At 54.3% G+C, this 115,343-nt stretch carries 104 protein-coding genes and 1 tRNA gene (2 of these 105 only partly in view); 56 read left to right on the top strand and 49 right to left on the bottom strand.

Translation table 11 applies throughout. From position 1 onward, the window contains the following. The 9 genes from proS to dnaK all read right to left on the bottom strand — a co-directional run. Positions 1 to 668, bottom strand: partial view of a proline--tRNA ligase gene (proS, locus tag GRI39_RS03950; protein ID WP_160738343.1) — the start only. The gene continues 874 nt to the left of window position 1, outside the view; 668 of the gene's 1,542 nt are visible here — the first part of the coding sequence; it begins with the start codon at positions 666 to 668; its stop codon lies off the left edge, out of view. A 56-nt stretch (positions 669 to 724) separates the two neighbouring features. Further along, the gene (gene phaR, locus GRI39_RS03955; protein ID WP_160738344.1) at positions 725 to 1,288 is read right to left on the bottom strand and encodes a polyhydroxyalkanoate synthesis repressor PhaR; all 564 of its coding nucleotides are present in this window, start codon (positions 1,286 to 1,288) and stop codon (positions 725 to 727) included. A gap of 69 nt (positions 1,289 to 1,357) precedes the next feature. Beyond that, entirely contained in the window at positions 1,358 to 2,407 is a 1,050-nt protein-coding gene (locus tag GRI39_RS03960; RefSeq protein WP_160738345.1) for an alanine racemase, read from the bottom strand. An 89-nt stretch (positions 2,408 to 2,496) separates the two neighbouring features. Then, complete coding sequence (locus GRI39_RS03965; RefSeq protein ID WP_160738346.1) at positions 2,497 to 2,922, bottom strand: iron-sulfur cluster assembly scaffold protein; 426 nt, start codon at positions 2,920 to 2,922, stop codon at positions 2,497 to 2,499. Between the two features lies 1 nt (position 2,923). Further along, positions 2,924 to 3,466: a CvpA family protein gene (locus GRI39_RS03970; protein WP_160738347.1), complete on the bottom strand. Its 543-nt coding sequence runs from the start codon at positions 3,464 to 3,466 to the stop codon at positions 2,924 to 2,926. Between the two features lie 12 nt (positions 3,467 to 3,478). Then, the gene (radA, locus tag GRI39_RS03975) at positions 3,479 to 4,846 is read right to left on the bottom strand and encodes a DNA repair protein RadA (RefSeq protein WP_160738348.1); all 1,368 of its coding nucleotides are present in this window, start codon (positions 4,844 to 4,846) and stop codon (positions 3,479 to 3,481) included. Positions 4,847 to 4,950: 104 nt separating this feature from the next. Then, positions 4,951 to 5,412: a low molecular weight protein-tyrosine-phosphatase gene (locus tag GRI39_RS03980; protein WP_160738349.1), complete on the bottom strand. Its 462-nt coding sequence runs from the start codon at positions 5,410 to 5,412 to the stop codon at positions 4,951 to 4,953. Next, on the bottom strand, positions 5,412 to 6,536 hold the full coding sequence (dnaJ, locus tag GRI39_RS03985) for a molecular chaperone DnaJ (RefSeq protein ID WP_160738350.1): 1,125 nt from the start codon (positions 6,534 to 6,536) through the stop codon (positions 5,412 to 5,414). The genes GRI39_RS03980 and dnaJ overlap by 1 nt, the downstream gene beginning before the upstream one ends. 73 nt (positions 6,537 to 6,609) lie before the next feature. Then, a complete protein-coding gene (gene dnaK, locus GRI39_RS03990; RefSeq protein ID WP_160738351.1) occupies positions 6,610 to 8,532 on the bottom strand; it encodes a molecular chaperone DnaK in 1,923 nt (640 codons plus the stop codon). Positions 8,533 to 8,707: 175 nt separating this feature from the next. On the opposite strand from dnaK, the gene GRI39_RS03995 reads away from it, so the two are divergent. Together GRI39_RS03995 and GRI39_RS04000 are read left to right on the top strand one after the other, a co-directional pair. Further along, positions 8,708 to 9,196 (top strand): copper chaperone PCu(A)C, encoded by a 489-nt coding sequence (locus tag GRI39_RS03995; RefSeq protein WP_211371422.1) that lies wholly within the window; start codon positions 8,708 to 8,710, stop codon positions 9,194 to 9,196. A 170-nt stretch (positions 9,197 to 9,366) separates the two neighbouring features. Next, complete coding sequence (locus tag GRI39_RS04000; protein WP_343033282.1) at positions 9,367 to 9,720, top strand: hypothetical protein; 354 nt, start codon at positions 9,367 to 9,369, stop codon at positions 9,718 to 9,720. Positions 9,721 to 9,773: 53 nt separating this feature from the next. Here the strand turns inward: GRI39_RS04000 and GRI39_RS04005 are convergent, their stop codons facing one another. The 3 genes from GRI39_RS04005 to hrcA all read right to left on the bottom strand — a co-directional run bounded on the left by GRI39_RS04005 (position 9,774) and on the right by hrcA (position 11,775). Further along, positions 9,774 to 10,034 carry a glycine zipper domain-containing protein gene (locus GRI39_RS04005; RefSeq protein ID WP_246204854.1) on the bottom strand — a complete coding sequence of 87 codons (261 nt, stop codon included), beginning with the start codon at positions 10,032 to 10,034 and terminating at the stop codon, positions 9,774 to 9,776. A gap of 83 nt (positions 10,035 to 10,117) precedes the next feature. Next, positions 10,118 to 10,714, bottom strand: coding sequence for a nucleotide exchange factor GrpE (gene grpE / locus GRI39_RS04010; protein WP_160738354.1), 597 nt, complete (start codon positions 10,712 to 10,714; stop codon positions 10,118 to 10,120). Positions 10,715 to 10,731: 17 nt separating this feature from the next. Beyond that, on the bottom strand, positions 10,732 to 11,775 hold the full coding sequence (gene hrcA / locus GRI39_RS04015; RefSeq protein WP_160738355.1) for a heat-inducible transcriptional repressor HrcA: 1,044 nt from the start codon (positions 11,773 to 11,775) through the stop codon (positions 10,732 to 10,734). A gap of 84 nt (positions 11,776 to 11,859) precedes the next feature. On the opposite strand from hrcA, the gene rph reads away from it, so the two are divergent. Continuing rightward, positions 11,860 to 12,573, top strand: coding sequence for a ribonuclease PH (rph, locus tag GRI39_RS04020; protein WP_160738356.1), 714 nt, complete (start codon positions 11,860 to 11,862; stop codon positions 12,571 to 12,573). After that, positions 12,570 to 13,202: an RdgB/HAM1 family non-canonical purine NTP pyrophosphatase gene (gene rdgB, locus GRI39_RS04025; RefSeq protein WP_160738357.1), complete on the top strand. Its 633-nt coding sequence runs from the start codon at positions 12,570 to 12,572 to the stop codon at positions 13,200 to 13,202. The genes rph and rdgB overlap by 4 nt, the downstream gene beginning before the upstream one ends. Here the strand turns inward: rdgB and GRI39_RS04030 are convergent. Beyond that, positions 13,199 to 13,723 carry a CAP domain-containing protein gene (locus GRI39_RS04030; protein ID WP_160738358.1) on the bottom strand — a complete coding sequence of 175 codons (525 nt, stop codon included), beginning with the start codon at positions 13,721 to 13,723 and terminating at the stop codon, positions 13,199 to 13,201. The genes rdgB and GRI39_RS04030 overlap by 4 nt on opposite strands. Positions 13,724 to 13,767: 44 nt before the next feature. Here GRI39_RS04030 and hemW point away from each other — a divergent pair, with 44 nt between their 5' ends. From hemW to GRI39_RS04045, 3 genes are all read left to right on the top strand, one after another. Further along, positions 13,768 to 14,919: a radical SAM family heme chaperone HemW gene (gene hemW, locus GRI39_RS04035; protein WP_160738359.1), complete on the top strand. Its 1,152-nt coding sequence runs from the start codon at positions 13,768 to 13,770 to the stop codon at positions 14,917 to 14,919. Further along, entirely contained in the window at positions 14,916 to 15,812 is an 897-nt protein-coding gene (locus GRI39_RS04040; RefSeq protein WP_160738360.1) for a tyrosine recombinase XerC, read from the top strand. Before hemW ends, GRI39_RS04040 begins: the two co-directional genes overlap by 4 nt. Positions 15,813 to 15,915: 103 nt before the next feature. Continuing rightward, a complete protein-coding gene (locus GRI39_RS04045) occupies positions 15,916 to 16,650 on the top strand; it encodes a glutathione S-transferase family protein (protein WP_160738361.1) in 735 nt (244 codons plus the stop codon). On the opposite strand, the gene GRI39_RS04050 is transcribed toward GRI39_RS04045, so the two are convergent. The 4 genes from GRI39_RS04050 to GRI39_RS04065 form a co-directional block, all read right to left on the bottom strand. Then, entirely contained in the window at positions 16,647 to 17,501 is an 855-nt protein-coding gene (locus tag GRI39_RS04050; RefSeq protein ID WP_160738362.1) for a DUF817 domain-containing protein, read from the bottom strand. The genes GRI39_RS04045 and GRI39_RS04050 overlap by 4 nt on opposite strands. Positions 17,502 to 17,512: 11 nt before the next feature. Then, positions 17,513 to 18,820 (bottom strand): serine hydrolase, encoded by a 1,308-nt coding sequence (locus tag GRI39_RS04055; protein ID WP_160738363.1) that lies wholly within the window; start codon positions 18,818 to 18,820, stop codon positions 17,513 to 17,515. Positions 18,821 to 18,850: 30 nt separating this feature from the next. Further along, positions 18,851 to 20,842 (bottom strand): DNA topoisomerase IV subunit B, encoded by a 1,992-nt coding sequence (gene parE / locus GRI39_RS04060; RefSeq protein ID WP_160738364.1) that lies wholly within the window; start codon positions 20,840 to 20,842, stop codon positions 18,851 to 18,853. Positions 20,843 to 20,913: 71 nt separating this feature from the next. Next, on the bottom strand, positions 20,914 to 22,071 hold the full coding sequence (locus tag GRI39_RS04065; RefSeq protein WP_160738365.1) for a penicillin-binding protein activator: 1,158 nt from the start codon (positions 22,069 to 22,071) through the stop codon (positions 20,914 to 20,916). Between the two features lie 39 nt (positions 22,072 to 22,110). Between GRI39_RS04065 and rsmI the strand changes: the two genes are divergently transcribed. The 4 genes from rsmI to GRI39_RS04085 all read left to right on the top strand — a co-directional run bounded on the left by rsmI (position 22,111) and on the right by GRI39_RS04085 (position 24,988). Then, positions 22,111 to 22,959 (top strand): 16S rRNA (cytidine(1402)-2'-O)-methyltransferase, encoded by an 849-nt coding sequence (gene rsmI / locus GRI39_RS04070; RefSeq protein ID WP_343033283.1) that lies wholly within the window; start codon positions 22,111 to 22,113, stop codon positions 22,957 to 22,959. After that, on the top strand, positions 22,956 to 23,306 hold the full coding sequence (locus GRI39_RS04075) for a YraN family protein (RefSeq protein WP_160738366.1): 351 nt from the start codon (positions 22,956 to 22,958) through the stop codon (positions 23,304 to 23,306). Before rsmI ends, GRI39_RS04075 begins: the two co-directional genes overlap by 4 nt. A 13-nt stretch (positions 23,307 to 23,319) precedes the next feature. Further along, on the top strand, positions 23,320 to 24,291 hold the full coding sequence (gene gshB, locus GRI39_RS04080; RefSeq protein WP_160738367.1) for a glutathione synthase: 972 nt from the start codon (positions 23,320 to 23,322) through the stop codon (positions 24,289 to 24,291). A gap of 82 nt (positions 24,292 to 24,373) precedes the next feature. Beyond that, positions 24,374 to 24,988 (top strand): DedA family protein, encoded by a 615-nt coding sequence (locus tag GRI39_RS04085; protein ID WP_160738368.1) that lies wholly within the window; start codon positions 24,374 to 24,376, stop codon positions 24,986 to 24,988. A gap of 13 nt (positions 24,989 to 25,001) precedes the next feature. Here GRI39_RS04085 and GRI39_RS04090 read toward each other — a convergent pair whose 3' ends face one another. Together GRI39_RS04090 and GRI39_RS04095 are read right to left on the bottom strand one after the other, a co-directional pair. Continuing rightward, complete coding sequence (locus tag GRI39_RS04090) at positions 25,002 to 26,213, bottom strand: exo-beta-N-acetylmuramidase NamZ family protein (RefSeq protein ID WP_160738369.1); 1,212 nt, start codon at positions 26,211 to 26,213, stop codon at positions 25,002 to 25,004. After that, positions 26,210 to 26,746 (bottom strand): DOMON-like domain-containing protein, encoded by a 537-nt coding sequence (locus tag GRI39_RS04095; protein WP_160738370.1) that lies wholly within the window; start codon positions 26,744 to 26,746, stop codon positions 26,210 to 26,212. Before GRI39_RS04095 ends, GRI39_RS04090 begins: the two co-directional genes overlap by 4 nt. Positions 26,747 to 26,800: 54 nt before the next feature. Between GRI39_RS04095 and tyrS the strand changes: the two genes are divergently transcribed. The 5 genes from tyrS to GRI39_RS04120 all read left to right on the top strand — a co-directional run bounded on the left by tyrS (position 26,801) and on the right by GRI39_RS04120 (position 31,428). Then, complete coding sequence (gene tyrS, locus GRI39_RS04100; RefSeq protein WP_160738371.1) at positions 26,801 to 28,030, top strand: tyrosine--tRNA ligase; 1,230 nt, start codon at positions 26,801 to 26,803, stop codon at positions 28,028 to 28,030. 86 nt (positions 28,031 to 28,116) lie between these two features. Next, positions 28,117 to 28,458: a PilZ domain-containing protein gene (locus tag GRI39_RS04105; RefSeq protein WP_160738372.1), complete on the top strand. Its 342-nt coding sequence runs from the start codon at positions 28,117 to 28,119 to the stop codon at positions 28,456 to 28,458. A 79-nt stretch (positions 28,459 to 28,537) separates the two neighbouring features. Further along, complete coding sequence (locus tag GRI39_RS04110) at positions 28,538 to 29,818, top strand: MFS transporter (RefSeq protein ID WP_160738373.1); 1,281 nt, start codon at positions 28,538 to 28,540, stop codon at positions 29,816 to 29,818. Beyond that, the gene (gene cysK, locus GRI39_RS04115) at positions 29,808 to 30,728 is read left to right on the top strand and encodes a cysteine synthase A (RefSeq protein WP_160738374.1); all 921 of its coding nucleotides are present in this window, start codon (positions 29,808 to 29,810) and stop codon (positions 30,726 to 30,728) included. The genes GRI39_RS04110 and cysK overlap by 11 nt, the downstream gene beginning before the upstream one ends. After that, positions 30,721 to 31,428 carry a dienelactone hydrolase family protein gene (locus tag GRI39_RS04120; RefSeq protein ID WP_160738375.1) on the top strand — a complete coding sequence of 236 codons (708 nt, stop codon included), beginning with the start codon at positions 30,721 to 30,723 and terminating at the stop codon, positions 31,426 to 31,428. The genes cysK and GRI39_RS04120 overlap by 8 nt, the downstream gene beginning before the upstream one ends. A gap of 45 nt (positions 31,429 to 31,473) precedes the next feature. Here the strand turns inward: GRI39_RS04120 and GRI39_RS04125 are convergent, their stop codons facing one another. The 3 genes from GRI39_RS04125 to GRI39_RS04135 all read right to left on the bottom strand — a co-directional run bounded on the left by GRI39_RS04125 (position 31,474) and on the right by GRI39_RS04135 (position 34,791). Further along, positions 31,474 to 33,273 (bottom strand): acyl-CoA dehydrogenase C-terminal domain-containing protein, encoded by a 1,800-nt coding sequence (locus tag GRI39_RS04125; protein ID WP_160738376.1) that lies wholly within the window; start codon positions 33,271 to 33,273, stop codon positions 31,474 to 31,476. A gap of 26 nt (positions 33,274 to 33,299) precedes the next feature. Further along, positions 33,300 to 33,782: a phosphoribosyl-AMP cyclohydrolase gene (gene hisI / locus GRI39_RS04130; protein WP_160738377.1), complete on the bottom strand. Its 483-nt coding sequence runs from the start codon at positions 33,780 to 33,782 to the stop codon at positions 33,300 to 33,302. A 262-nt stretch (positions 33,783 to 34,044) separates the two neighbouring features. Then, positions 34,045 to 34,791 (bottom strand): ComF family protein, encoded by a 747-nt coding sequence (locus GRI39_RS04135; RefSeq protein ID WP_246204856.1) that lies wholly within the window; start codon positions 34,789 to 34,791, stop codon positions 34,045 to 34,047. A 66-nt stretch (positions 34,792 to 34,857) separates the two neighbouring features. Here GRI39_RS04135 and GRI39_RS04140 point away from each other — a divergent pair, with 66 nt between their 5' ends. Further along, positions 34,858 to 35,652, top strand: coding sequence for a class I SAM-dependent methyltransferase (locus GRI39_RS04140; RefSeq protein WP_160738378.1), 795 nt, complete (start codon positions 34,858 to 34,860; stop codon positions 35,650 to 35,652). Positions 35,653 to 35,688: 36 nt separating this feature from the next. Here the strand turns inward: GRI39_RS04140 and ppdK are convergent, their stop codons facing one another. The 3 genes from ppdK to GRI39_RS04155 are packed head-to-tail and all read right to left on the bottom strand — an operon-like array spanning position 35,689 to position 41,596. Continuing rightward, positions 35,689 to 38,355 (bottom strand): pyruvate, phosphate dikinase, encoded by a 2,667-nt coding sequence (ppdK, locus tag GRI39_RS04145; RefSeq protein WP_160738379.1) that lies wholly within the window; start codon positions 38,353 to 38,355, stop codon positions 35,689 to 35,691. Between the two features lie 56 nt (positions 38,356 to 38,411). Then, complete coding sequence (glyS, locus tag GRI39_RS04150) at positions 38,412 to 40,688, bottom strand: glycine--tRNA ligase subunit beta (protein ID WP_160738380.1); 2,277 nt, start codon at positions 40,686 to 40,688, stop codon at positions 38,412 to 38,414. After that, positions 40,685 to 41,596 (bottom strand): glycine--tRNA ligase subunit alpha, encoded by a 912-nt coding sequence (locus tag GRI39_RS04155; protein WP_160738381.1) that lies wholly within the window; start codon positions 41,594 to 41,596, stop codon positions 40,685 to 40,687. Before GRI39_RS04155 ends, glyS begins: the two co-directional genes overlap by 4 nt. 229 nt (positions 41,597 to 41,825) lie before the next feature. Between GRI39_RS04155 and GRI39_RS04160 the strand changes: the two genes are divergently transcribed. The 4 genes from GRI39_RS04160 (at position 41,826) to pth (ending at position 45,033) form a co-directional block, all read left to right on the top strand. After that, positions 41,826 to 42,722 carry a TraB/GumN family protein gene (locus tag GRI39_RS04160; RefSeq protein WP_160738382.1) on the top strand — a complete coding sequence of 299 codons (897 nt, stop codon included), beginning with the start codon at positions 41,826 to 41,828 and terminating at the stop codon, positions 42,720 to 42,722. Next, positions 42,719 to 43,585 carry a TraB/GumN family protein gene (locus GRI39_RS04165; protein ID WP_160738383.1) on the top strand — a complete coding sequence of 289 codons (867 nt, stop codon included), beginning with the start codon at positions 42,719 to 42,721 and terminating at the stop codon, positions 43,583 to 43,585. Before GRI39_RS04160 ends, GRI39_RS04165 begins: the two co-directional genes overlap by 4 nt. 125 nt (positions 43,586 to 43,710) lie before the next feature. Continuing rightward, positions 43,711 to 44,355, top strand: a complete 645-nt coding sequence (locus GRI39_RS04170; RefSeq protein WP_160738384.1) for a 50S ribosomal protein L25/general stress protein Ctc — start codon at positions 43,711 to 43,713, stop codon at positions 44,353 to 44,355. 108 nt (positions 44,356 to 44,463) lie between these two features. Beyond that, on the top strand, positions 44,464 to 45,033 hold the full coding sequence (gene pth / locus GRI39_RS04175; protein WP_160738385.1) for an aminoacyl-tRNA hydrolase: 570 nt from the start codon (positions 44,464 to 44,466) through the stop codon (positions 45,031 to 45,033). 144 nt (positions 45,034 to 45,177) lie between these two features. Here the strand turns inward: pth and GRI39_RS14530 are convergent, their stop codons facing one another. Next, positions 45,178 to 45,465 carry a hypothetical protein gene (locus tag GRI39_RS14530; protein ID WP_246204916.1) on the bottom strand — a complete coding sequence of 96 codons (288 nt, stop codon included), beginning with the start codon at positions 45,463 to 45,465 and terminating at the stop codon, positions 45,178 to 45,180. Between GRI39_RS14530 and GRI39_RS14535 the strand changes: the two genes are divergently transcribed. Further along, positions 45,464 to 45,538 (top strand): hypothetical protein, encoded by a 75-nt coding sequence (locus GRI39_RS14535; protein WP_246204902.1) that lies wholly within the window; start codon positions 45,464 to 45,466, stop codon positions 45,536 to 45,538. The two genes, GRI39_RS14530 and GRI39_RS14535, sit on opposite strands and share 2 nt — an antisense overlap. A 208-nt stretch (positions 45,539 to 45,746) precedes the next feature. Continuing rightward, entirely contained in the window at positions 45,747 to 46,847 is a 1,101-nt protein-coding gene (gene ychF, locus GRI39_RS04185; protein ID WP_160738387.1) for a redox-regulated ATPase YchF, read from the top strand. A 93-nt stretch (positions 46,848 to 46,940) separates the two neighbouring features. On the opposite strand, the gene GRI39_RS04190 is transcribed toward ychF, so the two are convergent. Then, positions 46,941 to 48,275 (bottom strand): hypothetical protein, encoded by a 1,335-nt coding sequence (locus tag GRI39_RS04190; protein ID WP_160738388.1) that lies wholly within the window; start codon positions 48,273 to 48,275, stop codon positions 46,941 to 46,943. 278 nt (positions 48,276 to 48,553) lie between these two features. On the opposite strand from GRI39_RS04190, the gene gyrA reads away from it, so the two are divergent. Continuing rightward, positions 48,554 to 51,343 carry a DNA gyrase subunit A gene (gyrA, locus tag GRI39_RS04195; RefSeq protein WP_160738389.1) on the top strand — a complete coding sequence of 930 codons (2,790 nt, stop codon included), beginning with the start codon at positions 48,554 to 48,556 and terminating at the stop codon, positions 51,341 to 51,343. Positions 51,344 to 51,561: 218 nt separating this feature from the next. After that, positions 51,562 to 53,631, top strand: coding sequence for a TonB-dependent siderophore receptor (locus GRI39_RS04200; protein ID WP_160738390.1), 2,070 nt, complete (start codon positions 51,562 to 51,564; stop codon positions 53,629 to 53,631). Between the two features lie 45 nt (positions 53,632 to 53,676). On the opposite strand, the gene GRI39_RS04205 is transcribed toward GRI39_RS04200, so the two are convergent. Then, positions 53,677 to 54,357, bottom strand: a complete 681-nt coding sequence (locus GRI39_RS04205; RefSeq protein WP_160738391.1) for a lysoplasmalogenase family protein — start codon at positions 54,355 to 54,357, stop codon at positions 53,677 to 53,679. Between the two features lie 95 nt (positions 54,358 to 54,452). Here GRI39_RS04205 and trmFO point away from each other — a divergent pair, with 95 nt between their 5' ends. Continuing rightward, positions 54,453 to 55,820 (top strand): methylenetetrahydrofolate--tRNA-(uracil(54)-C(5))-methyltransferase (FADH(2)-oxidizing) TrmFO, encoded by a 1,368-nt coding sequence (gene trmFO, locus GRI39_RS04210; RefSeq protein ID WP_160738392.1) that lies wholly within the window; start codon positions 54,453 to 54,455, stop codon positions 55,818 to 55,820. 5 nt (positions 55,821 to 55,825) lie between these two features. Here trmFO and GRI39_RS04215 read toward each other — a convergent pair whose 3' ends face one another. The 5 genes from GRI39_RS04215 to GRI39_RS04235 all read right to left on the bottom strand — a co-directional run bounded on the left by GRI39_RS04215 (position 55,826) and on the right by GRI39_RS04235 (position 60,101). Continuing rightward, entirely contained in the window at positions 55,826 to 56,299 is a 474-nt protein-coding gene (locus GRI39_RS04215) for an EF-hand domain-containing protein (protein WP_160738393.1), read from the bottom strand. Between the two features lie 31 nt (positions 56,300 to 56,330). Further along, positions 56,331 to 56,984: a hypothetical protein gene (locus GRI39_RS04220; RefSeq protein ID WP_160738394.1), complete on the bottom strand. Its 654-nt coding sequence runs from the start codon at positions 56,982 to 56,984 to the stop codon at positions 56,331 to 56,333. A 138-nt stretch (positions 56,985 to 57,122) separates the two neighbouring features. Next, positions 57,123 to 58,517 (bottom strand): pyruvate dehydrogenase complex E1 component subunit beta, encoded by a 1,395-nt coding sequence (locus tag GRI39_RS04225; protein ID WP_160738395.1) that lies wholly within the window; start codon positions 58,515 to 58,517, stop codon positions 57,123 to 57,125. Then, positions 58,517 to 59,677 (bottom strand): pyruvate dehydrogenase (acetyl-transferring) E1 component subunit alpha, encoded by a 1,161-nt coding sequence (gene pdhA / locus GRI39_RS04230; protein ID WP_160738396.1) that lies wholly within the window; start codon positions 59,675 to 59,677, stop codon positions 58,517 to 58,519. Before pdhA ends, GRI39_RS04225 begins: the two co-directional genes overlap by 1 nt. Before the next feature lie 106 nt (positions 59,678 to 59,783). Continuing rightward, entirely contained in the window at positions 59,784 to 60,101 is a 318-nt protein-coding gene (locus GRI39_RS04235) for an FtsB family cell division protein (RefSeq protein WP_160738397.1), read from the bottom strand. Between the two features lie 133 nt (positions 60,102 to 60,234). Here GRI39_RS04235 and hppD point away from each other — a divergent pair, with 133 nt between their 5' ends. The 5 genes from hppD to GRI39_RS04260 all read left to right on the top strand — a co-directional run bounded on the left by hppD (position 60,235) and on the right by GRI39_RS04260 (position 65,319). Continuing rightward, positions 60,235 to 61,338 carry a 4-hydroxyphenylpyruvate dioxygenase gene (gene hppD / locus GRI39_RS04240; protein ID WP_160738398.1) on the top strand — a complete coding sequence of 368 codons (1,104 nt, stop codon included), beginning with the start codon at positions 60,235 to 60,237 and terminating at the stop codon, positions 61,336 to 61,338. Between the two features lie 184 nt (positions 61,339 to 61,522). Beyond that, the gene (locus GRI39_RS04245) at positions 61,523 to 62,350 is read left to right on the top strand and encodes a glutathione S-transferase family protein (protein WP_246204857.1); all 828 of its coding nucleotides are present in this window, start codon (positions 61,523 to 61,525) and stop codon (positions 62,348 to 62,350) included. A gap of 34 nt (positions 62,351 to 62,384) precedes the next feature. Continuing rightward, the gene (locus GRI39_RS04250) at positions 62,385 to 63,305 is read left to right on the top strand and encodes an SDR family NAD(P)-dependent oxidoreductase (protein WP_160738399.1); all 921 of its coding nucleotides are present in this window, start codon (positions 62,385 to 62,387) and stop codon (positions 63,303 to 63,305) included. 110 nt (positions 63,306 to 63,415) lie between these two features. Further along, positions 63,416 to 63,958, top strand: coding sequence for a hypothetical protein (locus GRI39_RS04255; RefSeq protein ID WP_160738400.1), 543 nt, complete (start codon positions 63,416 to 63,418; stop codon positions 63,956 to 63,958). 128 nt (positions 63,959 to 64,086) lie between these two features. Next, positions 64,087 to 65,319 carry an MFS transporter gene (locus tag GRI39_RS04260; protein WP_160738401.1) on the top strand — a complete coding sequence of 411 codons (1,233 nt, stop codon included), beginning with the start codon at positions 64,087 to 64,089 and terminating at the stop codon, positions 65,317 to 65,319. An 83-nt stretch (positions 65,320 to 65,402) separates the two neighbouring features. Here the strand turns inward: GRI39_RS04260 and GRI39_RS04265 are convergent, their stop codons facing one another. Continuing rightward, positions 65,403 to 66,677, bottom strand: a complete 1,275-nt coding sequence (locus tag GRI39_RS04265; protein WP_160738402.1) for a MarR family winged helix-turn-helix transcriptional regulator — start codon at positions 66,675 to 66,677, stop codon at positions 65,403 to 65,405. Between the two features lie 317 nt (positions 66,678 to 66,994). Between GRI39_RS04265 and GRI39_RS04270 the strand changes: the two genes are divergently transcribed. After that, positions 66,995 to 68,392: an MFS transporter gene (locus tag GRI39_RS04270; RefSeq protein WP_160738403.1), complete on the top strand. Its 1,398-nt coding sequence runs from the start codon at positions 66,995 to 66,997 to the stop codon at positions 68,390 to 68,392. Positions 68,393 to 68,488: 96 nt separating this feature from the next. Further along, positions 68,489 to 69,262 carry a TSUP family transporter gene (locus GRI39_RS04275; protein ID WP_160738404.1) on the top strand — a complete coding sequence of 258 codons (774 nt, stop codon included), beginning with the start codon at positions 68,489 to 68,491 and terminating at the stop codon, positions 69,260 to 69,262. A gap of 370 nt (positions 69,263 to 69,632) precedes the next feature. Here GRI39_RS04275 and GRI39_RS04280 read toward each other — a convergent pair whose 3' ends face one another. Further along, positions 69,633 to 70,535 carry an SDR family NAD(P)-dependent oxidoreductase gene (locus GRI39_RS04280; protein WP_160738405.1) on the bottom strand — a complete coding sequence of 301 codons (903 nt, stop codon included), beginning with the start codon at positions 70,533 to 70,535 and terminating at the stop codon, positions 69,633 to 69,635. Positions 70,536 to 71,277: 742 nt separating this feature from the next. On the opposite strand from GRI39_RS04280, the gene GRI39_RS04285 reads away from it, so the two are divergent. The 7 genes from GRI39_RS04285 (at position 71,278) to GRI39_RS04315 (ending at position 80,583) form a co-directional block, all read left to right on the top strand. Continuing rightward, positions 71,278 to 74,400, top strand: a complete 3,123-nt coding sequence (locus GRI39_RS04285; RefSeq protein ID WP_160738406.1) for a TonB-dependent receptor plug domain-containing protein — start codon at positions 71,278 to 71,280, stop codon at positions 74,398 to 74,400. A gap of 111 nt (positions 74,401 to 74,511) precedes the next feature. Continuing rightward, positions 74,512 to 75,438 carry an SDR family oxidoreductase gene (locus GRI39_RS04290; protein WP_211371425.1) on the top strand — a complete coding sequence of 309 codons (927 nt, stop codon included), beginning with the start codon at positions 74,512 to 74,514 and terminating at the stop codon, positions 75,436 to 75,438. Between the two features lie 158 nt (positions 75,439 to 75,596). Then, on the top strand, positions 75,597 to 76,070 hold the full coding sequence (locus GRI39_RS04295) for a MarR family winged helix-turn-helix transcriptional regulator (RefSeq protein ID WP_160738408.1): 474 nt from the start codon (positions 75,597 to 75,599) through the stop codon (positions 76,068 to 76,070). Beyond that, positions 76,067 to 78,043 carry an FUSC family protein gene (locus GRI39_RS04300; protein ID WP_160738409.1) on the top strand — a complete coding sequence of 659 codons (1,977 nt, stop codon included), beginning with the start codon at positions 76,067 to 76,069 and terminating at the stop codon, positions 78,041 to 78,043. The genes GRI39_RS04295 and GRI39_RS04300 overlap by 4 nt, the downstream gene beginning before the upstream one ends. Beyond that, positions 78,040 to 78,249 carry a DUF1656 domain-containing protein gene (locus GRI39_RS04305; RefSeq protein WP_160738410.1) on the top strand — a complete coding sequence of 70 codons (210 nt, stop codon included), beginning with the start codon at positions 78,040 to 78,042 and terminating at the stop codon, positions 78,247 to 78,249. The genes GRI39_RS04300 and GRI39_RS04305 overlap by 4 nt, the downstream gene beginning before the upstream one ends. A gap of 4 nt (positions 78,250 to 78,253) precedes the next feature. Then, the gene (locus tag GRI39_RS04310; RefSeq protein ID WP_160738411.1) at positions 78,254 to 79,156 is read left to right on the top strand and encodes an efflux RND transporter periplasmic adaptor subunit; all 903 of its coding nucleotides are present in this window, start codon (positions 78,254 to 78,256) and stop codon (positions 79,154 to 79,156) included. After that, positions 79,153 to 80,583, top strand: a complete 1,431-nt coding sequence (locus tag GRI39_RS04315; RefSeq protein ID WP_160738412.1) for an efflux transporter outer membrane subunit — start codon at positions 79,153 to 79,155, stop codon at positions 80,581 to 80,583. Before GRI39_RS04310 ends, GRI39_RS04315 begins: the two co-directional genes overlap by 4 nt. A gap of 52 nt (positions 80,584 to 80,635) precedes the next feature. Here GRI39_RS04315 and GRI39_RS04320 read toward each other — a convergent pair whose 3' ends face one another. Further along, positions 80,636 to 82,522, bottom strand: a complete 1,887-nt coding sequence (locus GRI39_RS04320) for a M61 family metallopeptidase (protein WP_160738413.1) — start codon at positions 82,520 to 82,522, stop codon at positions 80,636 to 80,638. A 300-nt stretch (positions 82,523 to 82,822) separates the two neighbouring features. Between GRI39_RS04320 and GRI39_RS04325 the strand changes: the two genes are divergently transcribed. Both GRI39_RS04325 and GRI39_RS04330 read left to right on the top strand, forming a co-directional pair. Further along, the gene (locus tag GRI39_RS04325) at positions 82,823 to 84,211 is read left to right on the top strand and encodes an L-serine ammonia-lyase (protein WP_160738414.1); all 1,389 of its coding nucleotides are present in this window, start codon (positions 82,823 to 82,825) and stop codon (positions 84,209 to 84,211) included. 350 nt (positions 84,212 to 84,561) lie between these two features. Then, on the top strand, positions 84,562 to 85,647 hold the full coding sequence (locus GRI39_RS04330) for a fatty acid desaturase family protein (protein ID WP_246204858.1): 1,086 nt from the start codon (positions 84,562 to 84,564) through the stop codon (positions 85,645 to 85,647). Between the two features lie 46 nt (positions 85,648 to 85,693). Here the strand turns inward: GRI39_RS04330 and GRI39_RS04335 are convergent. The 4 genes from GRI39_RS04335 to grxC all read right to left on the bottom strand — a co-directional run bounded on the left by GRI39_RS04335 (position 85,694) and on the right by grxC (position 87,442). Further along, a tRNA-Arg gene (locus tag GRI39_RS04335) sits at positions 85,694 to 85,770 on the bottom strand. A 62-nt stretch (positions 85,771 to 85,832) separates the two neighbouring features. Next, entirely contained in the window at positions 85,833 to 86,324 is a 492-nt protein-coding gene (locus tag GRI39_RS04340) for a DUF1178 family protein (protein WP_160738415.1), read from the bottom strand. Continuing rightward, on the bottom strand, positions 86,321 to 87,172 hold the full coding sequence (locus GRI39_RS04345; protein WP_246204859.1) for a carbon-nitrogen hydrolase family protein: 852 nt from the start codon (positions 87,170 to 87,172) through the stop codon (positions 86,321 to 86,323). The genes GRI39_RS04340 and GRI39_RS04345 overlap by 4 nt, the downstream gene beginning before the upstream one ends. Positions 87,173 to 87,184: 12 nt before the next feature. Next, the gene (gene grxC, locus GRI39_RS04350; protein WP_160738626.1) at positions 87,185 to 87,442 is read right to left on the bottom strand and encodes a glutaredoxin 3; all 258 of its coding nucleotides are present in this window, start codon (positions 87,440 to 87,442) and stop codon (positions 87,185 to 87,187) included. 163 nt (positions 87,443 to 87,605) lie between these two features. Between grxC and GRI39_RS04355 the strand changes: the two genes are divergently transcribed. Beyond that, a complete protein-coding gene (locus tag GRI39_RS04355; RefSeq protein WP_160738416.1) occupies positions 87,606 to 88,088 on the top strand; it encodes an Hsp20 family protein in 483 nt (160 codons plus the stop codon). 373 nt (positions 88,089 to 88,461) lie between these two features. Here the strand turns inward: GRI39_RS04355 and pyrG are convergent, their stop codons facing one another. The 3 genes from pyrG to tpiA form a co-directional block, all read right to left on the bottom strand. Further along, positions 88,462 to 90,099, bottom strand: coding sequence for a CTP synthase (pyrG, locus tag GRI39_RS04360; RefSeq protein WP_160738417.1), 1,638 nt, complete (start codon positions 90,097 to 90,099; stop codon positions 88,462 to 88,464). A gap of 161 nt (positions 90,100 to 90,260) precedes the next feature. Beyond that, positions 90,261 to 90,659: a preprotein translocase subunit SecG gene (gene secG / locus GRI39_RS04365; RefSeq protein ID WP_160738627.1), complete on the bottom strand. Its 399-nt coding sequence runs from the start codon at positions 90,657 to 90,659 to the stop codon at positions 90,261 to 90,263. Positions 90,660 to 90,838: 179 nt separating this feature from the next. Next, positions 90,839 to 91,597 carry a triose-phosphate isomerase gene (gene tpiA / locus GRI39_RS04370; protein WP_160738418.1) on the bottom strand — a complete coding sequence of 253 codons (759 nt, stop codon included), beginning with the start codon at positions 91,595 to 91,597 and terminating at the stop codon, positions 90,839 to 90,841. Between the two features lie 216 nt (positions 91,598 to 91,813). Here tpiA and GRI39_RS04375 point away from each other — a divergent pair, with 216 nt between their 5' ends. From GRI39_RS04375 to lexA, 8 genes are all read left to right on the top strand, one after another. Further along, positions 91,814 to 93,757, top strand: a complete 1,944-nt coding sequence (locus GRI39_RS04375; protein ID WP_160738419.1) for a SurA N-terminal domain-containing protein — start codon at positions 91,814 to 91,816, stop codon at positions 93,755 to 93,757. Positions 93,758 to 93,787: 30 nt separating this feature from the next. Continuing rightward, positions 93,788 to 95,302 (top strand): anthranilate synthase component I, encoded by a 1,515-nt coding sequence (gene trpE / locus GRI39_RS04380; protein WP_160738420.1) that lies wholly within the window; start codon positions 93,788 to 93,790, stop codon positions 95,300 to 95,302. A gap of 61 nt (positions 95,303 to 95,363) precedes the next feature. Further along, a complete protein-coding gene (locus GRI39_RS04385; protein ID WP_160738421.1) occupies positions 95,364 to 95,963 on the top strand; it encodes an anthranilate synthase component II in 600 nt (199 codons plus the stop codon). Continuing rightward, on the top strand, positions 95,960 to 96,952 hold the full coding sequence (trpD, locus tag GRI39_RS04390) for an anthranilate phosphoribosyltransferase (protein ID WP_160738422.1): 993 nt from the start codon (positions 95,960 to 95,962) through the stop codon (positions 96,950 to 96,952). The genes GRI39_RS04385 and trpD overlap by 4 nt, the downstream gene beginning before the upstream one ends. A 2-nt stretch (positions 96,953 to 96,954) precedes the next feature. After that, entirely contained in the window at positions 96,955 to 97,743 is a 789-nt protein-coding gene (trpC, locus tag GRI39_RS04395) for an indole-3-glycerol phosphate synthase TrpC (RefSeq protein ID WP_160738423.1), read from the top strand. Next, positions 97,740 to 98,213 (top strand): cyclic pyranopterin monophosphate synthase MoaC, encoded by a 474-nt coding sequence (moaC, locus tag GRI39_RS04400; RefSeq protein WP_160738424.1) that lies wholly within the window; start codon positions 97,740 to 97,742, stop codon positions 98,211 to 98,213. Before trpC ends, moaC begins: the two co-directional genes overlap by 4 nt. Beyond that, positions 98,210 to 99,418, top strand: a complete 1,209-nt coding sequence (locus GRI39_RS04405) for a molybdopterin molybdotransferase MoeA (protein ID WP_160738425.1) — start codon at positions 98,210 to 98,212, stop codon at positions 99,416 to 99,418. The genes moaC and GRI39_RS04405 overlap by 4 nt, the downstream gene beginning before the upstream one ends. Positions 99,419 to 99,498: 80 nt before the next feature. Next, on the top strand, positions 99,499 to 100,185 hold the full coding sequence (gene lexA, locus GRI39_RS04410; protein ID WP_160738426.1) for a transcriptional repressor LexA: 687 nt from the start codon (positions 99,499 to 99,501) through the stop codon (positions 100,183 to 100,185). A gap of 51 nt (positions 100,186 to 100,236) precedes the next feature. Here the strand turns inward: lexA and GRI39_RS04415 are convergent, their stop codons facing one another. Continuing rightward, complete coding sequence (locus GRI39_RS04415) at positions 100,237 to 102,399, bottom strand: ComEC/Rec2 family competence protein (protein ID WP_246204860.1); 2,163 nt, start codon at positions 102,397 to 102,399, stop codon at positions 100,237 to 100,239. A gap of 50 nt (positions 102,400 to 102,449) precedes the next feature. Between GRI39_RS04415 and gltX the strand changes: the two genes are divergently transcribed. The 4 genes from gltX to GRI39_RS04435 all read left to right on the top strand — a co-directional run bounded on the left by gltX (position 102,450) and on the right by GRI39_RS04435 (position 107,665). Continuing rightward, the gene (gene gltX, locus GRI39_RS04420) at positions 102,450 to 103,904 is read left to right on the top strand and encodes a glutamate--tRNA ligase (RefSeq protein ID WP_160738428.1); all 1,455 of its coding nucleotides are present in this window, start codon (positions 102,450 to 102,452) and stop codon (positions 103,902 to 103,904) included. 15 nt (positions 103,905 to 103,919) lie between these two features. Beyond that, complete coding sequence (locus GRI39_RS04425) at positions 103,920 to 105,206, top strand: citrate synthase (protein ID WP_160738429.1); 1,287 nt, start codon at positions 103,920 to 103,922, stop codon at positions 105,204 to 105,206. Between the two features lie 14 nt (positions 105,207 to 105,220). Continuing rightward, positions 105,221 to 105,418 (top strand): hypothetical protein, encoded by a 198-nt coding sequence (locus GRI39_RS04430; RefSeq protein ID WP_160738430.1) that lies wholly within the window; start codon positions 105,221 to 105,223, stop codon positions 105,416 to 105,418. Between the two features lie 252 nt (positions 105,419 to 105,670). Further along, positions 105,671 to 107,665: a diguanylate cyclase domain-containing protein gene (locus tag GRI39_RS04435; protein ID WP_160738431.1), complete on the top strand. Its 1,995-nt coding sequence runs from the start codon at positions 105,671 to 105,673 to the stop codon at positions 107,663 to 107,665. Positions 107,666 to 107,681: 16 nt separating this feature from the next. Here GRI39_RS04435 and GRI39_RS04440 read toward each other — a convergent pair whose 3' ends face one another. The 3 genes from GRI39_RS04440 to GRI39_RS04450 all read right to left on the bottom strand — a co-directional run bounded on the left by GRI39_RS04440 (position 107,682) and on the right by GRI39_RS04450 (position 111,183). Further along, on the bottom strand, positions 107,682 to 109,079 hold the full coding sequence (locus GRI39_RS04440) for a sensor histidine kinase (RefSeq protein WP_160738432.1): 1,398 nt from the start codon (positions 109,077 to 109,079) through the stop codon (positions 107,682 to 107,684). Beyond that, a complete protein-coding gene (locus GRI39_RS04445; RefSeq protein ID WP_160738433.1) occupies positions 109,076 to 109,927 on the bottom strand; it encodes a hypothetical protein in 852 nt (283 codons plus the stop codon). Before GRI39_RS04445 ends, GRI39_RS04440 begins: the two co-directional genes overlap by 4 nt. Before the next feature lie 152 nt (positions 109,928 to 110,079). Continuing rightward, a complete protein-coding gene (locus tag GRI39_RS04450; protein ID WP_160738434.1) occupies positions 110,080 to 111,183 on the bottom strand; it encodes a hypothetical protein in 1,104 nt (367 codons plus the stop codon). Between the two features lie 305 nt (positions 111,184 to 111,488). Between GRI39_RS04450 and GRI39_RS04455 the strand changes: the two genes are divergently transcribed. Beyond that, entirely contained in the window at positions 111,489 to 114,167 is a 2,679-nt protein-coding gene (locus tag GRI39_RS04455; protein WP_160738435.1) for a coiled-coil domain-containing protein, read from the top strand. 53 nt (positions 114,168 to 114,220) lie between these two features. On the opposite strand, the gene GRI39_RS04460 is transcribed toward GRI39_RS04455, so the two are convergent. Then, a complete protein-coding gene (locus tag GRI39_RS04460) occupies positions 114,221 to 114,502 on the bottom strand; it encodes a DUF1467 family protein (RefSeq protein WP_160738436.1) in 282 nt (93 codons plus the stop codon). A 10-nt stretch (positions 114,503 to 114,512) separates the two neighbouring features. After that, positions 114,513 to 115,343 carry the 3' portion of a ribonuclease J gene (locus GRI39_RS04465; RefSeq protein ID WP_343033284.1) on the bottom strand. 819 nt of this gene lie beyond the right edge of the window, so 831 of the gene's 1,650 nt are visible here — the last part of the coding sequence; its start codon lies beyond the right edge, outside the window — the gene reads right to left on this strand; the stop codon is at positions 114,513 to 114,515.

Raw genomic sequence — 115,343 nt, forward strand, 5'->3', positions numbered from 1 at the left:
GCGCCCGGAAAACGCTCATTTTCAGGCTTTTCACCTGCAATCACAGCCAGAGCAAGCTGTTCATCGGCGAAACTGCGATATACTTCGAGCATCCGGAGTGTATGCTCTTTGGCGCTTTCAGCGTCAGCGTGGGCCGTATGCCCTTCCTGCCAGAGAAATTCACTGGTCCGCAGGAACATACGGGTGCGCATTTCCCAGCGTACAACATTAGCCCACTGGTTGAGCTTGAGCGGAAGGTCACGCCAACTCTGAATCCAGCGGCTCATTGCATCGCCGAAAATCGTTTCCGAAGTGGGACGAACCACAAGAGGCTCTTCCAATTTGGCTTCTGGGTCAGGAATTAGCTTGCCATCAGGACCTGCCACAAGGCGATGATGCGTAACAACCGCCATTTCCTTGGCAAAGCCATCAACATGTTCAGCTTCACGCTCGAAGTTGGAAAGCGGAATGAAGAGCGGAAAATAGCAATTATCGTGCCCCGCATCCTTGATGCGGCGGTCGAGCAGAGCCTGCATCCGCTCCCAAATGCCATAGCCCCATGGTTTGATCACCATACAGCCTCGCACACCCGACTCTTCTGCAAGGTCGGCTGCTGCGATAACTTCCTGATACCATTGCGCAAAATCGTCTGCACGGCGGATCGGTAAGGCGTGGCGTATCTCTGACACTAAGCGGGCTTTCGAATCACTTGTTTGTACGAAAGGCCCGCATGACTTGCCGCGAGCTATTTGCCAAGCTGATCGAGCTTTTTCTGCATTTCCATCATCTGTTTGCGCAGGGCATCGAGATCATCTTCAGTGCTCTTCGCAGATGTATTTTCGCTCGAAACCTTCCCAGCAGCTTTCGGCATAAAAGCGCTGGTTGCAGCTTCCAGCATAGCCATATTGGTTTCCGCAAACTTCTTCAGACTATCCGGCGTCATGCTGGTTGAAAAAGTTTCTTGCAGTTTCCGTTGATTAGCCTGGAAATTCTTCATCGAAGCTTCAAGGTAAAATGGAACAATCGACTGAACGGAATTACCATACATCGCAATGAGCTGCCGCAAGAAGCTGATAGGCAGCATTTGCTCCCCGCTCGCTTCTTCTTCCATGATGATTTGCGTGAGAATGGCATGTGTAATGTCATTGCCAGTCTTTGCGTCCACAACTTCGAAGTCTGTTCCTTCTCGTGTCATACGAGCCAAATCATCAAGCGTAATGTAGCTCGAAGATTTCGTATTATACAGCCGGCGGTTGGCGTATTTCTTGATGATCACCGTTTCATCTACGGTGTCTGACGTGCTGGGCATTTAACCATCTCCAACTGTTTGAAGGAGATAGTAGCATTTCCTCGATGTGCAGCGCAACATAGATACGCGTTAGCGCGAGTTAAAACGTTCGCCCAAAACAGTAAGAAGTTCATATTGGGACAGACCGGTTGCCGCAGAAGCTGCCGCCAAGTTGTAAGGAAGTGAAACCCAGTCTCCTTCAGCAACATCCGGTGCTGCACTGCAATCTACTACTGTCATATCCATCGATATTTTGCCGAGAACAGGTAGATCAATACCACCATATCGAAACTTCGCCTTGCCGGCCCAAGCCCGCAGAAAGCCGTCAGCATATCCCAGCGAAACAATTGCAACACGCATAGGGCGTGGCGCTGTGAAGGTCGCATTATATCCGATCGTAGCGCCTTGAGCGACCTGCCGCGTCATAATGACCATAGCCTGCGGCGTCGCCACCTGCTCTATTACACCTTCAAATTCTGCGCGGGGAATTCCTCCATAAAGTGCCAGTCCTGGACGGGTAATGTCAAAATGGTATGGCTCTCCCAAAGCAATGCCAGCGCTACTGGAAAGGCTTTTTCCAACAGAATTTATCGCTCTAAATGCAGTGCGGGCACGGTCAAGTTGAACAGCATTCAACGGGTGGTCTTCATCTGCACATGCGAGATGCGACAAAACAAGGTTGATATCTAACTTCTGCAAAATCGGATCATGTATCTCACTCATATCGAGACCGAGACGATTGATCCCAGTATCGACCATGAGGTCACAAACACCCCCTCCCGCACGCAGCCAAATTGCTGCCTGTGACAGGCTATTGATCACCGGCCGCAAGCCTTGCGACTTGGCATACTGCGCTTCTTCAGAGGTTTGCGGGCCATGCAACACGGAAATATCATTCGCTGCCACATAACGAAGCAATGATGCCGCCTCGCACCAATGTGTCACAAAGTAGTTGCGAACGCCCTGCTCTTTGAGAATCGGTGCAACGCTATTAATACCAAGGCCGTAAGCATTTGCCTTGATTGCCGCTCCAGCAGAGGCAGTGCCTGAAAGCATATTCAGGCGCTGCCAATTGCGTGCCAAAGCATCACCGTCAATATGCAGGCGCAGGTTTGGAACGGGGCAATTAAAGGAGGGCATTGAGCAAACTCATATTCAGAACCGGCGACCTGTTTTGAAGATCTGCCAGATTAACAATGTTGCGCGTTAACCCAGACCGCAGGGTAAGACTAGATGATTGAATGCAGTGCTCGATAAGCTGCCTGCCAAGGAAGCCGGATTGCCCCATGACGACCGGGAAAGTCTTTGGCTGCAGCAATGATCCCAAGGTCAGACCATTCCGGTATCGGCCCTGCGTCATTCAGCCAGGAATCCAACGCAGATATCATATCGTCGATATCTCTGACATTCTTTCCCTTGGCATGGCGAGCAAAAATAGCCGTGGCAGCTTGCCCTACTGCGCAGGCCTGAGTTTTCAGGCCTATGTCACATATGCGCCCATCATTATCGGTTTCCAGATAGAGGGACATCACACTGCCGCATGTGGGAGATTTAGCCTTTCCAAACAGGGAAAGTGCCGGGTTAGCGGGATATTGAGCCAGTTCTACCGCCAGAGCTAGTAAGTGAGGGGAATATAATTTCTCGGTCGCAGCCATTTCAAAAGATATCTGTTTTAGAACTATCGGATTCCGCTTTATCAGAAATCATACGCCTTCTACGTTCATCAATGACCTGAACCAGGCTGTCAGCGCTGGCGTTTATGAATGGATAGGTCCGAGACTGAACAATCCAGTCAGGCCGTCCCTCGGCACCCCAAATCGTATCATAGGCAAGAACCAGAATGGAAAAGCCCATTACAACAATAATGGCACCTTTGATCGTGCCAAAGCCAAATCCCAACACCCGGTCTATTGGCCCAAGAACGGAGGATCTAGAGGTTCTTCCAGCCCAGATCGCAAATCCGCGCATGAAAGCGAAAGGAATGAGAAGCAATATAAGGAACGCTAAAACAGCAGCACCCGAAGGAGAGGAGATGTAATCAAACAATATAGCGGTTAAGTCAGTGTGGAAGTAATAGATTGCGACGATCGCCGCCGCCCAGGCAGCAAGCGAAAGAACCTCCTGCAAAAAACCGCGCATGAAGCCACGTATGGCACCGAGGCCCACTACAAAGAGTACAATGATATCAAAGCCGGTCATGTGATTATCCGCCTATGATGATGCCACAATCCGGTCAACGAGCTTGAACAATCCCGATAGATTTTCATACGTAATACCACTGCCGTCTCGATCCCCGTCTGGTGGGCCGAAGCCTTTATCAAAGCCAAGTTTGGCAGCCTCACGCATTCTGAGACCTGAATGAGCAACTGGACGAATTTCTCCTGCGAGAGAAATTTCGCCAATCCACACCGATTTGGTGGGCAGAGGTTTGTCAGCTAAAGCGGAAACGAGGGCTGCAGCGACAGCAAGGTCTGCGGCGGGGTCCTGCAGTCTATAGCCACCTGAGACATTGAGATAAACTTCAGCGGTTGAGAAGTTCAAACCGCAGCGCGATTCCAGCACAGCAAGCAACATAGCCAACCGTCCGCTATCCCAACCCACCACCGCACGACGCGGCGTGGCCCCGCTCTGCAAGCGAACAATCAGAGCCTGAATTTCAATTAGGACAGGCCGTGTTCCTTCGATGGCTGGAAATATAGCGCTTCCTGCAACAGGTGCTTCCTGTCCTGAAAGGAACAGAAGGGATGGATTAGAAACTTCTTCAAGCCCCTTCCCCGCCATCGCAAAAACGCCAATTTCATCGACAGCACCAAAGCGGTTTTTGAGCGCACGCAGGATACGGTATTGGTGGCTTCGTTCCCCCTCAAAGCTCATCACAACATCTACCATATGCTCCAGCACACGGGGGCCTGCGATGGTGCCATCCTTGGTAACATGGCCAACCAGAATAAGCGCGACGCCGCTTTCCTTGGCATAACGGATCAATTCAAAAGCGCAGCCACGCACCTGGCTAACCGTACCCGGAGCGCCTTCAATGGTATCCGAATGCATGGTCTGGATGGAATCGATCACCAGAAGCGCAGGAGGCTCCATCCCATTCAGCGTGGTGAGAATGTCCCGAACTGATGTGGCCGAAGCAAGCTGTATTGGGGCATCTTTATGGCCCAGCCGTTCAGCACGCATACGGACCTGCCCGGCAGCTTCTTCGCCGCTGACGTAAACGACATCCTGACCATTCCGGGAAATGCTCGCCGCCGCCTGCAGCAAAAGCGTTGATTTGCCGATTCCTGGATCACCCCCCATGAGGATAGCAGAGCCAGGAACCAGACCTCCACCCAAGGCGCGGTCAAATTCAGCAAGGCCTGTACTGCGCCGTTCCAGAGCTTCACTCGGCGCATCAAGCGCCACAAACTGGATCTTTTTTCCACCACTCGACAGATCGTGCTTCATTGAAAACACACTAGCGGGCGTATCTTCGACCAAGCTGTTCCATTCTGAGCAATCGGGACATTGCCCCTGCCAGCGGTGCGAAACCCCACCGCAAGCCTGACATACATATCGCCTTTTTGTTTTAGCCATCGCTCAGGCGTAGCGGGAACATAAAAGGAACGCAATCACAACCACTCGTCATTATAGATGGATGGAACCTACCCAATTATAGATGGATGGAACCTACCCACAGTTCAGCGACTGAAACGATCAACAAGAGCCCGCGCTGCCTTGCTGACATCACACCAGGTTTGGGTAAAACCTTCCGCACCACCATAATAGGGGTCTGCTACAGGCCGACCCCGTTCCCCTTCTACAACATCCATGAGCAGGCTGATTTCGGCTGTAGTATCTTCGGGAGCGCGTTGCTGAATGATGGCTAGGTTATCTTTGTCCAAAGCAAAGATATGGCTGAATTTGCGATAATCATCTTCACCGATCTGCCTTCCACGCAAATGAGCAATGGAAACGCCATGGCTGGCAGCTTCCTTCTGCGCACGCGGGTCAGGTGCATTGCCAATATGCCAGTCACCCGTACCAGCAGAGTCGACGATTATATCCAACCCGGCCTCGTCTGCCGCCGCCCGGAAGGCACCTTCAGCCATGGGCGAACGGCAGATATTACCGAGGCAGACAAAGAGAACCGCTGGTTTCATCAATCAGTCAAATCCGTCCAAACAGATTTGATCTTGTCAAAGAAGCTTCGACTCTCCGGACATTCTTCTCCGGTTTCTGTTTCTTTAAACTCACGCAGCAGCTCTTTCTGGCGAGCTGAAAGGCGTGTTGGTGTTTCGACAGCAATTTCAACCACCATGTCGCCCCGACCGCGCCCTTGAAGTACAGGCATGCCTGCACCGCGTTTGCGCAATTGCTTGCCAGACTGAATACCAGCTGGAATGTCGATCACATTAGGTTCGCCATCCATACCAGGTATTTCAACTGAGCCGCCCAAAGCCGCAGTAGTGAAGCTGATTGGGACACGGGTGAATAGAACGGTCCCCTCACGTTCGAAAACGGAATGCTTGCGAACATGAAGGAAAATGTAAAGGTCGCCCGGAGGCGAGCCCATAGGACCGGCTTCTCCCTTGCCCGAAAGACGAATACGCGTACCATTATCAACGCCAGGTGGAATATTGACGTCTAGCACCTGCACTTCATCGACGCGTCCTTCGCCACGGCAATCAGTGCAAGGCTTTTCAATGACTTCACCGCGCCCATGGCAATTGGGGCATGGCTTTTCGATAACGAAAAGGCCTTGCTGGGCACGGACTTTTCCGTGACCATGGCACAGGTTACAGCCGCGCTTGGAGGTTCCGGGTTGTGCCCCTGTACCCTGACAGGTGTGGCACGAAACCGAAACTTCAACTTCGATCTGCGTGTCTTTACCGTGGAAAGCATCATCGAGGCTGATTTCCATATCGTAGCGCATATCTGCACCGCGACGGGGCCTTGCCCTGCCCCCACCTCCGCCAAAGGCGTTGCCGAAAATCGTCTCGAAAATATCGCCTATATCGCCAAAGTCTGACGCCTGAGGGCCGCCGCCGCCCTGCTGAAAGGCGGCATGGCCAAAACGATCATAAGCCGCACGTTTTTGCGGATCTTTGAGGCAGTCATAGGCCTCACTGATGGCTTTAAACTTTGCTTCGGCTTCAGCATCACCGGGATTTCTATCCGGGTGGAAGCGCATCGCCAACTTGCGATAAGAGGATTTGATAGTCTTGTCGTCCGCAGTGCGCTCGACTTCAAGAAGCTCGTAATAATCTATTTCAGTAGCAGACATGTTCCCGCCTTAAACCAGATCGCCACCGACGCGACATGCACATCGGTGGCGGTATAGGTTTCCTTCAGGACAATCAGCCCTTGTTGTTTTCGTCGTCGACTTCCGAAAATTCGGCATCGACTACATCATCGTCAGACTTTGCGCCTGCGTCAGATGCTGCGGCATCACCACCTTCAGCCTGCTGCTTCTCGTAGATTTCCTGACCCATTTTCATGGCCAGTTCTGTGAGAGCCTGGGCCTTGGCATTAATCGCATCAAGATCATCGCCTTCGAGCGCAGTTTTGGCTTCAGCAATGGCCCCTTCGACCTGGCTCTTCAGATCAGCACTGACCTTTTCGCCACTCTCAGACAATTGCTTTTCTGTCGCGTGGACGAGGCTTTCGGTGTTGTTCCGTGCTTCTGCCTGCTCACGACGCTTCTTGTCTTCATCGGCAAACTTTTCAGCATCCTGAACCATCTGGTCAATGTCAGATTCTGAAAGACCGCCCGATGCCTGAATGCGGATCTGTTGTTCCTTACCGGTACCCTTGTCCTTAGCGGACACGTTCACCAGACCGTTGGCGTCGATGTCGAAGGTCACTTCGATCTGCGGAACACCGCGCGGAGCGGATGGAATGCCCATCAGATCAAACTGGCCAAGCAATTTGTTATCCGCAGCCATTTCACGCTCGCCCTGGAACACGCGAATTGTCACGGCTTGCTGGTTATCTTCAGCAGTCGAGTAGACTTGCGTTTTCTTGGTCGGGATCGTGGTGTTGCGGTCAATCATGCGAGTGAAGACACCGCCCAGCGTTTCGATACCCAGCGACAGCGGGGTCACGTCCAGCAGGAGAACATCTTTTACATCACCCTGAAGCACACCAGCCTGAATAGCAGCGCCCATGGCAACCACTTCATCAGGGTTTACGCCCGTGTGTGGCTTCTTACCAAAGAAGCTTTCCACGACTTCACGGACCTTAGGCATACGGGTCATACCGCCGACCAGCACGACTTCGTCAATGCCGCTCTTGTCTACGCCAGCATCCGCAAGAGCCTTTTTGCAAGGTTCAAGAGTACGCTGAATGAGGCCTTCTACCAGCTTTTCAAGCTGCGAGCGGCTCAGTGTTTCAACAAGGTGAAGCGGGGTAGATGAACCACCTTCCATACGCGCAGTGATGAACGGCAGGTTCACTTCCGTCGTTTGCGAGCTAGAAAGTTCGATTTTCGCCTTTTCTGCAGCTTCCTTCAGGCGCTGGAGGGCAAGCTTATCCTTGCGCAGATCCATGTCTTCTTTCTTCTGGAACTGCTCAGCGAGATATTCGACGATGGCTGTGTCGAAATCTTCACCACCAAGGAAAGTATCACCATTGGTGGACTTCACTTCGAACACGCCATCACCGATTTCGAGGACGGAAACGTCGAATGTGCCGCCGCCAAGGTCATAAACGGCGATTGTTTTGCCGTCTTCCTTGTCGAGACCATAAGCCAGAGCTGCTGCCGTTGGCTCGTTAATGATGCGCAGCACTTCAAGACCAGCGATCTGACCAGCATCTTTGGTGGCCTGACGCTGAGCGTCATTGAAGTAAGCCGGAACGGTGATGACGGCCTGCGTCACGGTTTCGCCGAGGTAGCTTTCTGCCGTTTCCTTCATCTTCTGAAGAGTAAAGGCAGAAACCTGCGATGGGCTATATTCCGTACCGCCAGCTTCAACCCATGCGTCGCCATTCTTACCCTTGACGATGTCATAGGGGACAAGCTCCATGTCCTTCTTGGTCATGGGGTCATCAAAACGGCGGCCGATGAGGCGCTTGACGGCAAAAATTGTATTGTCTGGATTGGTTACAGCCTGACGCTTGGCCGGTTGGCCGATCAGACGTTCACCATCTTTGGTGAAGGCAACAATAGAAGGTGTGGTGCGCGCACCTTCTGAATTTTCAACTACTTTGGGCTTGCCCCCGTCCATAACAGCTACGCAGCTGTTCGTTGTTCCCAAGTCGATACCGATAACTTTGGCCATGGTTTCCCCATTTCCTATCTAAAAATTGGACACCGCACATCTGGCCCCCCTTGCAAAAGGCAGAACCGTTCGGCGGCTCGTTGACAGGCGCGATATAGGTGCGCTTTTGGTTGGCACAAGGGATTTGCCGGGCTAGAAATCGGCAATTCCACAGGGAATTATTTTTGGGGAGGAAATGATGAAAAGAATTTTGGCCAGTATGGCTCTTGGAATGGTCACTGTCAGCTTTGCGGCTTGCGGTGGAAATGAAGCCGAAACGCCAGCCGAAAACTCCGCTCCAAACGCACCGGAAGGCATCAATGTTGAAAATGCCCGCCTGATCCTTCCTCCGGTTGCTGGAAATCCGGCGGCGGTTTATTTTGACATCAGCAACAATGGGAAAAAGACCAGAGTCATCCGCTCTGTTTTTGTCGAAGGCGCTAAAAGCGCTGCCATGCATCAGGTCAGCACCTGGGAAGGCAAGGCGTCGATGGATGACATTTTCCAGCTTGACGTTCCGATCGGGAAAACCGTGTCTTTTGTGCCGGGAGAAAAGCATGTGATGGTTATGGGCCTTGCTGAAGACACAAAACCCGGAGACAAGATTGAAGTCACACTGACCTTTGCAGGTGGTGACAAGATCAGCTTCCCTGCCGAAGTGCTCGCTGCTGGTGATGAACGGTAATTACCCATATGCCAATTAAAGCGGGGGCAATCTGCCCAGTGGGTGGGGAAAGATCCCTCACCCAAGGAGAGATTGCCCTCGTCCGACAAATTTTTGGAACTGCGATTGATTGCAACCCGGTCCGGATCAAGCGCAGTAAGTGGTTTCCGTTTCAGCCAAGACAAACAGTCATGGCACCAAGAGGCCATCTTCACTTCCACCCGGCCACCACTCTTTATTCCGATGACTTCTCAGTTGAGGGCCTGAATTTGCAAGGGCTGTTTCTGCATGAAATGACCCATGTCTGGCAGGTGCAGCACAAGGGGGAATGGCATCTTGTTACCCACCGCCATCCATTTTGCCGTTATGATTACGCCTTAAAGCCCGGCTGGACGCTTGAACGCTACGGATTGGAGCAGCAGGCAGAAATCATCCGTCATGCTTTTCTTTTGCGCAAAGGACGCAAATTGCCGGGTATTGGCGATTCGGAAGCCTATGATGCCCTAGTGAGCTTTCCGGGAGCTACACTCGGGCCGACGATATAAAAAGAGGCGCTACGAACACTCGCAGCGCCTCTTTTTCATTATCGTAGCCGCAATTAGCGATAACGACGGCATTCGTCACGATAACGATACTTCTCTTTCTTGCAGTCATCTTTGCTGATGAACGCGCCACCAGCCGCACCGGCCGCGCCACCAACGGCAGCACCGGTTCCAACATCACCGCCTGTTACAGCCGCGATGCCTGCACCGGCTGCCGCACCAGCTAAACCGCCTTCAGCGGCATAGTTATCAGCGCAAGCTCCGAGAGAAAGAGCCGAGCCGAGCAAGAGGGGGGCCATAAGGATACGCATTTTCATAAATCAACTCCCTGTAATTTCGTCAATTACACAGAGTTACGATCCAACACGCTCTCCAGTTCCCCCATCCTCTCAGCACTTCATCAATCCGGCTTTTTTGCGACACCGACCATCGCAGGGCGCAACAAACGATCGCGGATCATGTAGCCCGCCTGCATCTCCTGCACCACGGTACCCGGCTCCGCATCTTCCGTCGGAATTTCCATCATTGCCTGGTGCTGATTGGGGTCAAGTGGCATACCTCGCGCAGCAATCCGCGTAATGCCATGCTGATTGAAGACCTTGTCCATCTCACGCTGCGTAGCTTCGATGCCGGCAACCAACCCTTTGAATTTATCATCTTCGCGCAGTTCAGTTGGAACAGCATCGATTGCCCGTACCAGATTGTCAGCAATTGACAGAATATCTCGTGCAAATCCGGTTGCCGCATATGCTCGCGCGTCAGAAATATCTTTCTCCAGACGCCGGCGTACGTTTTGCGTATCAGCTTTGGCGTAAAGCACTTCCTGCTTGGTCGCTTCGAGCTGTTCGCGGAGATTTTTCAATTCTTCCTGTACTTCAGAAGGCAGCTTGGAATTGTCCTCATCCGCCTGACTTTCAGAATCGAGCATTTCTTTCGGCACGCCTCTCAATTCGTCAGCGACTTCCTTGTCATTATGCTCGGTTTTGTTTTCCGTCATATGCTATATTCTTCCAGCTATCCGATAAGCTTGCCCAGACTTCGGGCAGTGAAGTCCACCATGGGGACGACCCTAGCGTAATTCAACCGCGTCGGCCCTATTACACCCAAAACGCCAACCACCCTTCCTTCACGATCGCGATAAGGCGAAGCGATGACGGAAGATCCTGAAAGGGCGAACAATCTGTTCTCTGAACCGATGAATATCCGAGCGGATTTTGCTTCCCGCGCGCTATCCAGCAATGCTGATACAGATTGTTTGTTTTCCAGATCGTCGATCAAGGAGCGGACGCGCTCAATATCGCTCATGGCCTCGTCGTCAAGCAAGTTTGCTTGGCCACGCACGATCAAAACCGGTCGTTGCGAAGCATCCTTGCTCCACACTGCAAGGCCTCTTTCCACCAAATCGCGGCTTGCTTCATCGAGAGCGGATTGTCCGCTTGCTATGTCGGTGACCATCAACTTGGCCGCCTCTTGCAGCGTTTTTCCGCATAATCGGGCGGTAATGTAATTGGTGGCTTCCTGCAGTGCAGAGGTGGATGTGTCTTCGTTGATTTCGAGTAGCCGATTCTCAACACTGCCATCTTCCCCCACAAGCACCACCAGAGCTCGCCTTGCATCAAGGCGAACCAAATTCATCTGTGACAAACGGGGATTGCGCTTGGGTACCATGACTACACCGGCAGCAGCAGAAATATCCGACAGGATTGAGCTTGTAGCTTCGAGCGCCTGCTCAATCGGACCATGTTTTGACAGACGACGTTCAATCACAGCGCGTTCTTCACGAGTGGGCTCAGCCACTTGCATCATCCCATCGACAAACAGGCGCAGGCCTGTCTCAGTTGGCATTCGGCCCGCGCTGGTATGTGGCGCAGCGAGTAATCCCAGAACCTCCAGATCGCTTAATACAGAGCGGATAGAAGCAGGAGATAGATTGACCCGCCCATCGGCAGCCAATGCTTTGGAGCCTATGGGCTGCCCATTATCGATAAAACCCTCAACGACGAGGCGAAATATGGCGCGGGCGCGATCGGTTAATTCTGTTACGGGTGTTGGTGCCATAATAGGTGCTAATTTAATCACTCCCCTTGCAGCCTCAAGCAATAAGCGACTAGGGCAGCCGCAATTCTTCTAAAGGAAATCCAAATGCGACCATCCGGCCGTGCGCCAGACGAAATGCGTGCTATCGATATTCAGACCGGCTTCACTAAACATGCTGAAGGTTCTGTTCTCGTCAGCTTCGGTGATACCAGAGTTTTAGTGACCGCCAGCATTGAAGATCGCACTCCGCCTTGGCTTCGTGGCAAAAATTCCGGCTGGGTAACGGCCGAATATTCGATGCTTCCCCGTGCCACTCACACGCGCGGAATACGTGAAGCAGCCAAGGGCAAACAATCTGGTCGGACGCAGGAAATCCAGCGTCTGATCGGTCGTTCGCTGCGCTCTATCATTAATCTTGAAAAACTTGGCGAACGCCAGATTACTGTGGATTGTGATGTCATTCAGGCCGATGGTGGCACGCGCACAGCGTCCATTTCTGGCGCTTGGGTGGCTTTGCGTCTGGCTGTCAACAAACTGATGGCTGATGGCGCGATCAAGGAAGATCCGATTGAAGCCAAAATTGCCGCTATCAGCTGCGGCATTTATCAAGGCACCCCTGTGCTTGATCTCGATTACATCGAAGACAGCAGCGCAGATGCCGATGCCAATTTCGTACTGATCGAAGGTGGCCGTATTGCTGAAGTACAAGCCACTGCTGAGGGCGCTACATATGATGAAGAAGGCCTTCTGCGCTTGCTTCGTCTGGCCCAGATCGGTTGCAACCAGATCTTTGCCGCACAGGAAGCCGCTGTAAAATGACCCGTCAGCTCGGTTCCGGAAAGCTCGTGATTGCCACGCATAATGCAGGCAAACTGAAAGAAATCGCTGCTTTGCTCGAACCTTATGGGCTTGATTGCATCTCAGCGGGTGCGCTCGGGCTGGCTGAACCGGCTGAAACCGGCACCACATTTGTCGAAAATGCTCTGTTGAAGGCGAGAGCGGCAGCGGAGGCTTCCGGCCTCCCTGCCCTCGCTGACGATAGCGGCATGTCTGCTGTAGCGCTTGATGGGCGGCCTGGCGTCTATACTGCGGATTGGGCAGAACGGCAGTGGTTCGAAGGTGACCCAGGGCGTGACTGGTTTATGGCTATGGGTAAAGTCGAAGGCATGATCGCTGCCAAAGGCCCGGATGCACCGCGCGACGCCTGGTTTTCCTGCGTATTAGCGATTGCATGGCCTGATGGTGACTATGCTGTTTATGAAGGTCGCTGCGATGGCCAACTGACATGGCCTCCGCGTGGGAATTTAGGTTTTGGCTATGATCCGGTATTTGTGCCCAACGGGTATGAGCAGACCTTTGCAGAGCTGCAACCTTCTCAGAAACAGGCGATCAGCCATCGTTCTGATGCCTTTGCCAAGCTGACTGCGGATCAGTTCGGCTCAAGCTAGTTGCTGATCCGTTCACCAACGATGTTGCCGGCTGGCCAGTACCGACATACCAGGAAGTCAAAGCTTCGCCCACGTGCCAGAGCGCATCCGACTTCTTTGGTTTCAGGCCAGATGATTTGCGTGTAATGGCCTACGTCCTGCCAATTTCCGCTGCGCGAAACATCAGGAAATACACCACTTTTGAAGTCGCTTCTTTCGGAGAGGAATGCGTCCATCGCATCGCTCATTCGGTAATAGCCGATAGTTCCTGCCCAGAGGTTTTCCCCCGCATTACCGCGCTGGCGGGAGGAACTATGCCGCAATTGCCCATCAGCAGCGAGTTGCTGTGCCCATTGATAAGCGTCAAACGCCAGTCTATCGCTCCATAAAAGTGGGGGGAGACCAACCCGTTTTCGTTCGTTATTATGGCCAGAAAGCAAGTCTTTCTTGAAGCCTCCATCATCTTGCTGTGCTATCGAAGGAGCAGCAAAAAAGATGGCTGCTGACGCTAGGCTTATCATCAGGAAGCGGGCTATGTTCATTGCCTCTTTTCTGCCAATTTCCTCTTAACAAGTGCTTAATTATCGTGGCTCGCGCAATCTATATCCACTGGCCGTTTTGTCTCGCAAAGTGCCCCTATTGCGACTTCAATTCCCATGTCCGCGAGAGTGTGGACATAGGCCTATGGGAACGAAGCCTGCTTGCCGATATGCGGTATGAGGCGGAACTTGCCGGAGGCGAGAAGCTGCATTCGATCTTCTTTGGTGGTGGCACGCCTTCCCTTATGCCGCCGGCGCTCGTCGCACGGTTACTTGAAGAAGCTGAGCAATTGTGGGGTTTTGCGCCTGGCCTTGAAATCACGCTGGAGGCCAATCCCTCGTCAGTGGAGGCGGCTAATTTTACCAGTCTGGCGAATGCTGGTATCAACCGCCTATCGCTTGGTATCCAATCACTTGATGACCAAGTGTTACGCTTTCTTGGCCGTTTGCATGATGCGAGGGAGGGGTTGGCCGCATTGGACATCGCGCAAAAGCAATTCCGCCGGGTGAGCTTTGATCTGATCTATGCAAGGCCAGGCCAAACCGCTGATATATGGGAAAAAGAACTTGCTCAGGCGCTTTCGTTCGGGACAGAACACCTCTCACTCTACCAGCTCACAATTGAACCAGGCACCCGTTTTGCAACCGATGTGAGGCAATCTAAATTTACCCCGCTCGACGATGATCCGGCGGCTGATCTGTTCACCCTCACCCGTGAGATGACAGCGGCGGCGGGCCTGCCAGCCTATGAAATCAGCAACCACGCCAAACCCGGTGAAGAAAGCCGCCATAACCTCACTTATTGGCGCTATCAGGACTATTGCGGCATTGGCCCTGGTGCCCATGGACGGCGCGGAAACAAGGCCACCCAGCGGCATCGCAAACCGGAAAACTGGCTTTCCGCTGTAGAAAGAAACTCCCACGGAACGCAGACTGAAAGTGACCTAACAGCACCAGAACAGGCTTCAGAAGCACTTTTGATGGGCCTAAGGCTGGCTGAAGGCGTTGACCTGAAAGCACTCTCCAAGCGTTTTGGCATTGCTCAGGAAAACCTCATCATAGCATCTCGCAAGATATTATATTCAGAGCTTGGCTTTGTGCGGATGGAAGGTGAGCGCCTGATCGTAACCGATAAAGGAATGCCCGTACTGGATGCGCTTCTGGGAGAGTTGGTGCCGGCAGAGCTAGTCGTTTCTTGACACGGCACGACCTTCTTGATCGTTGGCGGATCTACCTTGAACAATCCCGCCGTCGATCCCCGCATACAGTGCGGGCCTATTGTTCCGCTGCGCAGCGTCTGCTGGAATATTTCGACCTTTCTGAATGGCGCGATGTAGCCACCCTCCCTCCGCTCCAATTGCGTAACTTACTGGCGAGCAGGCGATCCGATGGCATTGGCAATGTGTCGGCCGCGCGAGAATTGTCCGCTCTCAAAGGCTTCATACGATTTGCCCGCGAACAATCGGGCATGTCCGATGCCGCTGGCCCGCGCATTCGTGGTCCGCGCATCAAGAAGGGCCTGCCCCGCCCTGTTACCCCCGATGACGCCAGCAATCTTGCCGATATGGTCCGCGATGATGCCAAAGAAGATTGGATAGGTGCGCGTGATAGAGCCGTGCTGCTCTTGATGTATGGAGCAGGTGTTCGGATCGCCGAAGCGCTGTCCCTGAAAGGTGCCGACCATCCACTGGGCGAGGTTCTGACTGTCACCGGCAAAGGCAATAAGCAGCGCGTGGTGCCCGTTTTACCAATTGTCCGCGATGGGATCGCTGACTATGTCGCAAAATGCCCTTGGGCTATAAAGCCGGATACCGCCCTGTTCCTTGGCGCGAAAGGCGGGCCGCTCAGCCCCGGAATGGTCCGCAAGGCCATGGCCCGCGCACGCATTGCCCTGGGCCTGCCAGCCACCGCCACACCTCATGCCTTGCGCCACTCCTTTGCCACCCATCTGCTGGGAGCGGGGGTTGACCTGCGGAGCCTTCAGGAACTGCTCGGCCATGCCAGCCTCGGTTCCACCCAGATATATACCAAGGTTGATGCGGCAACTATGTTGGAAACGTATCGCAAGGCCCATCCGCGCGGCAGCGACTGAGTTCCGTTTCATCCAGTAAATTGACTTTATCTGTTTTTAGACTTGCCCAACGCCTGTTCGGGTGGTTAATCCGCATTCAAACCTAACAAGGAGGATGCCTGAAATGCTCAAACTCTATAGCTTTGGCCCAGGAGCCAATTCGCTGAAGCCCATGCTGGCGCTGTATGAAAAGGAGCTGGAGTTTGAACAAATCCTGCTCAATCCAGCCAAATTTGAACACCATTCGGATTGGTTTAAAAAGATAAACCCGCGCGGTCAGGTCCCAGCATTGGAAGATGAGGGCAAGATCATCACGGAATCGACCGTGATTTGTGAATATCTGGAAGATGAGCACCCAACAGCGGTAAAGCTGAGACCGGATAATTCCTATGACACCGCGCAAATGCGGGTGTGGACCAAATGGGTTGATGAATATTTCTGCTGGTGTGTCTCAACCATTGGCTGGCACCGCATGATCGGCAAAATGGTAGCCGATTTGACGGACGAACAGTTCGAAGAAAAAGTGAAGAACATCCCGGTGTTCGAACAACAGGTAAAATGGCGCCGCGCCCGTGAAGGTTTCCCGCAGGAAATGCTCGACGAAGAAATGCGCAAGATTGCCTTTTCCGTTCGCCGCCTGGATGACCATCTTGCCGATAATGAATGGCTGGCCGGCGGGATGTTCTCCCTGGCTGACATCTGCAACTTCGCCATCGCCAATGGCATGCAGTTTGGTTTCAGCGAATTGGTCAATACAAACGACACGCCGCATCTCGTCCGCTGGATCGAACAGATTAATGAGCGGCCAGCAGTGAAGAAAATGTTCGCTAACGTGCCCAGCGAATTGAAGAAGGATTAAGTTCCTTTGACTTCACCTTCGTCGCGACCTTTATGAAGTGCAGCGACGAGGGTGAAGGAAATAAACATCAAGAGATACCAGGCACCGAGCTTGCCGAAGGAAACCATGTGCCACCCGGCCTTCTGGCTGGGGTAAGACCATGCCTGCGCAAATGTACCGATATTTTCGGCAAACCAGATAAATAGCGCAACCAGAAACCAACCCAGCAGCAATGGCATCCACCTCGGCTGACGCCACACTGTGAAGTATATCCTCGTCCGGCGGAACAGCAAAGCCAAAGCGCAAAACAACCCCAACCTGATATCCGGCAACCAGTGATGGGCGAAGAAATTGATATAGATGGCAATCGCCAATACCCACTCTGCCCAATAGGGTGGCCTGTCAGTGAAACGAAAATCAAAGATCCGCCACACCCGGGCAATGTAGCTGCCTACCGCAGCATACATAAAGCCGGAGAACAGCGGCACGTCACCGATGCGGAGCAAGGCAGGCTCTGGATAGACCCATGATCCGGCGCTGGTTTTGAACAGTTCCATCACTGTTCCCACCACATGAAATGCCAAAATGACTTTGGCTTCTTCCCATGTTTCTAACCGAAAACCCAGCATCCCCAACTGGATCGAAACCGCGGCTATGGTCAGAAAATCATAGCGATAAAGTGGCGCATTGGTCGGGTAAAAGAGATGCGTTGCCAGCAACAAAGCCAGCATTAACCCGCCAAACAGGCAAGCCCATCCTTGCTTGAAGCCGAAGAGGCAAAACTCATAAAGCCAGCTTGCCGGACCTTTGGGCGGGTTGAACGCTTCGATCCGCCGCCGGATGGAGGCAAACCGGGTTTCTTGCACTACCATCTAAATAAAGCTCAATTTTTTGACGGTAAGGCCAGGCCGAGAGCGCGATAGGCGAGAAGAATAAACTTCGCTTCGTCAACCTCTTGATCGGGATCATTCCAGCTCATTGTGAGCGTATAATATGCCCCATCCTTTGCCCGCAGCAGCCAGTTGAGACTGAGCACACCCGGCTCTGAGCCTCCCTTATAACCGACATAATCCCATTGGGCGGTTTCTTCGGCATTCAGCGCTGGGTTAACAGCCATGATATCGAGCATATCCTGCCGCCCGGATTGCGCGATATAGGCAAGCAAGCGACTGACATCGGCAGGCGATGCGAACCATTCAACCGTATCAATGGCGACTGGCTTTCCCGTGAGATAAGAATCTACCGCATTTCCCGAGTTATTTGGGCTGCTCACTTCTGCCAGCATCGCGCGTTGAGTGGCATCATCGGCCGCACCATAGCGATCCGTCACCTCTTTGCCCCGCTGCTTCAGTGCGAAGAGTTCAGCTGTGGTGAGGAAGGGTTGCATGGCAGATGGATCAGCATGGCCCGCGCGGCGGACTTCTTCTTCCAGCCGGCCACGTCCTAGCATATTGGCCAGAATGTCCGTTGCACGATTGTCACTCTGTGAAATCATGAAAGTGGCCAATGTATGAAGAGTCATTGGTGAGCCATCGGGCCAGTCATGCAAAACTGACCCCGGAGAACTGGGACCCGAAAGAGAGAGCACATCGCTCCATGATATTTTACCATCGGCAATATCCTGAGACAGCGCCGAAAGGATATAGAGCTTGAATGTCGATCCGATGGCAAAACTCTCATCTGCATTGATCGAAAGCAGTCGTTCATCCGCACCGACCCTTTGAAGCAAAAGCCCCGCTTTGCCATGCAGTTCGGAAAAGTCGGAAATCAGCTCTTTCGGTGTATCGGCCAGCGGCTTCAATGCACCAATACGAAACCCACCGACTTTGTAAGGCTCTTGCGACAAAAGCTGCAATTCACCCTTCGCTTCGGCTTTTTCGAAACGAAGATGGAGCGTCGCCTGCCCCTTCGCTGGAGTAGCTTTCTCTATCTCAATTGCTTCAAGCGGGCCTGCCTGTTTTTCAAGCTGAGCGAAAAGCCCTTCAAGCTGCAATATCGGTACAGCCGCGAGAAACGCATCCGAAAACACATCGCTATAGGGCTTGGTGCCATTCAAGGCGGCCGCAATATCAGCCGCGCGTTGTTCCAGCCGGTCACCCCCAGTCATGGCGGCCATGTCAGGTGCTTGCGCAGATGCAGAAAAGGATGTGAGTGCCGCGACAAATGCCGCCAGTGAATAGCGCAAAGACATGGATTTCCCTTATCTTTCTCAATATTCAAATCACGCGTCGATCAGATCCCTGTCCAATTCGCCGGCACGGTTCTGAATGAAATTAAAGCGGTGTTCCGGGTTTCGCCCCATCAGATGATCGACCAGTTCCTTCACTACGGCGCGCTGCTCAAATTCAGGCGGTAATGTAATGCGGATCAGGCTGCGGGTTTCAGGGTTCATGGTGGTTTCCCGCAATTGGCTGGGGTTCATTTCTCCAAGGCCCTTGAAGCGCCCGACATCCACTTTCTTACCCTTGAAGACCGTTTCTTCCAATTCCTTGCGATGCGCGTCATCGCGGGCATAGTGGCTCTCTTTCCCGGCAGTCAGGCGATAGAGCGGCGGTTGTGCCAGAAAGAGATGCCCCTTGCGGACAATGTCAGGCATTTCCTGAAAGAAGAAAGTCATCAGCAAAGTGGCGATATGCGCGCCGTCAACATCGGCATCGGTCATCACCACAACCCGGTCGTAACGCAGATTGTCGGCGTTGCAATCCTTGCGGATACCGCAGCCGAGCGCCAGCGTCAGGTCAGCAATCTCCTGATTGGCACGGATCTTATCCGCACTGGCGCTGGCCACATTGAGGATTTTGCCTCGAATAGGGAGAATCGCCTGTGTCTTGCGGTTGCGTGCCTGTTTGGCACTGCCGCCAGCACTGTCCCCTTCGACAATGAAAATTTCGGTTTCACCTGGACCGTCCCCCGAACAATCCGTGAGCTTGCCGGGAAGACGCAGCTTCTTCGAATTAGTGGCGGTTTTCCGCTTGATTTCCCGCTCCGCCTTGCGGCGCAAGCGTTCATCCATCCGTTCCATCACCTGACCGAGCAGGGCCTTACCCCGATCCATATTGGCGGTGAGGAAAAGGTCGAAATGGTCGCGGACGGCATTTTCCACCAGACGTGCGGCATCAGGTGAGGTCAGCCGATCCTTCGTCTGGCTTTGGAATTGAGGATCACGCACAAAGACCGACAGCATCACTTCACTGCCGACCACCACATCATCTGCGGTGAGATCCTTGGCCTTTTTCTGCCCGATCAACTCACCAAAAGCACGCAGGCCCTTGGTGAGTGCGGCGCGCAGGCCCTGCTCATGCGTGCCGCCATCGGGTGTTGGCACGGTGTTACAATACCAGTCATAGGAACCGTCGGAATAAAGCGGCCATGCAACAGCCCATTCCACCCTACCCTGACCACGGCCCTGGTCATCCTCAGGAAATTCCTGACTGCCGGCAAAAGGATCGGTGGTAACGCATTCGCGGCCATCCAACTGTTCCTTCAAATGGTCAGCCAAGCCGCCGGGAAATTGGAAGGTAGCCTCTGCCGGAACTTGATCGCTGGCGAGGCTTTCCGCGCATTTCCAGCGGATTTCGACCCCCGCATAGAGATAGGCCTTGGACCGGGCGAGCTTGAACAGGCGCAGCGGCTTGAACTGTTGCTTACCAAAAATCTCTGTATCTGGCGTAAAGCTGACGCTGGTGCCCCGGCGATTGGGGGCCATGCCGACTTTTTCAATCGGGCCAAGCGTTACACCACGCGAGAATTCCTGCGCGAAAAGTTCCTTGTTCCGCGCCACTTCCACCCGCGTGTCAGATGAAAGGGCATTCACCACGGAAATACCCACGCCATGCAGGCCGCCACTGGTGGCATAGGCCTTGCCGGAAAATTTACCGCCGGAATGGAGCGTTGAAAGGATCACTTCCAGCGTCGATTTACCGGGAAATTTGGGATGTTCATCCACCGGAATACCGCGGCCATTATCCGTAATGGTCAGGCGGTTGCCTTCATCCAGCGTGACTTCGATGCGGTTGGCAAAGCCAGCCACCGCTTCGTCCATGCTGTTATCGAGTACTTCAGCGGCAAGATGATGAAGCGCACGTTCATCCGTGCCGCCAATATACATACCGGGCCGCCGACGAACCGGCTCAAGCCCTTCAAGAACCTCAATCGAGGAACTGTTATAATCCGCGCTGCCATCTGGGAGCTTCTCAAAGAGATCATCGGCCATGGGAACAGCTATAGAACAGCAAATCCGAAAGGCACAAGCTGGCAGCGCGGTTTATCGTCAGTATGGATCAATCAGTTTTTGAATTTATCCGGTGCCGGGGCGACAACGGACACTGTGCCATTGCCAATCTGGCGGGTTTCCATGCCGCGTTCACCCACTCCATCGGGGCCGAAACGGAAGATACCGTCCAATCCGATAAAGCCGTCAGAGGCTTTCAAGCGTGACACCGGGAAATTGCGGCCAGGTTTCCAGTCCCGCGCGATACGAAGTGTCAGCAATACCGAATCATAACCCAGAGTGGCGATGCGGTAAGGCTTGGAACCGAAGCGCGCTTCATAGCTTTCCACAAACCGGCGATAACGTGCATCAGGAACAGATGAGAACCATGCGCCACGCAATGCAGCAGCATTGGCGATGCTGGCTTCCCCACTCCACAATTCTGTGCCGAGAATATGAGGCAAATCATCCCCAGCCTTCTTCAACTGAGCCGCAGCAATGGCTGAAAGCCGTGCACCATCAGCGATCAAAACCGTGTCGAATCCGCCCTGAGCGCTGAGTTTTTTAGCCGCGCTGATGATGAAGCTGTTGCCGCGATCATAGCTTTGCGACGCAACCATCTGGCCACCGCGCGCCTCGACGGCCTTGGCCAGCGCCTTGGCCGCACGATCACCATATTCCCCCTTTGGCGTCAGCGCGGCAAACCGGCGGGAGCCTTGCGACATGGCATAGTCTACCGTCCGGGCGACGGATTGTTCAGGTATATGACCCATCACGAAGACATCGGAAGACGCGACGGAAACGTCGTTCGAGAAGGAGATAAGGGGCACATTTGCAGGTGCTGCAGCGGCCAGAACGGAAGGCACATTATCACCCAAAAGCGGACCGAGGATCAGCTTATTGCCATCGGCTACAGCACGATCGGCAGCCGTTTTGGCGCCTTTGGCCGTGTCATAGGTGGTGATGCGCAGATTATCGGCGTTTGTATCGAGCAAGGCCATGGTGGTGGCATTGGCGATCGACTGGCCCACACCTGCGTTAGTGCCCGTCAAAGGCACTAGCAGCGCCACGCGATGCCGGGCCTCGTCCTGCGGCAAAGTGCTCTGGCTCGGGGTAGGCTCAGGAGCAGGCGTGTTGGCTGGCCCTGTGTTACCACCAGGAATGATCTGACAGGCTGCAAGCAGCGTGCTCACCCCCGCTACTGCAAAAAACCGCTTAAACTTTCCAAACATGCTTGCCGCTCCCACCAGAACTGGTTCACAAGGCGCGGCGTGAGCGACGCGCCCGAAAATAATCAACTGAGTCCCGGCCTCTATATTGTAGCCACGCCAATTGGCAATCTTGGCGATATTACAATGCGAGCGGTCGACATTCTTACACGGTGCGACGTGATCGCCTGTGAGGATACCCGTGTAACTCAAAAGCTTACTCGGCATTTGGGTATCAGCAAGATGTTATGGCGCTATGACGATCATAGTGCCGAAGCTGATCGGATGCGCTTGCTCGAAAGAATGCAACATCAATCTGTTGCGCTGGTGAGTGATGCCGGAACACCGCTGGTTTCTGACCCTGGCTACCGCTTGGTAAGAGACGCAAGAGCGGCGGGAATTGCTGTGACCAGCCTCCCCGGCCCCAGCGCTCCGGTGATGGCACTAACACTGTCCGGTATGCCCAATGACCGGTTTTTATTCGCTGGCTTTCTGCCCTCCAAGGAAAAGGCCCGGCGCGATATATTGACCGAATTGGCGAGCGTGCGCGCGACATTGGTGTTTTTCGACACAGCGCCAAGGCTGCTGAAATCACTGGAAGCGATTGATGAAGTGCTGCCGGGTCGCGAAGTGGCTGTGGCGCGCGAACTGACCAAGACATTTGAGGAATGCCGCAGCGGAACGGTTGCTGAGGTTTCAGCCCATTACGCGGCCCACCCGCCGCGGGGGGAAATTGTACTTCTGGTCAGCCAGCCGCCGGAACAGACAGCCGATGATTTCGATGTTGATGCGCTGCTGCTGGAAGCGCTGGCAGATATGAAGGCTTCCCATGCAGCGGGAAAAGTCGCCAAGACCACCGGGATAGATCGCAAGGAGCTTTATGCCCGCGCGATGGAACTGAAGGATCAGTGAACCGGGCCAAGGCCGAGAAGAGCGGGCGGCGGGGTGAAAGTCTCGCTGCACTTTACCTCAGGGCTTGTGGTTGGCGGATTGTCGGCCAGCGGATCAAAACCCCGCGTGGTGAAGTGGATCTTGTCGCCCGGCGCGGCCAGGTGGTGGCTTTTGTTGAAGTGAAATATCGCCGCACGGTTGAAAAACGTGATCAGTCCATCGATCATTGGCGCTTGCGCCGCGTGGCTGCGGCGGTTGAAGCGATAGCGCATCTTTATGCGCATAACGGAGAAACTGTCAGGATTGATGTGCTGATGCTTGCACCTTGGCGCTGGCCTCGCCACATCATCAACGCCTGGCAGCCATGAAGGATCATTGAAAATGGGTTTGCGCGTAGCGGTTCAGATGGACCCCATCGAAAGCGTCAATATCAAAGGAGATTCGAGCTTTGCTCTGATGCTCAGTGCACAGGCGCGCGGAGCTGAAATCTGGCACTATGACGTCCGCACGCTGGCCTATGACACGATGGCTGGCGCAGGTGGCCGCATCACTGCATGGGCCGCACCTGTCACGGTGAAGAAAGAGGCCGGCAACCATTTCACCAAGGGTGAATTGCGCAAGATCGATCTCGGCAGTGATATTGACGTCGTGCTGATGCGGCAGGACCCGCCGTTCGATCTGGGCTATATCAGCGCGACCCATATTCTGGAGCGGCTTCACGGCGAAACGCTGGTCGTCAACGATCCGGCCAGCGTTCGCAATGCGCCGGAAAAGATGTTCGTTCTCGATTATGCGCAATATATGCCGCCGACGCTGATCGCACGGCAATTGGATGATGTGCGTGAGTTCCAGCAAAAACATGGCGCGGTTGTGGTGAAACCCCTGCATGGCAATGGTGGCAAGGCGATTTTCCGCATTGACGCGGATGGCACCAACCTATCAGCACTGACCGAATTATTTGGCCAGGTCTGGCCAGAGCCTTTCATGGTTCAGCCCTTCCTTCCTGAAGTTTCCCAAGGCGATAAGCGGATCGTCCTGATCGATGGTGAATTTACCGGCGCGATCAATCGTAGGCCGGGTGAAGGTGAATTCCGTTCCAACCTTGCTCAAGGGGGGTATGCAGAACCTTGCGGATTAACCGCGCGCGAAGAAGAAATCTGCGCCGCCATGGGGCCGGAGTTAAAAAAGCGCGGGCTGATTTTCGTCGGGATCGATGTGATCGGCGGCAAATGGCTCACTGAAATCAATGTGACATCGCCCACCGGCATCGTAGCGATTGATGAATTCAACGGCACGGATTCCGGTGCCATGATCTGGGATGCGATTGACCGGCATCTGGCGGCCATGAAGTAATTTTGACCGATACGAGCGTTCCAAATTCGCGCGCATCGCTGAGCTATTTGAACCCTTTGCCCGTCAGGCCGTTAGAGCCACCATGCAAGATCTGATTATCAATATCGTTCAGCAGGGTGGCTATTTCGGCATTCTGCTACTGATGGCAGCGGAAAATATCTTCCCACCTATCCCCTCTGAAGTCATCATGGGCCTCGGCGGCGTTCTGGTTGAGCGTGGAGATATGAATTTCATCCCCCTGCTGCTGATCGGAACAATCGGATCAACGATAGGCAATTATTGCTGGTTCTGGGCGGGCAATAGATGGGGCTATGAACGGCTCGGCCCGATGATCGACAAATGGGGCCGTTGGCTGACCGTTGAATGGGAAGACATCGAAAAAGCCAGCCATTACCTCCGCCATCGCGGTGATTGGGTAGTGTTCCTCTTACGGTTTTCGCCCTTCCTGCGGACGATCATCTCTCTTCCAGCCGGCCTTGCCCATATGAAGCTCTGGCGGTTTTTGCTATTCACCTTCCTTGGCACAGGATTGTGGAATGTGCTCCTGATCTTCGGTGGCCAGTGGCTGGGGCGTTCCTTTGAGCAATCCCAGAACATTTTAGGCTGGGTCGTGATCGGTCTTATCGCAGCAGGTGTGCTGTTTTACGTCTGGCGCGTCATCACATGGAAGCCGCGCTCAGCCCGTAAACCGAAATGATCCTATAGCCCAGTTATGCGGCCGGATAGATCAGGTGATCGACGATCAATTCGCCCCATGCTTCTTCATCACGAATGGCAATCCGATCAAGATCGCCGGCCTCTGAAGCCGCATCATCGACCCATTCGCGCAATGCAGTGCCGCCATTGATCACATCGATAGCCAGCCGCTCGAATTCATATTCATACGGGAAATCGCGCCAGACCGGATAATCGGGATAGAGCCGCCGGATTGCCTTGAAAGCAAGTGCCTGCAAGCGCCATGGGCGGAAGGCCTGATGATCATAAAACGGGCCTTCCGCATGGATCATCAGCGCATTGCACAGCGCGCTATCATGCTTGTGGAAGGTGGGGGTGAACCAGCATTCGCGCAAAGAACAGCCAGACATCCATTGCGGAGCAAAGCGCTGCATTTCATTGAGCACGGCTTTTTGGTCAATATCCGGTGCGCCGAACAACACTTCAAGCGGACGGGTCGTGCCTCGCCCTTCAGACAAATTCGTGCCTTCCAGCATCACCGTCCCGGCATAAGCGCGGGCCATGTTGAGGCTGGCGGCATTCGGGCTGGGATTGATCCAGATCCGGCTGCTGGGCCAGCCAAAACCGGGGCCTTCTTCCGGATCATAGCCTTCCATCGGAATGACACGGTAGTCGACATTGAGGCCGAATTGCTCGATGAACCAATAGCCCATTTCCCCCATGGTCAACCCGTGCCGCATCGGCATTGGCCCGGCCCCGACAAAGCTTTCCTGCCCTGCCAGAAGCATCGTGCCCTCAATTGGGCGGCCAGCTGGATTGGGACGATCCAGCACCCACACGGACTTGCCATGTTTATCCGCTTCTTCAAGCAGATAGAGCAAGGTCGTGACAAAGGTGTAAATGCGGCAACCAAGGTCCTGAAGATCAAAGAGAAATACATCGGCGCTGTCCATCATCGCAGCCGTTGGGCGGCGGACTTCACCATAAAGGCTGTAGATCGGAATATGATAGGCCGCGTCCACCTCATCGGGTGTCTCTACCATATTATCCTGCTTATCGCCCTTTAACCCGTGCTGGGGGCCAAAGGCTGAGGTTAGCTTGATGTCCTCACAGGCGGCCAGTGCATCGAGGGAATGCACCAAATGTTCCGTTACAGAAGCCGGATGGGCCACCAGTGAGACGCGCTTGCCGATCAGGGGTTTGCGCAAGGAAGGGTCAGCGAGCAGACGATCTATACCAAATTTCATGGGCTAATCGCTGCTCCAAGAGGCAGAGCAAAGCAAGCCGCATCATGAAAATCCGGTGTATTTTTCGGATGAGTGAGCGCCCAATAGGAAATATGGCCGCCCTCCTCCTCGATGACCATGGAAAGCCCAATGCTTTTAACGCCTGCCAGTTCTGCGCCGGAGAGCATGATCGTGATAATCGCATTGTCATCCACCGGCATACAGTCAATTTCCGGCCAGTCGATCGGTTCAAATTCGCTTTGCCCTGTGCGGTATCCGTCAAACCGATAGGCAGCCCATTTGCCTGATGGGCTGAAATTGAACTCTCGATAGCTCCTGTCATTATGCAGCAAAAACAATTCGCAACAGGTTGTTTTCCAGAGATTATCAGCTCGACCTTTTGACTTGTCCTCCGGCAGAATAACGCAATTGGCGCGGTCGATCCGGTAGCGCAGCATCAGCCGGCCATCGGGGAAAATCCCGCAATCCACGCTGACAGCACGCACTTGCGATGATGGGTGCAGCTCGTGAAGCTGCAGATGATGCGTTTTCAACTGTTACCCTCCGTGCTAGGCGCGCAATCCCTGCGAACAGAACGATAGCACAATATGACCTACACATCTGATCTTCTTCGCCTCCTCGATGAACGGGGCTACATTCATCAGCTCACCGACGCCGAGGGCCTTGATAAGCTGGCGGCCAAGCAGATCGTTCCCGGTTATATCGGCTTCGATCCAACAGCGCCCTCACTGCATGTTGGCTCGATGGTACAGATCATGCTGCTGCGCCGTTTGCAGCAAGCTGGCCATAAACCTATCGTGGTAATGGGCGGCGGCACCGGCAAGATTGGTGATCCAAGCTTCAAGGATGATGCGCGCAAGCTCCTCACAACTGAAGTTATCGCGGAAAATGTCGCCTCGATTCGTAAAGTGTTTGAGCGTTTCCTCACCTTTGGTGATGGCCCGACTGATGCCATCATGGTTGACAATGCCGATTGGCTCGACAGTCTCGAATATATCCCTTTCCTGCGTGAAGTGGGCCAGCATTTCTCGATCAATCGGATGCTCAGCTTCGATTCCGTAAAGCAGCGCCTTGACCGCGAACAATCACTGTCCTTCCTCGAATTCAACTACATGATCCTGCAGGCTTACGATTTCCGTGAGCTGTCCCAGCGTTACGGTTGCCGCCTGCAAATGGGCGGATCTGACCAATGGGGAAATATCGTCAACGGGATCGAGCTGTCCCGCCGGATGGATGGCACTGAAGTCTTTGGCGTCACCACGCCCCTCCTCACCACTGCTGATGGCGCGAAGATGGGCAAAACCCTCAATGGCGCTGTCTGGTTGAATGAGGAACAATTGCCAGCCTATGATTTCTGGCAATATTGGCGCAATGTCGATGATCGTGACGTGGGCAAGTTCCTGCGCCTGTTCACCGATCTTTCGCTCGATGAAATTGCCCACCTCGAAGCGCTTGAAGGCAATGCCATCAATGATGCCAAGGTGGTTTTGGCCAATGAGGTGACAGCGCTTGTTCGGGGGCGTGAGGCAGCACAACAGGCTGAAAAGACTGCCGCTGCCACCTTCGCTGGTGGCGGCTTGGGCGACGACCTTCCTGTGATCGAAGTAACCAGTGAAGGCATTCGCCTCGGTGCTGCCTGCACCGCCATCGGCTTCACAGCATCGAATGGCGAAGCCAAGCGCAAGATTGGCGAAGGTGCAGTGAAATTGGGTGATGACGTTCAGTCCGACCCGGGGGCTCTGATCACCGGCCCGGCCGGAACAGATGTTAAGCTCAGCTTAGGCAAGAAAAAGCACGGAATTGTGCGCTTCATCTAAGATATTTGCAAAGCGTTAACCTTTTATCCAACTTTACATGCAAATCACTCTCAACGTGATCATGTAAAGTTGGAGGGTTAAGGCGAATGCCTTATCGTGCACAATTGTCAGTGCCTGAATTAAGACGATCTGCAAGGCACCCTGTCGATTATCAGGTGAAAGCCGAACATGCTGTGCATGGCGACATCACGCTCCACCTCGCCAATATTTCTGTAAACGGTTTTATGATCGATCAATCGCCGGGTTTCTCGCGCGGTGAACGGTTGATCGTGCGCCTGCCAACCATAGGCCGGATCGAAGGCTATTGCATGTGGACAACGGGCGATCGTGCGGGTTTCCAGTTTGAACGGATCATTCGCCCGGATCACTTTGAAGAAATGATCCTCGCTATTAAGCCAAACACTCGGTTGCTGCGTAAGCGGCAATAATCCCTCGCCGGAATTACTCTTCACGCACCCCAAGCTCTAATTGCTTGGCAAGCGAGATGAGCTTTGCCATTGCGCTTGGGTGAAAGAAATAAGCTCCCCCCTTCAGATCCGCGATTATCGCTTCTTCTGGCTTGCCCGACTTTTAGCCGTTTCTGCCACCGTTTCGATGGTCGTTCTCATTGGCTATCAAGCCTATGACATCGCACGCGCCGATTACGGTATGGCGCGGAGTGAAGCGGCTTTCATACTGGGGCTACTGGGGGTCGCGCAATTTGTCCCGATGATGCTGTTCACGCCGGTGGCCGGATGGGCCGCAGACCGGTTTGACCGACGCCGGGTGGCCGCCGCCGCCAATCTCATTGATTGCGTCATCGCCGGAACGCTCGCTTATCTCACCTGGCAACATATGGTGGATCTGCCGCTCATCTTTACACTGGCTGCAGCCCATGGCGCAGCGCGCGTTTTTCTCGGACCAGCACAGAGCGCCATTGCCCCGAACATCGTACCACCTACCTTATTGCCCAAGGCCATCGCGCTGGGGTCCATCGCCTTCACAATAGGAACGGTATTCGGGCCTGCTGCAGGCGGCTTCCTCTATGATGTCGAACCTGAGCTTCCTTACCTTGCCTCATCCGTGCTGATCCTTTGCTCAGCCCTGTTAATTTCGCTCATCAAGCCCATTCGGGCAAAACAGTCTGAACAGCGCGTCCATCCAATCCGGCAAATGATTGATGGCGGTAAATTCGTCTGGAATGACCGTTTTCTGCTCGGCTGTATCTCGCTTGATCTGTTTGCCGTGTTGCTTGGCGGGGCGACAGCGATGCTGCCGGTGTTCGCCCGCGACATTCTCGAAGTAGGTCCGCAAGGGCTTGGCCTTATGCGTGGGGCCCCTGCTGCTGGTGCCGGGTTGGTTGCCCTGCTCTTCTCCATCAAGCCGATAGAGACAAATGTCGGTACAAAGATGCTGTGGGGTGTCGCCTTCTTCGGCATTGCCACGGTCGGTTTCGGACTGTCGCGCGACTTGATGATGTCGCTGGGTTTTCTGGCTTTGCTAGGCGCGGCTGACATGGTTTCGGTCTTTATCCGCAGTTCTCTGGTTCAGCTCAACACGCCGGATGAGATGCGCGGTCGGGTGTCTTCCATCTCTGGTCTGGCTATTTCAGCCTCCAATGAACTGGGTGAAATGCAGTCTGGCCTGGCAGCAGCACTGATTGGCGCAACCGGGGCGGTTGTTCTGGGCGGTGCGGGTGCCATATTCATTACTGTAGTATGGGCGTATATTTTCCCCGAAATCCGTCGGGCGAAAACCTTCGCGCCGCAATATCGAGTTAAAGGGAAGGAACCCCAGCATGAAAGCTGACAATGTTCTGGCAACCATCGGCAACACGCCGCATATCCGCCTCTCCCGTCTGTTCCCCGACCATGAAGTCTGGGTAAAGTCAGAGCGTGCTAACCCCGGCGGTTCGATCAAGGACCGCATCGCGCTTGCCATGGTGGAAGCAGCTGAGCAATCCGGTGATCTGAAACCCGGTGGCCACATCATCGAACCTACCAGCGGCAATACCGGTGTTGGGCTCGCCATGGTGGCCGCTGTGAAGGGCTACAAGCTGACACTGGTCATGCCCGAAAGCATGTCGCTGGAACGCCGCCGCCTGATGCTGGCCTATGGTGCCAGCTTTGACCTGACCCCTAAGGAAAAGGGTATGAAGGGCGCGATTGAGCGCGCACGTGAGCTGGTCGAGCAGACCCCCGGTTCATGGATGCCGCAGCAATTCGATAATCCGGCCAATGTGGCGATCCACACCCGCACAACCGCGCAGGAAATTCTCAAGGACTTCGCTGATACGCCAATTGATCTGATGATTACAGGTGTTGGCACAGGTGGACACCTGACCGGCTGTGCGGAAGCGCTGAAAAAGTCATGGCCTGACATGAAAGCCTATGCGGTTGAACCGGTCCTTTCTCCGGTGATTTCTGGCGGCCAGCCCGGCCCGCATCCCATTCAAGGGATTGGTGCAGGCTTTATTCCTGAAAACCTCCATACCAAATCCATCGACGGTGCCATTCAGGTAGACGGTGACGCAGCCAAGGAAATGGCTTTGCGCTGTGCACGTGAAGAAGGCTTGCTGGTCGGCATTAGCTCCGGTGCAACATTGGCAGCCATTGCCAAGAAGCTTCCGGAACTCGACGCCGGAACCCGCGTGATGGGCTTCAATTACGATACGGGCGAACGTTACCTGTCAGTCCCGGATTTCCTGCCCAATGAATGACTTGCGCCAAGTCGCTTACCATGATGGTGATGTGGCACTGACTGGTCTTCTGGCATTGCCGGAAGGCCAGCCAAGGGCTGCTGTGCTGGTTTACCCGACCATCATGAATCCGACGCAATCGGTGCTGAACAAAGCGCACGAACTGGCCAAGGCTGGCTATCTCGCTTTTGTGGCGGACTTCTACGGAAAACAACCGGATGATTTTGATCAGGCGAGCGGATTTGCAGGAGAGATACGCAGCACTCCAAGCTCTTATCGCCAAAGGCTGAGAGCTGCTGTTAAAGCTCTTGTAGGGGTTGAAGAGGCAAAAGGTCTGCCTATCGTAGCCATCGGCTTCTGCATGGGCGGACAGGCTGTGCTGGAGCTAGCGCGTGAAGGTGCGCCTTTAGAAGCCGTAGTGAGCTTCCACGGGCTGCTCAACACAGAACAACCCGCTGAAAAGGGCACGGTCTCAGCGCGCATTCTGATCTGCCATGGCGATCAGGACCCGCTCGTCCCTCGCAGCCAGGTGTTGTCATTTTGGGAAGAGATGGATCAGGCTGGTGCGAACTGGCATTTTCACTCTTATTCCGGGGTGAAGCACGGTTTCACCAATTCCGGCACCGCCAGTAACCCTGCTGTGGGATATGATGCCAGCGCTGACCGGCAAAGCTGGGCCGCTATGCATTCTCTGTTTGACGAGATATTCGAACAAGATTGATATGGCGTGCGGTGGTCGGTTCAATGCCAACCACCGCACAACATATTATCCCATTATTTCAAAATCTTCCAAGCTGAGTTTCATAAGATTTTCAGCTCCGCATTGGGCTTGGCGCTTCAGCATTGGAACTTCTGCCAGCCCGCGCTCAGCATAATGATGCGCGATGGTGAGCTTGGCTTCATAAAAAGTGCGATCCCCTTCGTCTGCATCAAGCTTGGACTTGGCTGCCTCGGCAATCCGCAGCCACATGAAGCCAACAGATACCACACCCACCAATTGCATGAAGGCGAAAGAACCAGCCCCCAGATTGTCCGGATGCACGCCTGCATTTTTCACCAGCCATTGCGCTGTTTCCCGAAGGTCACACACCGCTTCAGCCAAGGGAACCGCAATGAAATCAAGTTCAGCGCTGGCGGCATCGCATTCGCTTTGGATCAGGCTGAAATAGCTTTCTGCAACCTTGCCCTCGTCGCGTGCCAGCTTGCGACCGGCGAGATCCATCGCCTGAACGCCATTGGCACCTTCATAGATCATCGCCACACGCGCATCGCGCACGCATTGTTCAAGGCCCCATTCGGCTACATAACCATGCCCGCCGAGAACCTGTTGCATATTCACTGCGGTCTGAAAGCCGCGATCAGTGCCGAAACCTTTCAGAACTGGCGTCAGGAAACTGACCATCGCGTCTGCCTTGGCCCGTTCTTCTTCCGTCTCCGCCCCATGGGCTAGGTCAAGCTGAAGTGAACACCACAGAATAAGTGCTCGAAAACCTTCGATAAACCCGCGTGCGTCCATCAGCATCCGCCGGACATCTGCGTGAACAATAATCGGATCGGCGACAGCAGAACTATCAGCCCGTTCACCCATCGCCCGCCCCTGGCGACGATCCAGCGCATAGGCCGCAGCGTTCTGATAGGACAGCACCGCCTGCCCCAACCCCTGATTGCCGCAACTGAGCCGCGCAGCGTTCATCATAATGAACATCGCCGCCAGGCCCTTGTTCTCTTCACCCAGCAACCAGCCTTTGGCACTGTCAAAATTCATCAGGCAGGTTGAACTGCCATGAACGCCCATCTTCTCTTCAATCGAGCCGCATGTGGCGGGATTGCGTTCCCCCAGCGAGCCATCTGCATTCACAAGGAACTTGGGCACGATAAACAGCGAAATGCCGCGTGAACCTTCCGGTGCATCCGGTGTCTTGGCGAGGACCAGATGGATAATATTATCCGTCAGATCCTGTTCACCACCCGAAATGAAGATCTTGGTTCCGGTTATGGAAAAGGAACCATCCTCTTGCGGAACCGCACGGGTGCGGATCATGCCAAGGTCTGTACCACATTGCGGCTCTGTCAAAGCCATTGTGCCAAGCCATTCACCCGATACCAAATTGGGCAGATAGGTCGCCTTCTGCGTATCGCTGCCTTTTTCAAGGATCGCAGATACGGCGCCATGGGTCAGACCGGGGAACATATTGAAGGCATGGCAAGCCGAGTTCATATATTCTTCGACGACTGTCGCGAGAATATGCGGCATTCCCTGCCCGCCAAATTCCTCTGGCAGGGCGAGCGTCCCCCAACCCGATTCGCAATATTGGGCATAGGCTTCAGGAAAGCCGGTTGGTGTCGTAACGCTGCCATCCGCATGGCGGGTACAGCCCTCCCGGTCGCTAACCGGATTGAGCGGTGCGATCACCTCTGAACAGAACTTGCCAGCCTCTTCCACGATCGTTTCAATCAGCTCTGCATCAGCCGCAGCAAAAATCGGGAGGTGGCCATATTTTTCGAGCTGTAGAACATCTTGCAAGATGAAACGCGTATCGGAAGTTGGCGCAGTATATGACGGCATTTTGTTCCTCTGAGTTGGTATCGGGTCTATTCGCCCGCCGGGTGCAAGCCATTCTCATCGAGCGAGCGATAAAAACAGCTGGTCGCTCCTGTGTGGCAGGTTGGGCCCTTTGGCAGCGCTTTCAGCACAATCGCATCCTGGTCGCAATCGACCAAAATGTCCTGCACCTCCAGCACATGGCCAGAACTTTCACCTTTCATCCATAAGCGGCCTCGGCTGCGAGAATGGAAATGGGCGAAACCTGTTTGCCGGGTCTTTTCCAGAGCTTCCCGGTCCATGAAAGCAACCATCAGAATTTGCATGGTTTGCGCATGTTGCACCACTGCACTGAGCAGCCCGGAATCGTCGAACTTGGGCATGAAGGCCCGTCCCTGTTCCCTGTCTGCAACATCACTCTGATTGTTGGAAATCGTTCTATCCTTTCCTGAAATATGCCGACGGAAGGTCCATGGCTTCGATTGTTGCACGATAACCACAGATTGAGGGCAAAATCCAACCACTCTCGTCATGGCTCTTCCTAAAGACCCGTTTCAATGGAATGAAGAGGTCGTGGCTCTGGGGAGGGCCGCTAAAACCAAACCAAGGCGCATCAGCATGCGTGCCAAGGTTATGGGGGGTAAGTAAGGTTGTTTCCACGATGAAACAGCCACGAACATGAGGGTTGGGCCGTGTCGCTGGGGGGTGACACATTTGGTCGTCGAGACTGGCCTGTTAAATCGTCACGCGAACGCCCGGAGCTTGTCTCCGGGCGTTTTGCTATGAGAAACCCACTCAATAATTCAGCGCTTCATCCAGCACCCTTGCGAAACATACGATTCTCACCTTTTCGGCACCTGCTCGCTTGAGCACAGACACACAGGCATGAGTGGTTGCACCACTGGTCATCACATCATCCACGAGAATGATTTGCGCGCCCTTGATCTGATCGCCGCGACGATGATTGATGCGAATGGCACCAGATAGCGCTCTGGCGCGGGCCTTTTTGCCTAAACCGCCGAGAATCGGTGTCTGCCGATGGCGTTCCAGCCCATCCACACAGAGTTGGTAATTCCGTGCCTTGGCAATGGCGCGCGCCAGCAATGCTGACTGGTTGAAACCTCGCCGCCAAATTCGCCAGCGGTGGAGGGGCACAGGCATCACCAGCCATTCACCCTCCAATTCAGGCAATCGCGCCAGCATGAGCTTGGAGAGCATGTCGGCAAGCGCAATCCTGCGGCCATGCTTGTAAGACAGCACAAGGCGGCGCGAAGCGTCATTATACAGTGTAGCGGCGGCAATTCCGTCATGCTTGGGCGGATTGGCTATACAGGGCGCGCATAGAGCATCTTCCAACCCACTCTCAGGGGGAAATGGCCTCTGACACGCGGTACAGGCAGGCGAGCCAGGAATAACCAGCTCTGACCAGCATTTGGCGCAAAGCCCCTTCTGCGCGGCCATTCCTTCGCCGCACAAGGGGCAGCGTGGAGGATAAATGAGGTCCACCAAGGGAGAGAGCGCTTCACCGATCATGCCTGCCATGCTGCATCCAGCGCCCACAACAGGCAAGCTGTTGCGAAATTTTGCAGCACAAGGCAGGGGCTGAACATGGCTAACCAATCCCCTCCCCGTATCTTCTCCGCCAAGCGCCGTTGCGCCATTCGCTTTCGCGCCCATGCGCTGCAAAAACAGCCTGACGCCGCACGATTTCTGCTCGATGACCGGGTTGAAGATGTGTTGGAGCGCCTCGCTTTTCTAAGGCATGAGCCAGCAACCGCGCTGATCATCGGGGATTTGACCGGCAAACTGGCCAGCGAACTCATCAGGAGAGGATGCGCCGTCACCTCAGCCGACCCGGCAGCTCTGCCCGGTGTGTTGGCGTTGGATGAAGAGCAGCCCTACCCCGTCAGCGGGTTCGACCTTATTGTGAGCCTGGGAACACTGGATACGGTGAATGACCTGCCCGGTGCGCTGATCCATATCCGGGAAGCGTTGGCGGACAATGGGCTCGCCATTGCGAGCTTCTCAGGCGCTGGCAGCTTGCAGAGCCTGAGGCAAATCATGTTGCAAGGTGATGGTGAACGCCCGGCAGCACGGATGCATCCGATGGTGGATGTCCGTTCCGCAGCGCAGTTGCTGCAGCGGGCTAATTGGGCAAGCCCGGTGGTAGACACGCATTCGCTCTCAGTGCGTTACCGTTCGCTCGATACACTGGTTCAAGATGTTCGCGCCCAAGGGCTAAGCAGTGCGCTTGCCTCAATTGCCCCCATGATGTCGCGGGACGGACTGGAACACGCACGCAAGGCCTTTGCCGATTCCGCGGATGCAGAAGGTCGCGTCCTCGAAACATTCGAGATACTGACTTTAAGTGGCTGGAAACCAAAAGGCGGATGGTTGCAGTGAAACAACCACCCGCCTGCTTAGTCTAGTCCAATCCGCTTAGCGCAGAGCAGCCTGCGCCGCAGCAAGCCGCGCAATGGGCACGCGGTATGGTGATGCGCTGACGTAATCCAGCCCGGTCTTCTCGCAGAAGTCGATGCTGGCCGGATCGCCGCCATGTTCACCGCAAATGCCGAGTTTGATGCCGGGCCGTGTAGCGCGGCCGCGTTCCACGGCAAGCGATACCAACTGACCAACCCCGTCCACATCAATGCTGACGAATGGGTCGCGCGCATAAATGCCCTTCTCCACATAAGTGGAGAGGAAGCGGCCCGCATCATCGCGCGAAACGCCCAGAGTTGTCTGCGTCAAGTCATTGGTGCCAAAGGAGAAGAACATCGCTTCTTCAGCAATTTCACCAGCCATCAGAGCCGCTCGTGGAAGCTCGATCATCGTGCCGACGAGGTAGTCGATCTCGCGGCCCTTTTCGGTAAAGACGGTTGCAGCCGTGTCGTTCACCAGCTTGCGCAGGATTTCGAGTTCGCGCTTGGTCCCGACCAGTGGAATCATCACTTCAGGGATCGGTGCAAGGCCACTCTTGTCCGCCACGTCACAGGCCGCTTCAAAAATAGCGCGAGCCTGCATTTCGTAAATTTCAGGATAGGTGATGCCAAGACGGCAGCCACGATGGCCGAGCATCGGGTTAAATTCGTGCAATTCTTCCGCCCGACGCTTCAGGTGATCGACCCCGAAGCCAGTGATTTCTGCCAGATCAGCAAATTCATGATCGCCCGTGGGCAGGAATTCATGAAGCGGCGGATCGAGCAGGCGGATCGTGCATGGCAGAGGGGCCATAGCTTCGAAGATTTCAGTGAAATCCTTGCGCTGCTCAGGCAGCAGCTTGGCAAGCGCTTTGCGGCGCCCCTCTTCACTTTCTGCCAGAATCATTTCACGCACTGCACTGACGCGGCTGGCATCGAAGAACATGTGTTCCGTGCGGCACAGGCCAATGCCCTCTGCACCGAATTGGCGTGCCATGGCGCAGTCAGCCGGTGTTTCCGCATTGGTGCGGACACCCATCCGGCGGTGGCCGTCGGCCCATTCCATCAGCTTGGCGAAATTGCCTTCCAGCTTCGGTTCGATCGTGTCCACCCGGCCATTCATTACCTGACCATTGGCACCATCCAGCGTGATGATATCGCCTTCTTTCAGCTCGACACTGCCGATCCGCAAAGTGCGGGTCTTGCGGTCAATCGAGACGGCTGAAGCACCAGAGACGCAAGGGCGGCCCATACCGCGTGCGACCACGGCAGCATGGCTGGTCATCCCTCCGCGTGCGGTAAGAATGCCCTTGGCGGCATGCATCCCGTGAATATCTTCCGGGCTGGTTTCAACCCGGCACAAGATTACGGCTTCCCCGCGTTCAGCCCACGCTTCCGCCGTATCGGCATCAAGGACGATCTTGCCCGAAGCCGCCCCAGGTGATGCAGGAAGGCCCGTGGTGAGCACATCGCGTTTGGCGTCCGGGTCAAGCGTTGGGTGAAGAAGCTGATCCAAAGCCATTGGATCGACGCGCAAAATTGCCGTTTTTTCGTCAATCAGCCCTTCTGCTACCATGTCCACCGCAAGCTTCAATGCGGCGGCAGCGGTGCGCTTGCCGCTGCGGGTCTGAAGCATCCACAATTTGCCGCGTTCCACGGTAAATTCGATGTCCTGCATGTCTTTGTAGTGCTTTTCCAGCAGGTCAAAAACAGTGGCCAGTTCCTGATAAGCTGCGGGCATAGCCTCTTCCATCGAAGGGGCGGTTGCGCCGGAAGCTTCACGGGCGGATTTGGTGAGATATTGCGGCGTGCGGATACCTGCCACCACATCTTCACCCTGCGCATTGACGAGATATTCGCCGTAATATTCTTTCACGCCAGTTGCCGGATCGCGGGTGAAAGCAACTCCGGTGGCGCTGGTGTCACCCATATTGCCGAACACCATGGCCTGCACATTGACGGCCGTGCCCCAGCCGCCGGGAATGTCGTTCAACCGGCGATAGACCTTGGCACGGTCAGAATCCCAACTGTCAAAAACAGCAGCAATCGCGCCCCAGAGCTGTTCATGCACATCCTGCGGGAATGGCTCACCATTCTGTTCCTGTGCCACGATGGTCTTATACTGCCCCACCAGAGCGCGCCAATCATCTGCGCTCATTTCGGTGTCCGCGAAATAGCCGTTTTCTTCCTTGGCGATTTCGAGCGCTTCTTCGAACAGACCGTGATCGAGACCAAGTACGACATCGGAATACATCTGGACGAAGCGGCGGTAGGAATCCCACGCAAAGCGATCATCGCCAGACACGGCGGCCAGACCTTCAACCGTCTCATCATTGAGGCCGAGGTTGAGCACCGTATCCATCATGCCAGGCATGGAAACACGCGCGCCCGAACGGACCGACACCAGCAAAGGATCGGCATTGTCACCGAAGTTCTTGCCGACCGTTTTTTCGATATGTTGCAGAGCCTTGGCAACTTCTTCTCGTAAAGAGTCTGAGAAGTTTGCGCCTTCTGCCAGATAGCGCACGCATTCTTCGGTGGTGATCGTAAACCCCGGAGGAACCGGCAGGCCGATAGAGGCCATTTCCCCAAGGTTAGCGCCTTTACCACCGAGAAGATTCTTATCTTTTGCACGCGGATCATCGTGACGAACGCCGCCACCGAACGTGTACACCATCTGGCTCATTAAATTATCCACCCCTGTCAGGTCATGAGACAATCACATCACCGAGTTTTAATCCCTCATCCCTCGATACGTGAGAAATCTGCAACATTGTGCACTGCGGCACGGAATTGGGCAAGCAATGAGAGACGAGATGATCGTTTTTCCCTTTCAGGTGCATTCACGATCACAGTCTCAAAGAACGCATCAATCGGAGCGCGCAATGTGGCCAAAGCCGCCATCGCCCCTTCGAAATCCTCTGCCGCCACAGCCGCAGCTGCCCGCGGCTCAGCCTCACTCAACGCTTCAATCAGTGCTTTTTCAGCCACTTCCGGCTCATAAGAGATCTCCGCAAGGTGGCGCTCAGCCATTTTAGCGCGGATCACCGGAGCAAGGTCCGGATCATCGACCAGGGCCAGCGGATCTTCTTCGCCTGTGCGAGAAATTTCAGCCTCATCCCCCTGCCAATCCTCTTTCTTGAGGATATTGGCCGCGCGCTTATATCCGGCGAGCAGATTGGCGCCGTCTTCTGTTCCGATAAAGGCCTGAAGAGCGGCAATGCGCTTCACCATACGAACATTGTCACCGCCTTGCTCAACAGCAACCACGGCATCGACCATGTCGTGACGAATATCTGCATCGCGTTGCTGGACCTTCAAACGCTCGATCAGGAAATTCGCAATCTCCTGCCCCGCCTCTGCTGATTTGCCAGGATGGGCCGCAGCCGTAATCAGATCAAAAATCGAGACGCGAAGTTCATTTTCAAGAATGAGGCTGAGAATGCCAATCGCTGCGCGTCTGAGAGCGAAAGGATCTTTCGAGCCCGTCGGCTTTTCTTCAATTTGGAAAAAGCCGACCAGCGTATCCAGCTTATCCGCCAGCGCGACCGCAACCGTTACCGGAACATGAGGCACATCATCGCCCTGCCCGACCGGCTTGTAATGGTCGCGGATGGCGTCGGCTACGGCGTCGGGTAGACCTTCGGCGCGGGCGTAATATCCGCCCATAAGGCCTTGAAGTTCTGGAAATTCCCCGACCATTTCGGTGACGAGATCGGCCTTGGACAGCCTTGCTGCCAGTTCCACCTGATCGGCCAGTTGCTTTACTGCACCCTCGTCATTCCCGCGAAGGCGGGAATCCGGTTGGCTAGGCTGCGTGTCCCCGCTCTGGCCCCCCGCCTGCGCGGGGGTGACGATTTGAGGGGCAATCGCGCCGGTTTGAGGGGTAACAATGCCTTCTTCAACCAGCCAGCGGGCGAGTTTGGCCACCCGCTCCACCTTGTCGGCCACGGTACCGAGCTTTTCGTGGAAAGTGATCCGCTGCAAGCCCTCGGCATGATCTGCCAATTGCTTCTTGCGATCCACATCCCAGAAGAAGCGGGCATCGGAGAGCCGGGCGGCAAGGACTTTTTCATTGCCCGCCACAATCGCCACGCCGCCATCTGTGGCCGCGATATTCGCGGTGCAGATGAAGGCATTAGCAAGCTTGCCGGAAGCATCGTTGCAGACGAAATATTTCTGATTGATCCGCGTGGTAAGCTGGATCACTTCCGGCGGCACTTCGAGGAAGGCTTCATCGAAACGGCCCAGAAGCGGCTGTGGCCATTCTGTGAGGCCCGCATTTTCAACCACCAAACCTTCATCTTCCACCAGTGTAAGGCCCGCAGCCTGTGCGGCTTCGCTCGCCTTTTGGCGGATCAGCGCTTCACGTTCGGCATGATCGACAATCACATGGCAAGCGCGGAGCTTATCCTGATAATTGTCGACATGGCCAATGGTGATATCACCCGAATGATGGAACCTGTGGCCCAGCGTCACCAGCCCACTGGTCACGCCATGAACCTCGCAATCGACCAGTTCTTCACCAAACAGCGCGAGAATACCTGACAGCGGGCGAACCCAGCGCAGGCTTTCCGTGCTGGCTGAAGCCGCGCCCCAGCGCATACTTTTGGGCCATGGAAAAGCGCGGATGATCGCCGGAATGGCTTCTGCCAGAACATCCTTCACCGCACGGCCGGGAACATTCTTTACGGCAAAATAGGTCGCCCTGCCCTTCACTTCACGCAGCTCAAGCTGATCGCGGGTAACGCCATTCTTGCGGCAGAATCCCTCAATCGCCTGGTCGGGCGCGCCTTCTGGCGGGCCCTTGGCTTCTTCGCTCACTGCTTCTGTCTGTTCAGGCAGATTGCGCGCGATCAGCGCAAGGCGGCGCGGGGTGGACCAGATGGTCAGATCGCCCAACGTGATCCCGGCAGAGTCCATCTGGGCGCGGAACAGTTTTGCCAGATCAGCGCGCGCGCCTTTCTGCATCCGGGCAGGAATTTCTTCGCAGCGTAATTCGAGGAGGAAGTCGGTCATGCCTGCCACTCCGGATATTCTTCGGTCCAGCGGGGCGTTTCCTTCTCCACATGGGCCACGCAGGCGCCCCGTGCGAGATCACGCACCCGGCCCATGTATGAAGCGCGTTCCTGCACAGAAATCACGCCACGCGCCTGAAGCAGATTGAAGATATGGCTGGCTTCAATCGCCTGTTCATAAGCAGCAATCGGCACACCAGCGTTAAGTGCGTTCCGGCATTCAGCCTCAGCCTTGTTGAACAGATCAAACAAGGCATCCGTATCGGCCACTTCGAAATTCCATTTGGACATCTGCTTCTCATTTTCGAGAAACACATCGCCATAGGTGAAGGCAGGGCCATTTTCGTTCGGCGTGTTGAACGCCAGATCGTAGACGCTATCCTTGTTCTGGATATACATCGCCAGACGTTCCAGACCGTAGGTCAGTTCACCAGCCACAGGCTTGCAATCATAGCCGCCCATTTGCTGGAAATAAGTGAACTGGGTGACTTCCATCCCATCGCACCAGACTTCCCAGCCAAGGCCCCATGCGCCAAGCGTGGGCGATTCCCAATCATCTTCCACGAAGCGGATATCATGCTTCAGCGGATCAATGCCGATCACTTCAAGGCTCTTGAGGTAGAGCTCCTGAAGGTTGGGTGGGCTTGGCTTCAGGATCACCTGATATTGGTAATAATGCTGAAGACGATTGGGGTTTTCACCATAGCGGCCATCGGTCGGGCGGCGGCAGGGTTGGACAAAGGCCGCATTCCACGGCTCCGGGCCGAGGGCGCGCAATGTCGTCGCCGTATGAAAGGTACCAGCGCCAACGCGCATGTCGTATGGTTGCAGGATCAGACAACCCTGCGCACTCCAATAATCATGGAGCGCTAGGATCATGTCCTGGAAGCTCTCAGGTGCTTTTGTCATCGTGGATGCGCCATGGCCGATGGTCGGAAATGCGTCAATGGAGCAATCGGCGGATGTAACAATGCAACATCTGTGTCTTTCTTGACACGAGAAGATTTTCTGGGCTTTCTCAGTGGCAATTGGCGCTTATCGCAAATGCCTAAAATGTTTACGAGGAACCTCTGAGGGTGGTCGATGCGTTGTCGGGTCAGAAATGGGACGAGCCCGGCTCCATCAAGAAAGGCAATTCATGTTCAAACTGTCACGTGTGATTCCTTCGCTGGTCGCATTTTGCCTCAGTTTCGTGACGATGGGCTGCGTTACGCCGCAGGCGGTTGCTGAAAGCACCGCCAATGGCCCGGCATTATGGGAAGTGTCTGATGATGACACGACGATATATCTCTTCGGGACAGTTCACGCTCTTCCTACAGATGTCGATTGGTTTCGCGGACCGATCAAAACCGCATTTGACAGTTCGGACGAACTGGTGACCGAAATCGCCCTCAACGATACGAGCGGAATGCAGAAGCTCATTCTGGAGAAGGGAATGCTTCCCAAGGGCCAGAATTTGCGTGACATGATGACACCGGAAAACCGCATTCAATATGAGGAGGCAATGGTCTCCCTTGGCGTTCCAGTGGAAGCCTTTGACCATTTCAAACCCTGGTATGCGGCCATGACATTGCAGGTTCTGCCCATTCTTCATTCGGGCTATATGCAGGACAGCGGCGTCGAAAATGTTTTGTCCGGACAGGGTACAACCAAAAAGATGGCTGCGCTTGAAACTGCAGAGCAGCAGCTTGACCTGTTTGATAGCTTGCCCATGCAGCAGCAATTGACCTATCTCGACCAGACAGTTGAAACCGCCTCCCAGATTGTCCCGACTATTGATGAGATGGTGGCAGAATGGCTGGCAGGTGATGCGGATGATCTGGCCAAATTGCTCAACTCTGAAATGACCGACCCGGCGCTGTACAAGCGACTGCTGACCAATCGAAATGCACATTGGGCCGATTGGATCGCGCACCGTATGAAGCAGCCCGGCACGGTGTTTCTGGCCGTTGGTGCGGGGCATCTTGCCGGCAAAGGCAGTGTGCAGGACCAGTTGAAGAAGCGCGGTATCAAAGCGCGCCGCATCAACGAATGATCAAGCGCCTCCTGCCGCTTTTCGCAGCCCTGTGCCTGTTGGCATGTCAGGGTAAGCCGGCGCAGAACTGGCCTGCTCCCAGCCCCGCATTATGGGAAGTTCGCGGGGCTGATGATACGGTGAAGGGCTGGCTTTTTGGGACGGTCCACGCCTTGCCGGATGGTGTGGAATGGCGCACTCCTCTGCTCGACCATGTGGTAAAAGAGGCTGACCTGCTCGTGGTTGAAGTTACCAATCTTGATGACAAAGCAGCCGCCAATGCAAGCTTTATGCGATTTGCCAAGGCATCCGGCCTGCCCCCGCTCATGGATCGTGTACCACAGAAAGACCGCCCCGCCCTCACCCGCCTGATGCGGGATGCCGATGCCCGGCAAGGCGATTTTGTCCCCTATGACAGTTGGGCGGCAGCGCTAATGCTCGCCAATGCGGCGCAATCGGGTAAAGAGCCGGAGAACGGTGTTGACCGGTGGTTGCTCAAGCGCAACATCAAGACGGTCGGGTTGGAAGGCTTTGAGCAGCAATTCAGGATTTTCGATCAACTGTCTCAGTCACAACAGGTGGCCTTGTTGATGGGGGTTGCTGAAGAAACTCAGGATAGCGAAAGTGATGGCAATTTGCGCGCATGGCTCACCGGCGATGTTGATGCGCTGAAAGCCGAAACCAGCAAGGGTATTCTGGCCGACCCGGCCTTGCGCCAAACATTGCTGATTGATCGCAATGAACGCTGGGCAGGGGTTATCGATGGTTGGCTGAAGAAAGACCACGCAGTGCTGGTGGCTGTCGGCGCTGCCCATATGCTGGGCGATAAAGGGCTACCTGCCCTCTTGCGTCAGCGCGGATATAGCGTGAACCGCATTCAATAGGCGGGCCTCGCACCAGTGCTTGCATTATGGCGGCATTGGTATTATGCGGCCTTCTTTCCCGTTATCGGTCATCCCTGGAGGCGTGGCGGGAGAAAACACATCTACGTTATTCGAAAGGCATGATTATGAGCGACGCTCTGACCCTGCCGGCTGAAACACGCGATCGGGTTGGCAAGGGAGCCTCCCGTGTACTCCGTCGTGAAGGCCGGACACCCGCAGTTATCTATGGTGCGAACCAGGACCCTGTGGCCATTCATCTTGAAGAAAAAGAACTCTCGAAGCAGCTGAACACCGGCCACTTCATGACTTCTATCGTTAATCTTGAAGTGAATGGTGAAATCATTCGCACGCTGCCGAAGGACGTTGTTCTTCACCCGGTCAGCGACGCGCCGATCCATGCCGACTTCCTGCGCCTTTCCAAGGACGCAACGGTTGAAGTTCTGGTTCCGGTTATCTTCACCAATGAAGAAGCTTCACCGGGCCTCAAGAAGGGCGGCGTGCTGAACGTCGTTCGTCATGAACTCGACCTCATCTGCGATGCAAGCCGCATTCCAAATGATATCGAAATCGACGTTACCGGCCTTGAAGTTGGTGATTCGATCCATATCAGCCATGTGAAGCTGCCTGCTGGTTCCGAAAGCGCGATCACTGATCGTGACTTCACCATCGCAACCATCGTTGCTCCGTCCGCTCTCAAGCGTTCGGAAGCCGAAGCGGCGGCTGAAGAAACTGAAGTCACTGAACAGACTGACAGTACAGTTGAAGGCTAAACCCTCCAAGGGTTGAAGCGCTTTACTGCGTGAACTATTGCGCCGGCCATACCTCAACAGGTGTGGCCGGCGTTTTCATGTCGGCTGCATCAGAATTAGGATCACGCCATGCAACTCTGGGTAGGTCTCGGAAATCCCGGCCCGCAATATGCCATGCAACGCCACAATGTCGGCTTCATGGCGCTGGACGTAATGGCCGACATGCATAATTTCGGCGCGGTGCAGAAGAAATTTCAGGGTTGGGTTCAGGAAGGTCGCATCGGTACGGAAAAGGTCATTTTCCTCAAACCGGCAACCTATATGAATGAAAGTGGCCGTTCTGTCGGGGAAGCCATGCGTTTCTATAAGCTGGATCTTAACGCTTTAACGGTATTCCATGACGAGCTGGATCTCGCGCCTTTCAAAGTGAAAGTGAAGCAAGGCGGCGGTCATGCTGGTCATAATGGCCTGCGTTCGATCGATCAGCATTGTGGTGGAGAATTTCAGCGCGTACGCCTCGGTATTGGCCATCCGGGGCATAAGGATCGTGTGACCGGCTATGTTCTCGGCAATTACGCCAAGGCTGAGCAAGATGCATTGGTGGGTATGTTGGGAGCAGTGAGTGCAGAAGCAGAATGGCTTATCAAGGGCGATGCCCCGCGCTTTATGACTGAAGTCGCGCGGCGTCAGCAGGACTGAATGTCTGTCATTTGAATGACATGATAAGATTCTGTCCCAGATAAAAACAGTCTCACCACAGGGTTGGACTTGCTTCTTAGGATGCTCTTGAAGGCATCCACGAAATGTAAAAGGGGATCTGCCCACATCGGGTGATCTTTTAGATTATGATGAAGGGTAGGATATGATCCGCAAATTTTCCGTTATTCTCGCTGGCGCATGTGCGCTGAGCATGGCCGCTCCGGCTTCTGCACATTGGTGGTGGGGTAGCTCCAGCTCCTCCGGCGGCTGGTCTTCAAGCACCAGCACCAGCAGCGGTTCTTCAACTTCAACCAGCACCAGCAGCGGTTCTTCAACTTCAACCAGCTCCACTTCAGGCGGTTCAACCACGTCAACATCGGGTGGAACCACCACCGGCGGTACGGCAGTTCCTGAACCCGGGATGCTGGGCATGGCTGGTCTTGGCCTTCTCGGTCTTGGCGCAATCCAGACACGCCGTCGCAAGCTTGCACGCAAGGCGGCCTGAAGAACGCAGGCAGATGAGCCTTATCTGTTATTTGGCGGTCTTTTACGGGCGTGAATAACACATTCGGGCAGGTCTGAAAGGAAGTAGCTCCTCTTCCAAAAGACCAAGGGCGCTTTCTCCTTCGGGTGAAAGCGCCTTTTGCATGTCTGGCCTTTCGGCGTCAGCGGCGCTAAAGCGTCGCCAAACACGCTTTCGAGGAAATGATATCATGGGATTCCGCTGCGGGATCGTTGGCTTGCCCAATGTCGGCAAATCAACTCTTTTCAACGCTCTGACTGAAACGCAGGCCGCTCAGGCCGCAAATTACCCTTTCTGCACGATTGAGCCGAATGTGGGCCAGGTCGCCGTACCTGATCCGCGCCTGGATCAGATTGCTGCGATTTCCGGCTCTGCCAAAATCATTCCGACACAGCTTGCCTTTGTGGACATTGCCGGATTGGTCAAAGGTGCTAGTCAGGGCGAAGGACTTGGCAATCAGTTCCTCGGTAACATTCGCGAGGTCGACGCCATCGTCCACGTTCTGCGCTGCTTTGAAGATGATGATGTTCAGCATGTCGCTAATAAGGTTGACCCTCTGGCCGATGCCGAAGTGGTCGAAACCGAACTGATGCTGTCAGATCTGGAAAGCCTTGAAAAACGCGTTCCGGCAGCTGAAAAGCGCGCCAAGAGCGGCGATAAAGAATCCAAGATCATCGCCAGCGTGCTGGGGCAAGCACTGGAACTGCTGCGTGAAGGCAAGCCTGCCCGCCTCACCCAACCCAAGGATGATGAAGAAGAACGGCTCTTCTCGCAGGCCCAGCTCCTTACGGCAAAGCCCGTGCTCTATGTCTGCAATGTCGCAGAAGGCGATGCAGCCAAAGGCAATGAACTGTCTGCCAAAGTGTTCGAAAAAGCCGCCGCTGAAGGCGCGCAGGCAGTGGTTGTGTCAGCCGCGATCGAATCCGAACTGGTGACAATGGAACCGGAAGACCGTCAGGAATTTCTGGCTGAACTTGGCCTTGAAGAAAGTGGCCTCGCCCGTGTGATCCGTGCTGGCTACACACTGCTCGGCCTCCAGACCTTCTTCACCTGCGGCCCCAAAGAAGCCCGCGCATGGACCGTGCATAAAGGGGCCAAGGCCCCGCAGGCCGCTGGCGAAATCCACACGGATTTTGAAAAAGGCTTTATTCGCGCTGAAACCATTGGCTTTGAGGATTACATCACGCTGGGTGGCGAATCCGGTGCCCGCGAAGCTGGAAAGCTGCGCCAGGAAGGCAAGGAATATGTCGTGCATGATGGTGATATCATGCTGTTCAAGTTCAATGTCTGAGCCAAAAAACCAACGGCTTTAAGTCAAAGAAAAAGGGCGCGGAAACCGAAGTTTCCGCGCCCTTTCTGTTACGTCAGCTTAAACCCGTGAGGCTTATGTGGCTGGCGTTGCAGCCGGAGCTGGAGCCGCAGCCGGCTTCGTTCCGCCATTGGCCTGAACATCAGCATAAACGCTCCACATTTCAGCAATCGGAGCCCGTGCGCCGGTTACCTTGGCAAGCGTTGCCTTGCCTTCAGCATATTTGCCTTCTTCGATCTGGGAGATACCGAGACGTGTCAGAACACGTTCATTATCCACGCCGCCTTTTTGAAGGGCAAGCTGATACATCTTTTCTGCATTCGCATAATCATCGAATGACAGGAATGTATCTGCAACACCGCGAGCCGTCACACCATTGGCAGACTTCTGCGCATCGCTCACCAATTTGGGTGCTTCCTTGCGATCGTCTGCCGCACGGCTTTCAGCAATGCTCTTGGCTTCAGTGAAGTAGGTTTCCGTCGAAGAAACCGTTCCTGCCTTCATGCCCTTATCAAGCAAAGAAAGGACTTCATTCGACATCATGCGCGGATCAGCAGCTTCGATATAATCGATATAGTCGCGCTGTGTCGTCAATGTGTCGGTGGCACGCATCAGACGAAGGAAATCAAGCGAAGCCTGATCATCAAAGTCATGTGTCGCACGGACAACCTGCAGGCCGTTCAGCCAATTCTGCTGCGTCGGATCATTCTCGATCAGCATACGCGACAGATCAACGCTGGCGTCTGGAAGCTTGTTTTCATACGCTACCTTGAGGCCGCGCAGGAGCCAGTTGTCAGGAACTGTCTGACCAGCAGCCTTGCGAGCATTCACAACCTTTTCAAGGTAAGCAATACCTTCATTGGCGTTGCCTTCAGCGAAATAGCTTTCAACAATCAACCCTTCCGGGTCGTTTTCAGTATAGCCCTGGTCAATAGCAGCCTGCAATGCAGTGCGCGCAGCGGCATAATCTTTCGCCTGATAGGCAAGATTGCCAACATAGAACTGGAACTGGCCGACCTGTTCAGCTGGAACCTTGCCGCTTTTCAGCATCATTTCAAGGCCTTGACGCTGCAAGGCAGGGTCCTGGGTCTTGCTGCCCATACTGAGGATCAGCTGTCCGGCTGCAAAACGGTCATCTTCTGTTTCAACGGCTGCAACAACTGCTGGGATATTGGCCTTCTGGGCACCAACATCAGCACCTTCAGCGTTTACGGCATCGGCAACAGGCGAATAGGCTGCGACAAAGCCCTTCGAATAATTCTGTTTAGCAGCTTTGGCTGGCTTTTCTTTTGCATAAGCCGGGGTCGCGATCCCGGATGCAGCAACGAGCGTTCCACTGGCCAATGCAGCGGCCAAAGCAAATTTGGAACCGAAACGTTTCCGGCTTGCGGGAAGGGACTTGCGAAGCATTCAACTCTCTCCTGTAAGGATTACGGTGTATACCCAATTACGGTTTCGCGTCTGGTCTAGTGCCGGGTCGCGACGAATTTTGCAAATGCGTTATATATTTTTGCAACTGAACGCCTTTTGAACGCTATTTCAGCGCTTTTTCTCCCTAACCCGGCTAAAATGTGGATAAGGCATAGGTTTTACCACCACAAACACATGATCGACTGGCCTCAGGCGAGCCTATGGCCTAGGGTCGACGATCATATTTCATTGGCAATAATGAAGGTAGATTTCCGCTTGTGAGCGACAGCAGCGATATTATTCTCCCGCCGGAAGAACCAGCAGGTCACGAACTTATCGACATCGTCGATGAGATGAAAACAAGCTATCTCGATTACGCGATGAGCGTGATCGTCTCCCGTGCGCTGCCCGATGTGCGTGATGGATTGAAGCCGGTACATCGCCGCATTCTTTATGCCAGCCTTGAAGGCGGCTTCGTCTATAATAAGCCCTATCGCAAATCGTCGAAAATCGTCGGTGACGTGATGGGTAACTATCACCCGCACGGCGATACGGCGATTTATGATGCCCTCGCCCGCATGACCCAGCCCTGGTCCATGCGTCTGCCGTTGATCGATGGCCAGGGTAACTTTGGTTCGATGGACCCTGATCCACCGGCTGCCATGCGTTACACCGAAGCGCGCCTTGGCAAGGTTACCATGGCCCTGCTCGATGATCTCGACAAAGACACGGTCGATTTCGCTGACAACTATGATGGTTCACGGTCTGAACCCACCGTGCTGCCGGCCCGCTTCCCTAACCTTCTGGTAAACGGTTCTGGCGGTATTGCCGTGGGTATGGCCACCAATATTCCGCCACATAACCTTGGCGAAGTGATCAATGGCTGCCTCGCTTTCATGGATCGCCCGGACATCACCTCGGAAGAATTGTTCGAGATCATTCCTGGCCCTGACTTCCCGACAGCGCCGCTGATCCTCGGCTCTGCTGGTGCGCGTTCAGCCTATACGACAGGTCGCGGTTCAGTGTTGCAGCGCTGCCGCCATGAGATTGAAGAAAATCGCGGTGAAAAGCGCGCGATTGTGCTCACCTCCATTCCCTATCAGGTGGGCAAGTCCAATCTGGTGGAAAAGATCGCCGAAGCCGCCAAGGACAAGCGGATTGAAGGCATTTCCGATATTCGCGATGAAAGTTCACGCGAAGGTATGCGCGTGGTCATCGACCTCAAGCGCGATGCCACACCGGAAGTCGTGTTGAACCAGGTGTGGCGGCACACCCCTGCCCAATCGAGCTTCCCGGCCAATATGCTCGCCATTCGCGGTGGGCGTCCAGAAGTCTTCGATCTGCGCGGCTTTATTGAAGCCTTCATTCACTTCCGTGAAGAAGTCATCACCCGCCGCACCAAATATGAACTGCGCAAGGCGCGTGAACGCGCGCATATCTTGCTCGGTCTGGTTGTCGCGGTGTCGAACCTCGATGAAGTTGTTGCCATCATTCGCGGCTCACCCAATCCGGCGGAAGCGCGGGCAAAACTGTCCCGTCGCGAATGGCCGATTGGTGACATCGCGCAATATATCCGCCTCGTGGAAGCGATTGAGCCTGATGCCGAACAGACCGGTGGCACCTATCGCCTGTCTGATCGTCAGGTCCGCGCCATCCTCGATCTGCGCCTGCATCGCCTCACCGCACTGGGCCGCGATGAAATTGGTGATGAGCTCAAAACACTCTCCATTGCGATTGAAGAATATCTCTCGATCCTCGGCGATATCGACAAGCTCTATGGCGTGATGCGTGATGAGCTGGTTGAAATCCGCGACAATTACGCGACCCCTCGTGTCTCCGAAATCGCGCCTGCCTGGGATGGTTTGGAAGACGAAGACCTGATCGAACGCGGCGACATGGTCGTCACCGTAACGATGGACGGCTATATTAAGCGCACGCCGCTTTCTACTTTCCGGGCGCAAAACCGAGGTGGTAAAGGCCGTTCTGGCATGTCCACGAAGGATGAGGATGCGGTGAGCGAAATGTTCGTCACCAGCAGCCACAATCCAGTGCTGTTCTTCTCCACTGCAGGCAAGGTTTACCGCCTCAAGGTCTGGAAATTGCCGGAAGGCGGCCCGGCAACGCGTGGCCGGCCGATTATCAATCTCCTGCCTTCGCTTGAAACGGGGGAAACCATCGCCGCTGTTCTACCGCTGCCGGAAGATGAGGAAAGCTGGGGGGCGCTGAACGTCGTCTTCGCAACCGCCAAGGGCAATGTCCGCCGTAACTCCATGGATGCTTTCGCCAATATTCCGTCCAACGGGAAGCTGGCGATGCGCTTTGAAGATGAAAGCGAAGATCGCCTGATTGGCGTGGCCCTGCTCGACTCCACTGATGACGTGCTGCTCGCCTCACGCAATGGCAAGGCTATCCGCTTTGCCGGAACCGACATTCGCGAATTCCAATCCCGTACCTCCACCGGTGTGCGCGGCATGAATTTGAAGGATGGCGACGAGGTGGTTTCGCTCTCGATCCTCCATCGCGTGGGGACTGAAAGTGAAGAGCGGGAAGAATATCTCCGCTTCGCACCATGGAAGGGTGAAAAAGAAGGCGAGCCAACGCTTGCGCCGGAACGCTTTGAGGAGTTGGCTGAGAAGGAACAGTTCATCCTCACGGTCTGCGCCAATGGGTATGGCAAGCTCTCTTCCGCCTATGAATATCGCCGCATTGGCCGTGGTGGCCAGGGTATCGTCAATATCGACAATATCCGCCGCAATGGCCCCGTTGTCGCGAGCTTTAACGCCACCAAGCAGCATCAGCTTATGCTGGTGACCAATCAGGCCAAGCTCATCCGTATAGGTCTGGATACGATGCGCGTCATCGGCCGCAGTAGTGCTGGCGTCCGCCTGTTCAATGTTGGCAAGGATGAATTCGTCGTCAGCGCAGTGCGCATTGACGAAGAAGAAGCGCCTGAAAACGAAGCAGAAGAAGCTATCGTTGAAGAAATGGTAGCAGGCGATAGCCCTGAAACCGCGCCGCACACGACGATGGACCGTGATGAACCTCTGGGGGATGACGAGGAAGACTGAGTTTTTCCTAAAACCCTATTGTGTGAATGAAGATCAGCCCTGCCCGTCCTATCCGACTGGCGGGGCTGATTATTTTGCAGAATGGGGCATGCATCACCCGCTGTAAAATGGGCCAAACTCCGCAAATTCGCATAACAAGCGCAAAACTCCATCAGAGCTATTGCAAGTTATTATCATTATACTAAGAGCCCTCCCATGACATCAGGAAGGGCTCATACATGAAACATCTTCGCATCATCGCATTGGCTGGAACTGCGCTAGCCACCCTGAACACCGGGAGTGCTTTTGCCGAAGACGCAAGCGCTGACGCTTCTGCCGATCGCGACACAATCATCGTGACAGGCGCAAAAGCGGAACAGACATTCGCTGGCACCAAAACCGAAACTCCGCTGATCGAAACACCGCAGCCGATTAGCGTGGTCACGGCTGATATGTACCAGGATCAGGGGGCCATCACGATTAGCGATACGGTGCGCTATACCGCCGGAATCGACACTGCAACTTATGGCCGGGACACCCGTACCGATGGCTTCGCCATTCGCGGCATCAGCGCTCTGCAATTCCGCGACGGTATGCGCGATATCTTCTCTTATTACGCCAGCATCACCGCTGACCCCTATAATTTCTCCCGCGTCGAAGTTGTACGTGGCCCGGCATCTGTTTTGTTCGGACAAGGCTCGATAGGCGGGATCGTCAATCTCGTTTCTAAAACGCCCTACTTTGAAGCCGGGGAAGAGGTGTCAGCGACTTATGGCAGCCACAATCGTAAGGAAATCAGCGCCGATCTCAATGTTCCTCTGAACGATACACTGGCCGTGCGGCTGGTCGGCAAGGCCCGTGATGCAGATACGCATGTAGATTATGTGCCGGATGACCGGGTGATGTTTGCACCTTCCATCCGCTGGCAGCCGACACCCGATACAGATATCACGCTGATGGGGCTCTATCAGGAAGATGATAGCGGCTCGACATCGCAATTTCTGCCCATCATCGGGACATTGAAGCCCAATGGCGACAAGCCTCGTCTCGCCAATTCAACCTTTGTCGGAAAGCCCGGCTGGGATCGCTATGATGGTCGGTTGTTGCAAGGCGGTGGCAACATCACCCACCGCTTTAGCGATGCAGTGCAACTGAGCCTTAAGGCGCGCTATATTGATAGCGACGTGGATTATCGCACACATTATCCTAACAGTTACAGCAATCCGACAAACCCTTACGTGGCTGGTAGCGATGGTCGACTTATTAGCCTTACAGCGAGTAATAGCCCTGCCCGGCTGAATGTCTTCTCGACCGACAACAACCTTCAGTTCCATTTTAACACCGGCGCAGCCGTGAAACATACGCTGCTGACAGGCATCGACTATTCCTGGAACAAGGTTCGCCAAAAAGCGGCATACACGTCCAATATCATTGACCTTTACGACATTGATCGCAGTTCCATCGCCACCCCGGAAGTGACAGGGGACTGGAATTCAACATCGCAAAAGCAGCTTGGCTTCTACGTGCAGGACCAGATCCGGCTGTGGGATCGCGTCTCAACAGTCTTCGGCTTTCGCCGTGACCATGTGACTGATTCTGCCGGCAATGAGTATAATGCCTCAACCTTCCGGGCAGGCATTATCGGTGAGCTGGTGGCAGGAATCTCGCCATTCTTCAGCTATACTGAGAGCTTCCAGCCTATTAGCGGCACACTGTCCAATGGTTCACCGTTCAAACCGCAACGTGGCACGCAATATGAAACAGGCATCAAATGGCAGCCTGAAGATAACACGCTGGTCACGGTCACAGGTTTTTACATCAAGGAAAGCAACCGCCCGATCAGCGATCCGGCCAATCCGCTGTTTCAGATACAGGCCGGTGAACTCACCACCAGAGGCGTAGAATTCGAAGCCACCCATCGCTTGCCGGGCAATTTCGATCTGCTGGTGAACTACGCCTATAATAAGGTGAAGGTCAGTGACACGGCTAGCTTCAACTATCTGCCGAGAAATTCCGCTTCGATCTGGTCCACCAAAACTATCGCACTAAAGGATGACCTCTCACTTCGTTTTGGCGGGGGCGTGCGTTATGTCGGCAAGAAGGATTCCATCAGCCCTATCTGGACGATCACCACTGATGATGTCACCTTGGTCGATGCTTTGGCAGAACTTTCATGGCAAAACTGGAGCTTGCGGGTCAATGCTACCAATCTGTTGAACAAGAATTATTACGCATCATGCCTTGCACGTGGCGATTGTTTCGTTGGCGAACCACGCAATATCATGGGCACGATCAGCTATAAATTCTAACAATGGAAAGAGAGGCGGGTGTGATCAGAAGCGCCCGCCTCTTCATTAATGTGTGCGGACCACCCGCAATTGCGGTTCACGCTTGCGCATACTCTGGATCACCCCGGTGCAGATCAGAAACTGTCCGAGGTAATAGATTGGCCAGACGAAAATCTCTGTTGCAGCGCTGGTCGCCAATGGTCCCATTCCTGCAATAATGAGCAGATGTGAGAGGAGGACCAGAACCGCCCCTGCCCCCACACGGTAACGCGGAAAATTGCTCGCCCATGCTGCTGCGGCCATCGCGCCAAGAGTCAGGCCATAGAGCACAAAAGAGGTGGAGGAGGCCCGATCCACCGGCAGCAGCCAGCACACCAGTGGCGTGATAACCAGCAGCGCGATGCACACGGCCTTTTGCGACTGGGCCATGACCGCCCGCCGATGGCGCAAATAGAGGCCTATCGCAAAGAGGAAGCCGCCAAAAAACAGCCATGCTGCGACTTCCGTATCGATCAGCAAGACCATGTCACCCGCCGCGCCAAAGCCCATTACCCAGGCCACAAGGCGGGCATCTGCACCGGGGTGCCGCCAATAAGCATAGAGCGCCAACAGCCCAACGGCCGCGCCCTTCAGCGGGATCAGATACATCTCCGGGATTGGCTCAAAGCGCAGATAATAAAAGGCAAGCGCCACTGCGATGCTCGCAAGCAGAATGGGCCGTTTTTCAGATAAAGCGCGTTTGGGCATCAGTTCCTCCGAAATGCTTCATGCGGCTTTGCTCTCCCGCGCGCAAGACGCCTGAAGGCTTGGCCGAAAGGCTGCGGCACACTATAGGCTGCGGCATGACACATCAGGTCCATATTATCGGTGGCGGTCTCGCCGGAAGTGAAGCAGCTTGGCAATTGGCCCAGCGCGGGATCAAGGTCCGCCTGTCCGAAATGCGCGGAGGCGGTGAACGCACGGCGGCCCATCAAGGCGATGCGCTGGCGGAACTCGTCTGCTCCAATTCCTTCCGCTCCGATGATGATGAAAAGAATGCCGTTGGCCTGCTGCACCATGAAATGCGGCGGCTCGATTCGATCATCATGGGTGCGGCTGAAGTGGGCCGCGTGCCTGCTGGCTCTGCCCTTGCGGTGGACCGCGATGTCTTTTCCGCCGAAGTGGAAAGGCGGCTTGGCGAACATCCCAATGTGGAAGTGGTACGCGAAAAAATCGATACGCTACCCACTGAAGGCCTGACGATTGTTGCCACTGGCCCGCTGACGGCAGCATCACTGGCTGAAAGCATTGGCAAGGCAACGGGCGCGCAAAGCCTCGCCTTTTTCGATGCCATTGCCCCCATCGTGCATTACGACAGCATCGACATGTCAATCTGCTGGATGCAATCGCGTTGGGATAAGAAATCCGGCCCCGGTAGCGAAGGCAAGGATTACATCAATTGCCCGATGAACAAGGAAGAATATTACGCCTTCCATAAGGGTTTGATGGAAGGCGAAAAAACCGAGTTCAAGGAATGGGAAAAGGACACGCCCTATTTCGATGGCTGTATGCCGATTGAAGTGATGGCCGAACGCGGGGTGGAAACCTTGCGCTTTGGCCCAATGAAGCCGGTCGGCCTGGATGACCCGCGCACGGCAACGCCCGAATTTCCGCAAGGCCGCTGGCCCTATGCCGTGGTGCAATTGCGACAGGACAATAAGCTTGGCACGCTGTGGAATATGGTCGGCTTCCAGACGAAGCTGAAATATGCCGCGCAAGTTGAACTGTTTCGTACTATTCCGGGGCTTCAGAATGCTGAATTTGCCCGACTTGGCGGGCTTCACCGCAACACTTTCATCAATTCACCTGTGCTGCTCGATCGCCAGCTTCGCCTGAAAGGCGCGGAGCATATCCGTTTTGCCGGGCAGATCACGGGCTGCGAAGGTTATGTGGAAAGTTCAGCCATTGGCCTTATCACAGGGATGATGGCGGCGGCAGAATTGCAGGGCCGCGCATGGCGCTCACCACCGCCCAGCAGCGCGATGGGTGCCCTTCTCTCCCATATTACTGGTGACGCAGAAGCGGAAACCTATCAGCCGATGAACGTCAATTTCGGTCTGTTTCCACCGATGCATGATGTCGGCAAGAAACAGCGCAAGGAGGCCTATACCAATCGCGGCAAGGCCGATTTCGGTGAATGGCTGCAATCCATGGAAAGCGTGCCTGCCTGATCCGGCTAACAGCCGCAGCGGGGTTTCGGTTTTGCAGGTTTGGGGGCGGTGGTGGCAAATTCAGCCGGGGTGAGCTGATTATCCCCGTCAGCATCAGCGCCTTCAAATTTATCGACTGTCGTGACAGCCCATTCTTCAAAGGTCAGAAGATTATTGCCATCCACATCAAGCTTGCGGAATCCTGCCGTGCGGCTAGCAAGCATCTCATGACGGGTAATCCGCCAGTTGCGGTCATAATCATAACGAAAGAAGCGCCGCTGTTCGCGGGTCAATTCGCTCGCCTCAGGCGGGGTTGGCCCCTCCATTCCGGTGACATCGGCTTCGGGTAATTCTGCCAGAGCGAAACGATCCAGATCTTCCTCGGCCACAGGATCAGGCGGAGGTGCTCCCTGTTCCACCTGCGCGCGCCCTTCCAGCCAAAAGAGCCCCACCCCCAGCAGGATCATCGTGACAAAGGCACCCAGAATAAGACGGTTCATTGTGCAGCCTCCCCCAAAGGCTGCGAGGAGTTTACCTGCCGATCAGCCCGATCCGCAAGGCGCTGAACCCGCTTCCCGGCCCATCCAGCAGAGCTGTCCCACCTTGTGACACTGCGCGCCGAGCAAGGCCGGACAAAACCGAAAGCGTGCGCAAGGCGCGTGGCAGAGAGATTTTCGTGCCCATCAGCACCTCGGCCTGCGCCAAAACACGCGCCTTTTCTTCTGGGTTAGCTATATTAGTGGCCAGATCCCCCAGCGCCCAGATCCTGGCGGCTTGAGCTGCCTTGGGGGCCGCCGCCGGCTCACCAACATGATGAGCAAGCCCGGAAAACAGCGCCGCACGACCATCGACAAAGCCGCTGAGCGCTTCATCGTCTAGCTCTTCCTTCAGCAGCAATTCCCAGCCATTCACCAGCCCGATCAGGCTGTCGAATTCCGGCCAATCCTTCAGCGCACCCAACACTGCATCGCCCTTGGGCCATTGGTCCACCGGTTTGGCAAACATATCACGCCACCATGCAAGCCGCATCTGCGCCAACACGATCTCGCGCTTTTGGGCAACCAATTGCGACAGCCGCGTGTCGAGCGCCAATGCGGCCAATGTCTGCGCACGAGTGCGAGCAGGTGCATAGGTCAGCGCCAGACGTTGCGGCAGGGGAAGAGATTCGACCAGATTATCGGCCATATCGGCGCGGCCTGTTCCTTGGAAAATGGGAGCTTCAAATGTCAATCGCCCGGCCAGGCGGAGAGTTCCTTCCGCTTGGCCGGGCGATCATTATACGTTCACCCGGCGGCCCTTGCGCGCTGCCGAATGGCTGTTCCATCAATCGACGTAGCAAACCTTCTTGGCTGCCTTGATGATGCGATCAGAATCGATCAGCGCCATCTTTTCGAGATTGGCCGCATAAGGCAGCGGCACATCTTCGTTGCAAACGCGCAGGACCGGAGCATCGAGATTGTCGAACCCATCTTCCATGCAAATCGCCTGAATTTCAGACGCGACCGAACATTGCGGCCAGCCTTCTTCAGCCACGATCAGGCGGTTGGTCTTGGCCAGGCTTTCCAGCACCGTTTCCTTGTCCAGCGGACGGATGGTGCGCAGATCGATGACTTCGGCATCAATGCCTTCTTCGGCCAGCTTTTCAGCCGCTTCGAGCGCAAGGCCCACACCGATTGAATAGGACACGATGGTAACATCTGAGCCTTCACGCATGATGCGCGCCTTGCCAATCGGCAACACATGATCATCAAGCTGCGCAAGTTCGAAGCTCTTGCCGTAAAGCAGTTCATTTTCGAGGAAGACCACGGGGTCATCACAACGAATGGCGGCTTTCAGGAGGCCCTTGGCGTCCGAAGCATCATAAGGGGCAATCACCACCAGACCCGGCACGGCGGAATACCACGGTGCATAGTTCTGGCTGTGCTGTGCGCCCACGCGGCTGGCCGCGCCGTTTGGCCCACGGAATACCACCGGGCACCGCATCTGGCCGCCGGACATATAGTTTGTCTTGGCTGCCGAGTTGATGATGTGGTCAATCGCCTGCATGGCGAAGTTGAAGGTCATGAATTCGACCACGGGACGAAGCCCGCCCATCGCCGCGCCTGTACCGATACCGGCAAAGCCATATTCGGTGATCGGCGTATCGATCACGCGCTTGGGGCCGAATTCCTGCAAAAGATCCTGAGTAACCTTATAAGCACCCTGATATTCCGCAACTTCTTCACCCATCACGAAGACGCGTTCATCAAGCCGCATTTCTTCGGCCATCGCATCACGCAGCGCTTCACGCACGGTTGCCTTGACCATATTGGTGCCGGCCGGAATTTCCGGGTCCGAAACCTTCGGCTTCGGCTGCGATTTGGTCATGATTTCAGCTTCGCTGGCGCTGGATGATTTTGCATCATCGCCAGAGCTGTCATCCGAAGAAGACGGCGCTGGTGAAGAGCCAGGCGCTTCAAGTGAAGAAGCATCTTCACCATCTTCTGCCAGCATGGCGATAACCGTGCCGACTTTGACGTTTTCAGCGCCTTCTTCGATCAGCAGCTTGCCAACCGTGCCTTCATCAACCGCTTCAAATTCCATCGTCGCCTTATCGGTTTCGATTTCAGCGATAATGTCGCCGGATGCGACAGTGTCGCCTTCCTTCACGAGCCATTTGGCCAGAGTGCCCTCTTCCATCGTTGGAGAGAGCGCGGGCATCTTGAGTTCGATAGCCATCAGTAATTACCCACCAGAACATCGGTGTAGAGTTCGTTTGCTTCAGGTTCAGGCGAATTTTCCGCAAAATCAGCCGCTTCGGAAACCTTCGCGCGGATATCCTTGTCGAGCTGTTTCAGCTTTTCTTCGTCATAACCCATTTCGAGCAGATCCTTCTTGGCATGCTCGATCGGATCGCTGGTTTCACGCACACCCTGCACTTCTTCACGCGTACGATATTTCGCCGGATCGGACATGGAGTGGCCGCGATAGCGATAGGTTTCCAGTTCCATCAGAACCGGCCCTTTGCCTTCACGTACATGCTTCACAGCAACCTGCGCTGCCTGATGCACTTCGAGCACATCCATCCCGTTCACCTTCATGCCCGGAATGCGGAATGCGGTGCCACGGCGGTAGAAATGTGTTTCAGCCGAGCTGCGCTTGACCGAAGTGCCCATCGCATATTGATTGTTTTCAACCACGAAGATGATCGGCAGGTTCCACAGGCTCGCCATGTTGAAGGTCTCATAGACCTGGCCCTGATTGGCGGCGCCATCACCAAAATAGGCAACGCACAAGCCACCATCGCCCTTATATTGGTGTGACAGCGCAAGGCCGGCACCCAATGGCACCTGCGCACCCACGATACCATGGCCACCATAAAAGGCCTTCTCGGTCGAGAACATGTGCATAGAACCGCCCTTGCCGTGGCTGATACCAGCTTCACGACCGGTCAGTTCCGCCATGATGATCTTGGGGTCGATACCATAGGCCAGCATGTGACCATGGTCACGATAGCCGGTGATAACGCTGTCTTTCCCCTCTTCGAGAACAGACTGCAAGCCAACTGCAACAGCTTCCTGGCCGATGTAAAGGTGGCAGAAGCCGCCGATATATCCCAGGCCGTAAAGCTGGCCGGCGCGCTCTTCAAAGCGGCGGATCAGCAGCATCTGCTCATAAAACTTGAGCAGTTCCTCTTCACTTGGCTTGTAACGCTTCGATTTCTCGAACTCTTCCTGCAGGCTGTGCAGAGCGAAATCTTCGTCCTGCGGGGCGCCTTCTGTCTTCGCAGTGGACTTCCCGGAAGAAGCGGCACGCTTGCCCGTACCGGAATTGGCGGAGGCTGGTTTGGCCAAAACGTCTATCCCTTTCTCGCGCCGCACCAACTGCGGCACGCTCATTTACGTGTTGCCTATAAGCTTAGTAATGTCACGCTGGCAACGCCCGGTATCGTGCAATCTGCACAACACACAGTTTGAAACATATAAAACCCTCCAAGCTTAGCGCTCAAGGGTGGTCGAGTTCGATGATATATTCGTCAGGATGCGCGACATTCAGATTTTCGCGCATGAGTTCCGTCACCAGATCAGGATCGGCGTGATTGAGATTGAGCAGAGCCACGCGATTTTTCAGCTCAGCCTTTTCCTTCTTCAATTCTGCGATCTGATGCTCACGCTTATCAAGCACGGAGATATTTTCCCCCCATGCCAGCACACCATATGGGCCAACTAGGGCCAAACCGCCCAAAACGAGCAAATAGCCCAAGGCACCAAACTGGCTCAGCTTTTCCCGTATTTTGAATTGGTTGGAGATGGTTTGCGACATAGGTAGAGAGAATCATATTTAGAGCTTCAGTTCAAGCTTAATAGCGTGGAATTGTGGGATTTATCCGCCGAATGTTGCGCATCTCACGGCTTCACGCTTGAAGCTCATAGACAAACAGGTTACAAATGTAACTATGACCCAGAAAACAGATAATTTGATCGAAAATCCATTGGGATTGGATGGCTTTGAATTTCTCGAATTCACCGCTCCTGAAAAGGGCGTGCTGGAAAAGAAATTTGAAGCGATGGGCTTCTCGCGAGTCGCCTCTCACCGCAACAAGGACGTCCAACTCTGGCGGCAGGGCGGGATCAATCTGATCGCCAATTATGAGCCGAAATCGCCTGCGGCCTATTTCGCGGCCGAGCATGGAGCATCGATCTGCGCGATGGCATTCCGGGTGGACAATGCCGCCCATGCCTACGCCACGGTACTCGAACGCGGGGCAGAACCGGTGGACATTCCAACCGGCCCGATGGAACTGAAACTGCCCGCCATTCGCGGCATTGGCAATTCGCTCATCTATCTGATTGACCGCCACGCTGGAAACGGTCCTGACCTTTACGATATCGACTTCATTTTTGAAGAAGGGGTGGAACGCAACCCACCCGGCGCCGGCTTCAAAACGATCGATCACCTCACGCATAATGTGCATGAGGGGCGCATTGCCCATTGGGCCGATTTCTATGCCCGGATCTTCGGTTTCCGCGAATTCCGCCAGTTTGATGTGACGGGCGAATATTCCGGCCTCAACACCAAGGTCATGGCCGCCCCCGATGGCAAAATCCGCATTCCGATCAATGAAGAAGGCAAGAGCGACAAAAAGGGGCAGATTGCCGAATTCCTGCGCGAATATAATGGCGAAGGCATCCAGCACATCGCTTTCGACAGCGATAATCTTTACGCCTCGCTCGACAGTTTGCAGCAAAAGGGCACGGCCTTCGCTTCACCTCCGCCGGACACATATTACGATCAGTTGGAAGAGCGCCTGCCCGGGCATGGCGAGCCGGTCGAGGAATTGAAGAAGCGCGGCATTTTGGTGGACGGCACCACTGCTGGTGGCAAACCAAAACTCTTGATGCAGATTTTCTCGCAATTGACCTTCGGTCCGGTGTTCTTCGAGTTCATCCAGCGCAAGGGTGACGAAGGTTTCGGAGAAGGCAATATCACCGCACTCTTCAAAAGCATCGAAGCGGATTACAAGCTGCGTGATGGCGACACCACAAAACAGCCCGCTTGAGGCTTTTCAGGCACCGTTAGGTCACTCTTGACATCTTTCAGGAGCCGGTCGGTTCTTTTGAGCCGATCGGCCCTTGCTTCACATTACAAATTATTATTCGGACATTATCAATCTTACCTTGGCGCGATGGCTTGTTCTCTGGTAGCCCCAGTGAAAACACGCACCGTCAGGAGAGACCGCATCAATGTCAGACCATTCGATCCAATCCCCTCCGCCTAAGGGGAATAAGCCGATCATGTATCACATTCCCGGCTGCCCCTTCTCCGAAAGGGTCGAACTTTTGCTGGATCTGAAAGGCTGCGGCGACAGCCTTGCAGATATGGAAATAGACATTTCCAAACCTCGTCCAGATTGGCTACTCGAACGCACCAGAGGCACGACCTCCCTCCCCGCTCTAGAGCTGGAAAATGGCGAAACTCTCAAGGAAAGCCTTGTGATCATGCGCTATTTTGATGAGCGCTTTCCGGAAAAACGCATCGCCCACAGCGACCCGTTCAAACACGCCATCGAAGGAATGCTCTGCGCGACAGACATGAACTTTACCGGCGCTGGCTATAAGATGATCCTCAACCGCGACCCTGCAAAACGCGCCGAATTTGCCTCCAATATGGATCAGGAATGGCTCAAGCTGGACGCTTTTCTGAGCTATTATGCGCCTGATCGTGATTGGCTTTGGGAAGATTTCGGCTGGGCAGAAATTGCTTTCACTCCGATGTTCAAGCGCTTGTGGTTCCTCGAATATTATGAAGATTACACCCCGCCAACTGAGGCCAAACGGGCGCTGCGCTGGCGGGAGGCTTGCGTGCATCACCCGGTCGCCCAGCGGCACCATTCCTATGAAGAGCTGATCAAACTCTATTACGATTACAGCCAAGGCGGTGGGAACGGAAAAATCCCTGAAGGGCGCACAATTTCGAGCTTTACGATTGATATACCCTGGCAAAATCGCCCCATGCCACCGCGTGACAAATGGGGCCATGCCGCCACGGATCAGGAATTGGGACTGGCCTGAGAGACAGCTCAGCACTTACTTGGGAGAGGATAGAATGGCATTTGAATTCAAAGGGCGCACGGCGTTCATCACCGGCGGAGCGAGCGGCGCTGGCTTTGGTCAGGCTCAGGTTTTCGGGCGCTTAGGCTGCAAAATTGCCATCGCTGACATCCGCGCCGATGCAGTTGAAAAAGCGATTGGTGAGTTGAAAAACGAAGGCATCACGTGCCACGGTGTCGTGCTCGATATCACAGACCGTACCGCCTTTTCCCGCGCTGCTGATGAGGTGGAAGCCGCACTCGGCCCGGTGACCATGCTGTTCGGCACCGCAGGTGTTTCGATCTTCGGCCCGCTCGAAAAAGCAACCTATGCTGATTACGACTGGATCATGGACGTCAATTTCAACGGCGTGGTCAATCTGATGCAAACCTTTGTCCCCCGAATGATTGAACATGGCCAAGGTGGCCATATCGTCAACACGGCATCGCTCGGCTGCTTTATGGCCAGTAGCGGCGCAGGCATTTATTCAGCTTCAAAATTTGCAGTCCACGGCATCACCATGGCCATGCGCGACGCGCTGAAAGATTACGGCATTGGGGTCAGCGTTTTAGCGCCCGCCAATATCAAATCCAATATTGCCGAAAGCGTGTTCACCCGCCCTGAAAAATATGCCGACAGCGGCTTTGACGTTGATGAAAATGAAATCAAGGCGCTTCAGGAAATCTATTCGCAAGGCATGGAACCGGAAGAACTCGCCGGTCATGTGAAAGAGGCGATTGAAGAAAACCGCTTCTACATCATTCCCTATCCTGAAGCGCGTGAGGGCATGGAAGCCATTTTCAAGCAAGCTCTGGATGCTTTGCCACCAGCAAATTCTGACAAGGAAGGTCAGGAAAAGCGCGCTCAAGCGATGTATAAATATATCGCTGCCCGCAACAAGATGGACCAGGAACGCTACGGTCAGGCAACCCGCTGATAACAAATCGGGATCGGTGCGCTTATCCGGCAAAAGACCGGAAAGAGGCCAATCCCGATCACAAGCCGCCCGATCCAACGGTAGGGTTGGTATTTCGAGGAGAGTTTGCAATGAATATCCGGCTCGGTAGCATCGTGATTGCCGGTTGCGGTGCCCTCACTTTGGCCAGTTCACCAGCCATCGGACAAATGACTGACCGTGAAGTGCTCAGTATTTTGCGAGAATGCGCCAAGGTTGCAGACCCAACTGCGCGCCTCGCCTGTTTTGACAACAACCTTCGCAGTGGCCCCTCTTCAACGGCTATGCAGCAACACCCGAAGGCATCACCTGCGGACACACCTCCAATACACAATCAACGGTCAGTTTCTGAAGGCTTTGGGGCCAATGATGTGCGGCACCCGGATCGGTTTGCCAAGCCACCTGCGGACCAACAAAGCCTGACCGCCCGCGTGGCGTCAGTCAGCAAGCGTGAACCTGGCATTTATCTGGTTACACTGGAAGGCGGCGCGCAATGGCTCTTTTCAGAAAGTGTTCCCTTTTCATTCAACCCGCCACGCAAGGGGTCGCAGGTCAGCATCAACAAGGCATCACTGGGAAGCTATCTGATGAGCGTTGGCAAACAATCAGCCGTTCGCGTCAAACGCATCCAATAATTCTGACCCACAAATAATGCGCATAAGTGCAAGACCTCACTCGCCGGTGAAGCTATAGGCCTGAAAAACGTGGCCAACCGCGCTCTCAGCGCGAGCATATTAATGTTAAAAGCAAACAGGGAAATGACGTGCAATCGCGCAATGTAAAGCTGGATGCTGGCAACGGCACGCTCATCGTTTTGTTGCTGATAACTTTCATCAATATTGCCGGCTTTGGTATCGTTATTCCGCTTCTGCCATTTTATGGGCAAAGCTTCGGTGCTCCTGCCTGGGAAATAACCATTCTGTTCTCCGCATATTCAGTCGGGCAGTTCATCGGAGAGCCCTTGTGGGGCAGGGTTTCTGATCGTTTTGGCCGCAAACCTGTCCTGCTCTTAACCGTCGCAGCGATCGGAATTTCTTATATCGCATTGGCCTATGCGACCGATTACTACACAGCCCTTCTGTTGCGGCTGGTCGGCGGCATTGCTGGTGGCAACATGGGTGTAACCCAAGCCTATGTCGCGGATATCACACCACCTGAAAAGCGCACCGCCCGCCTCGGGCTTGTCGGGGCTGCATTCAGCCTCGGTTTCATGGCAGGCCCTGCAATTGGCGGTCTGCTTGTCATTGAAGGGATTGGAACTGCAGGATACCGCCCCCCTTTGCTATGCGCCGGCCTTCTGAGTGCGATAGCGGTAATTGGTACCATCGTTTTCCTCAAAGAGAGTCGCATTCATATCGCCCGTGCTGAAAAGCAACAGGCCAAGATCCTCGACGCAATGCGCCACCCTATAATCGGACAGGTATTGCTGACCACTCTGGTCGCTACCGGAGCCTTCTCAGCGATGGAAGCAACCTATGCCATCTGGGCTGAGGTCCGATTTGACTGGGGGCCGCATGAGGTGGGCCTGACTTTCACCATGATCGGGGCGCTATCTGCTTTCAATCAAGCTGTCCTGGCAGGCAAATTCGTTGAACGCTTCGGCGAAGCCCATGCCCTTGCCTATGGCCTCGTGCTTGCTGGTCTGGCGATGTTTTTCCAGATTTTCATGCCCAATGGAGCCTGGCTGGTCGGCATTACCGTGTTCACGGTCATTGGCCTTTCGATAACGCAGCCTGCCATTTCCGGCCTGATATCTCTGGCCAGCACACCGGAACAGCAAGGTGCATTGCTAGGCCTTAATGGCGCACTAAGTGCTTTTGCACGTATCGTCGGGCCGCTGATTGCTGGTGCGTTGTTCTCTACGGTCAGTATCGATGCACCCTATATTTTCGCCGGCCTAGGAATGCTGCCAGCAGCTTGGCTGGCCTTGCGCGTGGGTAAGAGAATAAAAATCCAGAAGACACAGCTGCTGCATGCGCAGGCGAATACATTGTAATTCGGGTAGATCACGCAGCATTCCATAAGAGCAATGCCAGGCGAAAGAGGGCAGAAGGCCAAAACTCCGCCCTCTTATCGGGATCACTGCCCCGCTTCAATTTCCTCAAAGGCTCGCTCACGTTCAAGTTGAGCGAAAGCATTGCGACGGATCTTATTGAAAGTTCTCATAAAATAATCGAGCCGCTCTCCTGATAGGGGGGCCATCAGGAAGTCGCTCCTTTTCATCGCCACATCAGAAATGATCGAATACAGCTCTACACCCTTTTCAGTGGGTGAGAAACTGCCAAGCCTCCGGATCGGGCGCCCCTCGCGCGCAACAAGTCCCCGTTCAATCAGTGAGTTAATCGTGCGCCCGGACTGGCTGTGGTCGCGATCCAATTGTGAGACAAGGTCAGACCATTCAATCGGTGGGTTCTGTGAAATTTCGGACAGCACCCAGGCTTCAAAGTTGGAAAGGCCGGTCAACCGCTTGAAAACAAGGGCTGCACTGCGACTGAAATAGGCACTGAGCGTGAGAAGTGGCGATACAATGCTGGAACGATCAATCATGATCTCTTCCCCAGACCGACGTTCAGACGGTATCCGGATTTCCTCTACGTCAATGTCCTCTGCACCAGAGTATTGCGCGAGATCTCTTTCCTTTTCGTACAACATGACTGCACGATCGAGCAGCAGTTCCATTGTCGAAAAGAAATTCGCCAGTTCGCTATCATCAACACCAAAGGTCAATTCGCGATTTCGCAGTTCAGCCAATTTCATCAGGCGGTCAGCAAGTACCAGACCATCATTGGTAAGGTTAATCGGCGAACGAATTTGCGTCCGTTCAACCAGATTGTCGCTTAAAAGGCGCTTGACCGATCGGCTCACCTGCGCCTTATCCACGCCTGCAGCACTGGAAATGCCAGCAGGCGGCAGCGGACCCACACTGCGCAACAGGAACAAAATCCGCCGGTCCAGTTCAGCCAGCTCGATCTCGCGCGCGTAAGATAATTCCGCACTCTCACGCACCTTGCGCAGCACCTGCCACAATTCACTCTGAAATATTTTAGGCTGCAATGCTGCGTAATATTCTCTATCAGCATCGGACATCGACAGCGGCAGGAAACCGTTCAAGATGATGCTTAATTCAGCAAAAAACTCAGCGGGGGCTTCCTTTCCTGCTCCTGCATCTTTGCCAATGTAGCGATACGCCGCACCCAAGGCGAAATTTTCTACAATTCTTACCGCATCCTGACGCAAGTCTCCCAAAACTTGCAGCAATTCCTCATCCTCGGAGGGGATCTGGGTGCCAAGCAAATCAGCCACTCGTTTGCCAGCCACAGCACCAGAATAGATCTCGCGTGCGCGAAACTTCATCCAATTGCGCCAATTCGCATGTGTTACGGCGTGATTTTTATCGTTCACCTGTGCTTCCCCAGTGATGGCGCGAATGCCTGCCTGCCCATATTATGAAGACCCTTACATTTTTCCGAGCGGAATTACCGCAAATCCGGACTAACGCCTTTGTTACTAGAAAAAAACAACAAAACTACCTCTGATTAATGCCACCAAGAACGTTGAAGAGGTTTTAATTTATCTGGACATAGTCAATTACCACGTCATTATCCTTCTTAGGAGAGGCGCTGAAGAGACCGAACAAGAGCCGGCGACCAGCGACATCTGGGAGGGATTTTATGGCAAGTATCTCAACGCCCGTTCCGGGCCGGACTGAAGACATCGTTCCAGCGGTAGCGACAAGCGACATGGCAAAAGCTCAGGCCTGGCCTTCAGCCAGAAGCGCTTGGACCTGTGTTGCGCTACTGGCTTGCGCTCATATGATCAACATGTTTGACAATGGTTTAACAGGATTTCTTGTCACACTTATCAAGGCTGACCTTCAAGCAAGCGATGCAGAAATGAGCTTGCTGATCGGCTTTGCTCCTGTCGCTTTTTATGCATTGGTCGGCCTGCCAATGGCCCGCCTGATTGATCGCTATCCACGTACGATTGTGATGCCAATAGGGTCGCTTTTTGTGGGCACTTTCACGTTAATGTGCGGGCTTGCGCAGAATTTCTGGCAATTGTTTTTCGCACGTATGTTTGTGGGCTCATCAGCTACCGTCAACGGGCCGGGGTTTTACTCTCTCCTGGCCGATTATTTTCCGCCCCATAAATTAAGCCGCGCTATTGCCGGAATGCAGGTCGGCTTTGTGCTGGGTAGCGCGCTGGCCGCTTTGCTTGGCGGAACACTGGTTTCTATGGCCATTGGCTGGGGAACAAGTGAGTGGTTTGGCCTGACAATCCGGCCCTGGCACAAGGTGTATATTGTCGGCGCGATTGGTGCTTTCATTGTGTCGCTCATTCTTTGGAGCATCAGGGAGCCTGCACGGCGCGAATTATCCACTTCAGGCCCCGCCTCCAAAGACCAGATGATGCCGGTTTCCAAGACATTCCGCGAAATATGGCATCGCCGCGGTGTCTACATGCCCTTATTTCTGGCACTTGGATTCATGTCTCTGGAAGCAGGCGGAATTGGGCCATGGCGCGTCGCCTTTATGGAGCGCGAATATGGCTGGGAGGTTGCCAAAATCGGCGCATGGTCTGCTGCAACTATGCTCATTTTCTCCATTGCAGGATTGCCACTCGGCGCGTGGATGACCGAGTTTTTCCAGAAGCGCTATGACGATGCGCCTGTTCGGGCCGTGCTGACAAGTTGGGTTATCGCCCTGCCCTTTTCCGTGGCTGGCCCTCTCATGCCAAGCGGAGAATTGATGATGCTCTGCACAGGAGTTGGGATTACCTTTGCCATGGCCAGTGCGGTTCCGCAAAACACCGCCATTCAGATCATCACACCCAATAGAATGCGGGCGCAGGTAACGGCGATGTATCTCTTCATGATGACTGTAGTTGGTGGATTGGGCGCAAATTTCCTCACCGCCATCTCAGGCGCGCTGGGTGGCGAAGCTCATCTGGGAAAAGCTATGGCAATTGCGGTCGCCACAATGATGCCTCTGGCGATTTTCTGCATTGCTCTTGGCTTGAAACCTTATGCCAAAGAGATCCGTGAAAGACGAGATGCCCTGCCTGTGTAACGCAGATAGCTCCTTAACCATCATCACCGCTCTGTGTCGCGATAATATAATCCAACCTATCTGGTGAATTGCCGCCCTGTCATTTAAGCGGGGCGCATGGAGCTCCCGATTGAAACCCTCATTTTCCTTGTCACAGTTGCCTTTATGGCTGGTGGAATCGATGCCATGGCAGGCGGTGGTGGCTTGCTGACAATACCAGCCCTTATGGCTGCCGGGGTGCCCCCGGTCTCCGCTCTGGCGACCAACAAATTACAAAGTTCAGCCGGTACCGCTTCGGCCTTTGTGGCTTTCTGGCGCGCAGGCCATATCGATTTGCGTCGCTTTGCCTGGCCGGTCATTGCAGCAATTATCGGGTCTGGGGCAGGCGCTGTTGCCGTGCAGCAAGTGGACCCAAGTTTTCTCAGCGGCATAGTCCCCTTGCTACTTATCCTGATGTGCATCTATTTCATCGCATCACCCAAGATGGGGGCGGCTGATCGGCGTGCGCGTATCAGCAATCTCGGCCTGACACTGCTGATAGGAGCGATAGGCTTTTACGACGGTTTCTTTGGCCCCGGAACCGGGTCGTTCTTGACCACAGCGCTGGTCGCACTGGCCGGGCTTGGGCTGCTTCGCGCCATTGCCAATGCCAAGCTGCTTAATCTGGCAACCAATCTGGCCGGCCTTGTAGCCCTGATCGCCGGAGGACAGATGCTCTGGCTGCTTGGTTTCAGCATGGCGGCAGCAAATGTTGCAGGGAACCAGGTTGGCGCAAGATTAGCGATCCGTTACGGAGGCGCTGGAGTACGGCCCTTGCTCGTTATTATGTCCGCCGCATTGACGATCAAGCTGCTTTCAGACCCCGCCAATCCAATCTGGCATATATTGTAAGACCAGCTTCATTTCGCCTTACCCCCATAAAAAGAGGCGAAGCGCTTTCACGCTTCGCCCCAGTGGAGGATGCTCGGCTCAAAGCCTCGCTATCGCGGCCCGCCTGTCAGGATGCGGAACCGCAATTCCAGTTCATGGGAGTATTCTGGCATCTCAATTTAGTGAAAGAACGAGTGCAATCTTACCATGCGGCGGGATGGTCCAGATGCGCCACCGCAATTCAAATAGTCACCGCCAACCACGCAGGTAGCTTTCAGCAAATTGTATATCCCAGACATCCTTTCCCATATGATCTGCCTCTCTGAATGGAGGCTAGACCAAGCACCGGTGGAGGTGTTTCAATTCTCCAACCAGCAAACTTGATTAGCGATCAACTCGCCTTCGATGCGCCCGGCATGGTTTGCCCCATTTCCTCGCGAATTTTTGCACGGCGAATGGTGTCTGGATGATGTTGATACATCATCATCGCATCAATCACCTCCTGATCGCGCTGCTTCTGACCTTCGGCAAATTCAGGATAGGGCAATACCCAGAACTGATTATTTTCAATTGCTTCACGAGCAATTCTGCCCAGATCAACGGGATCAAAACCACCTTCAATCACCGATTTCAGCCGGGCAAACACGACCTCATCAACGCCATAATATCCGGTTTCACCGTATTTTTCCGGCCGCGTTTCGACGGCCCGGTGAATATTGGTATTCACCCCTCCCGGACACAGCAGTGAGACACCGATATTGTGCTTGGGCATTTCAACCCGCAAGGATTCCGCCAATCCGCGCACGGCATATTTGGTCGTACAATATATGCCTGTGCTGGGAAGAGCCACAAATGCAGACATGGAGGCCGTGATCAAAACGTGCCCACCTGTTGCATGCTTAATCATCCGCGGAATGAAGGTCATGCAGCCATTGATGACGCCATTTACATTAACGTCCATCTGCCAGTCCCAATCATCATAGGTGGCATCTTCAATAGCGCCGAACTGGCTGACACCGGCAGTGTTGCAAAGCACATGCACCGGACCAAAAACACTCTCTGCCTCATCTGCCGCGCGCGCATAGGCAGCACGATCTGTGAGATCGAGTTGAATGGCATGGACAGAAGCATTTCTGGTTGAGAAATAATCCATCGCTTCATCAAGCGCTTCCTGACGAATGTCAGCTATGATCACCTTCATTCCCGCTTCTTCAGCAAGAACTTTCGCCTGCCCTAAAGCGACACCTGAAGCCCCCCCGGTGATAAAAGCAGTTTTGCCTGCCAGATCCTTCATGAACACCTTCCCAAATTGATTCTGTCTTTTTTAAAAATATGCCGACATGAATTTCACTTGCAAGCAATTATCGGGACAACATCAACGAATGCAACTGAGCAGCCTCACATTCCCATTCTAATCATATGTACGCTAGCATATTTAGATACTAATACATCTGCCTTTCTGCAACTTTTATCTTGATGAAATTTCCACTTCGCAAAACACAACCAAGCACTCCGTCATATTTCAGATAATTGCAATTCCGCTTGGAAATTATCCTCCACGAGGAGACTTTGACCAAAACATCGAAAGCTTCCAAAGCTATAATTATTCTGATTATAGATCCTATCCAATTGAAATAATTTATATTTGTAATTAACCTACAAAATCATCACTTGCGCAATTTCTCACTTATATGAAAAATTCTTATTTGCGATCCTTCTATTTTCTAGACATTATCAATCACACTGCATAAGAGTCCTCACCTAGGCAGCACTGATGATTGAAAATTTCAGGCTGCCGGGGGAGGATAGCGATGGTAAAAAAACGGCATCAGCTTGCCGGTAGGCTCTTGCCTGTTTGCATAGCCTACTGCCAGATCATGAGCCATCGGCTTATTCCAGAGCACTTATCTTTCGGACATTTCAAATTTCAAAACTCGTCTGGTTTCGAGGCCGAGAGTTAATTCTCGCCCTCGTGATGTGTCCGTCGAGATAATTTGGCCGATCAAACGGCGCATAATAATGGAAGGAAGCCTGTAATGAGGATATCCACAAGCAGCCGGACAGGACTGATCAAATCCCTGTTGCTTGCCAGCAGTGCTGGAACGTTAGTGATGGCCGCTCCGGTTGCCGCACAAGACAACTCTGTGCAGAGTAGTGACATATCGAACGCCGCACCGGACAACAGTTCACAAATCGTCGTCACCGGCTCACGCATCGTACGCCGCGATTTTGAATCCAGCAGCCCGATCGTGACGGTTAGCGAAGAATTATTGCAACAATCAAGCACAGCAGCGATTGAATCCAATCTCGCCAAATTGCCGCAATTTACTCCAACGACTGATGCACCAACTGATGGCGGTGACATTCAGCCAACGGCGACCAACACCCCTGGTGCGGCAACCATTGCTTTGCGGGGACTTGGCAAGAACCGCACTCTGGTTCTGCTTGATGGGCGCCGCGCCACGCCAAGCAATGCTTCTAATGTGGTGGATATCAACACCATTCCCTCAGCAGCTATTGAGCGCGTAGAAATCATTACCGGCGGTGCCTCGGCCACTTACGGTGCCGATGCGGTGGCTGGCGTCGTTAACTTCGTCATGCGCAAAGATTTTCAAGGGCTTGAACTCGACGCTCAGGCCAATGTGACGCAGGAAGGTGATGGCTTCGAATATCAGCTCTCCGGCATCATGGGCACGAATTTCGATGATGGGCGCGGCAATATCTCGCTCTCCTTCTCAACGAATGATCGAAATGCCTCCGATCGGCGGGACCGCAAATTCTTCCGCGATCAGTGGGCCAATCCGTCTATCGATGGGAGCGCGTTCTTCCCATATCGCCCTGGCATCAATCTGGGTTTCGGAAATCCGGTCGATCAGAATGTCATCAATTCGATCTTTAGTGAGGCGACGACACCAGTCCCCAATCAACAGGTCATCCTTTACACCAACCCGGACGGTTCCGTGTTCTCAGGCTTTGACGCCGCCGGTGTCGGAGGGGTGTATCGCAACAAGATCGTTGATGGTTACAATTACAAACTGACCGATAATGGCCAGCTGCGCACCAATTTCACCGATGCCATGCTGGTGCTTCCACTGAAGCGCTACAACATGTTCGCACGCGGCAATTATGAACTGAATGACTGGATCGGCGTCTTCGCTCAAGGGCTTTTCAGTAAGGTCAACACGCGCACCGTGCAGGAGCCATCACCGGTAACCGGTGGCTGGACCGCCTTTGTCGATTACGATCCGGCTAATCCGCAGAGCGATCTGCCCGATGAAGTCGTTCAAATTCTGAACGCCCGCCAAAATCCGAATGCGCCCTTTCAGATTTTCCAGATGATGCCTTTTAACCGCACCTCTGAATCTGATGTCTACACCTATAATATGACAGCGGGCCTCCAGGGGAGTATTCCCGGTAGCGACTGGACCTGGGAAGTTTTCGGCTCGCAAGGCGAAACGGAAACCACCGTTATTCAACGTGGCTTTGCTTCGTTGCAACGCTACCGCACGCTCATCAATGCACCGAATTTCGGGGAAGGCTTTTCAGCGACCGGCAATTCTGAATTTGGTGGCTTTGGTGGTGCAACGGCGACCTGCACCAGTGGACTTAACCCCTTCAGTGGTGCCCCGATCAGTGAAGATTGCCTTGATGCCATCCGAGCCAATGTCAAAACCAAGTCGGTGATGAAACAGAGCATATGGGAAGGCAATTTACAGGGCGGCCTGTTCGACCTTCCAGCCGGTCAGCTACGCGGTGCTTTGGGTGCCAGTTATCGCAGCACGAATTACGAGTTTCAGAACGATACGCTCACCACGCAAGGTCAGTCATTTCAGGAGCAAGTTCTGGGCCTTTACCCTTCCGGGAATTCTGCTGGCAAAATTACTGTCAAAGAGTTCTATGGCGAATTGCTGGTGCCATTGCTGCACGACATTCCGGGCATCCAGAAGCTTGATCTGGAAATCGGTGGCCGCATTTCGGATTATAACACCACAGGCACAAGCTATACTTACAAAGCGCTTGCCGATTGGAAAGTGAACGATTGGTTGCGTTTGCGTGGTGGCTATAACCGGGCAGAACGCGCACCGAACACCGCCGAATTGTATCTTGCCCCTGAACAGACCTTTGCTGTTGCGGCTGGCGGTGATGTTTGCTCACGCGCAAACCCCCTGCCCTATTCCGCCAATCCCGATAGCAATCCCAATGCAGCGCAAGTGGAAGCTCTCTGCCGAGTGCTGATGAAGCGATCCGGTGATCCGAATGCAGATGTGCAATATTATGACAACACAATCCAGCCAAACGGCATCGCTTTTGTCTTCCCCACGCTTTCAGGCAATGCAGAGCTGAAACCAGAAAAGGCCGATACCTGGACGCTTGGTGCCGTGATCGAATCCCCGTTCCAATCGGCCGCGTTGAGCAGGCTGCGGCTGTCGGTTGACTATTATAATATCAAGGTCAGTGATGCCATTGGTGCGCAATCAGTAGATATTGCCCAGCGTCAGTGCTTTGATCCCGCATTCAACCCTACATATGATGCCAATTCTACATTCTGTTCGGGCGTTGGCCGGAATACAGATGGGGGATTAGGAAATGTCATCACCACATTCCTCAACAATGGCCGGTTCAAAACCTCAGGGATAGACGTTCAACTGGATTGGGCGATCGATGCAGGCCCCGGCACACTTACGTTGAATTCAGTGTTCAACTATCTGCTGGAAATGAAATCGTCCGAACTGCCTAATCTGCCATTGGTGGATTATGCGGGAACACTCGGGCCAAATGATAACGGCCTCAATGGCGGTGCGTATGAGTGGAAGTTATTTTCCACATTTGGCTATTCGGTGGGGCCAGCCAATGTCTCTTTGCAATGGCAGCATCTGCCAAGCGTTGACGATATTACGGCCGCCTCAAATCCCAATACCACCATCGCTGGCGCGCCGAGCTACGACCTGTTCAATCTGAACGCAGGATATGCCTTCACTGAAAAGGCCAGCCTCAGGGTCGGGGTTGATAATCTGTTCAACAAGGCTCCTCCGCTCACTCAGGTCAATAGCAGCACGGCCGGCGGCAATTATTCCGGTGGAACATATACGCCGAACAATGTCGGATATTATGACCTGATTGGACGCCGGTTCTATGTTGGTGCCAATTTCAAGTTCTAACCCCAACTGAGCTTGATAGACTACGGCCTCTCCCGGTGCGGGAGAGGCCTTTTTATAAAGCGGCGATACAATGGTTCGACTGAGCCTGAAATTACGAATGATCGGAGAAGGATGATGAAAGACGTAAAAGGCAAGACCGCTTTCATAACCGGCGGAGCCAGCGGAATGGGGCTGGGAATGGCGAAAGCCTTCGCCGAAGCAGGTATGAAAGTCGTGATCGCAGATATCCGACAGGAAGCACTGGATGAAGCGATGGAGGAATTTTCACACACCAATTTCGCCATATTCCCCGTGAAGCTGGATGTCACAGACCGCAACGGATGGCTACAAGCGGTGGAGACCGCAGAGGAGCAATTCGGGAACATTCACCTCCTTGCCTTGAACGCAGGGGTCGGGATTGTCGGGCCCATGTCTGAAGCCACTTATAAAGATTGGGACTTCAACATTCAGGTCAACATCTATGGGGTGGTGAATGGGTTGGTCACACTTCTGCCGCGCATGAAGGCGCATGGCGAAACCTGCCACATCGTTGCGACAAGTTCGACCGGTGGCTTTTCTGCCGTTGGGTCCGCAGGGCTTTACTGCACGGCCAAGTTTGCTGTCGCCGGAATGATGGAATCTCTCGCGACTGAACTGCAGGGCAGCAACATTGGCGTTTCGTGCTTCTTTCCGGGGCCTGTCAGCACCAACCTTGGGCAATCTACAGGCGCAACGCGCCCCGATCACCTCAAGAATGACAGTGTGGCTCCGTCCCCCGATGCTCCCAAAGGTCCGCCTCCCTTCGACACATCTGTATTCATGTCCAAGGAAGAAGTGGGCAAGCGCGTGTTACGAGGAATTGAGCGCGGTGACTTGTTCATCATGACCCACCCGGAATTCACCGATGGCATCAAGGCGCGCAATGAAGCCTTGCTGCGGGCCCAGCCGGTTGAACCGCGCAATGAAGAGCGTGCCAAGGTCGTCGCGATGTTTGGAACGCTGCTTTATAATCCGATTTACGACAAGCAGGAACTCGTGGACGGCCCCACCCTTAATTGACGATATGGTGAGAGGTGACTGCGGTTAGTCAGCGCACCTCTCACCCACCGCCTCCGTAACTTGGATCAGCCAAGCTGAAAGCAGATCTAACTGCATCGACATTTTTGTTTTCAGTGAAACCATTGACAAGGCAATGATTGCTAAAGCATTAGCATCACATGTTGCCAGCCGATATCACCCCATCCCCAAAATCGCTTTATGCGCTGACCAATTCCATCCAGCCGGTCCGGCGGGCATGGCTACAGGTCGCGCGGATTACGATTGAAAGCATTGGCCTGTCTGTTCCCGTGGGCACGGCGGTTTTAATGACCCATCGCTATGGGCCTGACATTGCACAGAAAGATCTGGCGCTTGCAGTGGGCGTGAATTCCGGCGCTCTTGTGCGAACATTGGATCAGGCTGAACAGGCCAATCTGTTGCAACGCACGGATTCCCCAAATGATCGTCGGTGCAAGACTGTCAACCTGATGCCTGACGGAGCGGAAATTGCCCTGCAAATAGAGCAGCGCCTGCAAGCTGTTCGGCAAGATCTGTTCAGTGATCTTGCCGAAGCAGATATCGAGACTGCCACCAGAGTGTTGCGCGAGCTGGAAGAGCGCGCCATCGCAAAGGCAGGGAAGTTGGCGAAGTGACACCCCCACTTCTATCCTCTGCGCGCTGGCTATTTGCGCTCAAGCTTTTTCTGGCAGCGATGATCGCTTACACGATCGCGGTCCGCATCGGCTTGCCGCAGCCTTACTGGGCGATTGTGACCGCCGCGGTTGTGATGGACCCTTTCACGGGCGCAATCCGTTCCAAGGCGGTTTACCGGCTGACCGGCACCATCTGCGCCGGGGTCTTGAGCATTATATTGGCCTCCATCTTCGCCAATACATCGCTTCTTCTGATTATCTGCACAGGCATTCTGGCCTCCGTGATCTTTGGGCTTGGCTGGATGGACCGTTCTCCCCGATCTTACGGGATACGACTTTGCGGCCTCACGCTGATCGTTATCATCGTGCCAGAGGTTTCGCATCCGGGCACTATGTTTGACCAGACCATTGCGCGTGTTTGTGAAATCGGGCTGGGCGTCATTTGTTGCAGCGTGGTGGACAGCATTATCGCGCCGCGCTCAATCCGCAAGTCGACCGAGGAAAAGCTGCGCAAAATGACACGTGATGGCCTGACGTGGTTCGACGATATATTGCGCAGCCCTGAGGAAAGCACCCTTTCTGCACAGGACCGTTTGCGCATGATCGGTGAAGCGACTGAGCTTTCCATGCTCGGCGCTTCGATGCGATATGATCCCACCGTCCCCCGGCGTGAACGCAAAATCGCTTTCGCCATCCAGCAACGCATTCTCCGCCTGATCCCTCTGATATCCGCGCTGGAAGACCGGTTAAGCCATTTGGACCCCGTGCATCTGGCGCGGTTGCAACCCGATATTGAAGAAGCGCGCCGGCTTCTTGAGACGGGTTCATGGCCATCTGAAAATTTCATGGCGAAGTCATGGGAAGAGCTTCCGCCCGAAAAAATAGACTGGGCCATTCTGACAGAGCGCAACATCGCTCGGATCACGTCTGATGCTCTTGTGCGTGCGGCAGAGTTGAGAGCTTTGGCTGCGGCCTTGGGCAAGAAAGCAACGCTGCCGGCCGCCTTGGAAGAAAAGGTAAGCCAAGCCAAGGCGTTCCCACTTCAACCCGATCAGCATACGGCGGTGGGTGTCGGCCTGACCATCCTGATCACCTATGCGCTTCTAAGCTTTGGCTGGTATCTGACAGCATGGCCGCAAGCGCCGGCTGCTCTCCTCATCGCCTGCGTCTCTCTCGCCTTCTTTGGTGGTCTGGATCAGGCTGGCGTTCTTTTGAAACAGTTCACGATGAACGCTGTTATTGCGCAGATTCTGGGGGGTGTGCTTTATTTTGGCATGCTGCCGCTCGCCAATCAATATAGTGCCTTTCTGTTGGTGATGGCCCTGTTCATCATGCCGCTTGCAGCATGGTCTATCAGCAATCGGATGGCCGTTCTGATGATCGCCATGGCGCTTAGCACGTTGCAATTGCAGGGCAGCTATCGAGCGATTGGTTTTGATACCTATTTCAGCGCCTCGATCGCGTCGCTTATCGGCATCTTCATCGCGCATTTTGTGGTGCGTATGGTGCGCCAATTGGGGGCCGATCATGTGGTGCAACGCTTTACACGCGAAGCCCGAAGAGAAGTGGCCACCCTCACCCGCTACGCAAGCCAGCGTGACAGAGACCTTTATGTCGCACGCGCGCTTGACCGGATCGGAGCGTTGACATCGCGGATGCAAGCGGTGGGTGGTGAAGATGAAAGTGCTGTTTTGATGACAAGGCTGCGGGCCGGTGCCAATATTGCTGACCTCCGATTGGCCATCAATCGCTTCTCCGGTGAAGTCCGCGATAAGGTGGAACTGATTTTCGCAAAGATCCGGGAAGATATTGAGAACACCACCCCTTCTCCCATTTTGCTGGAACATATCGATGACGCGTTGACCACCGCGCTGCAAGGGCCGGCGGGCAAAGATGGTCGGCTGATGCGCGGTTTGATTGGTCTGCGCTATTCCATGTTCAAACACAGCAAGCCTTGGAGGCCGATACCATGATTGGTGAAATTGACCTGGCAGGGCTGTTTGTATCGCCGCTTCTCATCTGCATGTTGGTGGCCTTTTTTGCGCGGCTCGTCCTGTCGCGATTGCTTGAAGCGGTCGGGCTCTACCGCTTCATTTGGCAAAGGCCACTGTTCGACCTTTCGCTGTTCTTCATTCTCCTTTGTTCCATATTCTATGTTTTCCGGACGTTCGCAGGGTAAGCCTATGACCATTACCAAACATCATATTTTCCGTTCCTTGCGAATTGTGGCCACGCTGATCCTCGCTATCATAGCCGCGCTCGCCCTGTGGCATCTCTATAATTACTATACTTATGCCCCGCAGACACGCGACGGTAAGGTCCGGGCAGATGTCGTCTCGCTGGCCTCGGACGTGTCCGGGCGGATCGATTCCGTGGCCGTCACGGATAATCAGATCGTGGCCAAGGGAGACATTCTCTTCACGGTAGACAAGGCTCGACTGCGCAACGCCTTGCAGTCAGCAAATGCGTCTGTAGCGACTGCCCGCGCAACGCTCGCCTCGGCCGAGCAGGAAGCGCGCCGTTATAATGCATTGGAAGGTGTGGTGTCAGGCCAGGATCGGGATCTTCGCCGCGCCGCTGCACAGGAAGCGCGAGCGCAGCTTTCCAGCGCCATCGCCAGCCGTGACCTTGCGAAGATCAACCTTGAACGCGCCGAAGTGCGCTCTCCGGTCAATGGTATTGTGACCAATTTCCAGCTTCGCCCCGGTGCCTATGCCACGGCAGGCCAGCCAGTCATGGCGCTGGTGGATCGGGACAGTTTCTATGTTGCAGGCTATTTCGAAGAAACCAAGCTCAGCCAGATCCGCCCCGGAACCCGCGCCACTATTACACTGATGGGTGAAGATCAGCCGCTCAAAGGCCATGTTGTCGGGCTGTCTGCCGGTATTCAGGATAGCGAGCGCAGCGCAAGTTCCAACTCCACTCTGGCGGGCGTCAATCCGACCTTTAGCTGGGTGCGATTGGCGCAGCGCGTGCCGGTTAGGATCGAGATCGACAGCATTCCTAAAGGTATTGCTCTGGTGGCAGGGCGCACCGCCACAGTCACCATTGACGATGAGCAAGCCGGGAAGGAGCGCGCGCAATGAAACGGCGTTTCGCCACTATAGCTTTCGGCACAGCGCTGCTTAGTCTTTCTGCCTGCACCACGGTTGGGCCGGATTATGTCGCCCCGCCCGCGCCTGCAGGCCTTGATACTAAGCCCGCAACTGATTTCGAAGCGGTCAGCCAGACGAAACAGCTTACCGCTGAGCCCATGCCGCATGATTGGTGGAAGCTCTATCATGACCCGGTGCTTGATGGCCTGGTGGAAGAAGCGATCGCGGCCAATACGAATTTGCGTGAAGCAGCCGCCAATCTTGAACGTGCCCGCGCCATCACCAGCGAAGCGCAAGCCGCAGCCGGAGTGCAAACAAGCCTTTCCGGTCAGGCAGGGGTCGGTGAAACTTCCAACTATGGCCTCGGCAATCCTGCCGGGGTCCACGATACTTTCAGCCTCGGCGGAAGCATTTCTTATGAACTGGACGTGGTGGGCCGCATTCGCCGATCCATCGATGCCGCCACAGCGTCACAGGAAGCCCAACTTGCCGCCTATGATCTGGCCCGCATCACGGTGGTTGCCCATGTGGTGGGCGCCTATACCGACGCTTGCAGCGCTGGCGCATCGCTGAATGTTGCCCAGCATTCCGCCAAGCTTCAGAGCCAGTCGCTGGCGCTGACGGAACGCGGCGTCAAAGGCGGCGTGTTTCCGCGTATCAATGCGGTGAAATCACGCGGGCTGCTCTCCCAAATTGAAGCCACTCTGCCACGCTATCAGGCGCAGCGCCGGTTGGCGCTCTACCGTCTGGCGGTGCTCACTGGCAAAGCACCGCAGGATTTTCCTGCGCAGCTCGCCACTTGCGCCACGATCCCCTCACTGGATCGCCCGATCCCGGCAGGCGATGGCACAGCTTTGATCCGCCGCCGCCCCGATATCCGTCAGGCCGAACGTCAGTTGAAAGCGGCGACTGAACAGATCGGCATTCAAACCGCTGCGCTATATCCGTCCGTTTCGCTGGGCGCTTCGGCGGGCACAACTTCGCGCACGATTGAGGGACTGGTTAGCGATTCCGCGCTGCATTTCAGCCTTGGCCCTTTGATTTCATGGACTTTCCCGAACACCAAGGTAGCGCGTGCCCGCATTGCTCAGGCGCAGGCTTCAGCCAAGGCATCACTCGCCCATTTCGACGGAACAGTGCTCACCGCTTTGCAGGAAGCCGAAAGCGCACTGACGCAATATGCGCGGGATCTGGAAGAAAATGCTGCACTGCACCAAACACAGAAAGACAGTGCTGAGGCCCTGCAACTTGAGAACCGGATGACACGACATGGCCTGTCTTCAAATCTGGAGCTGCTGGATGCCCAGCGCAGCCTTGTTTCAGCCGATATGGCTTTGGCAACGTCGAACGCCAAATTGGCAGGTGATCGCGTCACTATCTTTCTCGCCCTTGGTGGTGGCTGGGAACAGGACGATTAATGAAAAGGGGCGCGGAAAGGATGATCTTCCGCGCCCCTTAATGATTTGGCGTTTACTTCAGCGGTGCCAGCAAATCATCCAACCGGGCTGGCGTTCCCTTAACGCGTTCAAGATGCGGATAGAGCTGGCCACCGTGATAGGTGATATCGACATTGGAAACCCGCCCGGCACGTTTTACGGTCAAGGCTATGGGGGCATCGCTCCCTTCACTGTCATCAATCGCTGTCTTCATCACATCCGCGCTATATTCACGGCCGTTTACACCAACGATTGTAGTGCCCGGCGTCAGCTTGGCATCGAAGGCCGGGCTGCCCCAATAAACCTGTGACACTTCGCCATTATTGCCGATGGAAAGTCCAAGCGAATAGCTGAAGTCAGCCATTTTATAATTGGTCTGACGCGCTGCGATATAGGAATTGGGTTCCTTGTCGAAGGTCAGTCGATAACCGCCCTGCCCAATCCAATCGAGCGGTGCATGAGGAGCAATGTCATCAATCCGTTGTTTGAGGAAGGTGCTCCAATCATAAGGATAGACCGTGTTCAACGCGTCTACCACATCTTCGCGGCGATAGGTGCTCACGCTCCAGTCACCATCTGTGCCGCCGAAGAAGAGCTTGGCAAAATCATCGAGCGATTTCTTGCCCTTGGTCTTCTCGCGCAGAAGCATATCGACATCGAGCCAGGCCAGCATCCCTTCAACGTAATAGTCTTCCGAACGCTGCCAGCTCGGCCATGGAGCGGGATTACGGTGCGCCATGATCGGGTCGTTCGTCGTATCGATCACGGGGCGCCATTTGCGGCCAGCCTTCTGATCATAGCTGGCGGCCACAGTGGCCAGCATATCCAGCGCCTGATCCTTGGTCACAAGGCCTGAACGGGCGGCGAGAATGCTGCCCCAAAACTGGGTCTGGCCTTCATAGACCCACAGCAGGGAATCTTGCATCGGTTCATGGAAGTCTGGTGTGGCAAGATCCGCGCCACGGCGATGCTTACCATTCCAGCTATGCACAAATTCATGTGGCAGAAGGTAACGGTTAAGCGCGCGTTTATCCCAATCGGTGAAGTAATCTGGTGGCACGCCATCTTCGCTGGAACGGTGATGCTCAAGTCCGATCCCACCAAGGTAATCGCTCATCGAGACAAGGAAATCATAATGATCGAAGTGGCGGACACCGAACAGCTTGAGTGCTTGCGTCACCAGATCGCGGTGCAGTTGAAGCTGCTTATCCGTCGCATCGAGATTACCCGGTTCATCGCCAAACAGATCAAGATAGACGTCAGAACCCAGATCAACCCGCTTATAGTTGCTGCCTGCGACAAGTGGGGAATCCACCAGCGTTTCATAAGATACCGGTTTGAAGTGGACGACATTGCCCGCATCCGCATCGCCTGTCGGTTCAAGTGCAGAGGCTTGCGTCCAGCCAGCAGGCAGGCGGACAGAGGAATAAACCTGAATATCACGTACCGGCTGGCCTGCCGGATAGAGTGACACTTCATGCCACCCCATACTCAACATCGCTGGCGCAACCGTCACACGGCCCTGATCGCGTTCCAGAGGCGCAAGATACATGAATTTGGCAGTCAGCGAACTGACCCCGGCAGGTACATCCACCAGAATTGAAAACACATCAAGCGGGTCACGTTTCCACGAGAGGGTCTGACCATTGGCGGTAAAATCAAATCCTGTCAGATTGGCAATCTTGCCAGCAGAAGAATGTTTACCCGGAAGCCACTCAGGATAACGCAGTCGCAAGACACCTGAAGACGCAATCGGAAGGGTTTCTGTAACGTGGAAAATTCCTCGCTGAACATCCCGCGCATCAACATCAACTTGAATGGCCTGACCGTGCACCACATCCGCTTCTGTCGCAGGCTGCTGCGCAGAAGCAGCATTCGGTGTCAGACTTGCCGCAGCAAGGCCAAGAGCGGAAGCGAACATAAGAACAGGACTTGAGTGCTTGGGTTGGGACATGGGCAATCTCTGTCTAAAAAGAGCGGATAGGCGATTCAAGAACGCTTCTAAACTGACTTCATCTCGAATGGCAAAGCCCTGCCATCGGGGAAAATGATATATAGCCCTGCTCAGACCGCTCTGTGTCACGTTAGGTTCCCTTGTGTATCGCTTAGAACCTTTCATGCAATTCAATAATTTCTTCAGAAACCGGTTTTCACCGGGTGAGGCACAGTCTATTAGCTAGGGTAATAGATCATGCCCTCTGGCATGCTAAGAGAGGGTTTTATGAACAAACAGTCCGCCTCGGCTGACGCAACAACCGTGCTGGATCTGTTCACCATTGGAATTGGGCCATCCAGTTCTCATACGGTTGGCCCGATGCGGGCAGCCCGTATGTTCATGGATAGTCTCGGACGCGACCCCCGCCGCATTCAATGCGACCTCTACGGTTCTCTGGCGCTGACAGGGCATGGCCACGCTACTGACACAGCCATCCTTCTGGGGCTTTCAGGATACCGTCCGCAATCGGTGAACCCGGATGAAATCGGGCCTATTGTCGCTAATATCCGTGAAGATGGGAGGCTCTATAAAAAAGGCGAACGCGCCAAGGGTGCGGCGTTCTTTGAAGAAGGCGACCTTCTGTTTCACAAGGATGAGTTCCTGCCTGAACATGCCAATGGAATGCGGTTTACGGCGTGGTTTGACGGTGACGATACGCCGATCAGCACCGCTTATTATTCCATCGGCGGAGGATCTGTCCTGTCGGAAGAGGAAGGCACCAATGACGCCGCTCTGGGCCATAACCTCATTCCCCCCTACCCCTTTTCATCCGGTGCAGAACTTCTCGCTCTAGGCGAAGAAAACGGCCTTTGCATTGCCACCATGGTCATGCGCAATGAGGGCGTATGGCGCCCGCAGGAAAAGACCGAAGCCTTTCTCGACCGTGTATGCGACGCAATGACAGCCTCGATTGAGCGCGGCATGAAGCAGGAAGGTTTCCTACCCGGTGGCCTCAAAGTTCGCCGCAGAGCCAAGGCAATTCACACCCGCCTGCGAAGCCAGAAGGACACCTTTGGACCAGCACAAACCTTTGAATGGGTTAGCCTTTTCGCCCTCGCTGTGAATGAAGAAAATGCCGCCGGTGGCCGGGTCGTCACTGCCCCCACCAATGGCGCGGCTGGAGTAATCCCGGCGGTTTTGCATTATTACCGTCGCTTCGTGCCCGGTGCAGACCGCGAAGGTGAACATTGCCTGTTGCTTACCGCGGCCGCGATTGGCTTTCTCTACAAGAAGCGCGCCTCTATTTCTGCCGCTGAAATGGGATGCCAAGGGGAAGTGGGTGTGGCCTGCTCTATGGCAGCCGCAGGGCTTGCAGCCGCTCTGGGTGGCACAAACCAGCAAGTCGAAAATGCCGCAGAAATTGGCATGGAGCATAATCTGGGCCTCACATGCGATCCGATTGGAGGGCTGGTGCAAATTCCCTGCATCGAACGCAACACCATGGGCGCAGTTAAGGCCATCAATGCCGCCTATCTGGCTTTGCAGGGTGATGGCCGCCATATCGTGAGCCTCGATGCCGTAATCGAAACCATGCGCCAGACCGGCATCGATATGAGCAACCACTATAAAGAAACCAGCCTTGGCGGATTGGCTGTGAACGTGGTCGAATGTTGAACATCTGACGGCGAGCCAAGGCAGCGCTGACAATGTTGTTCATCAATTACAAAGCTATAGGCTGCTAATCGACAATCAGTTTTAACAGGTGTGTGACGTATATCTCATCTGAAATATCGCAAATTTGCGCTAAGACAAGGATCGGTCAGAGCAGATTCTTCAGATGGACAGTGTAAGGGCATTGTCTTGCAAAACCGCTGAAAACACCCATATGGGCGCCCAATTCAGCGGATTTGTGCCGGATGATGCCCGCAGACCGCAGAAATCGTTTTGTTGCAAGCCGAAACGGCCCGCAGCATAATGGCGCAGCTTCTCTATTCGAACATGCTGGGCCGCAAATGGAAATCGCTATGTATTTGAGTGATATCAGCAATAACGGGCAAAGCCCTTCCCCAGCTCCTTCCAAAAAGAAGCCGGAAGACAAGGAATTGTTACGTTTGGCGGCCGGGCTCAACAAAGAACTGGGCCGCGCACGCCCGGAAATTTACTGGCCGGACATGCTACTCAGCGCATCGATCGGATATGGTGCGCTATATCTGGCGATGACATCACCTTCCGGTTGGGTTGTTGCCGGATCATGGATTGTGGCGACCCTTCTGCTTTACCGGGCGAGCCTGTTTATCCATGAAATTTCTCACCTGAAAGCGGGCGCGCTGCCCGGTTTCCATTTTGTGTGGAATCTTATTGTCGGGGTTCCGCTCCTGATCCCATCTTTCATGTATGAAGGGGTCCACACAATCCATCATCAGCGCACACGCTACGGAACCGCGCTTGATCCGGAATATCTGCCCCTCTCGCATATGCGTGTGAGAACGCTTGTAGTGTTCATGGGCACTGCGGCTCTTGCCCCGATTGCCTTTCTGATCCGCCATGCTGTGTTTGTTCCGCTGAGTGTAATTTTTCCCAGCATCAGGCGGTTGTTGATGACCCGGCTGTCGTCACTTGCGATCAACCCGCAGTTCATTCGCCCGACTCCAACTCCAGCCTTGCGCAAGTCCTGGGCATTCTGGGACGGAGCGGTCAGCCTGTGGTCAATTGCAATCATCGTGCTGACAGCAGTTGGCACCATACCACTGAGAGCTTTCATCACCTACATGCTGATGATTTCAGGTGCGATGATCGTCAATCAGATCCGCACACTGGTGGCCCATCTGTGGGATAATGAAGGTGATGAAATGAACATCACGGATCAATATCTCGACAGTGTCAATGTTCCACCGCCCGGCTATCTTCCAGCTCTTTGGGCACCTGTAGGCCTCAGATATCATGGTCTGCACCACCTTCTGCCAGGAGTGCCTTATCACTCACTGGGCGAAGCACATCGTCGGTTGATCGCTGGCACGCAGATCGGCAGCACTTACCATCGCGCCAATTACCCCAATTTGTCCGGCCTTTTATGCCGCCTTGTCAGCTCAGCGTCGCGCTCAGGTAAATGATCTGAAAAGAACTTTGGGCAGGTGCACCATTTTTCTGAAAGGAAAGTGGTGCACCCGACGGGATTCGAACCCATGGCCCCCAGATTAGGAATCTGGTGCTCTATCCGGCTGAGCTACGGGTGCACGCCAATTTTCGATAGTTTCGCGGGCTCTTTGCGTCAATCACAAAGGGCTGGACTTCAACCTTAATTGGCTTCGTCGGGCGGAACGACTGGGAACAGAAGTGGTGAAACAGTAATCCCCTCTTCCAGCAAATCTCGTGTTTCATCAGGTGAAGCCCGACCATGAATGGGGGTAGCCTCTTTCTCCCCATAATGGATAGCGCGCGATTCTTCCGCAAATCGATTGCCGACCCAGGTTGAGCTTTTCAACGCCTCCGCCTGCGCTTCAGCCAGCTTTTCCAATGCCTTTGCCACTTTTGGCGGCAATTCGCCTGAGGTTAAATCCTGCGTCGGCTCATCCATTTCTACCGCTCGCAACGCTTGGGACGACCTTTCAACTTGCTGGTTACTTTTACGCGGCACAGCAGGGGCCATCGGCGCTTTGGTGACTTGCGCCGATCCACATTCCGGACACAGCAATAAGCCTTTGCCTTGCTGCTTCGCAAAATCATCGGACGAACCGAACCAGCCTTCAAAACGGTGGCCGTGCGTGCATGTTAGATCAAAAACTATCATGGGGTCATCGCTTTAGGCAGGACACGGCGATTGGCAAGGCTTGGTATCTGACTACGGATCTCGCGAATCCGTCCATGGTCAATTTCAGCAAAGCCCAAACCAGCCTTCTCACCGCCCATATCCAGCACGATCTCACCCCAGGGATCAACTACCAGAGAATGCCCATAGGTTTCCCGCCCATCAGCATGTTTACCGACCTGAGCCGCCGAAATGACATAGGCGCTGGCTTCCACCGCCCGAGCCCGCTGTAAAAGGTGCCAATGTGCCTTCCCGGTAGGAACGGTGAAAGCTGCCGGAATAGCTATGCAATCGCATGCTTTATGGCCCAACTCATCAAACAGGGCCGGAAAACGAATATCGTAACACACAGCAAGGCCCAATCGCCCCACCGGTGTTTCTGCCGTCACTATGTCTTCACCGGGAACATAAGCGGCCGATTCCTTCCAGCTTTCCCCGCTCGACAATTCCACATCGAACATATGGATTTTATCATAGCGTGCCGCAATATTGCCTTGTGGAGTGATGAGGAGCGACCGGTTGGCCAAGCGTCCATCAAAGCGTTTGATGGCCAGAGAACCGAGAGCAACCCAGATATGATGCTGGGCTGCAGCGTTGCGCACAGCGGCCAGCACCACATCCTCCGCTTCTTCCACAATCCGCTCTGCTGAACGGGTGCGTTGACGATCCAGCAACCCGCTCATTTCTGGGGTGAAGAGCATAGCGGCACCACCATCGGCTGCATCACGTACTGCATCAGTGAGCGTTTGTGCATTGACCAAGGGGTCTATCCCGCTGGTCATCTGCAGCAAGGCGATACAGGTTTTTTGGCTGGTTTCGGTTTCTGTCATGGGGTTATGACATCAAAGACCGAGCATCTGGTCCAGCTTGCCAGAACTTTCTAATGCGGCAAGGTCATCGGACCCACCAACCGGCTGCCCATTAATAAAAATTTGCGGGACAGTGCTTGCATCAGGCTTACGCTCCAGCATTTCGTCACGCTTTTCACCACCCATTGTGATGTCATATTCTTCGTAATTCACGCCCTTGCTGTCCAGTAACTTCTTTGCCCGGACACAGAAGCCGCAGCCAAATTTTGTATAGATTTCAACTTTGGGCATACTCATAATTATTCCTAACTCGATGCGTTCGGGATGCTTGAAAGCCTCTTTAGACCGCTTATCTAAACAATGCCTTCAGTTGCCGAAAGGGTCTGAAGATATTGGGTGCCGGGAAACCGGACCCTCTCTTGTTCAAATTGCTCAGAAGAGGATTTGTTTCATTATGAATCGCCTTGATTTCACACCTTACCGCCGTTCCACCGTTGGATTTGACCGTTTGTTTGATCTGCTTGAAAATCAGGTCAGAAACAATGGGGGTGACAACTACCCACCGTTCAACATCGAACGCAGGAATGAAGATTCCTATCGCATTACCCTCGCCGTCGCAGGGTTCCGCGCTCAGGACATCGACATAACCGCTCAACAGAACCTACTTATTGTTCAGGGCAAGAAGCGAGACGATCAACCCGAAGGTGAATTGCTGCACGTCGGCATCGCCAATCGCGGTTTTGAGCGCCGCTTTGAACTGGCCGATTATGTCCGTGTCGATGGTGCTGATTTGGCAGATGGGCTTCTGGTTATTGACCTGGTTCGTGAAGTTCCGGAAGCGATGAAGCCCAAAAAGATCCAGCTCAAGGGTCAAAATACGCTTGAAGTCGTGGAAAATGGTAATCAGCAATCTGCAGATCGTGCCGACGCGGCCTGATCTCGATGGCAAAATAACTGTCATTTTTAAGTAATTGCTAGTGTCTATTCGGGGGCGAAACTTCCTAGGAAGTTTCGCCCCCTCGACGCTGAGCGCCGATTTGCCTTTCGAGAACGATCACCCGGGTCGCAGAAGGTGCTCGTTCCCAAAAGGCAAGTCGTAACCGAACCTGAACCCGAACAAGATACCTTCAGCGTGTCTGAAGCTATGCTCAAGCCCTCGTCATGGTTAATCGCGACGAGCCCCCAAGGCTAACCGGGGTAGATTCAGGAATTCGAAATCGAGCTAACCCGGTAGTGCGTCGAGGGCTACGTATGCAAGTTGTTTTTGGAGAATAAATATATTCTCAGAGAGAGTTTTATTCCAAACGGCGCTAAACGAGGCGCGATTGACGCAAGGCCGCTGAAATAAAGCTAGCGAAAAGCGGATGCGGCTCAAAAGGTCGGCTCTTGAGTTCAGGATGGAATTGTACACCAACAAACCAAGGGTGGTCCGGTCGTTCTACAATTTCCGGCAGAAGGCCATCCGGAGACATACCGGAGAACATAAGTCCGCCCTCCTCCAGACGATCCTTGTAAGCACCGTTCACTTCGTACCGATGACGATGGCGTTCAGAGATTTCCAATGCGCCGCCGTAAATCTCTGAAACCTTACTGCCTTTTGCCAATTTGGCTTCATAGGCACCCAACCGCATGGTGCCACCAAGATCACCGCCAGCAGCACGCTTTTCAAGACCTTCTTCAGTCATCCACTCAGTGATGATACCGACGATAGGTTCGTCTGTATCGCCGAACTCAGTTGATGACGCACCAGCAATACCGGCGGTGTTACGTGCGCCTTCGACACAGCTCATCTGCATACCAAGACAAATGCCGAAGAATGGGACCTTACGCTCACGCGCGAAGCGCACACTGGCAATCTTACCTTCAGAACCACGCTCGCCAAAGCCACCCGGCACCAGAATACCGTGCATCGGCTCAAGCTGGGCAACGATTTCCGAATCATCCTTTTCAAACAATTCCGCATCGATCCACTGGATCTTGACTTTCACGCGATTGGCCATGCCGCCATGGACAAGCGCTTCGTTAAGCGACTTATACGCATCTGGCAGGCCAACATATTTACCAACCACGCCAATCGTTACTTCACCTTCCGGATTTTGGTAGCGATCAACGATATCATCCCAGCGGGAGAGATCTGGCAAATTGGCATTGTCGATGTTGAAATGGCGCAGCACTTCAGCGTCCAGCCCTTCTGCGTGATACTGCAGAGGAACGCCATAAATGCTGGAGGCATCGAGCGCTTGGATCACAGCTTGTGGCCGGACGTTACAGAACAGAGCAATCTTTGCTCGTTCGCTTTCCGGCAAAGGATGTTCACAACGGCACAGCAGCACATCTGGCTGCACACCAAGGCTGGTCAATTCGCGCACGGAATGCTGCGTTGGCTTAGTTTTCAGCTCGCCCGCAGCAGAAATGTAAGGCACCAGCGTCACATGAATAAGCGCCGTCTGTTCGCGGCCAAGTTCGTTGCGCAACTGACGGATAGCTTCGATAAAGGGAAGACTTTCAATGTCACCTACAGTCCCGCCAATTTCGCACAGTACGAAATCAAGGCCATCAGTATCTGCCAATGCAAATTGCTTGATGGCATCCGTTACATGCGGAATAACCTGCACCGTCGCACCGAGGTAATCGCCTCGGCGTTCCTTGGCGATGATCTGCTGATAGATACGCCCGGACGTGATGTTGTCGCTCTGATGTGCAGACACGCCGGTAAAGCGCTCATAATGGCCAAGATCGAGATCGGTCTCGGCTCCATCATCTGTCACATAGACTTCGCCATGCTGATAAGGACTCATCGTACCCGGATCTACATTGAGATAAGGGTCGAACTTACGAATACGGACTTTGTAGCCGCGCGCCTGCAAAAGGGCAGCAAGGCTTGCTGCCATAAGACCTTTGCCAAGCGAGGAGACCACGCCGCCGGTGATAAAAATGTACCGCGCCATGGGAGTGTGGCCTTACGTTGTTATTTGGATTCGTTGCAAGCCCGGAATAGGATATTCCACAGGCTATTCAGCCGGAACGGGCACAAAAGCCCCTCACCCGCAGGCGTGACTATCCGGCTGGGCGAATAAATATCCCGGCAGCTATCCGCCGGATATGATAATTACTTGGAAACGTCCGCCAGTGGATCATTGCTGGCTGGAGCGGGCGCTGCGGCAGCATCACTAGCAGCAGAACTGTTGGTAGCAGTGGCACCATTTGCGCCTGCTAGCGGATCATTCTGAGCGGGTGCAACCGAACGGTCGAGCGTATCATCGATATCGTTGCCCGAAGTCACATTAACAGCCAGAGCCGCAAGAACAATCGACAGAATGACGAAGAGCGTTGCTGCATATTTGGTCATGCGGGTCAGGAAATCTGCCGCGCCGCGTGCAGACATCAGACCGCCAGGGCTACCGCCGCCGCCAATCCCCAGACCACCGCCTTCCGACCGCTGCATCAGCACAAGAGCGACAAGCGCTGCGGCAACAATCGCCTGAACAACGGTAAGGAAGAGGAACAAGGACATTTAAGCAACCACTCTAATCAATAAATCAGACCTGCCGCGCAGATAGCGACCTGCTACGACATTCGCAAGACCAAGGCTCTTAACAGACAGCCTTGAGCCTCATTACCACTCAAACTAACACAGCATCGAAAGATGCTTTCCTGACAAAAGCGCCTTTATCAATTGCTTTTGCATCAATTGTCGATCGTCTCCATCGCCGCAGCGACAATGCCGACAAAACTATCGGCAGAAAGACTCGCACCGCCTACCAATGCGCCACCCACTTCAGGAATGGAAAGCAATTCGCTGGCATTATCAGGCTTTACAGAACCGCCATAAAGAATGCGCACTTCCTGTGCCGCTTCACCATAGATTTCCAGCAAGCTGGCGCGAATGGCCGCATGTATAGCGCCAATTTCTTCAACCGTAGGCGTACGCCCAGTTCCTATAGCCCAAACCGGCTCATAAGCGACAGTAACACGGTCTCCGGCATCAGCACATTCAGGCAAAGACGCGGCAAGCTGCTCGGTCACGACCGACAAAGCCGTACCAGCATCGCGTTGCTGTTCGGTTTCACCGACACAAACGATGATATTGAGACCCACAGACAGGGCTGCCTGCCCTTTAGCCTTCACATCTTCATTGGTTTCACCATGGTCAGCGCGGCGCTCACTATGGCCAAGAATAACAAAACCTGCGCCTGCATCCTTAATCATAGCAGCGGAAATGTCGCCTGTATGAGCGCCGCCTTCAGCAGTGTGGCAATCCTGTGCGCCCACGCCGATCAAATCTGCTTCCTTACGGGTTGCATGCAGCAATGTCGCAGGCGGAGCCAATGCAACTTCAGCTTTGATAAGGCGCTCAGCCGCGCGATCAATCGCGCGCGCTTCGGACAGCATTGAGCGTGTCCCGTGCATTTTCCAGTTGCCGACAATATAGGGGCGCTTGGCCATGGGGTATCCGTGATCCCTGTATTTCAGAAAAGTGCCAAAGAGGCAGTAAAGTGACAGGTCCGCTAATCCTAAGCGCCAATTTTGTCAAAGTCAGACTCGCTGATCACAAGATTGACGCTCTGAACTGTTGCGGGCAAGCCGCAGGCCGGATAAAGCGCCCTTTCCATAAGAGTGTAGTCCGTTCTACGCAGCCCTTTCGGAAGATATATACCCAATATGCTTCAGATGTTTCGAAATTTCTTCAAGTCCAAGGTAGGAATTGCCTTTACCCTTGGATTCCTTGCTCTGATTGCCATCGCATTTGCCAGCGCGGATGTCTCCAATAGTGGCTCATTCGGAGGTGTTTCCGGCGGAGATCGTGTCGCTGTCGTGGGCGGCAAAAAGATTGGGACTGCAGAATATTCGACAAATATCACCAATGCGTTTGATAATTTGCGCCAGCAATATCCGACGCTGACGATGGAGAGCTTTGTCGCTGAAGGTGGCGCGGACCAAGTGCTCGAACAGATGATCCAGCGCACTGCCGTCGCAGAATATGCCCGGAAATATGGCTTGCGCGCTGGCCAGCGGCTGGTGGACAGCGAAATTGTCCAGAGCGGTAATTTCAACGGACCAGACGGCTCTTTCGATCAGAACATGTTCCGCGCCGTGCTTCAGCAGCGTGGCCTGACCGAAGCTGCGGTTCGTGATGATATTTCTGCCAGCCTGCTTGGTCAGCAGCTCACCACGCCAATCAGTTTTGGCGCAGAAATGCCGCTCTCAATTGCCCGGCGTTATGCAGCATTGCAGTCTGAAACCCGCAAGGGAACGATTTCGATCATCCCCAGCATGGCCTTTGCGCCCAAGGGTGAACCAACAGATAAGCAACTCACTGCCTATTACACCGCTCATAAGGACGATTATATCCGCCCGGAACGCCGTGTAATCCGTTACGCAACCTTCGGCGATGATGCGGTTAAAAATCTGCCGGCCCCCACCGAGGCGCAGATTGCAGCACGGTACAAGCGCGACGCCAACCAATATGCTGCCTCTGAAAGCCGCAGCTTCACTCAGCTCGTTGCACCGACACAGGCTGCTGCCAAAGCGATTCTCGATGAAGTGAACAGCGGCAAGTCACTTGCTGCGGTCGCCAAATCCAAGGGGCTTGCAACCACACAAATCGGCCCGGTTGACCAGTCTGATCTTTCCGTTAACGCTTCACCAGAAGTGGCAAAAGCAGCCTTTGCAGCCAAACAAGGCGGGCTTACCGCTCCCGCTCGTGGCGGTCTTGGCTGGTATCTGTTGCGCGTTGACAAAGTCACCAACACACCGGCACGCAGCCTCGATCAGGTCCGCAGTTCCATTAGCGAAACGCTGGCAAAGGAACAGAAGCGTGAAGCACTGCTCGATCGCAGCAGCAAGATTGAAGATGAACTCGATAGCGGCGCCAGCCTTGCTGATCTTGCAAAAGAGCTCGGCCTCAAGCTTCAGACAACAGAACCTCTGACAGCGGACGGCAATGTCTATGGCAAGCAGGGCCAGAAGGCACCTGAAGTTCTCAACCGCGCGCTGAGCACTGCTTTCCAGATGGAGCAAGGCAAGCCGCAACTCGCTGAAGTCGACCCTGGCAAGACCTTCCTGCTGTTCGAAGCTGCAGAAATAACGCCATCTGCTGCCGCCCCCCTCAAGGATATTCGCGCGCAAGCTATCGCTGCATGGCGTCGTCACGAAGGCTCCCTGAAGGCCAAGGAAGCATCTCAGCGCGTTATGAAGCGCATTGCGGAGGGTAAAAGCGTCAAGGAAGCTCTGGCGGCTGAAAAAGTAACCCTGCCCCCATCGGATGCTGTTGATATGTCGCGTGAACAGATCGCTCGTGGCGGCCAGGTACCACCAGTCCTCGCATTGTTCTTCAGCATGGCAGAAGGCACCACCAAGCGCCTTGAAGCACCGCAGGAAAATGGTTGGTTTGTTGCCAAGCTGGACAAAATCACTCCCGGCAAGCTGGCAGACAACGACCCGCTGATAGGTCAGGCGCGCAAAGCCCTTGGCCCGGTTGTGGGTGACGAATACCTCGAACAATTCGTCAAAGCAGTTGAAAAGCAGATCGGCACCACCCGCAATCCTGCTGCCATCAAGGCAGTGAAGGACCAGCTCACTGGTGCGAATAATCGTTTTAATTGAGGATGATAACGGGCCGCACACGCCCGAGATATGATAATGACAGAACTGGAAAACGCTGCCTCCGCCCGTGACCTTCTCGCTCAGGGCAAGCCCGCTCTTGTCTGGCGCAAGGTCGTTGCGGATATGGAGACCCCGATCGGGGCGGCCCTCAAGCTCATCGAGCCGGGTCGCGGCGATTTCCTGCTGGAATCAGTGGAAGGCGGCGATCAGCGGGGGCGCTACAGCCTGCTCGGCATCGCCCCCGATCTCGTTTTTCGTGCCACCGGCCAGACTTGCGAAGTCAATCGCCGCTGGACTTACGATCATGCAGATTTTGAAGCTCTACCGGGCGATAGCCTATCTGAATTGCGCGCATTGGCGCAAAGCTGCCAGATAGACGTGCCTGACGCTTTGCCTCCGGCACTTGCCTGCCTGGTGGGTTATTTCGGTTACGAAACCATCGGCCTGGTGGAAAAATTGCCGCGTGCACCGCAGAGCGATCTGGATGTACCTGATATGCTCTTCGTTCGCCCAACCATCCTGTTGGTGATGGACGGCTTATCGGATGAATTGTTCTGCATCGCCCCTTTGTGGAGCGGTAGCGAATCTGCCGATGCAGCCCTTGCGCGTGCGGAAGAGCGGGTCGATGCCACACTGGCCCGGCTGTCCGGCCCGGTTCCGGCCCTGCCGCAAAGCACTGATCTGCCGGAGATGGAACTCACCTCCCGCGTCACGCCCGAGCGATATGCCAGCATGGTGGACCGCGCGAAGGATTATATCACCGCAGGGGACATTTTTCAGGTAGTGCTCTCGCAGCGCTTCACATGCCCCTTCCCTCTCCCGCCCATTGCACTTTACCGCGCATTGCGCCGGGTTAACCCTTCACCCTTCCTCTATTTCCTTGACCTGCCAGACTTTGCTGCCGTGGGCTCCAGCCCGGAAATTCTCGTCCGCGTGCGTGATGGGGAAGTCACCATCCGGCCCATAGCGGGCACACGTCCACGCGGCAAAACAGCGGAAGAAGATTTCGCTAATGAGGGAAGCCTTCTGGTCGACCCCAAGGAACGTGCTGAACATCTGATGTTGCTGGATCTTGGCCGCAATGATGTGGGCCGCGTGTCGTCAGCAGGAAGCGTCAAAGTTACTGCGAGCTTCACAATAGAGCGTTACAGTCATGTTATGCACATTGTCAGCAATGTGGTCGGCAGGCTTGACCCGGCATATGACGCCATTGATGCGGTATTCGCCGGATTTCCTGCTGGTACAGTGTCAGGCTCTCCTAAAATCCGCGCTTGCGAGATCATTGCCGAACTGGAACCTGAAACACGCGGCCCCTATGCTGGCGGCGTTGGCTATTTCTCACCCGACGGGTCCGTCGATAGCTGCATCGTCTTGCGCACTGCAGTGGTGAAGGATGGTGTGATGCATGTTCAGGCAGGAGCTGGCATTGTGGCCGATAGCAACGCCGAATATGAACAGCGCGAATGTCAGCACAAGGCTGGCGCGTTGATTGCAGCGGCCCGTGAAGCCGCCCGGGTGGCAAGTGAGCCGAGTTTCGGCCAATGATACGCCAAAACCCAGCTCGCAACCCCTTGATTGCCGCTCCAGAACGGACAAATGCTCAGCCATGATCCTCGTCATCGACAATTACGACAGCTTCACATGGAACCTCGTCCATTATCTGATGGAATTGGGCGCAGAAGTTAAAGTCGTTCGCAACGACGCTATCACCGCTGGTGAGGCCATTGCCAGTGATGCAGAAGGGTTCCTTATTTCGCCCGGCCCCTGCACCCCAACCGAAGCTGGCATCAGCCTCGATCTGGTGGCTGCCTGCGCTGCTGCAAAGCGCCCACTTCTGGGCGTGTGCCTTGGCCATCAGGCTATTGGCCAATATTTCGGCGGAACGGTGAAACAGGGGGGCTTGATGCATGGCAAGACATCCCCTGTCACGCATGATGGAAGTGGGCTTTTCAAAGGTCTGCCTTCTCCATTCACTGCCACGCGCTATCATTCACTGATTGTGGAGGATATTCCCGACACTCTTATTGTGAATGGCACCAGTGAAACGCCAGGCCTTGATGGCACATGCGCCATGGGTTTCCGCCACCAATCGCTGCCTATTCATGGTGTGCAATTCCATCCGGAAAGCATAGCTACTGAACACGGCCATGATCTGCTTCGCAATTTTCTTGATATTTGCGCCGACCAAAAGAGCGTTGCAGTATGAGCCTTCCCTCGGTCGAAACACCACTGGATGAAGCAAGTGCGCAAAAGGCTTTTGGCGCAATCCTTGATGGTGAAACATCATCGGATGAAGACGTTGCTGCCTTCCTGATTGCGCTCTCCGAACGCGGCGAAACGGCCAGCGAAATCGCCGGAGCTGCCCGCGCCATGCGTGAACGGATGATCCCTGTTGCAGCGCCCGATAACGCCATCGACGTTTGCGGCACTGGCGGCGACGGGCATCACACGCTGAACGTCTCCACGGCTGTATCCCTCGTTGTGGCGGCTTGCGGCGTCCCGGTGGCCAAGCATGGCAACCGCGCTGCAAGTTCCAAAGCGGGCGCTGCCGATACGCTCGAAGCACTAGGGCTCGACCTCGACAGAGCTGCAGAAACCGCTCATGAGACATTGGAAGATATCGGAATTTGTTTCCTCTTTGCAGGCAAGCATCATCCATCCATGGGCCGGATTATGCCTATCCGCAAATCGATTGGCAGGCGGACGATCTTCAATCTGATGGGGCCATTGGCAAACCCTGCTAAGGTCAAACGCCAGCTTATCGGCATTGCTCGTCCCGCCTATGTGCCGATCTATGCCGAAGCGCTCCGTCGCCTCGGGACAGATCACGCGCTGGTCGTTTCAGGTGATGAAGGCCTCGATGAATTGAGCCTCGCTGGTGGGAATGAATTGGCCGAAGCACGCCTTGGCCAAGTCTCCATGAAGCGCGTTTCACCTCAAGATGCGGGCCTCTCCAACCATCCGATTAACGCCATTCGTGGCGGTGATCCGGCATTTAACGCCGATGCCTTGCGCAAGCTTTTGCTGGGTGAACCCGGTGCCTATCGAGATGCCGTTCTCTTTAACGCTGCTGGCGCATTGATCGTCGCAGGCGAAGTGAAAGATTGGCATGAAGGGGTCGAAGAAGCCGCTGAAGCCATCGACAAGGGCCTCGCCAAATCATTGCTGGAATGCTGGATCGACGCAGTCAAATGACCATGACCAATAAACTCATCGAAATTTGTGACACCAAGCGCGTCGAAGTGGCCGACCGAAAGGCCTTGGCAACGCTGGACGATCTTGATCGGCGCGCTGCACAGGCTTCGGCACCGCGTGGGTTTCGGAAAGCTCTGGAAGAGAAATCCCGCAATGGTTTTGGATTGATTGCAGAAATCAAAAAAGCCAGCCCCTCCAAGGGTTTGATCCGCGAAGATTTCCGCCCTGCGGAACATGCCAAGGCTTATGAAGATGGCGGTGCAGCCTGTCTCTCCGTCCTGACCGATGCACCGTATTTTCAAGGCCATGAAGACTATCTGATGGATGCAAGGGCAGCCTGCACACTGCCCGCACTGCGCAAGGATTTCATCGTTGACCCTTGGCAGGTTGCCGAAGCCCGTGCCATCGGGGCCGATGCCATCCTGATTATCGTAGCAGCGCTTGAAGATGCACAAATGGCAGAAATCGAAGCCACCGCTATGGAACGCGGCATGGATGTTCTGGTGGAAGTGCATGACGAAGCCGAGATGGAACGTGCGGCGGCGCTCAAGTCCCGATTGATCGGCGTGAACAACCGTGATCTACGCCGCTTCGTCACAGATCTTGCCATCACCGAACGCCTTGCTCCTCTGGCACCTGAAGGTTCACTTCTGGTGGGTGAAAGCGGGATCAACACACATGCCGACATTGAGCGCCTCAGTCAGCATGGCGTGCGCTGTTTTCTCGTTGGAGAAAGCCTGATGCGCCAGCATGATGTCGCCGCAGCCACGCGCGAATTGCTTGGGAGATGAGCAAGCTTTCGCATCTCGATGATAATGGCCATGCGAATATGGTCGATATTGGGGGCAAAACTGCCACTGTTCGCACAGCAACTGCGACAGGGTGCATTCGTATGTCGCCCGAAGCCCTGGCTGCCATCCGCGATGGAGATGCCCCCAAAGGCGACGTTCTCGCGGTCGCGCGTGTCGCCGCAATCATGGCCGCCAAGAAAACCGGTGAGCTAATACCGCTATGCCATCCTTTGGCACTGGACGCCGTCACCGTGGATTTCACCTTCCTTGAAGATGGTGTGAGGGCCACTTCAAAAGTGTCCCTCACAGGCAAAACTGGCGTAGAGATGGAAGCAATTACAGCTACTTCCATTGCGCTTCTAACAATCTATGACATGGTTAAAGCCTTGGACAAGCACATGGTGATTGAGCAGGTGTTTTGTCAGCAAAAGTCAGGCGGAAAATCGGGCGACTGGCACTTTTCCGGATGAATTTGCCAGCTCCTCTTCCCCTGACAGAAGCGCAGGCGAAGCTTCTTGCGCTCGCAGACAGGCTGCCAGTGGTGGAACTGCCCATCGCTGAGACACTGGGGCGCTACCTCGCGCGTCCACTCATCTCTCAGCGCACCCAACCACCGTCAGACCTTTCTGCGATGGATGGTTACGCCATGCGAAGCGGCGATACATCGGGACCATGGAAAATCGTTGGGGAAAGCGCGGCAGGTCATCCGTTCAGTGGAGAAATCGCCAATGGAGAGGCAGTGCGCATTTCAACCGGTGCGCTGCTACCAGCAAAAGCAGGCGCGATCTTGTTGCAGGAAGAAGCTGCAAGAGAGGGTCAGGCACTCTCAACGGCCGCCGGTGGTTTAGCCACGGCACGCCACATTCGCCGCGCTGGGTTTGATTTTCAAGAAGGCGATGCACTCCTGCCACGCGGCGCCCTGATGGGGGCGCCACAAATAGCACTGGCTCTATCGGCTGGGCACATGAAATTTGCCGTCCACCAGCGTCCCCGGGTAACGATCATTGATACGGGTGATGAACTGGCCGCAGATGCCGGCAATTGCGCCCCACACCAAATCCCTGCCAGCAATGGCGCGATGATCGCTGCAATGATTAGCCAGATTGCGGACAACATACGCCATATTGGCCCAGTCCCCGACGATCTTGAAAAGCTTGCTACGGCGTTGAACCATGCCGAGGATGCCGATATCATCGTCACCAGCGGCGGCGCTTCGGTCGGTGACCATGACCTTCTGCAACCGGCGCTCGAAAAGGCTGGCTTTAAACTCTCTTTCTGGCGGGTTGCGATGAAACCCGGCAAACCGCTCATGATTGCACGCAAAGGCAAGCAGATCCTGCTCGGATTACCCGGTAATCCCGTATCGAGTTATGTTACGGCCTATTTCTTCCTCCTGCCGCTGCTTCGTGCAATGGCAGGTGCCACCAGCCCCCTTCCCCAATCGCAAATAATGCGACTTGCGCGGAATATCCCAGCGGGTGGCAAGCGGCTCGAATTTCTCCGCGGCCGCTATGTTGGAGACGGTGTGGAGCCCGTTGATGCCATGCAGGATAGCAGCGGGCTGATGGCACTCAGCCAATCTAACGCCCTGATTGAACGCCCAGCCTTGGCGAAAAAGGCTGAAATCGGCGAAATGGTAGCCGTATTCCCACTCAATAGCGCTGGGATGGCTTGACCACCCTTTAAAAGTTTCCTAATTGTTCTTCATTCGTTCACGCGTTGGAACATCAAGAACGCCATGAGGAGACAGTCAAAATGCTGACCGCAAAGCAACACGAATTGCTTCTTTTCATTCAGCGTAAACTTGAAGAAACCGGTATTTCTCCATCATTTGAAGAAATGAAGGAAGCTTTGGAGCTGAAATCGAAGTCGGGTGTTCATCGCCTGATTTCAGCTCTGGAAGAACGCGGCTTTATCCGCCGCCTTCCCAATCGGGCAAGAGCGCTTGAGGTGCTCAAATCGGTTGATGAAACCACCGCTGGCAAAACTGCAAAACAAAACAGTTCTGCCACTATGGCAAAAACAGCCGCGAATGATCGGCAGTCTACACCAGCCAATGATGTTATCGAACTTCCACTGCATGGCCGCATCGCTGCTGGTATGCCTATAGAAGCGATGGAAGACAGTCAGATCTTGCCTGTTCCTGCTGCACTCTTGGGCAGTGGAGATCATTATGCGCTTGAAGTATCAGGCGATTCCATGATTGATGCTGGCATCCTTGATGGCGATTTCGCGCTTATCAAGCGCACCGATACGGCGCGTGACGGTGAAATTATTGTCGCTCTTGTGCGCAACGAAGAAGCAACCTTGAAATATCTTCGCCGAGAAGGCGGCAAGGTGCATCTCGACCCGGCAAATGCTGCTTATGAAGCTCAGACATATGCATCTGATGAGGTGTGTATTCAGGGTAAGCTAGCAGGGCTATTGCGCCGCTATCATTGATAATTTGCACTTACTGCCGGTGTAAATTTCACCCGGTTCGAAGAGTGCAGATCAGCGCCCATCTGACCAATGCTGCGCCCATCCGTGCTTTCCCTGCATATCAGCGACACTGCGAATTTTTTGATCGGCCAGAGAGATCGACAACCCACCGCTGTGTATGAGCATATTGCGATCCGCTTTTAACCAGCGGGGTTTACAACTACGCGGCAAAAAGCGGTTCGCCACCACAATGTCAGAACGTTCGCACGCTGCTGCAAGGTTTCGCTCGCTGATCAGCGCACGGCTGCGGGCCATAAGAATTTGCCAGTTTTTCCCTTCCCGGTTTAGCTCAACAACGCAAAAGTCCTGACTGCACCTGCTCGCAGGCCAGTCGGGCAAAGATAAGAGCTCACTATCCACACCGGATAATTCTTTCAGATTGTCACGGGTAAAGTCGCTGTTGATATCTCGTAAACTCAGAAGCTGATCGCCCTCCCCTGTGATGACCACATGACGGCCATCGCCTGTAATGAGAATATCCGGTGGCGGAGTGCTGAGAACAATCAATACTCCCACAGCTATGGGGACAAATCCCATTAATCTTGAACGCCCTCGCCATAGTCCTAGCCACAAAGCACCCGATGCAAAAAGTGCGAAAGTCCCTGCGCTCATCACGGGCAGCATTGTTACTGAACCGGGCTGCGATGCGGTGAAATGGGCGATACCCAAAAGCAGATCAAGCGATTTGCCAACGCACCACCAGACCGGTGCACCGAGCCCGATGATATCGAGTACCAGCGCCAGGGCAATAAGAGGCATGGAAACAAATGTTACCAGTGGGATAGCAATGACATTTGCAAAAGCACCGTAAACGCCCGCCCGGTGAAAATGAAAAAGAACGATTGGCATCAGGGCCAATTCGATCACAACCCCGGTCAGCAACAGCATGGCGGTCCGGCGAGCCATCCATGTCAATGAACTCTCTTCACGCGGAGCAAGGAAAGCACGGATGGGCGCAGCGCTATGCAATGCAACGATGGCGATGACAGCAGAAAAGCTCATCTGAAAGCTTGGCCCAACCAGAGATTCCGGCCAGATAAGCAACACCACGAAGGCCGCCACAGCAACCATGCGCAGGGACAGAGGTTCTCGCCCTAAAGCCAGCGCCAGCAACACCAGAACCGCGCCAATGCAACTGCGGACGGTTGGCACTTCTGCTCCGGTCAGCAGCGTATACCCTATCCCTGCCAATGCCGAGAATGCTGCTGCCAGAAGAGGAAGGCGATATCGCAGGGCAAGTGAAGGAAAAAGCCCGAACAATTTCAACGCGATGAAATAGGCACCGGCAATCACAGCACTGACATGTAACCCACTGATGGAAAGCAAATGCGTTAATCCGGAATCCCGCATCGCTGCATCGTCTTCATCGCTGATGGAGCCACGATCACCACTAGCAAAAGCGGCAGCAATGTGGCCTGCTGGTCCACCGAGATTATTCCTAACATGGCTTGAAAGGAACCTCTGCAAACCACTAAAAAATCGACTTTCCTTTCCTGATTCAAGCAATTCGACATCGCCCAGCACGCTGCCAGTGGCAACAAATCCCTGGAACCATGCAGCACGCGCGAAATCATACCCTCCTGGCAAAGGCGGCGGAGCAGGTGGCATAAGCCGTGCCTGCAAACCTATGACAGCCCCTTCGCGCAGCTCAGGATAGTCTTTTTCCAGCGGCAAATTGACCCGGATCTTGCTCGCTTTGCCATCTTCCAGGCTACGTGTAGCCAGAACCAGCCTGACACGGCCTGAGGCGGGTTGTTCGATCCGTTGGAGGATACGCGCATTAAGCCTGGCGATCTGTGGGCGCTCAATCGCAGGCGCGCCGACAATCTCGGATCTTGCCCATACTAATGCGACTCCGAAAGCAAGACATAGGCAACACGCCATGATGGCGATTTGCAACTCATGCCGTTGATCTTTTTTACGCCAGAGGAAATATCCACATGCCCCTGTCAACAACGCGATAACAATGGTTAAGAGCCACCAAAAAGGGCTGGAAAGCACGAACCACAGCCCTATTCCGGAAGCGAAGGCCACCACCAGCCAGGGCGCGCGATCAAATCCGGCATGGGCCAAAAATGCGTCTGCGCGATCCCCCAAGCTGGACAAAAGCGCGCGCTTTCGCCAATGCGTGCGCGGCAGTGCAGCATTGTCGATCATATCCCCAAATGGGATCATTGGCGTTTGGCCCCTGCCCATGAAAACTATAGGATAGGAACAGAGTTAATATGGCAAGCGACAGCGTAGCATCGGCAGATGGAAAACGTGCCGTGGTCACGCGCTTTGCCCCTTCGCCGACGGGCTTTCTGCATATCGGCAACGCCCGCACCGGCCTGTTTTCCTGGCTTTATGCACGCCACAATGGCGGCAAAGCACTGTTGCGCATTGAAGATACGGATAAAGCGCGCTCCACCAGCGAAGCCATTGACGTTATTTTTGACGGGCTGAGTTGGCTAGGCCTCGAATTCGACAATGAACCGGTGTTCCAGTCAGAACGTGCAGACCGTCATGCGCAAGTGGTTCAAAAGCTTCTTGATGCCGGTAAGGCCTATAAGTGCTTTGCCACGGCTGAAGAACTGGCCCAGATGCGCGAAGAGCAGCGCGCCGCGAAAAAACCGCTGCGCTATGATGGCCGCTGGCGTGATCGCGATCCGTCAGAAGCGCCTGAAGGCGCACCTTTTACGGTTCGTATCAAGACCCCTGAGCGCGGCGAAACGGTGATCGAAGATGCGGTACAAGGCCGCGTGAAGGTCAATAATTCCGAGATCGACGATTTCATCCTGCTGCGCGCGGACGGCACGCCCACTTATATGCTCGCCGTGGTGGTGGACGATGTGGATATGGGCGTCACCCATATCATTCGCGGCGATGATCATCTCAACAATGCTTTTCGGCAGCTCCAGATCATTCATGCCATGCAGGGGATTGAGGATGGCTGGGAAGACCCTACCTACGCCCATATTCCGCTGATCCATGGCAATGATGGCGCCAAGCTCTCCAAACGCCACGGCGCCTTGGGTGTGGACGCCTATCGTGATGAGCTGGGCATTTTGCCAGAAGCATTGTTCAATTACCTCCTGCGCCTAGGCTGGGGCCATGGTGACAAGGAAGAATTTACCCGCGAGGAAGCGATTGCGCTATTCGATCTGGAAGGTGTGGGCCGCAGCCCATCACGGTTCGATCTGAAGAAGCTCAGCAACCTCAACGGTCACTATATTCGTGAAGCTGACGACGCCCGTTTGGCGAAACTCGTTGCAGAACGGATCGGTGAGAAGGCAGACATCGATCTCCTCACCGAAGCGATGCCGGTGATGAAAACCCGCGCACGCAACATCATCGAACTGGCTGACGGGGCGGCGTTTCTTTTTAAGGAACGCCCGCTTGAAATAACAGAAAAAGCCGCCAACTTGTTGGATGAAGAAGCACGCGAAAGACTTGCCGTTATTTCAGCCCGTCTCAAAGGTGAAACGGACTGGACAATGGAAGCGCTGGAGGCCAATCTGAAACAGCATTCCGAAGATCTCGGGCTGGGGCTTGGCAAACTCGCGCAGCCATTGAGGGCAGCGCTGACAGGGCAGACGACTTCGCCCGGCATTTTCGATGTGTTGGTCCTTCTTGGAAAGGAAGAAAGCCTTGCGCGTATTGATGACGCGCAGGCTGCTTCTGCCAGCAAAAATCAATGATTAAGGAGACGCGCTTTGGCTGACAAACAGGCAACGCTGAAGGTAGGCGATGAGAATGTCGAATTCCCGGTTCTGCAAGGCAGCACCGGGCCGGATGTAATCGACATTCGCAAGCTTTACGGCAGCACTGGTAAATTTACTTTTGACCCGGGCTACAAGTCCACGGCGTCCTGCGAAAGCGCCCTTACCTACATCGATGGCCAGGAAGGCGTGCTGCTGCACCGTGGCTATCCGATCGGTCAACTGGCAGAAAATTCCAGCTTCATGGAAGTGGCCTATCTGCTCCTCAACGGCGAATTGCCGAAGAGCGATGAGCTGGACACGTTTGAAGATACCATCACGCATCACACGATGCTGCATGAACAGCTTCGCCAGTTCTATCAGGGCTTCCGCCGTGATGCCCATCCAATGGCGATCATGTGCGGCGTAGTTGGCGCTCTGTCCGCTTTCTACCATGACAGCACGGATATTTCCGATCCTGAGCATCGCAAGATCAGCTCCCATCGTCTGATCGCCAAGATGCCGACGATCGCTGCCAATGCTTACAAATATTCGGTCGGCCAACCTTTTGTCTATCCGAACAACAACCTGTCTTACACCGGCAATTTCCTGCGTATGACCTTTGGCGTTCCGGCTGAAGAATATGAAGTCATTCCGGAAGTTGAAAAGGCGATGGACCGGATTTTCATCCTCCATGCTGATCACGAACAAAACGCTTCTACCTCCACGGTTCGCCTTGCTGGCTCCTCCGGTGCCAACCCGTTCGCCTGCATCGCGGCCGGTATTGCCTGCCTCTGGGGCCCTGCCCATGGCGGCGCGAATGAAGCAGCGCTCAACATGTTGCGTGAAATCGGGACGCCGGACCGTATCCCGCATTATATTGAGCGCGCCAAGGACAAGAACGATCCGTTCCGTCTGATGGGCTTTGGCCATCGCGTTTATAAGAACTACGATCCACGCGCCACGGTTATGCAGAAGACGGTTCGTGAAGTGTTTGAAGCGCTCAAGGTTACAGATCCGGTATTTGAGACCGCACTGCGCCTTGAAGAAATCGCATTGAGCGATGATTACTTCGCTGAAAAGAAGCTCTTCCCGAATGTGGACTTCTACTCAGGAATCATCCTTTCCGCGATCGGCTTCCCGACCACTATGTTCACGGCTCTCTTCGCACTTGCTCGGACAGTAGGCTGGGTTGCACAGTGGAACGAAATGATCTCTGATCCAGGTCAGGTTATCGGTCGCCCACGTCAGCTTTACACAGGCCCGACACAGCGCGATTATACACCTATCGCCAATCGCTAAGCGAAAGTCACAATATGCTCAGATACCTGGGGTTGATTGCCGGAATAGTCATCGCGCTAGCTGGTACCCTTTGGATGCTCCAGGGTCTGGGCCTTGTGATGTGGCCAGCAGAAAGCTTCATGCTGGCTGATCGCGAATGGGCATATAACGGGGCTGTCGCCATTGTCGTCGGCCTCGTTTTTATATGGCTGAGCTATTGCAAACGCCGTTAGCTGGAAGAACTGGTTGGAAGCGGAAGCTCGTTAAGCTTGCCATCAAACTCTGCGCTCACCAGACACCTCTTGGTCTTTCAGACAAGATCGATGATATGCTGGGCATTATTATTTTTACCTATACCCCTAGCGCTCCTCTGCAAAAAAAATGAAAAATCTCTCACTTGTTAATTAGATAGCTACAATATTCACGTGCAATGTCATGTGGTGTTGTCTAACAGGCTGCTGGGGGTTTGGCTTGGTGTGGAGAGAATGAAACTGCGCGGAAAGATTGGCCGCTTTTCTGCCACTCTCAGGCGACATGCCAAAACATCACCTCAGGAAGAAGGTGCAAGCGGATCGCTTGTTTCCCATATCATCTTACGGATGGTTGTTATCAGCCTGCTTGGTGCCTTCGCGATGGCAGCAATCGCCTTTGTTTTTCTGTATCGTCAGGCCGAGCGTCAAGAACTTGAAAATCTCCGCGACTATGTTGGTGAACGTGGAAGTGCCGAAAGCCAGCTATTTGCTCATGCACAACATGACGTAAAGTTGTTCCGCCGAGCATATCTCTCGGCCTATGCGGACAATGATCCCCGCCCGGTGATTAATTTTGACCGCTATTACCTTTCTATGCCGGACGGTACTGTTCGTCTGCGGCCTGAATTCTATTATGGTTATCGTGATCAAGACGGCCTGCTGCACAGTGGAACAACCGGTTTCGTAGGCAAAGAAGCTTTACCGCTGAACGACGACCTGAAGCGACGCCTGGTGCTGGCTTATCGGCTGGTTGATGAGTTCTCTCCTGCATGGATGAATGATTTTACCAATCTTCACGTCACTCTTCCTGAAGGTGCATTGATCGCTCACTGGCCAGCTATCCCATGGGGGTTAGAGGCTGATAGCAGCCTTGAGCTGACTACACGCCCGGTCATCACAACCACACAGAAAGCCAATGATCCTGACCGCCACCCTATTTGGGCCGGAATATATTTCGATAAGAGCCTGAAGGATTGGATGGGGTCTTATATGCTGCCCGTAGACGCCCCTAATGGCAGGCAGCTAGCGTCTATCAATGTTGATATTGCACTGGGTGAGTTGGTGCGTCTTATCACACGAAAATCTGCCGATGGCAGCTATCTGATGATCCTTACGCGTGATGGAAAAGTGATCGCACATCCCGATCATATGGAAGAGCTCAGCGAAAGTTCCGGTGAAACAGGTGTAACGGACCTTGGTGATGCAGATCTTATCAGTATCTACAGCCAGCTAAAGCGCTCACATGTCCCACAAGATGGTTCCCCGGTGATCGTGGATGACCCTGAGGTAGGCGCCTATCTGGGCGTAACCGAATTGAACGACGGAGGATGGTGGCTGGTGCAAGTGTATCCGCACACCATCGTCAGCGGTGATGTCAACCGAGCCAGCTACGTCCTTCTGTTGCTTTTGATAGGGCTTGCCGGGCTCTTGATCTTTGCCTTTGCCATTGTCCTCAAACGCAACATCGCACGCCCCCTCAAGGCATTGAAACAGGCCTGTGAGATGATTTCCCTTGGCGAATATAAGGCTGTCGGGGCTGGTAATGCTGCCATGCCAGAGCAGCGGCGTGACGAAATAGGCCTATTATCCCGGTCCTTCCGACACATGGCCAAACAGATAGATTATGCGAGCGAAGAACTGGAACAGGCAGTCATCAGCCGGACCAGTGATTTGCGCAAAGCCAATCAGAAATTGAACGAGCTGAGCTTTAGGGATGCCCTCACCCATGCTTATAATCGCCGCGCTTTTGACCGCGATCTTGCCAAAGCAGCAAAAGACGGCGGAACGGTGGTTCTCGCCCTGTTCGATGTCGATCATTTCAAGCTATATAATGACACATATGGCCATGCCGCAGGCGACGAAGCTCTGCGAAGGGTCGTCAGCATTTTGCAAATTGCGATGCCTGATGCGCGAATTTACCGTTATGGCGGTGAAGAGATTGCAGCCCTGATTTACAGGCAGACCATAGCAGAAGGCGAAGCTGCGCTCAGCAATGCAGCATCTGCCGTAGCGCAAGTTGCTATCCCCCATCGTTCGTGCCGGCTGGGCTTCATCACGATCAGCGGTGGCGTAGTGCCTCTTGCGTTTTTCGAAGGCGATGGTGACGCTGCATTAAAAGCCGTGGATCGAGCGCTGTATGAAGCAAAATCGACCGGGCGCAATCGCATGATCAAAGGCAGGGTACGGAAGGTGAAGGCCCGCTTAGGCCAGACTTTAGGTGGTGAATAAGTAACACCTCTCTACTTTATCCAGCAGCAGGCAAATCAAGAATGAACCGAGCCCCCTCGCCCTTCACACTTTCAACCGTCAAGTCCCCAGCCATTGCCCGGGCCAAGCGTCGGGAAATGTAGAGGCCTAACCCTGATCCGCCATCATTCTTGCGGCCCAGGCGTTCAAACTTCTTGAATAAACGGTTCTGTTCGTCTGGGCTAAGGCCTGCTCCCTGATCTTCAACCATGATAATGGCTCGCCTGCCTTTATGCGTAAGCTTGATCCAAATTTCCGAACCATCCGGACTGTAAGCAATCGCGTTTCCAACAACATTAAGCAAGATTTGCAAAACCCGACGAAACTCGCCAATAGCGGGCATAGTATCTCCGCTACGCGGGGTATGAATTATCATACCCCGCCCCATTGCCCGCATGTTGAGGATACCGCTCGCCTGTCGGGCCACGTCAGCCAGATCAATCCGATCGGGCGACGTTACGAAACTCTCGGATTCCACGATCTCCAAATCAGCCAGATCGTCCAGCAATCCCAGCAAATGCTCTCCTGCGGAGGCAATATCAGCTGCATAATTGGCATATTCGTGCGCCAAAGGTCCTGCCATTTGTGTCCGGATTGTTTCGGCATTGGCGATGATCCTGGTGATAGGCTGACGCAATACCGCTCCGATTTCCCTTCCAATAACGGAATCGTAGGACTGACTGTTATCGGGCATAAAACTGGGCGGAATTTCCTCCTCTTCATCATCGTGGAAGCGAGATGGGGAAGGTAAGAGAAGCAGATCAAAACCTGTTGGCTTTGCACGCTCCTGTGATATTCCCTGTTGGAGAGGAATGAGGGAAATCATCCAACTGCGCGCACTCCCTTCAACGTCGAGTTCTATCCTGTCAAACTGCCGCCAATCATCATCTGCCGGCAGATCCTGATCGGAGAATTCCATCAGCTCAGTCCAACGTCGACCGATCGCTTCACGCATTTGTTCAGCCAACGGCTCCAACTCCGCATCATATGCCTGAACAGATAGAATTTCCTGTGATGCGCCGATGCGGGCGATCAATCCGGCCAAATAGCGCTCAATCACCGGCTGATAATGGGTGCTCAAATCCTCTTTTGCATGGGAAGACGGGGCTTCATCCCAATTGACAACACTGATCTGGCAGCCATCATCTCCCGGATACACCTCAACCCAAGCGGAAATGTCCTGGCCCTGTGCAATGGTAACTATGGGACGAGACAATTTCAGTCCTGTTTCCCGTGCCTTACGCACCACTTCGAGTAGGGATGGAATGGCGATAATCCCGGGAATTGTTCCCCCGCGCCTGCGCTGCAACCCTGCCAGTGGCTCATCCGCCTCGATCAACCAATCCCGTTGATCGGTGATCGCGCTCGCGATGCTACTGGTTGCACCAAGCCTCATTCAGCCTCCGACACGCACGAACCTCGTTCAACCGAATTGCGCGCATTGCTATATGCAATCCTATCAAACGGAATATCCACGCTCAATCCAGGATGAAGCAGAGCGATCTGCTCATTGATTTCCTCTTCACTCAGGCCGGCCGCTCGCATTGTTAAACCCAATCGCGATGCCTGGCTTTCACTCAAAGTGTAAATGAGCCTTCTGCGTTCTTCCCCGGATGCAGCAGCAAGCGCCGTAGAAAAAATGGCTACACCTGCCTTCTCGATAAAAAGCGCTTCACGGAGGCGACGCCCCATCAGCAGTAGCATACGAGCAATCTTATTGATGCGTCTTTTGCGTTCAGCATAGGTTTCACGCAAGGATACGCACAACTGTGCCACCGTGTGTGCCTGTTGTGTCTCTATGTAGCCTTTCTCAAATATGAGGAGCACTTTGTGAAAAATATCTGCCGGAAGTGCTTTTAAAGGCATTTCCATGCGTCTCGCCATTTGCGCAGCATTCGCCTGCACTGCCTGCACATCTTTAGCCAATTGCGCGAGTTCGACCTGATCGGAGCGCACCAATTCCTGAAGTATCGGAGGGGTAACCGGATCAAGCCCAAGCTGCGTTTCAAGGCGATCTGCCAGCTGCCATTCAAGCGCTTCTGCATGCACAAAATCCAGCACTTCCTGATCACTCAGCAGCGAATTATAAAGTTCATCCACCTTATCAGAAAATACTGATATTTTATTGTTATTATTAGAATTATCTTCAAGATAAGTGACAAGCTGATAGGCAATATTCGACAGCATTCCACGCGAATGTGCAACAATCCGATCACTGAACAAAAGCGGATCATCAATCGTCAAAAGATGGCGGAGCACAGGCGTAAATTCTGCAACCACAGCTTCGCCATGCGCAAGTTGCTCATCCAGAGCAGCCTTCACCGAATTGTGATTGGAATGATTCATCCATGCCTCATTTCATGAGTTCTATTAAGGCGTTAGAGTTAAAAACCTCCTTACCTTTTCCCTTCCCAAACCCGCCAGACGCAGAATAACAGGAGACTCAATGCAAGCAGCATGATGACTGCTCCAACTTGGCTCAAAAAGCTCGCAATAGTCAGTATAAGGGCAAGGATCACGCGATCATTGAGCAGCTCAACCCAAGCTGGACGACGCTTCTCCTTGGAAAGGAAGAGCAATCCAATCAGCATGATAGGTGCAAAGAGGCGTAAGCTCCAAGCCTCCTCAAGACATTGAACCATAATGACGATTAAAACGGCATCCAGTGCAATTTTCATCGGAGAAGCGAGAGGATCTTCTTTCGCAAGAACCCGCCCCATACTGTCTTTTCGGATAACAACCACCCCTTCTCGCACAGCGATCATCAGGGGGGCTGGAAGGAGTAAAGCAAAAGCCACAGTGGTGAAGCCGAACCACGCGGCTACAAAAGCCAAGGCAAACAAAGCAATCACGCCACCCGACAGATATCGGATTGTATCAATATTTTCCGACAGTTGTGAACCAAACTGCCGCAACAAGAACGATGCAATAAAGCACACCGGAGAAAAACTGCTTGAAACAGGCACCACCCTGCTCAACCACACAGGTTCAAGCACTTCGACATCAGCCTGTCGCTGCAACATCAGCCAACGGCCTTCTGCAAGCAGCTCATCGGACATAGCTTTCTCGCGAACTTGCTCCTGTAAGCCAATTCTTAAAAGAGCAGGTTGTGGATCAACATCCGCAGGCAATTCCAACAACCGCTCGACCAGATGCCCCGGAAGCATCATGGCGCCAGCCCACGCTTTGCCGCCATCAATCCTTTCAAAACCTGCTGGAACGCCTTTGTCCGCCGGGAGAGTAAGCACACCCGCTCCCTGATCAAGGCAATCAAACGGCTCCAGAGCTTCGGGCAGCAGGCCATCGGCAAGAACCACAAGCTCGTCATCGGCGTGAACATGGCCTACAATCTGGCGGGCCTCACTCAGAATGCGCAGTTTGGCGCTCCGATCCTTAGCAGATTTGGCTAGCCTTACGCATTCGGCCTGATCGCCGGGTGCCACGCATAATATTCTCTCACACCCTAACGCTAGAGCAAACTCGAGCTGACGGATGGCCACACTTCGCCCACCGAGTGATAGTGTTCCGCGCAAGACGGAAGGGGCATCATCCGATTGATGCAACAGTGATATCAGCGCGATCCGCAAGCCATGGCTCCTTATGGATATGCGCGGCTAACTAGGTCACAAGCCTTGATATGCCAAGCCGTGAGGATAAGGAATGTCACGCAATCAACATTAATCAGGCGTTAGCCAAGATACACGAAACAGCTTTATAGCGGAAGCAGACAACTTTCTGCTTTTAATCGTGGATCTGTGCGTGTCTTGGGGTTTCTCAATCGCGCGCCTGTGGTAATCTGGACAGCATGGTAAGCAGTAAGACTCTCATTTCTATCGGCTCTCAGCAGCCTGATCTGGCGCAACCCTCGCAGGACGAAAGCAGCCGGTTAAACTCTCCCGGCATCGAAAATCCTGCTTATGGACCGGAAAATGAGCATTCCGAGCTTCAGGGAGAATGGGTGGAAGACAGTTCTGTGGGGCCAGAAGATTTGCAAGGCGATGCGCGGAGATCAGCCAGAGAATGGCCTGCTAAAGTAGCAGCAATATTCGTTGTAACGGCATGGACTGCATTTTTTATCTACGCCCACCATCAAAATATGTTTGCAGGTGCATCCGCAGAAATTTGGTCCGGCTGGATTGCCTCATGGTCTGTTCCGGTCCTGCTGGTGGTTGCCCTCTGGTTGCTGGCGATGCGCAACAGTCGTCGTGAAGCCATGCGTTTCCGCGATATTGCGCGCAATTTGTCGCAGGAATCCGCCAATCTGGAAAACCGCCTTTCCACTATCAACCGGGAATTGAGCCTGGCGCGTGACTTTATCGCTGCCCAGTCTCGCGATCTTGATGCCCTCGGTCGCCTCGCCACTGATCGTATCTCCGGCCACGCTGACCGTTTGCAAGAACTGATCCGTGACAATGGTAATCAGGTCGACTCCATTGGTCAGGTAAGCCATAGAGCGCTTGATAATATGGAGAAATTGCGCGGAGACTTGCCGGTCATCGCCAATTCAGCGCGTGATGTCGCCAATCAGATCGGTCAAGTCGGGAACACAGCGCAAAGCCAGCTCGGTGAGCTTATTAACGGTTTTGAACGCCTCAACGCATTTGGCGATGCAACCCAGAAACAGGTTGGTTCTCTGCGTGAACAGGTGAACACCACCCTTGCCGGCTTTGAAGCGCAGGCTAATCAGCTGGAAGTCCAGACCCGCGCTCGCTTCGCTGCGCTCCATGAAAAGAGCAAAGATTTTCGTTCCGAACTCGATGTACGCGAAATCGAAGCATTGGCCACCATCCGCCGCCGTGCGGCTTCATTGGCTGAAGAACTGGCTGCAAAGCGCGCCGAACTGGCTAACCATGAAGAAGAAGCCCTCGCTGCATTGCGTGAACGTGGGACTGCGCTCAACGAAGAAGGTGCCCGGATTGCTCGCGATATCCGCAACGGTCAGGATGAAGCGCTCGCTCGGTGGAAGGAAGAATGCGCCGCTATCAGTGACAGGATGCAGGAAGCGTTCCGGCAGATTTCAGAGACTGACCGCCGCGCAGTGGAAAGTGCTCAAAAACGTCTTCTTTCACTCAATCAGCAAACCGCAGATTTCGACACAAGGTTGAGCGAACGGCTCGACCGGTTCGATGTGGAAGCATCCAAGCGTGCAGCACTTGCTCAGCAGCATGAAGCAGAAGCGCTCGCCGCGCTTGATGCCCGTCTCGCGACTTTTGATGCCCAGCTTATTGCTCGTCAGGAAGAGCAAGTAGATCACGTCAGCCGCCTGGTAGAACGCGGCAACGCATTGTCCGACCATGTGGCTACACTTAGCTTGCGGATGCAGGAGATTGTGGACCAAGGCGACGAAACGGGTACGCTTCTGGCCGATACTCTTGCGACGATGCGTGATCGCCTATCTGACAGTCGGGAAACGCTCCAAAGTACGGGCGTCATGGTCCAGACCATTACGAATGACAGTATACGTCTGCTCGAAATCATCCGTTCAAGCGCCGAACACAGCCGGAATGACCTTCCAGAATCCGTTACAGCAGCGGAAACACAGCTCACCCAGTTTGAAGAGCGAGTGGAAAGCCTTTCTGCAGGCCTGGGGGATGCAGGCCGCAAGGGGGCAGAAATTAGCAGTCAGGTTGAGAAAGCGCGGCTTGAAGGAATGGCTGCTCTGCAGCAGCTTGACGCATTGCATGAACGTCTGGCGGAAAAGGGCTCTGCCCATGCAACCCGCATCTCAGAATTGCGCGATGCACTCGCCGCAGCCAATAATGAAAGCACACAACTGGCGGAACGGGCGCAGACTGAACTCCAGCAAGCTATCACTGCCATGCAGGACGCTGCCCGTCAGGCACTCGCGCATCTGGAAGGTGAGAACGCCAGTGCCATCCGCTCCATTGCTGAAAAGATTGCGCAAGACAGCGGCGACAGCATCACAGAAGTTCTGCGGGAACGTTCCGAAAAAGCCATTCGCGAACTGGAGGACCTCGCCCGAAATGCGAGTGAGAAGAGCCGGGAAGCAGCAGAACATCTTGCTGATGAACTAAACCGCGTGAACGAACTGGCCGGAAATCTCGAAAGCCGGGTCGCCTATGCACGCGAGCAAGCTGAAGAACAGCTCGACAATGACTTTGCTCGCCGGATGGCGCTGATTATCGAAGCCCTGAACTCAAGCGCGATCGATATTGGCAAAGCTTTCACCAACGACGTCACCGACACGGCATGGGCCAGCTATCTGCGCGGCGACCGTGGTATCTTCACCCGTCGGGCTGTGCGCCTGCTGGACAACCCCGAAACACGACAAATCACAGAGATTTACGAAGATGATCTGCACTTCCGGGAAACCGTCAATCGCTACATTCACGATTTTGAAGCGATGCTCCGCAACGTACTTTCAACCCGCGATGGCAATTCTTTGGGTGTAACGCTGCTATCATCGGATATGGGCCGCCTCTATGTGGCGCTGGCCCAGGCGATTGATCGCTTACGGAATTGATACTTTCATTCAGCCGGTGTTCCCATCAGGATCACCGGCTGAATGCCAGTTTATCATTTAGATGAAGGTTCGGGCGGGCTGTAAAGGTTCAAATCCTCCAGCGCCAACCATTCATATTCATAATTGGCAACAAAAATGCCGCAAATAATCGCAGCCAGAACCGTGGTTCGCAACACTACCTTCCAAGGCCGGAAATTTGCCGGAGCGCTGTCAGCCTGCCCCGGTATCTTTTCCAGCCCTTGTTCTTCATGGGTACGAATGCCGATTGGCAACATCACAAAGCCGCACATCACCCATACAAGGGCATAGATCGCCAGGATCGATGTCCATTGCATGAGCGAGCCGTCAGCCTCCAGCCATTATAACGCGGGTTTGCGGCTTCTTGCCGGACCACCTCTGGGCTGCTCGGCGAGCAGCGAGACGGGCAGTTTCCATCACGCCGTCAAGATCCTTGCGGGCTGCCCCCTTCAGCTTGGCGATAGCTTTCTCGATATCCGCTTCAGCTTCTGCAATGAACTCATCATTGTCTTCATCCAAAGGGATACCGAAACCTTCGACCTTTGGCGTAAAGTCAGCATCCAGCACGACAATCAACATGCCATCGCGCGACATGCGGCGGCGCATGGTGATGGCTTCACCGTCTGCGGGGATAATGACATCACCATCCAGCACCAGGCGACCGGTTGAGACCGTAGCAATTTTGCCCGGCTTTCCCGGTGCCAACCGCACGATATCACCGTTTTTCTGGAATACAGCACTTGGAATGCCATGCTCCAGGCCAACTTTGACCTGTTCGCGCATGTGCCGAATTTCGCCATGAACGGGGACCAGAATATCAGGCCGCAACCAGCTATAGAGCGCTTCCAACTCAGGGCGTCCGGGATGGCCAGAGACATGAATTTCGCTCTGCCGGTCAGTGACCATAGTGATCCCGCGCTCAGCCAGACGGTTCTGAATGCGGCCGATAGCCAATTCATTTCCTGGTATTTGACGGCTGGAGAACAGCACAACGTCGCCTTTGCTGAGTTCGACCTGATGGTTTTCATCAGCAATGCGCGACAATGCAGCTCTGGGTTCCCCCTGCCCACCCGTCGCCATGATCAGAACTTCACCGCGCGGCAAAGACATTGCCGTATCGAAATCAACCGTTTCCGGAAAATCTTTCAGATAACCGCT

The sequence above is a fragment of the Altericroceibacterium indicum genome (assembly GCF_009828105.1).
Taxonomy (GTDB): Bacteria; Pseudomonadota; Alphaproteobacteria; order Sphingomonadales; family Sphingomonadaceae; genus Altericroceibacterium; species Altericroceibacterium indicum.

Bases quoted from the DNA above. Each gene is read 5' to 3' on its own strand.
- phaR (WP_160738344.1), bottom strand. From the start codon at position 1,288: ATGCCCAGCACGTCAGACACCGTAGATGAAACGGTGATCATCAAGAAA.
- GRI39_RS03960 (WP_160738345.1), bottom strand. From the start codon at position 2,407: ATGCCCTCCTTTAATTGCCCCGTTCCAAACCTGCGCCTGCATATTGAC.
- GRI39_RS03965 (WP_160738346.1), bottom strand. From the start codon at position 2,922: ATGGCTGCGACCGAGAAATTATATTCCCCTCACTTACTAGCTCTGGCG.
- GRI39_RS03970 (WP_160738347.1), bottom strand. From the start codon at position 3,466: ATGACCGGCTTTGATATCATTGTACTCTTTGTAGTGGGCCTCGGTGCC.
- radA (WP_160738348.1), bottom strand. From the start codon at position 4,846: ATGGCTAAAACAAAAAGGCGATATGTATGTCAGGCTTGCGGTGGGGTT.
- GRI39_RS03980 (WP_160738349.1), bottom strand. From the start codon at position 5,412: ATGAAACCAGCGGTTCTCTTTGTCTGCCTCGGTAATATCTGCCGTTCG.
- dnaJ (WP_160738350.1), bottom strand. From the start codon at position 6,536: ATGTCTGCTACTGAAATAGATTATTACGAGCTTCTTGAAGTCGAGCGC.
- dnaK (WP_160738351.1), bottom strand. From the start codon at position 8,532: ATGGCCAAAGTTATCGGTATCGACTTGGGAACAACGAACAGCTGCGTA.
- GRI39_RS03995 (WP_211371422.1), top strand. From the start codon at position 8,708: ATGATGAAAAGAATTTTGGCCAGTATGGCTCTTGGAATGGTCACTGTC.
- GRI39_RS04000 (WP_343033282.1), top strand. From the start codon at position 9,367: ATGGCACCAAGAGGCCATCTTCACTTCCACCCGGCCACCACTCTTTAT.
- GRI39_RS04005 (WP_246204854.1), bottom strand. From the start codon at position 10,034: ATGAAAATGCGTATCCTTATGGCCCCCCTCTTGCTCGGCTCGGCTCTT.
- grpE (WP_160738354.1), bottom strand. From the start codon at position 10,714: ATGACGGAAAACAAAACCGAGCATAATGACAAGGAAGTCGCTGACGAA.
- hrcA (WP_160738355.1), bottom strand. From the start codon at position 11,775: ATGGCACCAACACCCGTAACAGAATTAACCGATCGCGCCCGCGCCATA.
- rph (WP_160738356.1), top strand. From the start codon at position 11,860: ATGCGACCATCCGGCCGTGCGCCAGACGAAATGCGTGCTATCGATATT.
- rdgB (WP_160738357.1), top strand. From the start codon at position 12,570: ATGACCCGTCAGCTCGGTTCCGGAAAGCTCGTGATTGCCACGCATAAT.
- GRI39_RS04030 (WP_160738358.1), bottom strand. From the start codon at position 13,723: ATGAACATAGCCCGCTTCCTGATGATAAGCCTAGCGTCAGCAGCCATC.
- GRI39_RS04045 (WP_160738361.1), top strand. From the start codon at position 15,916: ATGCTCAAACTCTATAGCTTTGGCCCAGGAGCCAATTCGCTGAAGCCC.
- GRI39_RS04050 (WP_160738362.1), bottom strand. From the start codon at position 17,501: ATGGTAGTGCAAGAAACCCGGTTTGCCTCCATCCGGCGGCGGATCGAA.
- GRI39_RS04055 (WP_160738363.1), bottom strand. From the start codon at position 18,820: ATGTCTTTGCGCTATTCACTGGCGGCATTTGTCGCGGCACTCACATCC.
- parE (WP_160738364.1), bottom strand. From the start codon at position 20,842: ATGGCCGATGATCTCTTTGAGAAGCTCCCAGATGGCAGCGCGGATTAT.
- GRI39_RS04065 (WP_160738365.1), bottom strand. From the start codon at position 22,071: ATGTTTGGAAAGTTTAAGCGGTTTTTTGCAGTAGCGGGGGTGAGCACG.
- gshB (WP_160738367.1), top strand. From the start codon at position 23,320: ATGGGTTTGCGCGTAGCGGTTCAGATGGACCCCATCGAAAGCGTCAAT.
- GRI39_RS04085 (WP_160738368.1), top strand. From the start codon at position 24,374: ATGCAAGATCTGATTATCAATATCGTTCAGCAGGGTGGCTATTTCGGC.
- GRI39_RS04090 (WP_160738369.1), bottom strand. From the start codon at position 26,213: ATGAAATTTGGTATAGATCGTCTGCTCGCTGACCCTTCCTTGCGCAAA.
- tyrS (WP_160738371.1), top strand. From the start codon at position 26,801: ATGACCTACACATCTGATCTTCTTCGCCTCCTCGATGAACGGGGCTAC.
- GRI39_RS04105 (WP_160738372.1), top strand. From the start codon at position 28,117: ATGCCTTATCGTGCACAATTGTCAGTGCCTGAATTAAGACGATCTGCA.
- cysK (WP_160738374.1), top strand. From the start codon at position 29,808: ATGAAAGCTGACAATGTTCTGGCAACCATCGGCAACACGCCGCATATC.
- GRI39_RS04120 (WP_160738375.1), top strand. From the start codon at position 30,721: ATGAATGACTTGCGCCAAGTCGCTTACCATGATGGTGATGTGGCACTG.
- GRI39_RS04125 (WP_160738376.1), bottom strand. From the start codon at position 33,273: ATGCCGTCATATACTGCGCCAACTTCCGATACGCGTTTCATCTTGCAA.
- hisI (WP_160738377.1), bottom strand. From the start codon at position 33,782: ATGACGAGAGTGGTTGGATTTTGCCCTCAATCTGTGGTTATCGTGCAA.
- GRI39_RS04135 (WP_246204856.1), bottom strand. From the start codon at position 34,791: ATGGCAGGCATGATCGGTGAAGCGCTCTCTCCCTTGGTGGACCTCATT.
- GRI39_RS04140 (WP_160738378.1), top strand. From the start codon at position 34,858: ATGGCTAACCAATCCCCTCCCCGTATCTTCTCCGCCAAGCGCCGTTGC.
- ppdK (WP_160738379.1), bottom strand. From the start codon at position 38,355: ATGAGCCAGATGGTGTACACGTTCGGTGGCGGCGTTCGTCACGATGAT.
- glyS (WP_160738380.1), bottom strand. From the start codon at position 40,688: ATGACCGACTTCCTCCTCGAATTACGCTGCGAAGAAATTCCTGCCCGG.
- GRI39_RS04155 (WP_160738381.1), bottom strand. From the start codon at position 41,596: ATGACAAAAGCACCTGAGAGCTTCCAGGACATGATCCTAGCGCTCCAT.
- GRI39_RS04160 (WP_160738382.1), top strand. From the start codon at position 41,826: ATGTTCAAACTGTCACGTGTGATTCCTTCGCTGGTCGCATTTTGCCTC.
- GRI39_RS04165 (WP_160738383.1), top strand. From the start codon at position 42,719: ATGATCAAGCGCCTCCTGCCGCTTTTCGCAGCCCTGTGCCTGTTGGCA.
- GRI39_RS04170 (WP_160738384.1), top strand. From the start codon at position 43,711: ATGAGCGACGCTCTGACCCTGCCGGCTGAAACACGCGATCGGGTTGGC.
- pth (WP_160738385.1), top strand. From the start codon at position 44,464: ATGCAACTCTGGGTAGGTCTCGGAAATCCCGGCCCGCAATATGCCATG.
- GRI39_RS14530 (WP_246204916.1), bottom strand. From the start codon at position 45,465: ATGCCCAGCATCCCGGGTTCAGGAACTGCCGTACCGCCGGTGGTGGTT.
- ychF (WP_160738387.1), top strand. From the start codon at position 45,747: ATGGGATTCCGCTGCGGGATCGTTGGCTTGCCCAATGTCGGCAAATCA.
- GRI39_RS04190 (WP_160738388.1), bottom strand. From the start codon at position 48,275: ATGCTTCGCAAGTCCCTTCCCGCAAGCCGGAAACGTTTCGGTTCCAAA.
- GRI39_RS04200 (WP_160738390.1), top strand. From the start codon at position 51,562: ATGAAACATCTTCGCATCATCGCATTGGCTGGAACTGCGCTAGCCACC.
- GRI39_RS04205 (WP_160738391.1), bottom strand. From the start codon at position 54,357: ATGCCCAAACGCGCTTTATCTGAAAAACGGCCCATTCTGCTTGCGAGC.
- trmFO (WP_160738392.1), top strand. From the start codon at position 54,453: ATGACACATCAGGTCCATATTATCGGTGGCGGTCTCGCCGGAAGTGAA.
- GRI39_RS04215 (WP_160738393.1), bottom strand. From the start codon at position 56,299: ATGAACCGTCTTATTCTGGGTGCCTTTGTCACGATGATCCTGCTGGGG.
- GRI39_RS04220 (WP_160738394.1), bottom strand. From the start codon at position 56,984: ATGGCCGATAATCTGGTCGAATCTCTTCCCCTGCCGCAACGTCTGGCG.
- GRI39_RS04225 (WP_160738395.1), bottom strand. From the start codon at position 58,517: ATGGCTATCGAACTCAAGATGCCCGCGCTCTCTCCAACGATGGAAGAG.
- pdhA (WP_160738396.1), bottom strand. From the start codon at position 59,677: ATGAGCGTGCCGCAGTTGGTGCGGCGCGAGAAAGGGATAGACGTTTTG.
- GRI39_RS04235 (WP_160738397.1), bottom strand. From the start codon at position 60,101: ATGTCGCAAACCATCTCCAACCAATTCAAAATACGGGAAAAGCTGAGC.
- hppD (WP_160738398.1), top strand. From the start codon at position 60,235: ATGACCCAGAAAACAGATAATTTGATCGAAAATCCATTGGGATTGGAT.
- GRI39_RS04245 (WP_246204857.1), top strand. From the start codon at position 61,523: ATGTCAGACCATTCGATCCAATCCCCTCCGCCTAAGGGGAATAAGCCG.
- GRI39_RS04250 (WP_160738399.1), top strand. From the start codon at position 62,385: ATGGCATTTGAATTCAAAGGGCGCACGGCGTTCATCACCGGCGGAGCG.
- GRI39_RS04255 (WP_160738400.1), top strand. From the start codon at position 63,416: ATGAATATCCGGCTCGGTAGCATCGTGATTGCCGGTTGCGGTGCCCTC.
- GRI39_RS04265 (WP_160738402.1), bottom strand. From the start codon at position 66,677: ATGAAGTTTCGCGCACGCGAGATCTATTCTGGTGCTGTGGCTGGCAAA.
- GRI39_RS04270 (WP_160738403.1), top strand. From the start codon at position 66,995: ATGGCAAGTATCTCAACGCCCGTTCCGGGCCGGACTGAAGACATCGTT.
- GRI39_RS04275 (WP_160738404.1), top strand. From the start codon at position 68,489: ATGGAGCTCCCGATTGAAACCCTCATTTTCCTTGTCACAGTTGCCTTT.
- GRI39_RS04280 (WP_160738405.1), bottom strand. From the start codon at position 70,535: ATGAAGGATCTGGCAGGCAAAACTGCTTTTATCACCGGGGGGGCTTCA.
- GRI39_RS04285 (WP_160738406.1), top strand. From the start codon at position 71,278: ATGAGGATATCCACAAGCAGCCGGACAGGACTGATCAAATCCCTGTTG.
- GRI39_RS04290 (WP_211371425.1), top strand. From the start codon at position 74,512: ATGATGAAAGACGTAAAAGGCAAGACCGCTTTCATAACCGGCGGAGCC.
- GRI39_RS04295 (WP_160738408.1), top strand. From the start codon at position 75,597: ATGTTGCCAGCCGATATCACCCCATCCCCAAAATCGCTTTATGCGCTG.
- GRI39_RS04305 (WP_160738410.1), top strand. From the start codon at position 78,040: ATGATTGGTGAAATTGACCTGGCAGGGCTGTTTGTATCGCCGCTTCTC.
- GRI39_RS04310 (WP_160738411.1), top strand. From the start codon at position 78,254: ATGACCATTACCAAACATCATATTTTCCGTTCCTTGCGAATTGTGGCC.
- GRI39_RS04315 (WP_160738412.1), top strand. From the start codon at position 79,153: ATGAAACGGCGTTTCGCCACTATAGCTTTCGGCACAGCGCTGCTTAGT.
- GRI39_RS04320 (WP_160738413.1), bottom strand. From the start codon at position 82,522: ATGTTCGCTTCCGCTCTTGGCCTTGCTGCGGCAAGTCTGACACCGAAT.
- GRI39_RS04325 (WP_160738414.1), top strand. From the start codon at position 82,823: ATGAACAAACAGTCCGCCTCGGCTGACGCAACAACCGTGCTGGATCTG.
- GRI39_RS04330 (WP_246204858.1), top strand. From the start codon at position 84,562: ATGTATTTGAGTGATATCAGCAATAACGGGCAAAGCCCTTCCCCAGCT.
- GRI39_RS04340 (WP_160738415.1), bottom strand. From the start codon at position 86,324: ATGATAGTTTTTGATCTAACATGCACGCACGGCCACCGTTTTGAAGGC.
- GRI39_RS04345 (WP_246204859.1), bottom strand. From the start codon at position 87,172: ATGACAGAAACCGAAACCAGCCAAAAAACCTGTATCGCCTTGCTGCAG.
- grxC (WP_160738626.1), bottom strand. From the start codon at position 87,442: ATGCCCAAAGTTGAAATCTATACAAAATTTGGCTGCGGCTTCTGTGTC.
- GRI39_RS04355 (WP_160738416.1), top strand. From the start codon at position 87,606: ATGAATCGCCTTGATTTCACACCTTACCGCCGTTCCACCGTTGGATTT.
- pyrG (WP_160738417.1), bottom strand. From the start codon at position 90,099: ATGGCGCGGTACATTTTTATCACCGGCGGCGTGGTCTCCTCGCTTGGC.
- tpiA (WP_160738418.1), bottom strand. From the start codon at position 91,597: ATGGCCAAGCGCCCCTATATTGTCGGCAACTGGAAAATGCACGGGACA.
- GRI39_RS04375 (WP_160738419.1), top strand. From the start codon at position 91,814: ATGCTTCAGATGTTTCGAAATTTCTTCAAGTCCAAGGTAGGAATTGCC.
- trpE (WP_160738420.1), top strand. From the start codon at position 93,788: ATGATAATGACAGAACTGGAAAACGCTGCCTCCGCCCGTGACCTTCTC.
- GRI39_RS04385 (WP_160738421.1), top strand. From the start codon at position 95,364: ATGATCCTCGTCATCGACAATTACGACAGCTTCACATGGAACCTCGTC.
- trpD (WP_160738422.1), top strand. From the start codon at position 95,960: ATGAGCCTTCCCTCGGTCGAAACACCACTGGATGAAGCAAGTGCGCAA.
- trpC (WP_160738423.1), top strand. From the start codon at position 96,955: ATGACCAATAAACTCATCGAAATTTGTGACACCAAGCGCGTCGAAGTG.
- moaC (WP_160738424.1), top strand. From the start codon at position 97,740: ATGAGCAAGCTTTCGCATCTCGATGATAATGGCCATGCGAATATGGTC.
- GRI39_RS04405 (WP_160738425.1), top strand. From the start codon at position 98,210: ATGAATTTGCCAGCTCCTCTTCCCCTGACAGAAGCGCAGGCGAAGCTT.
- lexA (WP_160738426.1), top strand. From the start codon at position 99,499: ATGCTGACCGCAAAGCAACACGAATTGCTTCTTTTCATTCAGCGTAAA.
- GRI39_RS04415 (WP_246204860.1), bottom strand. From the start codon at position 102,399: ATGATCCCATTTGGGGATATGATCGACAATGCTGCACTGCCGCGCACG.
- gltX (WP_160738428.1), top strand. From the start codon at position 102,450: ATGGCAAGCGACAGCGTAGCATCGGCAGATGGAAAACGTGCCGTGGTC.
- GRI39_RS04430 (WP_160738430.1), top strand. From the start codon at position 105,221: ATGCTCAGATACCTGGGGTTGATTGCCGGAATAGTCATCGCGCTAGCT.
- GRI39_RS04435 (WP_160738431.1), top strand. From the start codon at position 105,671: ATGAAACTGCGCGGAAAGATTGGCCGCTTTTCTGCCACTCTCAGGCGA.
- GRI39_RS04440 (WP_160738432.1), bottom strand. From the start codon at position 109,079: ATGAGGCTTGGTGCAACCAGTAGCATCGCGAGCGCGATCACCGATCAA.
- GRI39_RS04455 (WP_160738435.1), top strand. From the start codon at position 111,489: ATGGTAAGCAGTAAGACTCTCATTTCTATCGGCTCTCAGCAGCCTGAT.
- GRI39_RS04460 (WP_160738436.1), bottom strand. From the start codon at position 114,502: ATGCAATGGACATCGATCCTGGCGATCTATGCCCTTGTATGGGTGATG.